Genomic DNA, 111,172 nt, shown 5'->3' on the forward strand with positions numbered 1-111,172 from the left:
CATATCGACCGAAGAGATGCGGTCATCCTGCAGGCCGGGTCGCGGCGCTCCCATCCGCCTCGCCCTGACGGTCCTCGCGGTCCTCGCGCTCGCCTCCTGCGCCGTAGGGCGCGGCATGCAGACCGTTTCGGTGCTGTCCGACATATCGGCAGGCCGGCTGCCGGACGGGGTCGTCCGGACAGCGCATCCCTTCACCCGGGACGGTCGGGCGCACCAGGCGGACCTCTACCATCCGGACGGCTGGCAGCCGGCGGCCGCCCTCGTGCTGGTGCCCGGTGCCTCGCCCCGGGGGCGGGACGATCCGCGCCTGGTGGCGTTCGCCGGCACCCTCGCCAATGCGGGCTTCAGCGTCCTGGTGCCGGAGATTCCCGCCCTGCGGCGAATGACCCTCTCGGCCGGGGATGCGCGGATCATCGCCGACGCGCTGCGGCAGATGGCCGGTCGCCGGCCGGCCTTCCTCGGCGTGGTGGCGATATCCTATGCCGTCGGCCCGGCGATGCTGGCCGCCCACGAACCGCTGCCGGCAGGGCGCGGCGCCGCCGCGGAGGTCGACGTGCTGGTGGGCATCGGCGGCTATCACGACGCCGATGCCGTGGCGACCTGGTTCACCACCGGCTGGTACCGCCTGGCCGAGTCGGTGCCGCCCGACCCGGATGCGTCCGGCCGGCCGGGGGAATGGGTGCGGGGCCAACCTGGCAGCTACGGCAAGTGGGTGTTCCTCCGGGCCAATGCCCATCGGGTCGATGATCCCGCCGATGCCGCGCTGCTGGCGGAGATGGCGCGGCGGCGGCTGGCAACGCCCGATGCGGGCATCGCCGACCTGGTGCCACGGCTCGGTGCGGATGGCCGGGCCGTTCATGCCTTCCTGTCGAACACCGACCGGGCGCGCGCGCCGGCACTGCTGGCCGCCCTGCCGGCCGGCATCCGCGCCGAGATGCAGGCTCTGGACCTGTCGCGCCGGGACTTTACCGGCCCAGGCCCCCGCCTGATCCTGGTACATGGCCGCAACGACCCCGTCATACCGGCGGGAGAGAGCCGGGCGTTGGCGGCCGCGGTGCGGGACGCGGACGGCCGGTCGCGGGCGGACCTCCATTTCGTGGACGGGATCGGCCATGTCGATGCCGGCGGCATCGGGCTCGGCGATGCCCTGGTCCTGGTGGAGGCGGTCTATTCCCTGCTTGCGCTGCGCGATCGCGCCGGCTGACGGCTTCGCATCAGCCCGGACGGGCCGGCATGTCGGTCGCCGGCGGCCCGTCGCTACCGCCTTTCTCCGCCTCCGCCTCCGGCGCCGGCGCGACCCGCGGGATCCGCAGCTCGAACGCGGTTCCCGCACCCGGCCGGCTGTGCAGGCCGATCGTCCCGCCAAGCACGTTGGTGACCGCGTTGTGGGTGATGAACAGGCCCAGGCCGGTACCACCCTGGCCGAGCGCGGTGGTAAAGAAGGGGTCGAAGGCCTTGCGGGCGACCTCCTCCGTCATCCCGCACCCGTCGTCGCGGACCTCCAGCACGATCTGGTCGCGCTCGTCCAGGTCGGCGGTGACCGCCACGGAGCCGTGCGCCCGGTCCTTGAAGCCGTGTGCGACCGCATTCTCGATCAGGTTGGTCAGCGCCTGTCCCAGCTCACCCGGATAGCTGTCGAGCCAGAGGAATTCCGGGACATGGGCAGTCAGCGAGACTTGCAGGTGCTTCATCGCCGGGCTGATGGTGAGGAACACCTCGTCAACGGCCTCGCGCAGCTGGAACTTGCGCCGCCGCGACGCGGTGCGGTCCGCGGCCACCTGCTTGAAGCTGCCGACCAGGTCCGCCGCCCGCCTGAGGTTGTGCTCGGCGATCCCCGAACTGGTCCGGACGCTGGCGATGAAGGCGTCCAGTTCCGACCGGCGCAGCCCTTCCGCCAGGCTGGCCTCGAAACGGGCCAGCCGGTCCGACAGCGCGGAGACCGCGACCCGGCCGTTGCCCAGCGGTGTGTTCAGTTCGTGGGCGATGCCGGCCACCATACGGCCGAGCGCGGCCAGCCGCTCCGACTGGATCAGCTCGTCCTTGGCCTGCTCCACCGTGACCAAGGCCTGCGACAGTTCACGATTGCTCTGCTGCAGTTCCGCGGTGCGCCGCGCCACCCGGCTTTCCAGTTCCTCGTTCAGGCGGCGCAGCTCCTCCTCGCGGCGGGCGATTGCCGACCACATCGTGGCCAGGTCCAAGGACAGCTGGTTCAGCTCCGTGATGCCGCTGCCCGGCCAGTCCGCCGGCGCCGCGCCGCGGGCGATGCGCGAGGCGCTGCCGGCGACCTGGCGGATCGGCCGGGCCACCCGCTGGGCCCAGAGCGGCGCCAGCAGAAGGCCCACCAGCACGGAGCCGACCACCATGACCAGCAGGATGCCGACGATCTCCCGCAGCCTGGGGTTCTCCAGGCCGGCGGGGATGCGGCTGACGAACAGCCAGCCCAGCTGGGGCGAATAGGCGGCGGAGACGTTGTAGGTGTCGCCGCCGAAACGCATCGTTTCGGGCAGCCGGCGTCCCTCCAGGCCGGCGGCCACGATCTCCTGGCCATAGAGATTGACCGGTTCGCTGCCGCGCGGGTCGGTATCGGCCACCAGCTCGCCCTTGCTGTCCAGGATCCAGTAGCCCAGGCTGCCGCTCTCGCTGGCGACCCGGCTGATCCTCAGCAGGGTTTCCATCGCCATCTCGGCGATGATCACGCCGCCCGTCTTGCCGGCCGGGGCCGAGAGGCCGACGGTGACGTCGCCGGTGACGGCGGAGATGTGCTTGTCGCTCCACAGCGGCGTGGCGCTGCGCGCCGCAGACCTGAAGAACGGGTAGGTCGACAGGTCGATGCCGCGCAGCTCCGTGAGCCGGGCGTCGGAATAGCCTTCGATGCTGGCGGCAAGCAGCCGGCCGTCGGCATCGATGATGTAGAGAGCGGATAGGTTGGGCCGCCTAGCCCGGTCCAGCAGGGCCGGGAGTTCGTCCGGGTGCAGGTCCTGGTACAGGTCGCCGGCGAGGGTCACGCGGGCCTCTACGTTCTCCAGGAAGACCTCCACCCGCTCCGCCATCTCCGCTGCCGCCCGGCCGACCAGGGCGCGGTTCTCCGCAGCGACCCGCGGCAGCAGGAAACCCAGCAGCCCGCTGCCGACGACCAGCAGGGTCACCAGGATCACACCGACCAGAAGCATGCTGACCGACGTGCGAAGGCGGATTCCGGCCTTGCGGCGGGGCTGCGGCGGATTCATAACGCCTCGAATCGGCCGTCCCGGATCACCACGAAGAAGGCCCGCCGCTGCGCATCGCCGTAGCGGTCGAACTTGACGGGTTGCTGCAATCCGGTGACGGGCGGCAGGTCGAGAAGCACCGTCTTGAGGTCGCGGCCGTTGCCCGGGGTTCGCAGGGCCGCCAGCAACACGGTGACCGCATCGTAGGCGGCGATGCTGGAATAGCCGGGTTCCTGCTGGAAGCGCTCGCGATATTCCTGGCGGAACGCGGTGTAGTGCGTCGAGCGATCGTTGCGGTCGTAGGACTGGACCAGTTCCAGCCCCTCGATCGCCTTCCCGCCCAGTTGCAGGAGCCGTTCCGACGCCGCCCATTCGGCGGCCACCAGGAGGATCTCGCCGTCCAGCTTGCGGATCTGCTGAACCAGCTGCGCGGTGTCCACGCTGTTGGCGATCAGCAGGATCGCCTGCGGTGCGCTCGCCAGCAGTCGCTGTGCCGTGTCGGAATAGCCGCGCGCATCCTTGGCGTCGAAGATGTCGGTGGCCACCACCTTGCCGCCCAGTTCCGCGAAGGCGGTGGCGAACTCGTCCAGCCAGCTTTGCGAGAAGACGCGGTTGTTGCCGTCGATGGCGGCGGCGACCTGCCCGATCCCGGCTTCGGCGTAGTGGCGGGCATAGATCCGGGCATTATCGCGGGTGGTGAGGTTGATCCGGAACAGGTCGTCATCCCGCCCGGCGAATTCCAGCGCCGAAATGGTGGGCGAGATGGTGATCACGCCCAGCTCGTCGATCACCGGCAGCATGCCTTCGGCCACGGCGCTGATGTTCGGTCCGATGATGGCCGCCACGCCGGCGGCCTCCAGGTCGCGCACCGCGGCGGCTGCGACGGCGGGATCGTTGCGGTCGTCGCGGACGATCAGCTCGATCTCCCTGCCGTCGATGCCGCCGGCCGCGTTGGCCTGTTGCAGGGCGAGCTGCACCGCGTTCCGCGACGCCTCGCCAATATCGGCGGAACGGCCGCTCAGCCCGCCGATGAAGCCGATCCGGATCGGCTCCGCGTCGTCGCAGCCGGCGAGGGACAGACCCGACGCCAGGGACAGGGATGCGGCCAGCACGACCTGCCGGGCACGCCGCCAGGCGGTCCGGATCCTATGCCAACCGCGCTGCGTCATTGGCGCCTGCCGGACCCGTCCTTCTGGCCGGGCGGGCCTTCGGCCGGGAACAGCAGGCGCACGGTGGTGCCCTTGCCGCGCTCGCTTTCCACCACCATGCGGCCGCCATGGCGCTCGATCAGGGCCTTGGTGGCGAGCAGGCCGAGCCCGAGCCCGCCGCGGCCCGAGACATAGGGGTTGCTCTGCAGGTTGAACGGCTCCCCCAGCCGCTTCATCACCGCCGGGTCGATGCCGACACCGTCGTCGACGACCGAGAGGACCAGGCGCCCGTCCTGCAGCTGGCGGGCGGTGACCCGGACCCGACAGCTCGACGGGTTGTGGTTGAGCGCGTTCGACACCAGGTGCTTCAGCATTGTCAGCACCGCGTGGCGGTCCGCACGCAGCATCAGCCCGCTCGACGCCACCGTCCCGTTCTGCTCCGCATCCTCCCGCTCCCGCATCAGCGGGATCTCACGGCTTTCCTGTGCGAAGAACTCGCTGACCAGTTCGTGAAGGTCGAAGGTCTGGATGTGCATCGACTGCCGGTCGCCGTCCTCGGCAAGGTCGAGCACGCTCTCGACCAGGATCTGAAGCCGACGGCCCGAGGTCACGATGTCCCAGGCATATTCCTTGTATTTCGTGGTGGCGACCGGCCCGAGCATCTCGGTGGCGATCACCTCCGACAGCCCGATGATGCTGTTCAGCGGGGTGCGGAACTCGTGGCTCATATGGGTGATGAAGTCCGTCTTGGCGCGGCTGGCATCCTCGGCCGTCTTCAGCGCCCGGGTCAGGCGATCGGCCTGCTGCTCCAGGCGGACGATGTCGCGGAACGAGCGCAGCGCCGAATAGACCGTCGTGACCAGCCTGGCGGCGGTCATCTCGCTTTTCTGCTTGTAGTCGTTGATGTCGTAGTCGCGGACCACCTGCAGTTCCGGCGCGAAGCCGGGCTGACCGGTCCGCAGCACGATCCGCACCCGGTTGTTGGACAGCTCGTCCCGGATCCAGCGGACCAGGTCCAGGCCGACATGTTCGCTTTCCATCACGACGTCGAGCAGGATGACCGCGGCGTCGGCATGATCGGAAATGACCTCGCGCGCCTCTTCCGCGGAATAGGCGCTGAGGATGTGAAGCCCGCGGTTCTCGAACCGGAAATCGTCAAGCGCGAAGCGCGTCGCCTGGTGGACGGAATCGTCGTCGTCGACGATCAGCACCAGCCAGGGCGGCAGGCTGTGTCCGCCGCCGGCACTGTGGCGATCCTCGATGATCGGGACCCGATCGTCCGACATTGCCTCCCTGCGCCCCATCCGCCCGTCTGCCGTGCCGGAGCAGCACGGGGCTGATCCCCGGGTCGCTGCCGCCGCCGGTGGTGTCGAGCCTGCATCTTCGACACTTCCGGTATACGCGGACATTAGCCAGATGGATGGCGCATCTGTCCGCGGCGCCTTCTGGCAGGATAGCCTTGGGACGGCGCAGCGGGAATGGCCGCGCCGCGGCCGGGTCAGGCGCTGAGGTTGTGGCCGCCGTTGATGTAGATCACCTGGCCCTGGACCATCTCCGCCGCGGGGCTGGCCAGGTAGCGGATCATGGCGGTGTAGTCCTCGTCCCGGATGCCGCGTCCGCTCGGGTTCTTCGCGGCATTGTCGGCGAGCAGGCCGCCGGTCTGGTCGCCGAACACCTCTCGCAGCGCTGCGGTGTCCACCATCCCGGGGGCGACGCAGTTCGCCCGGATTCCCTTCGGCGCCAGTTCCGCCGCGAGGTAGCGGACCAGGCATTCCGCCAGCGCCTTGCCGACGCCCACGGCGGCATAGTTCGGCACGACGACCTTGCCGCCGCGGCTGGACAGGAAGAACACCGTGCCGCCGCGGCGCATCAGCGGCAGGGCGGCCTGCACCAGGTAGAGCATGGCGGTGCCGTTCAGGTTGATTGCCCGGGTGAAGGCGCCCGGGTCGACCTCCAGCACCGGCGCCGGCAGGACCTTGACCGCGCAATGCACCAGCTGATCCAGTCCCGCGCCGCGATCGGCCACGGCGGCCACGACGGCGGCGGCGCCTTCCGGCGTGCCGACATCGCCCTTCACCACCAGGCAGTCGGCGCCCAGCGCCTCGACCTCGCGGCGCGCCGCATCCGCCGCCGCATCGTCACCGTGATAGTTCAGCGCCACCAGCTTGCCCGGTTCCGCGAATGCCTTGGCGATCGCCAGGCCGATGCCCTTGGTGCCGCCCGTAACCAGGATCGTCATGCCGTCATCCTCCCCTTCGGTCCGGTATTGCCGGACAAGATTGTTGGACAATGGTAGCCTGCCGGCACAGAAACGGAAACGGGAGGACAGCCATGACGGAACAGCCGCGCGCCCTGGAGAGCCGGTTCCTGATGGACCTGGAGGCCTGGCTGGATGCGCCGCACCTGTCGGCGCAGACGCCGGCCGGGGGGCGCAAGATCGTGACCGTCCATGGCGGCACTTTCGCCGGGCCGAAGCTGCGGGGGCGGATCGTGCCGCATTCCGGTGCCGACTGGGCGCTGACCCGCCCCGACGGCGTGCTGCTTCTGGACGTGCGCCTGACCTTGGAGACCGACGACGGCGCGCTGATCTACATGACCTATCGCGGGATGCGGCACGGGCCGGACGACGTGATGAAGCGCATGTCGGCCGGCGAGCGGGTCGAGCCCGCCGACTACTACTTCCGGATCCAGCCCTGGTTCGAGACGGCGGCGCCCGGCTATGCCTGGCTCAACCGCATGGTCTGCGTCGGCCAGGGCGACCGGCTGGAGAAGGGGCCGAAATACACCATCCACGAGATCCTGTAGCGCAGGGCAGGGCGGTTGCCGCTCAGCTGCCCTCCTCCGGCGCGAAGGCGAAGTCCGGCAGGCTCTGGATGCGGCGGCCGGTATTGCGGATATGCCGCTTCATCGCGCGCTCCGCGCGCTTCGGGTCGCCGGCCAGGATGCCTTCGACGATCTCCGCATATTCGGCGAAGTGGCTCTGCATGTCGCTGCCGGAATGGTAGGCGTGGAACTGGGTGCGGAACTGGTGGATCTGCAGCAGCGGCATGATCCGCGCCAGTTCCCGGTTGCCGCCGACCGCCAGCATCGCGTTGTAGAAGTCCACCCGCTGCCGGATGCTGCGATACAGGTCCTCGCCCACTGCCTCGAACCGGACGAGGCCGTCGGCGACCGCCTGGAACCGGCTGCGGTTGTCGCCCTTGTCGACATTTTCCGCCGCCAGCCGTGCCGAGAGGCCGGTCAGGACCTCCAGGCAGACCAGCAGTTCGTCCACCTCCGTCCGGGTGAGGGCGCGGATATAGGCGCCGCGATGCGGGGTGATGCGGACGATGCTCTCCGCCGCCAGGCGCTTCAGGGCCTCCCGGATGGTGCCGCGGCTGACATTCAGTTCACGCGTGAGGTCGGCCTCCACCAGCCGCTGTCCCGGCACATAGCGCCGCTGCATGATGCCGCGAATGATCGCGTCGACCACCTGGTCGGGGCTGCTCTGCCGGCGCGGTGCCGTCAGGCCGGCCGCGCCGTCTTCCATGCCCGCCGTGCTCGGCACGCGTGTCCTGGGTACCGATCGGCGCATCTTCTGCGCGCCACCTGCCGTCTCGCTGCTCACGTCTGGTAATGCTCCGTCCTGCACGGCAGCCGCCGGTTGCCCGCTCTGCCGGTCATACGCCGCCCTGCCTGCCCCGTCTGCATTTTCTTTGGCATTCTTCGATGCCTTCAGGAGGCCCACCGCATGGCCGTCGCGGTCTGCCCGGTGCTTGCCTCGTGAACAAGATTGTATGACAATCTCGTTCTACAGAACGATACGCAAAGTATCGCAGGCGGAACCCGCCCGCTGCAAGCGCCAAGCATGGCGGGCGCATCCGGTACCGCCTCACGGGTCAGGCAGACCTGCGGCACAGGCCGCGAAAATGTCCGGCCGGCCATGATGCCGGCGGGCGGGTCCGAAAGGCCGGCCGGCGGCATTGCAGCTGCTGGCGGACACGGGCGCAAACGGGAGGAAAGTCGAACATGATCAGTCGTACTCTGCTTGGAAGATCCGTGGCGGCCACCGCCCTGGCTGCCGGTCTGGCCGTCGCCGCGCCGGCCGGCATGGCCCTGGCGAAGTCCTGCGCGGACCCGCTGAAGGTCGCCGTCTTCTCCGTCAACGGCGCCTCGCCCACCATCACCGAGATGATGGAAAGCGCCACGGCCGCGGCCAAGGCGAAGGGCTGGGAGGTCGAAACCTACGACGGCAACGGCGATCAGGTGGCGACCAACAACCAGGCGAATACCTATATCCAGCGCGGCTTCGACGCCCTGATCAATGTCGCGTCCGACAACAACCAGATGGGCGGCGTGATCGAGAATGCGCAGGAGGCGGGCATCCCCTTCGTCTCCACCTTCTCCGGCCTGGTGCCGGGCATCACCGCCGATATCGGCTCCAACAACGTTGCCGACGGCGTGATCGCCGCCTCGGAGATGGTGGCCCGCATCGACGGTCGCGGCAAGGTTGTGAAGTTCAACTGGAACGTGCTGCCAGCCCTGCAGGACCGCGACCGCGGCTTCCATGCGGTGGTCGAGGGCTATCCCGACCTGGAGGTCGAGGAGGTCGAGGTGAAGGTGCCCGGCCAGGTCGATGACGTCTATGCCAAGATGACCAACCTGCTGCAGTCGGGCGAGAAGATCGACGCCGTGTGGACCGGCTGGGACGAGATCGCGGTCGCCGCGGTCCGGGCGATCGAGCAGGCCAACAAGCAGGATGAGATCTTCGTCGTCAGCATGGACGGTGCCGCGCCGGCCTATGACCTGATCCGCGACGGCAACACCCTGGCGCTCACCGTTGCCTATGACGTGGGCGGCATGGGCACCACCGCGGTCGACACGGTCTGCCGTGCCGTCGACGGGGAGAAGTTCCCGGCGCGGGTGCTCTACAAGAAGCCCTGCCTGATCCTGGATCAGACGGTGCCGTCCACGGGCCACAAGCCCGACTTCAAGACCTGCCCGCTGTTCTCGGCAGAGATCCAGTAAGGCGGCAGGTTGCGGGACCGGCGGGCCGCCGTCACGGCCCGGGCCTTGCTGGCCCGGGCCGGTTGCGGTGGCCCGTCGCCGCCGGTTTCGGGCCGCGCCCGCCTGCGCGCGCGACGTCCGCGCATCACCGCCGGCAATTTCCGCGTCCGCATATCCCGCACGCATCTCTACGGCACCAGAGTGACGATTTGACCGAAACCTCCGACAGCGCGGCCGCTGCCGCGGCAGGATCCGACCCTGGCCCGGACGGCGGCGGTCCGCCGCCGCTTCTGGCGGTCCGCGGCCTGACCAAGCGGTTCCCCGGCACCCTTGCCCTGGATCATGTGGATCTGGAGGTTCGGGTGGGCGAGATCCATGCCCTGCTGGGCGAGAACGGTGCGGGCAAGTCGACCCTGATCAAGTGCGTGACAGGGGCGCATCGGCCCACGGAAGGCAGTATCCGGGTGGCCGGGGAAGAGGTGCAGATCGCCTCGCCGCAGGACGCGACCCGCCACGGCATCGCCGTGGTGCATCAGCATTTCAACCTGGTTCCCACCATGACGGTGCAGGAGAACCTGATCCTCGGCGGACACCTGCCGCGGCGGCTCGGCATCTTCGTGAACTGGCAGGAGGTCGAGGCGGAGGCCCGCCGGCATCTGGAACGGGTCGGGCTGTTGGATGTCGACCCGCGGGCCAATGTCGCGGAGCTGCGGCCCGACGAGATGGCGATGGTGTCGATCGCCAAGGCGGTCGCCAGCGACGCGAAGGTGATCATCCTCGACGAGCCCACGGCCGCCCTTGTGCCGCAGGAGGTGGATGTCCTGTTCGGCCATATGCGGCGCCTGGCGAAAGAGGGGCACGGCTTCCTCTATGTCAGCCACCGGCTGGCCGAGGTGTTCGACATCTCCGACCGGATCACGGTGCTGCGCGACGGGCGCTTTGCGGGCAGCTGGGCGCATGACGCCATCGACCGGCGTGCGGTGGTGCAGGCCATCGTCGGTCGCTCCGACGCGATGGCGGAAGAGGTCGCCCAGGCCGGCAAGCTATTCGGCGATCCGATCCTGGAGGTGTCGGGGCTTTCCGCCGACCGGATCGAAAGCGCCGACTTCACCGCCCGGTCGGGCGAGATCCTGGGGATCGCCGGACTGCCCGGCAGCGGCGCGGAGGAGGTCTTCGACGTCCTGTTCGGACGGGCCCGGGCCCATACGGGCGAGGTGCGCATCGACGGCGCGCCGGTCGACCTGGGCGATCCGCGGCGGGCGCTGCGCGGCGGCTTCGCCCTGGTGCCGAAGGACCGCCACAAGGAGGCCCTGTTCCCGGGCTTCAGCGTGCGGGAGAATATCAGCCTGCCGAGCCTGGCGCGGATGGTGACGGACCCGGTCTTCCGCTTCGTCCATCGCGGCCGCGAGCGCGAGATGGCAACCGCGACCGCCCGCGACCTGAACGTGAAGATGGCCGGGCTGGAGGCGAAGATCGACAGCCTGTCCGGCGGCAACCAGCAGAAGGCCGTGCTGGGGCGCTGGTTTGCCCATGGCGCGCGGGTCTACCTGCTGAACTCGCCCACCGCCGCCGTCGATGTCGGCGCGAAGGCGGAAATCTACGACCTGACCAGACGGATCGCCGACGACGGCACCGCGGTGCTCTTCACCTCTACCGAGGTGGAGGAATTCCCGCGCGTCTGCCACCGCGTGCTGGTGTTCCACGACGGCCGCATCGTCGGCGAACTGACCGGAGCGAACATGACTGAAACGGCCATCATGCATCTGGCGGCAGGGGGGCAGGATGGCCCGGAATGACGGGACCGCAGGCGCCGCTGCGGATGGCGCCGGCGGCGCGGCGAAGCCGGGTTTCGACTGGCTGAACTGGCTGGCGCGCTACGGCACCCTGGCCTCGCTGATCCTGCTGCTGGTGATCTTCACCATCGGCCGGCCCAGCGTGTTCCCCACCGTCGGCAACTTCCTCAACATCCTGAACCAGGTCTCGATCCTGGGCATCATCGCGCTGGGGCTGACGGTCTGCCTGGTGATGGGCCTGTTCGACCTTTCGATCGCCGCGATGGCGACCCTCGGCGGCTGGCTGGCGACGGTGCTCGTGTTCCGGAACGGCCCGCAGATCGACCCCTATCTTGCAGTTCTGCTTGTGCTCGCGGCAGCCACGGCGATCGGCGTGCTGAACGGCACCCTGGTCAGCTATCTGGGGATATCCGCCTTCATCGAGACATTGGCGATGGGGTCGGTGATCACGGGCGTGGTGCTGGGCCTGTCGAAGTCGCGCACGATTCTGTCGGGCATCCCGAAGGAGTTCCTGGCGATCGGCCAGGAATACACCCTTGGCATTCCCAATCCGGTGATCGCGATGCTGCTGGTGCTGCTGCTGCTCTGGGCGTTCCTGGAGCATACGCAGATCGGCCGCAACCTCTATGCCATCGGCGGCAACCAGGAGGCGGCGCGCCTGTCCGGCATCGCGGTGAAGCGCTACGCGCTGATCGCCATGGGCATCTCGGCGGCCTGCGCAGCACTGGGCGGCCTGGTGGCGGCAGCCAATCTGGGGGCCGGCCGTCCCCAGGGCGTGGGGGAGACCTATCTGCTGAACGCCTTCGCTGCTGTGTTCATCGGTGCCTCCACCCTGCGTCCGGGCCGCTTCCATATCCTGGGCACCTTCGTCGGCGTGCTGCTGATCGGCGTGATCAACAACGGGCTGTCGATCATGGGCGTGCCGACCTACTGGCAGTACATCGTGCAGGGCCTCCTGCTGATCCTCGCCCTGTTCAGTGCAAGCGTCCTGATCCTGCGGCGCCGCTGAACCGGCCGGGCACCGACCCGGTCGCCTCCGGAACCAGCCGGGACTCCGCCCGTTATTCGTTGGGCGTAGGCCGGGCGCCGGGTGTCGTGCGGGGTTGTGCCGCATGGCCCGGCCATGCTGCACTGCAATGCGCGCTTCCCCGGGCCGCACCGCGCAACAGGGCGCAATCGAAAGGGACCATGATGCAGGATCGAGGACAGAACGCCGGCAACGTGGTCATCCTCAGCGAATGGCGTGCAGTCCGACTGGCCCGTCACGCCGGCCAGGATGTCCGGCCGGTCGGCGGGCCGGGCGTGCCCTCGCCCGCGGCGCCAGGCGCGATCGATCCGGCGATCGCCCGCCTGTACCGGGCACGTCGCGCATGGCGGCCGCAGACCGAGCGGCTGATCACGGCGCTCAGCGATCTCGACGCGGCGGTCCTCGACCTGGGCCAGACGATGTCCGACCTGGAAGGACGGGTCGTCCGCCTGCACGATTCGCTCGGCCATGCCCTGACCCGGCTGGAGGCGCAGCGCCGCCAGAATGCACGGGTCATGGCCTGTCTGGAATCGGGCGACCTCGCAGAGATGGAAGCCTGCCGCAGCCGCATCAGGGCGGAGCGCCGCGCGGCCCCTCCCCGCCACTGACGACCGACGGGCAGGATCGTTCAGGAGACTGACGACCGGGCTGTCCGCTGCGGCACAAACGGTTAGACTGCCCCTGCCGGCCGTCGGGCTGCCCTTGCCCGGCGCAGCGCGCGCTTGCGGCAGGGAGACGCATGTCAGGGGTGGCCACCGAAACCGGCAAGTCCGGGGGCAAGTCCGGGGGCGAGTCCGGGACCGCTGCCTTTGCCGATCGGCCGGTTGCCGTACCGGCCGGTGGTGCCGTCGGGCGCGACGATTTCGGGAGGGATCCCGGTTTCATCGCGCCGGAACGGATCCGGGCGGAGCTGCGCCGGACCCTTGCCGAGACCTCGTCCCGCGGCGCGGTCTTCAACGTGCCGGGGGCCATCATCGTCGGCCTCCTGGCCGGGCAGACGACCCCCTACTACGTCATCATCGGCTGGGCGGCGGTGCTGATCGTGGCCAGCCTCGCGCGGGCCGCGGCCGGCATCCATGCCCTGCGGCGGGGACATACCGACCGCGTCGGCTTCGAGGTCGCGACCGCGGTTCTGGCCGGCCTCACCGGCTTCTGCTGGGGCGCCCTGCCCTACCTGTTCGCCCTGCCCGCCGACACCACCGAACTGACCGTGCTCACCATCATCGGCGGCGGCGTCGTGGTGACCGGGGCGCTGTCGCTCGCGCCCTCGCGCTGGGCGCTGGCGGCCTACACACTGCCGGTGGTGGTCGCGCAGATCGCCTTCAGTCTGGAACAGGAGCTGCTGGCAAATTCCTGGCTCGGCCTCGCCGTCGCGACGGTGTTCCTCTACTGCTGGGCGATGTCCGACCGCTACCGCAAGGAAATCCTGCGCCGTCTTCGCAGCCAGGACGCGGAGCGGGCGATGCTGCAGCGCCTCGAGCGGCAGGCGGCCGACATGGCCGACCTTGCCGATCGCTACCGCCTCGAAGCGGAACGGGCGGAGACCGCGTCGCGGGCGAAAAGCCAGTTCCTGGCGAACATGAGCCACGAGATCCGCACACCGCTGAACGGCGTGCTCGGCATGGCGACGGGCCTGACCCAGACCGCCCTGTCGCTGCGGCAGCAGGAGATGGTCGGGGTGATCGACCAGTCCGGGCGTGAACTGCTGCGCCTGATCGACGATATCCTGGACCTGGCGAAGATCGAGGCCGGCAAGCTGACCCTGGAGCGGCGGCCCTTCGACCTGGGCATTCTGCTCGAGGGCGTGATGTCCAGCTATGCGGCTGCGGCGCGGCGCAAGGGCCTGTCGATGCGGCTCGACCTTCCGCCGGAACTGGCCGGCAGGGTCACGGGCGACCCCGTGCGGCTGCGGCAGGTGCTGCGCAACCTGCTGTCGAATGCGCTCAACTTCACCAGCCAGGGAGAGATCGTGGTCGCGGTGTCCCGCTCGTCCGGTACCGCCGGCGACCCGCTTCAGTTCGAGGTCCGTGACAGCGGCGTCGGCATCCCGCGGGACCAGCAGGACCGCATCTTCGAACTGTTCGAGCAGGTCGATGGCGGCGAGAACCTGCGCCGCGGCGGCACCGGACTTGGGCTTGCGATCTGCCGCCAGCTGGTCGGCATGATGGGCGGGCAGATCGAGGTCGAGAGTGCGCCCGGCAGCGGCTCGCTGTTCCGGTTCCGGATCGATGCGCCGCCCGCGCCGGCGGAGCCGCCGGCGGCGGCACGCGACGGCGGCGGCGGTGCTACCCTCGTCGTGCCTGTACGGCCGGCCGGACCCGGCGCCGGAAACGAGGCGGATCTCCGCCCCGCACGGATCCTGGCGGCGGAGGACAGCCTGACCAACCAGATGGTGCTGCGCGCGCTGCTGGCGTCGACCGGCGCGGAACTGACCTTGGTGGCCGACGGCGCCGAACTGCTCGACGCCTGGGAGCGCGGCTGGGCCCGAGACGCGCCGCACGATGCCGTGCTGATGGATGCGCGCATGCCCGTGCTCGACGGGCTGGAGGCGACCCGGGAGCTGCGGCGAAGGGAGGCGGCGACGGGGCGGCCGCGGGTGCCGGTGATCGCCCTTACGGCCAATGTGATGGCCCATCAGGTGGCTGACTATGTCGCCGCCGGGATGGACGCGACGATCGCCAAGCCGATCGACCGGGACAGCCTGGTGGCTGCGCTGCGCACAGCGCTCCCGTCGGGTGGCGCGGCATGCGACCGCCCGGCTGCCGGGGCGGAACGTCCTTGAGCGGCCGGACCGCAGCGGAGGGGCCGCCGTCGCCCGACGGGGCGCGACAGGATCCCGACGCGCAGCGCTGGCGGATCTATGTCGGCAACAGCCTGCGCGCGGCACCGTTCCAGGTCGTCGTCGGCGGCCTGCTGGTGCCGATCGTCTGGGCGCAGGCCAGTCCCGACGCCGCCCTGCTCTGGTTCGCTGCGGTCCTGCTGGCGGGCCTGGTGCGGATGGTCGTATGCCTGGCGGCGATCCGGCGCGGACGCACGGCGGCGCCCGCGGTCAGGCGCGTGGCGGCGGCACTGACCGGGGTCTCCGGCCTGCTCTGGGGCGTGATGCCCTTCGCCTTCGACCTGCAGAGCGGCACCGTGGCGCTGACCTCCGCGTCGATCATCGGCGCCACGATGGTCGTCGGCGCGGCGGCCTCCTCTTCGCTCTACCGGCCGGCGATGTTCGCCTTCACCCTGCCGACCCTTGCGGGCCAGCTGGCCTACTACCTGCACGATCCGCAGCCGGGCCATCTCTGGATGGCGGCCGTGATCGCGATCTTCTTCCTGTTCGTCTGGGTGATGACCCTGCAATTCGGGTCGGAGATTCTGCGCCGCCTGCAGAGCGAGGCGGCGCTGCAGGAGAGCCATCGCCATATCGCGGCGCAGGCGGAGGAACTGCGCGTGCTGGCGGACCGCCACCGGCAGGAGGCGCAGAACGCCCTGGCGGCGTCGGAGGCCAAGAGCCGTTTCCTCGCGAATATGAGCCACGAGATCCGGACGCCGCTGAACGGCGTGCTGGGCATGGCCGCCGCCCTCGCGCAGACCAGCCTGTCGGCGGCGCAGCGGCGCATGGTCCGGGTGATCGGCGAGGCGGGCAACGGACTGCTGCACATCATCGACGACGTGCTCGACCTGTCCCGGATCGAGGCCGGCAAGCTGGCCCTGGATGCGCGCCCCTTCGACCTGGCGCTGCTGCTGCGCGCGCTGGAGGCCGGCAATGCCGACGAGGCGCGGCGCAAGGGGCTGCGCCTCTCGGTCACCTGCGATGCCTCGGCCCGCGGCCGTTTCGTTGCCGACGCCAACCGACTGCGCCAAGTCCTGCAGAACCTGGTGGCCAACGCGCTGAAGTTCACCCGCAGCGGCGAGGTGACGGTGCGGGCCTGGTGCGACGCGACCGGCCCGGAAGCTTCCGATGCGGATGCCCGGGAGGACGGATCGACCATCCTTCGTTTCGAGGTGGCGGATACCGGAATCGGGATCGCGCCTGACAAGCTGGAGCATATCTTCCAGGCCTTCGAGCAGGCCGACCCGACCACCACCCGGCGTTTCGGCGGCTCCGGGCTCGGCCTGTCGATCTGCCGCCAGCTGGTCACGATGATGGGCGGCGAGATCGCGGTCGACAGCCGCGAGGGCGAAGGCAGCCGCTTCACGTTCTGGGTTCCCGCGCAGTGGGCGCCGGACGTGGCCCGCGAAACCGGCGCTGCGCCCGCGCAGCCGCTGCGCCTGGTGATGCCCGATCCCGCCGCCGACGGCGCGGTGCGGCCGGTGCGCATCCTGGCCGGCGAGGACAGCCACACCAATGCCCTGGTCCTGCAGGCCCTGCTGGCCCCCACCGGCGCCGAACTCGTGGTCGTGGAGGATGGCGAAAAGGTCCTGGCGGCCTGGGAGGCGGGCGGCTTCGACCTGGTCCTGATGGACGTCCACATGCCCGTGCTGGACGGCGTCGACGCCACCCGGGCGCTGCGCCGCAGGGAGGCCGAGCGGGGCGCCGCGCGAACGCCGGTGGTCGCGCTGACCGCCAATGTCATGGCCCATCAGGTGGAGGATTACTACGCCGCCGGCATGGATGCCTGCGTCGGCAAGCCGTTCGAACGCGACGTCCTGCAGGCCACGATCCGCTCCGCCCTGGCGGGTGAGAGCGCCGCCACAAACGGCCGGCCGGCTGGCCGGGGCCGTCCCGTTGGGTGGACCAGCGCCGGCTGACCCGCATCGGCGCAGTTTCTGCCTTGCTCGAAGCCAGCCGCGACCCTGGCTGCCGGACGGCGGCGTCAACCCCTGTTGGCAGTTCTCCGACATCCCCATGTGACTCCATAGGGCCGTCCGATCCACGGGCCCGCCTGCCCGTCCGGAACCACGGTCCGCTGTCCGTAGTCAGTCCATGGAGGTGCTGCGATGCAGGTTCCCCTCGAGATCGCCTTCCACAACCTGGAGAAGTCGGAGGCCCTTGAACAGAAGGTGCGCGACCGGGTGGCGAAGCTCCACCGGTTCCACGACCGGATCGTGAGCTGCCGCGTCGCGATTGAGGTGCCGCACCGAAGCCGGGCCCATGCCCTGGGCTATCACGTGCGGATCGAGGTCCGGGTGCCGGAGAAGGAACTGGTCGTCAGCCATGACCCGGGTCCGCAGGAGGACCATTTCAAGCCGGGGCTGGCGGTCCGCGACGCCTTCGACGCGATGGAACGGCAGCTGGAGGAATATGGCCGTCGCCGGCGCGGCGTGGTGAAGAGCCTGAACCGGCCGCTGCAGGGCCGCGTGGTACGGCTGTTTGCCGATCATGGCTTCATCGCCGCCACCGACGGGCGGGAAATCTATTTCCACCGCAACAGCGTGGTCGGCACCGACTTCGACAACCTCTCCGAAGAGGCGACTGTGGAACTGGAGGTGATGGAGGGCGAAAGCCCGGCCGGACCGCAGGCCAGCACCGTGAAGGCGATCCCGCCGATGCGTCTGGATCCCGGGCAGATGGACCCCGGCCGGATGGAACCCGGCTCCCCGGGTTGAGACCGGGGGCTGAGGTCGCGGCCTGATCTAAACCGCTGCCTGATCGAAGCCGCGGCCTGGGCGATGCCGGAAATGCATCGCCCAGGCCGCATTTTGCTTCTGGCGGGGCATCACCCTGCCGGCGATCATCCGGAACGGGTGCAGGGCGGCGTCCAGCCGCCGGGCCGGCAGGAGGGTGCGACATGCCAGACGAGCCGACGGAACAGGCGGCGATCCCGGTCATCGACGTGGCGCCGCTGCTCGCCGGCGATGCCGCGGGTACGGCGCGGATCGCCCGGCTGCTCGACCGGGTGGCCCGCGACACCGGCTTCTTCTACATCGTCAATCACGGCATTCCGGCCGACCTCTGCGCCGCGCAGCTCGACTGGGCACGGCGCTTCTTCGCCCAGCCGCAGGCGGCGAAGGAGCGGCTGCACCTGCGCCATTCCGGCTGCATGCGCGGCTATGAGGGCCTGGGCGCCCAGACCCTGGACGCGGCCTCGCCGCCGGATCTGAAGGAAAGCTTCCTTCTGGCCCGCGACCTGGGTCCGGACCATCCCTTCGTCGCACGCGGGGTGCCCAACTACGGCCCCAACCAGTGGCCGGACCTGCCGGGCTTCGAGCCGCAGATGCAGGCCTATTTCGACGCACTGCTGGCGCTGGAACTGAAGATGATGCGGCTGCTGGCGATGGCACTCGATCTGCCGGCGGACCATTTCGATCCGATGTACGACGAGCCGATGTCGATCCTGCGGCTGCTGCACTACCCGCCCTCGACCGCGGCGCAGGCGGCCGGCCAGCTGGGCGCCGGGGCCCATACCGACTGGGGGATGCTGACCTTCCTGCTGCAGGATGAGGTCGGCGGCCTGGAAGTGCTGGCGCCCGACAGCGGCGATGCGGCGGGGCGGTGGCTGCCGGCACCGCCGCTGCCCGGCAGCTTCGTCGTCAATATCGGCGACATGATCACCCGCATGACCAACGGCCTGTACCGGTCGACGATGCACCGGGTACGGGTCGATACCGGCGGCCGCGACCGCTATTCGATCATCTTCTTCGGCGAGCCGAGCCATTTCGCCAGGATCGACATCCTGGACGGCTGCATCGGCGACGGTCTGCGCTTCGACCCCTGCACCGCGGGCGAGCATCTGGTGCAGATGCAGCGCAAGACCTACGGGCTGGACCCTGTCACCGCGTGACCGGCCGCCGCGGTCAGCCGGTAGCCGCGTCACGCAGGCCGGCCGACAGGCGGTCGGCCAGCAGCGCGGCGGCCGGCGCCAGGGCACGCCGCGCATGGACGATCAGGGCCAGGTCCACCGGGGACAGGCGGCCATCCTCCACCGGCACGGCGCGCAGGCCGCCGTCCGGGGCCGGTGCGGGATCGGTGCCGTCGGGCAGGAACTGGAAGCAGATCGCGTCGGTATGACGGGTGGTCTCGATCATCAGGGCGAAGGCGTTGGATGTCAGGAAGGGGCGGCTGTCCAGCAGCAGCGCCTCGAACGCCCGGTCCAGGACCCGGCGGCCGCCGCTCGCCGCATCGCCCAGCGCCAGCGGAAAGCCGACGCAGTCGCTCAGCTTCAGGCGGCGCCGGTCGGCCAGCGGATGTCCGTCCGCCATGAAGGCATGCAGGCGGTGCCGGCGGCTCGCCAGCACGTTGACCAGGCGCGACGGCGGTGGTGCCAGCGCAAGGCCGATCTCCGCCGCCTCCCGCTCAACCGCTGCCACCACCTGGGCCGAGCCGGCGGTGGTGACCCGGTAGCAGATCAGCCGGTGCTCCATGTGGAAGGCACCCAGCCCGGCGGCCAGGAAGGGGCCTGCGGCCTCCACCGCGGCGATGGCGACCTCGCCGCGCTGCATGCCGCGCAGGCCGTCGATCTGGGCCCGCAGCGCCGCCTCGTCATGGGCGGTGCGCCGGATATGGGCCAGGACATATTCGCCCGCCGTGGTCAGCCGCACGCCGCGGGCATGGCGCTCGAACAGGCGCGCGCCCAGTTCGCGCTCATAGTCCAGGATCATGCGGTTCACCGCGGAAGAGGCAGTGTTCAGCTCTTCCGCCGCCCGGCGGATCGACCGTGCCCGGGCCACGGCCTCGATATAGTCGAAGACCCGCGGTCGGCTCATGCGTCGGGACTGCATGCCGGCATGATCCGGAATCGCCCCGGCCGCCGCAATGCCCATTGGCGCAACGGCCGCCGCCCTGCAGCAAGGACCCAGCCATGCCGAAACCCGCCTGCCTGACCTTCCGGGTGCCGATGCGCGACCCCGCCGACACCTCCGGCGTGGCGGCGCTGTTCGATTCCGGCCGCATCCGGCCGGAGGAGGTGGTGGCCGTGCTGGGGAAGACGGAGGGCAATGGCTGCGTCAACGACTTCACCCGCGGCTACGCGACGATGGCGCTGCGGGGCCTGCTGGCGGCGCGCCTGGGCGTGGCGCCGGCGGCGACCGGCCATGTGCCGATGGTGATGTCGGGCGGCACCGAAGGCGGCCTGTCGCCGCATTTCCTGGTCATTGCCGTGCGGCGGGACGGCACGCCGCCCGGCGCCGACGGGGCGGCGCTGGCGATCGGCGTGACCACGACGCACTCCTTCGCCCCCTGGGAGCTGGGGCGCATGGCGCAGCTGCGGGAGACGGCCGGTGCCGTGCGCCGGGCGATGGCGGATGCCGCCATTGCCGGGCCGCAGGATGTGCACCTGGTGCAGATCAAGTGCCCGCTGCTGACCCAGGCGAAGATCGAGGCCGCCCGGCAGGCCGGCCGCGACACCTGTACCGATGACACCTACGCCTCGATGGGCTTCTCCCGCGGCGCCTCGGCCCTCGGCGTTGCCGTGGCCCTGGGAGAGCTGGCGGAAGACGGGCTGTCCGATGCCGTGATCGACCATGATCACGGGCTCTGGTCGGCACGGGCCAGCACCTCCGCCGGCAGCGAGATCGACCATGCGGAACTGATCGTGCTCGGCAACAGCACCGGCTGGGGCGGCGACGCGGTGATCGCCCATGGCGTGATGCAGGACGGCATCGACGCAGGCGCGATGCACGAGGTGCTGGACCGCCTGGGCATCGCCCCGGTCCGGGGCCAGCTGACGGGGGAAGACCGGGCCCGCATCCGTGCCGTGATCGCCAAGGCGGAGCCGCCGCGCGCCGGCGGCATCCGCGGCGCCCGCCACATCATGTGGGACGACAGCGACATCAACCCGACCCGCCATGCCCGCGCCCTGGTCGGCGGCGTGCTGGCCGGGATGATCGGCACGACGGAGCTGTTCGTCTCCGGCGGTGCGGAGCATCAGGGGCCGGATGGCGGCGGCCCGATCGCGGTGATCGCCGCCCGGACCTGACCTCCGCCCGGGCCTGACGGCCTTCAGTCCAGCCAGGCGCGCAGGGCCAGCCAGGCCGGCAGTTTCGCCGCAAGCCCCACAGTATGCAGCGGGCTGGAGGAGGGCAGGGCGATGGCGGCCAGCCGGTCGGCCGCCGGGCCCAGCTGGCGCATGCCGTGGCGGTGCGCGGTGCCGCCGTTGAAGGCCAGCGTCCGCAGGGCGGGCAGCCGGTCGGGCAGGGCGGCGATGTCGTTGCCCTGCAGGTCGCGGATCGCCGCATCGCTGCTGCCCTCGCGGCGGGCACTCGCCGCCACGTCCCAGAGGCCGACCCCGCGCGCCAGCAGGGCGGCCAGCCGGTCCGGATAGTCCAGCGCCTGCAGCTCGGTCTCCAGCACCGCCCCCATCAGCCGCCAGAACTGGTTCTGCGGATGGGCGTAATAGCGCCCGGCCCGCAGGGAGGCATCGCCTGGAAGGCTGCCCAGCACCACCAGGCGGGTCCGGTCGTCCGCGACCGGCGGGAAGGAGGATTTACGGGTCATTGCTTGCAATTAAATTGTACGCAATTAAATAGGAGGCTGTTGATCATCCCTGACAGGAGAGACCGATGAACAGCCTCTACAATACCCGGGTCATGGCGGTCGGTGGTCGCGCCGGTTCGGTGAAGAGCGAGGACGGCCTGCTGGCTCTGTCCCTGGCGATGCCGGTATCGCTGGGCGGCAAGGGCGGTGCCACGAACCCGGAGCAGCTGTTCGCCGCGGGCTATGCCGCCTGTTTCGAGAACGCGGTGCTGCATGTCGCCCGCGGGCAGAAGCTGCCCCTGAAGGACGACGATGTAGCGGTCACCGCCGATGTCGGCCTGCTGCCCAACGGCAGCGGCGGCTTCACCCTGTCGGTGGCGCTGGACGTCGAAATCGGCGGCCTCGATCAGGACGCGGCCGACCGGCTGGTGCAGGTCGCGCATTCCGTCTGCCCCTATTCCAACGCGGTCAAAGGTAATATCGATGTCGCGCTGAACGTGGCGGCACGCTGACACGGCAATGAAAATGGAGGCGGCATGGCGGACGAGGAGGAGGATTTCCTGAAGCTGGACCTGCAGGTCTGCTTCCCGCTCTACGCCGCCTCCAACCTGCTGACCCGGCTGTACCGGCCGGTCCTGGCCGAAATCGGCCTGACCTATCCGCAATACCTGGTGATGCTGGTGCTGTGGGAGGGCGCACCGCAGAGCGTCGGCACCCTGGGCGCGCGCCTGCACCTCGACAGCGGCACCCTGACGCCTCTGCTGAAGCGCATGGAGGCGGCCGGCCTGGTCGGCCGCCGCCGCGATGCGGAGGACGAGCGCCGGGTGCTGGTCGACCTGACACAGAAGGGCCGCGACCTGCGCGCCCGCGCCCGACATGTGCCGCTGACCCTGGGGGCCGGGCTGGGTCTGACGCCAGAAGAGGTGGTGCAGCTGCGCGACAGCGTCACCCGGCTGGTCGACACCCTGTCGTCCCACGCCGCCGGCCGGCCCGGCGACAACCCGCCCTCAGACGAGTAGCGGGGTGAAGCCCGGATCGCCTTTTGCCATGGCGCGGGCATAGGCCGGACGCGCGCCGATGCGCTGCAGATAGGCGCGGATGTTCGGGAACGGCGTCAGGTCGCGCGGCACGAAGACCCGCATCGTGGTCAGGCCGAAGACCAGCATGATGTCGGCGGCGGTGAAGTCCGCACCGGCCAGATAGGGCACTTCCCCCAGCCGTGCCTCCAGCATCTGGTGGGCGGTGTCGCTGCGCCGGCCGACCAGGCCGAGCTGCTCCGCCGTGGCGCCCAGCATGCCGGCGACCAGCAGGGACATGCCGCTGGCCACCAGCGAACCGTTGGCGAAGTGATACCAGTACAGGTAGTCGGGAAAGTTCGGCGCCGCCGCGGGCACCGCCAGCCGGCCGCCGCCATGACGGGCGATAATGTAGTCCACGATGGCGCCGGATTCGCCCAGCACCAGCCCGTCATCCTCGATCACCGGCGCCATGCCGGAAGGGTGCAGCGCCTTGTAGGCGGCCGGTGCCAGCCGGGTCTCCGGATCGCGGTCGTACTTCACCAGCTCGTAGGGCAGCTCCAGTTCCTCGCAGAGCCAGACGATGCGCTCGGACTGCGAAATGCCCAGATGGTGGACCTTGATCATGTCGGCTGCCTTTCATGCGCGGTGTCGGGACGAAGTCGCCCCGGAGACGGTGCGACGGCGCAGATGGAAGTCAACGATCGGTGGGGAATGAACGCCCCGGAAACAGGGCAAAGACAGGAAACAGGGCAAAGACAGGAAACAGGGCAAAGACAGGAAACAGGGCAAAGACAGGAAACAGGGGGAAAATGGTGGAGCCGAGGGGAATCGAACCCCTGACCTCGTCATTGCGAACGACGCGCTCTCCCAACTGAGCTACGGCCCCGACCGGCCTGCGCTCCGCGCCGGCGGCGCGATGCAGGTATGGAAGGCTGGGATGGCTTCTGGTTCCCGTTCCGACCGCCGATACCGTCCGTTCAGGTGGCCTTTCGGCCCGACAGCCGGGGTCAGAAATGGGGACGCCGCAGCCCCCCTTCAAGGAAGGAAGACCGCGGCGCGAAGCGGCGAGGAATATGGGCGGGCAGCCCTGGCCCTGTCAAGCGCTATCATGTGCGGCGGTGGGGGCGACCGTCCTGCCGTCGGTGCGGTTCGGCAGCCGGGCTTGCTTGCGCAGGGCAACTGCCTTTATTTCTGCGACAGGTTGCCAATCGGTCCGCGGCCATTCCGGCCCGTGCCGGCAGCGGGAAGGGTCCGGCCGACGCATGTACGCGCTACTAAGTCTGATCAGCACGATCATCGAGATCTATATCTGGCTGCTCATCGCCTCGGCGATTCTCAGCTGGCTGGTGGCGTTCAACGTCATCAATACCAACAATCGCGTGATCTACATGATCGGCGACTTCCTCTATCGGATCACGGAACCGGTCCTGCGACCGATCCGGTCGGTGCTGCCCAACCTGGGCGGCATCGACATCTCGCCGATCGTGCTGATCCTGCTGCTCTATTTCGTGCAGAAGCTGCTGTGGGAGGTCTTCGCGCCTGCGCCGATCGGCTACTAGGCGCGCGACCGGGGACGGCTGGCGACGCAACGCCCGCGACAGGCCATGGCCGAAGATTCCGTGACCGGCCCGGTGACGGGCGGCGGCGACGGACTGCGCATTGCCGTGCGGGTGGTGCCGAAGGCCAGTGGCGATGCCGTGGCAGGTCTGCGGGTCGACGGACGGGGATGTGCCGCGCTGCTGGTGCGGGTCACCGCCGTGCCGGAGAAGGGGAAGGCCAATGCAGCCGTCCGACGGCTCCTGGCCCGTGCCTTGAAGGTGGCGCCGGGCAGCCTGGACCTGCTGTCGGGCGAAACGGATCGCAACAAGATCTGGCGCCTGGATCCGGCGGCCGGCCTGACCGCGCCGGAAGTCGCCCGGCGGCTGGGTCTGGCTGATGCCGAGGCGCCCTGAACCGGCCGGTACGGGAATGGCAGCAGGATGACGAGGTGCGGATGACGGCGGAACGAATCGACGGCAAGGCCTTCGCAGCGGGCCTGCGGGCAAGGGTGGCGGAGCAGGTCGCGGCGTTCACCGCCGCGGCGGGGCGCAAGCCTGCCCTCGCGGTGGTGCTGGTGGGGGAGGATCCGGCCAGCCAGGTCTATGTCCGCAACAAGCACCGCGCGGCCGAGGAGGCGGGCTTCGAGAGCATCGAGATCCGCCTGCCCGCAGATACCGGCCAGGCCGACCTGCTGGCGGAGGTGGCGCGGCTGAATGCCGATCCCGGGGTGGACGGCATCCTGGTGCAGCTGCCGCTGCCCGAGCAGATCGCGTCGCAGGCGGTGATCCTGGCGATCGACCCGGACAAGGATGTCGACGGCTTCCACCCGGTCAATGTCGGCCGGCTGGGCCTGGGCACACCGGGTTTCGTGCCCTGCACGCCGCGCGGCTGCATGATGCTGCTGCGCGACCGGCTGGGCGACCTGTCGGGGCTGCATGCGGTGGTGGTCGGGCGCTCGAACATCGTCGGCAAGCCGATGGCGCAGCTGCTGCTGGCCGCCAATGCAACGGTGACCATCGCCCATTCGCGCACCCGCAGCCTGCCTGTCCTGTGCCGCACCGCCGATATTCTCGTCGCCGCCGTCGGCCGGCCGGAAATGATCCAGGGCGACTGGATCAAGCCCGGCGCCACCGTGATCGATGTCGGCGTGAACCGGGTGCCGAATCCCGACGACCCGCAGAAGACGCGCCTGGTCGGCGATGTCCACTATGACAGCGCGGTCCAGCGCGCCGGCGCGATCACGCCGGTGCCCGGCGGGGTCGGGCCGATGACCATCGCGGTGCTGCTGGCCAATACCCTGGACGCCGCCTGTCGCCGCGCCGGCCTGCAGGTTCCGGACGCGGCATAGGGCAGGGGGGCCGCCGGAAGGTCGGTCAGGCCGCTGCCGCGTCCTTGCCCAGCACCCGGCCCTCGGCGTCGCGATAGACCAGGCCGGGCCCGTCCAGGTCGATGGCGGGAATCTCGTCCTTTTCCGTCCAGTAGTCCTGGTTGTGCTGCCAGTCCGGCTGGCGGCCGCGCCTGGGCAGCCGGTCCTGGCCGCGCATCATGTAGCCGGGGTTGAAGTTCTCCGCGTCGATCCAGGGCAGGCGCTCGGTGGCGGCCATCTCCGCGGGCGGCTCGGGGCGGATCTCGGCGGCGCCGATATCGTCCATGTGCCGCAGCAGCCGCGCTACGAAGTCGCCCAGCAGGTCGACCCGCAGGGTCCAGCTGGCCCGGAAATAGCCGAACACGAACAGCATGTTCGGCACATCCTCGACCATCATCCCGCGATAGGTCAGCCGTTCGTTCCAGGCCACGGGCTCGCCGTCGATGTCGAACGGAATGTCGCCCAGGAAGCGCAGGTTGAAGCCGGTGGCCGTCACGACCGTATCGGCCTCCAGCCGGTCGCCGGAGGCGAGGCGTATGCCCTGCGGCTCGAAACGTTCGATGGTGTCGGTGACGACACTGGCCTTGCCCGCCGCGACGCAGCGGAACAGGTCGCCGTCGGGGATGAAGGCGATGCGCTGCTGCCAGGGCCGGTAGCGCGGCGTGAAATGGGTGGCGATGTCGAAATCCCTGCCCAGATAGGCGCGAACGCCCATCAGCAACTCCTTCTTCACCGCTTCGGGCTCCGCTTCCGCCCGCCGGGTGAAGTCGGCCTGGTCGCGCAGCACCTTGCGGCGGATGATTTCGTGGATCCAGCTCTCGTCGATCTCCAGCCGGCGCAGCTCGTCGGCCAGGTCGTTGGCATTGCGGCCGGTGACGAAATAGGTGGGGGAGCGCTGCAGCATGGTGACATGGGCGCAGCGATCGGCGATCGCCGGCACCAGGGTTGCCGCCGTCGCGCCGGAGCCGATCACCACCACCCGCCTGCCGTCGATATCCGCATCCGCCGGCCAGTCCTGCGGGTGGATCACCATGCCCGCGAAATCGGCGAAGCCCGGCCAGTCCGGTGTATGGCCCTTCGACAGGTCGTAATAGCCCTGGCACATCCAGAGGAAACGGGCATGCACCGTCCGTTCGCCGTCCGGGCTGTCCACCCGCACGCGCCACAGCCGGTCGCGGGAGGACCAGGAGGCCTGCAGGATCCGGTGGCGGAAATGCAGGTAGGGCGCCAGGCCGTTCTCCGCGATCACCGCGTTCATGTAGGCCAGGATCTGGTCGGCGGTGGCGATCGGCGGCCCGGTCCATGGCTTGAAGCGGTAGCCGAAGGTGTAGAGGTCGCTGTCGGAGCGGATGCCGGGATAGGTATGGATCTTCCAGGTGCCGCCGATCCCGTCCAGCGCCTCGAACACGGCGAAGGTCTTGCCCGGGCACTGCGTCTTCAGGTGCCAGGCCGCGCCGATGCCGGAAATGCCGGCGCCGACCACAAGCACGTCCAGCGGATCCGCCGCGGGTGCCGCCTCGGCCTGTTCCGCCATGATCGTCTCCCCCTCGCCGCGCCACCCGCTGTGGTTGAATCTAGCGCGGGGAGAGTGGTGGCGGGAAGGGGGCTGTCTTCACCCGTCGTCATGGCCGGCCTTGAGCCGACCATCCATTCCGCAGACGTCGGCATCCGCGCAGAGGTGCATACGAGTACCGCGCGACGGCAGGGCTGGCGGAATGGGTGCCCGGCTCAAGGCCGGGCACGACGGATGTCCCGCCTCAGTTCCGCCCGCGGCGCTGGGCGAGGCGGAGGCGCAGGGCGTTCAGCTTGATGAAGCCTTCGGCGTCGCGCTGGTCGTAGACCACGTCTTCCTCGAAGGTGACATGCGCCATCGAGTAGAGCGATTTCGGCGAGCGGCGGCCGACCACGTCGGCGCGGCCCTTGTACAGCTTCAGCCGCACCTCGCCCTCGACATGTTCCTGGCTGCGGTCGATCAGCGCCTGCAGCATCTCCCGCTCCGGCGAAAACCAGAAGCCGTTGTAGATCAGCTCCGCATAGCGGGGCATCAGATCGTCCTTCAGGTGCGCCGCGCCACGATCCAGGGTCAGCTGCTCGATGCCGCGATGCGCCGCCAGCAGCACGGTGCCGCCCGGCGTCTCGTAGATGCCGCGGCTCTTCATGCCGACGAAGCGGTTCTCCACCAGGTCCAGCCGGCCGATGCCGTGCTTCCCGCCCAGCTCGTTCAGCTTTGTCAGCAGGGCGGCCGGCGAGAGCTTCTCGCCGTTCACCGCGACGGCATCGCCCTTCACGAACTCGACAGTGATGTATTCCGGCTCGTCCGGCGCCTCTTCCGGCGCGACGGAGCGGGAATAGACGTATTCCGGCGCCTCCTCCCAGGGGTCCTCCAGCACCTTCCCCTCGGCGGAGATGTGCAGCAGGTTCGCGTCGACGGAGAACGGCGCCTCGCCGCGCTTGTCCTTGGCGATCTGGATCTGGTGCGCCTCGGCGAAGGCGATCAGCTTGGTGCGGGAATTCAGCTCCCATTCGCGCCAGGGCGCGATCACCTTGATCTCCGGGTTCAGTGCGTAATAGCTGAGCTCGAAGCGGACCTGGTCGTTGCCCTTGCCGGTGGCGCCATGGGCGACCGCATCGGCGCCGGTCTCGGCCGCGATCTCGATCTGGCGCTTGGCGATCAGCGGCCGCGCGATCGAGGTGCCCAGCAGGTACAGCCCCTCGTACAGCGCATTGGCACGGAACATCGGGAAGACATAGTCGGCGACGAAGGTTTCGCGCAGGTCCTCGATGAAGATCTGCTTCACGCCGGCGCGCTCCGCCTTCTCGCGCGCCGGGCCCAGCTCCTCGCCCTGGCCCAGGTCGGCGGTGAAGGTCACGACCTCGCAGCCATATTCGGTCTGCAGCCATTTCAGGATCACGGAGGTGTCCAGGCCGCCGGAATAGGCCAGCACCACCTTCTTCACGTCGCGGCGCGGACGCGTCATCCCCTTCATCCCCCTCAGCTCGCAGTCGGAACGGTTCCGCGGCGGCTTCTAGCCTGCCGCGGGCCGCTCGCGCAACCGGATTGCGGTCAGGCGCTGGCGGCTGCCGCCTCCCGCTCCCGGCGCGACAGGCGCTGGCTGGCGGATTTCAGCTGGCCGCAGGCGGCCATGATGTCGCGGCCGCGCGGCGTGCGCACGGGCGAGGCATAGCCGGCGTCCAGCACCACGTTGGCGAAGCGGCGGATCGCCTCGTCCGTGGAGCATTCGTAGGGCGCGCCGGGCCAGGGATTGAACGGGATCAGGTTCACCTTGGCCGGGATCCCGCGGATCAGCCGCACAAGTTCCTTCGCGTCCGCGACGCTGTCGTTCACGTCGCGCAGCATCACGTATTCGAAGGTGATGCGCCGCGCATTGTTGGCACCGGGATAGTCGCGGCAGGCCTGCAGCAGTTCGGCGATCGGATATTTCCGGTTGATCGGCACCAGTTCGTCGCGGATATCGTCGCGGACGGCATGCAGCGAGACGGCCAGGTTCACACCCAGCTCCCGCCCGCAGCGCTCCATCATCGGCACCACGCCGGCGGTCGACAGGGTGATCCGCCGCCGCGACAGCGAGATCCCCTCGCCGTCCATCACGATTTCCAGCGCGCGGGCGACATTGTCGTAGTTATACAGCGGCTCGCCCATGCCCATCATGACGATGTTGGAGATCATCCGCCCCTCGCGCGGGCTGGGCCATTCGTCCAGGGTGTCGCGCGCCAGCAGCATCTGGCCGACGATCTCCCCCGCCGTCAGGTTGCGCACCAGCTTCTGCGTGCCGGTATGGCAGAACCGGCAGGTCAGGATGCAGCCGACCTGGGAGGAGATGCAGAGCGCGCCGCGACCCTCCTCCGGGATGTGGACGCATTCCGCCTCCTGCCCGTCGGCGAAGCGCAGCAGCCATTTCCGCGTGCCGTCGCTGGACAGCAATGTCTGGCTCGCGCCGGGCCGGCCGATGGTGAAATGCTCCATCAGGCGGGACCGCATCTCCTTGGAGATCGAGGTCATCTCGTCGAAGCTGGTGGCGCCGCGGAAATACAGCCAGTGCCACAGCTGGTTGGCGCGCATGCGCAGCCACTTGTCCGGCTGGCCGGCGCCCACAGTGGCGGCCAGTGCCTGCATCAGCTCGGGCCGGGTCAGGCCGACCAGATCGGTCAGGCCCTGCCCTGCGGGCGCCGGTGGCAGGTCCGCACGGACCTGGATGTCGGGAACGATTGTCATGGCGCAACCATCTGGGGCGGCCGCGTCCGGCCGCAAGCCCCCCGGTCCCTTTCTCGTCAGGATGCCGGGGGCAGGGCTGCGGCGTCCCGCAGCGGGGTTCGGTATCGGGCGACGCCTAGCGGCAGGCGTCCGTGATCGCCTTGCGGGCGGCGGTGACGCCCATCAGCGAATAGGTATCGTCGATCTGCGTGCCCTTCGAGGTCACCGCGCTGATCTGCATGTCGGCGCCGCGGACCATGGCATCGACCGCCACCTTGTCCTGGCCGGGATTGGTGGTCCAGGCGGTGTCGCGATCGGTGACCATCGGCACCTTGGTGCCACCGATCTGCATCTGTGCCTGGCTCTTCTCCTTCAGGGTGGCGCCGAAATTCACCGAGACCTCGTCGCGCACCTTGTCCGCCGTGCGGTAGGTCACCATCACATAGGCGTCGCCCCGGCTGCGTTCCGCGCCGTTCTTCCGGGTCGGCCGCGACAGGATGAAACAGACCTTCTCGCCCGCCTCCTGGTACTCGTAGGCGGTCCAGTCCTGGAAGCTGCCGAGCCGCTTCGGCGCCGGCTGCTGGGCCAGGACGGGTCCGGCCAGAATCATGCCGGCGAGCAGCAGGCCGGCCGCCAGGCCCGCGGCAGCGCGTGCGACAGGGGGAGCAGGCCGTTTCGTCTCGACACCAAGCGTCATCGTTCCACCCATGATGCCTCTCCGAGAGCATCGTCTTGAACCACTGGCGGGCCCGGCTGGCCGCCGATTGCCGCCATCCCTGCCGGCACGTTCCGACAACACCTGCATCGGACAGGGTACGGGCGTGCCGGGACAAGGGATTGCCGGAAGATATCGGGCGCGCGGCCGGATTACCACCCTGCAGGCGGTCGCCCGTTGCGACCGGCCGGGCGAACAGGCGCCCGCCAATGTCATGGCATCCGCGCCATGGCATCTGGCAAGGGCCGGCCGCATCGCCTAGAACATCCGCATGAGCGAGACACGGGCTGCGTCCGACGAACTGGACCGCCAGGCACAGGCCGAAATGTTGCGCGCCGTGGCCGAACGGCAGGACCGTGCGGCCTTTGGGCGCCTGTTCGCCCATTTCGCGCCGCGGCTGAAGGGCTATCTGATGCGCCTGGGCGCAAGCGACGCGGCGGCGGAGGAACTTGTGCAGGACGTGATGCTGACGGTCTGGCGCCGGGCCGGCAGCTTCGATCCGGCGAAGAGTTCGCCGTCGACCTGGCTGTTCACGATCGCGCGAAACCGCCGAATCGACCTGCACCGTCGGGAATACCGCCCGGAATTCGACCCGGAGGACCCGCTGCTGGTGCCTGACCCGCCGAAGCGCCAGGACGAGGCGCTGGGCGATGCGCAGGAAGGGGTCCGCCTGAAGGCGGCCATCGCCGGCCTGCCTCAGGAGCAGCAGGACCTTGTCATGCTGGCCTTCTACGAGGATCTCTCGCATCGCGAGATCGCCGATCGCCGCGACCTGCCGTTGGGCACGGTGAAGTCGCGGCTGCGGCTGGCCCTCGCACGCCTCAGGCGTGAGGCGGTGGATTTCGCAGGCCCGGCCGGGCCGGAACCGGATGGCGGCGGCGGCACCGGGGCAGAGCCGTGAGGCCGGGCGGCGGGATCTTTCGGGGCCGCTCAGGGCAGCCGGCGGCGGACCCGCGGGCCGCCATGCACGTGCGGCGCACGTTCGCCCGGCGCGGCGATGCTGGAAATCGGCCGCTCCGCGAAGCGGCCGTGGGTCAGCATCCGGTCGTACATCACGATCGCCCCGGCGGTGCCCAGGTTGACGCAGAACCGGGTCGGGATCCGCACCACATGGCGGCAGCGCGCCAGCATGGCGGGCGACAGGCTGCCGCGCTCCGGGCCCAGGACATAGGCCGCCTGCTGCGGGTGGTGGAAGGTCGGCAGCTCCGCCGCCTCCTCCAGGAACTCGATGCCGACAAGCTCGCAGCCCTCGGGCAGGGCCAGCGCCTCCGGGCTGTCATAGGAATGCCAGGGCACGTGCAGCGGCGTGCGGCTGGTGTCGCTCTTGCCGCTGGTGACCGAATAGCGGGCATTGACCGTGAAGACGAAGCTGGCGCCGAAGGCATGGGCGGTGCGGAACAGGTTGCCCGCGTTCATCGCCTTGCTCAGCCCTTCGACGCCGATACCGAAATAGCCGCGCACCTGTCCTCCTGGATCCCTTGTCCCTGTCCGCCGCGCGTCGGGGGCCCGGCGGGGGCGATGGCGGGATATCGCCTAAGCCGGGGAGAAGCGCAATCCGCAACGGATCGCTGCAAATGACGGAAGATCCGGGCGCGGCGCGGCGCGATGCCGCGGTGCGGGCGCAGTACGAGGCCTATCCCTATCCGCCGCGCGACCCGCAGGACGAGCGCCGGCGCCTGATCACCGGCTCGCCCAGCAACCTGCCGGAGGTCGACCACTATCTGTTCGGCGGCGCGCGGGACTGGCGACAGCCGTTCCGGGCGCTGTTCGCCGGCGGCGGCACCGGCGACGGCTGCATCATGCTGGCGCAGCAGCTCGCCGACCGGGGCGTGCCGGCGGAGGTGGTGCATCTGGACATCTCCGCCGCCAGCCAGGCGGTCGCGCGCGCCCGTTCCGAGGTTCGCGGCCTGGCCAATCTGCGATTCGTCCAGGGCCCGCTGCACGACGTGGCCGACCTGGCGCCCGGCCCTTACGATTATGTCGACTGCTGCGGCGTGCTGCATCACCTGGAGGATCCGCCGGCGGGGCTGGCGGCGCTGCGGGCGCAGCTCGCGCCCGATGGCGGCATGGGCCTGATGGTCTATGGCGTGCTGGGCCGGACCGGCGTCTATCCCGTGCAGGCGGCGCTGCGGTCACTGGCGGGCGACGACGACCTGCCGGCCCGGGTCGCCCTGGCCCGCCGCCTGCTGGGCGACCTGCCGGACAGCAACTGGCTGCGGCGCAACCCGTTCCTGAACGACCATCTGCCCGAGGCGCAGGGAGAGGAGGTGCCGGCCGGCAAGCTGTTCGACCTGCTGCTGCATCCGCGGGACCGCGCCTATGACGTGCCGCAGCTGCTGGAGCTGCTGTCCGGGGCCGGCCTGGCGCCGGTGGAGTTCATCGTGCCGATGCAGTACCGGCCGGAGGCCTATCTGCAGGACGGGGGGCTGATCGGGCGCGCCGCGGCGCTGTCGCAGGCGGAACGCTGGGCGCTGGCGGAGAACCTGGCCGGCAATATCCGCGTGCATGTGGTCTATGCCGCCCCGGCGGAGCGGGCGGCGGAAGCGGCCGCGCGGCCCGGGCGGCCCACGGTGCGGCCGCTGCCGAACGGCATCGACATGGCGGCCCTGGCGCGGGCGGTCGCGCGGGGCAAGGGGATGTTCAAGGCCGACCTGTCGGGGCTGCCGCTGTCGCTGCCGCTGCCGGCGGGGGCGGAGCGGCTGCTGCCGCTGATCGACGGCCGGCGCGACCTGAACCAGCTGGCAGCGGCGATGGGGATGGACTGGTTCACCTTCAAGGCGCTGTTCGACAAGGTCTACCGGGTGCTGAACGGCCTGAACCTGCTGCTGCTGCGCGGCTGAGCGACCGGCGCGACCGCGGGCCGCCGCAGCTTCGAGCATGCCGGTGCGGCCGCGGGCCGCCCCAGCTCAACTATGGTCGGTGCGGCCGCGGGCCGTCCCGTGGGACGGGGGAGGTGGTCGGGACGACCCGCGGACCGGCAGCCGATGCCGCTCAGTTGTCCTGCGGCTGCGGCGGCTGCGCCGGGGCGTCGCCGTCGGGCATCGGACGGCCGTCCTGCATGCCCGGGCCACGCTTCATCTCGCCCTTCATTCCGTGATGACCGTCGCCGTGGCGCTTGCCTCCCTTGAAGCCGCGATGCTTCGGCGGGATCTTGCTGAAGCCGGTGACTTCCAGGCTCGCCGGGTTCAGCCAGAGCTTCATCGGCCGCGCCTCGTCCTTGCGGGCGACCACCTGGTAGCAGCCGTCCTTGCGGACGATCCGCAGGAAGTCGGTATAGCCCTCGCTCTCCAGCTTCTGCGAGACGGCGGTGATCGGCTGCCAGCTGGTGTCGGCGGTGCTGCCGCACTTCTCGCCGAAATCGTCGCCGCCTTTCGCCATGGCAGGCGCCGCGGCGGCCAGCAGGACGGCAGTGCCGAAGCCGGCGGCGGTGAGGACGGCGCCGCGCGCCAGGCTGCTCTTGCGGGTGGGGGTCATGGAAACGCTCCGATGCGGTCGTTGTTGAAATGGCTCTGCCGGGCAGTCCGGCAGTCGGTGCCGCGAGTTCGAAAGCCTTGGGGGAAGGCCTGCAGCATCGGGGTGCAGGATGGCGTCGGGGCACTGAACCGAAGCTGAGAGCGATGTTCATCTGCCGTTCAGCGGCATGAACGACTATCCTGGGACCATGTCAGGCTGGAAACATCTCTGCGCGTCCCTGTGCCGCCGGGCGGTGCCGGGCACCGCGCTCGGGGTCTGGGCGCTGGCCGGCCTGCTCTGGACCGTCGGGCCCGCGGCCGCCGGTCCGGCCGACCATGACCAGGCGCGGGCGGCGCTGGAGGCGGGCGAGATCCTGCCCCTGCCGGCGATCCTCGATCGGGTGCAGTACGAATTCATCGGCCAGGTGCTGGAGGTGGAGCTGGAGCGCAAGGACGGGCGCTGGCTGTACGAGATCAACCTGCTCGCCCCCGACGGCCAGGTGCTGCGCTTGCACTATGACGCCCGCACCACGGCCCTCGTCGGCGCACATGGCCGCAACCTGGACGCGGCGATTCGCCATGGCCAGCCGCCCTATCGGCCGCCGCCGCCGGCGCGGTAGCAGCGGGGACTCGTCGGGACCGGCGGGCAGAAGGAACAGGAGCCACGGGGCGATGCGGGTACTGATCGCGGAGGACGACCGGGAACTGGGGCGCCAGCTGCTGAAGGCGCTCGACGGGGCCGGCTATGTCGCGGACTGCGTCGCCAATGGCGAGGACGCGCAGCATCTGGGAGAGACCGAACCCTATGACGCGGTGGTGCTGGACCTCGGTCTGCCGCTGCGCGACGGCCTGTCGGTGCTGCGGGCCTGGCGTGCCGCCGGCCGCGACATGCCGGTGCTGATCCTGACCGCCCGCGACCGCTGGCACGAGAAGGTCGAGGGCATCGACGCCGGGGCCGACGACTATCTGGCCAAGCCGTTCCAGATGGCGGAGCTGATGGCCCGGCTGCGGGCCCTGATCCGGCGGGCCAAGGGCCTGTCGCAACCGGAGCTGATCTGCGGCGACCTGCGGCTGGACACCCGCCAGGGCAGCGTCACCCTGCAGGGCATGCCGGTCAGCCTGACCGCGCAGGAATACCGGGTCCTGTCCTACCTGATGCACCATCCCGGCCAGGTGATCAGCCGCGCCGAGCTGACGGAGCATATCTATGCCCAGGACTTCGACCGCGACAGCAACACCATCGAGGTCTTCATCGGCCGGCTGCGCAAGAAGCTGGGCCAGGACCTGATCGAGACCCGGCGTGGCCTGGGCTACCGCCTGGCCGCACCTGAGGGCGGCCAGGCATGAAGCTGCTGGAGCGGCTGCGCCTGCGCTCGCTCAGCCTGCGGCTGACGGTTTCGGCGCTGGCCTGGGTCGCGATCGTCCTGGTCGTCGCCTGGTTCGGCCTGGTCGCGCTGTTCCGCAACCATCTGGAGGCGGACCTGGACGCCCGCGCCCGGTTCGACCTGAACCGCCTGATCGCGGCGCTGAGCGTCGACGATGGGGGGAACCTGGTGGTCGAGGGCCGGGTGACCGGGCGCATCTTCGCGAAGCCCTATTCCGGCCGCTACTGGCAGGTCGCCTTCGCCGAAGCGGGCCCCGATGCAGCAGAGGAGCTGCTGCCCGGACAGCCGGTGCGCTCGCGCTCGCTCTGGGACCAGAGCCTGCCGCTGGACCTGCCGCCAGCAGACGAAGACGGAATCGCCCGATGGCGGGTGGAAGGGCCGGCCGGGCAGAGCCTGCTGCTGCTCGGGCGGCGGGTTGCCCTGCCCGACGTGGAGGAAGAGGTGCTCGCCGTGATCGGCGTCGACCGCGCGGCGATCCCGGAGGCGGTGGACGCCTTCGCCTGGCAGCTGGGCACCGCCCTGATCGGCCTGGCCCTGGGACTGGCGGCCGCGATCGGCCTGCAGGTCTGGTTCGGCCTGGCGCCGCTGCGCCGCCTGCGCGCCGCGCTCGGCCGCCTGCGCCGCGGCGCCGCGCCGCGGGTGGAAGGACGCTGGCCCGGGGAGGTGGCGCCCCTGGTGGACGACCTGAATGCCGTGCTGGGCCACAACGAGGCCGTGGTCGGGCGCGCCCGCACCCAGGCCGGCGATCTGGCGCACGCCCTGAAGACGCCGATCGCCATCCTGGCCAATGCCGCAACGGGGCTGGAGGCCAGGCCGGGCGATGGCGGCGCGGCGGAACTGGGTGCCCTGGTAGAGCAGCAATGCCTCGCCATGCGCCGCCAGATCGACCGCCATCTGGCCCGCGCCCGTGCCGCCGGCAGCGCGGAACGTCCGGGCGCGCGGGCCGATCTCGGCCAGGTGGCGGCGGCACTGGTGCGGACCATGGGCCAGCTGCATGCGCGGCCCGGCCTGCAGGTCGACCTGCAGGCGCCGCCCGGCCTCTGGCTGTTCCATGGCGATGCCGAGGATGCGACGGAGACCCTCGGCTGCGTCCTGGACAATGCCTGTACCTGGGCGCGGGGACGGGTGACCGTTGTCCTGCAGGTCCAGGCACCGGGGGATGGTGCGGCGGCGGCGGAGCGGCCGCGGCTGATGGTGACGGTCGACGATGACGGGCCCGGCCTGTCGCTTGAGCAGCGGCACGCAGTGCTGGACCGGGGCGTCCGGCTGGACGAAAGCGTGCCGGGCAGCGGCCTCGGCCTGGCGATCGTCCGCGACCTTGTGGGCATCTACGATGGCGGCCTGCACCTGGAAGACTCGCCGCTCGGCGGCCTGCGGGTCCGCCTCTCCCTGCCCGGCCATGCCGAGCCGGAGGCGCCAGCCGCCCAGAAGGTGCGCGGGACGGCGGAGCGTGCCGCCTGACGGCGATGCCCGTTTCGCTTGCGGCAGCCGAAGCTGTGCTAGGATCGCGCCATGAGCACCCGCCCGCCGGCCCTGGTTCGCAGGCCCACCCGCACCACCCCGATCCGCTCCTATGCCAGCCGCGCGCGGCTGAAGGGGCCGCGGGTGATGCTCGTGCGCCCGACCCGGGAGGATGCCGGGCCGCTGCTGGCGCTGACCCTCAGCAACAAGGATTTCTACCGCCCATGGGTGGTGCCGCCCTACAACGCCCGCTCCTTCCAGCAATACCTGGAACGGGTCGAGGCGGGGCGCGACATGGGCTTCCTGGTGGTCGACCGGGAGCATCGCCAGCTGCAGGGCGTGGTGAACCTGAACGAGATCACCCGCCGCGGCATGGACACCGCCAGCCTCGGCTATTACGGCCGGGTCGAGGCCCGCGGCAGCGGCTATATCCGGGAGGCGGTGGCCTGCGTCCTGGCCTATGCCTTCGGCGACCTGGACCTGCACCGGGTGGAGGCGAACATCCAGCCCGACAACGAGCGCTCGCTGGCCCTGGTCGCGGCCTTGGGCTTCCGGCGGGAGGGCTTCTCGCCGCGCTTCATGCGCATCGATGGCGCCTGGCGCGACCATGAGCGCTGGGCCCTGCTGGCCGAGGACTGGCAGGGCCACGGGCTTTGATGGGCGCCATTGCCCAACCTCCCCGTCATCCTCGGGCTTGACCCGAGGATCCCAGCGCCGGCGTTGACGTAGCGCCGCCCTGCAGCGTCACGGGCCCGTCACGATCCCCGGGTCAAGCCCGGGGATGACGGCAAAGGTGGAGATCGCCGCCGTACGCCGCTCCCTACGCCGCCTTGTCCAGCGCGACCTGGAAGCTCGCCTCGGTGCGTTCGCGCACCTCGTCGGCGGTGACGCCGGGGGCCAGTTCGCGCAAGGCCGCCGGGGTGGCGCCGCGGTTGATGTCGAACACGCCCAGGTCGGTGATCAGCATGTCGACCACCCCGGTGCCGGTCAGCGGCAGGGTGCAGGACTTCAGGAACTTCTTGCTGCCGTCCTTGGCGTTGTGGTCCATCACCACCACCACCCGCTGCACGCCGGCGACCAGGTCCATGGCGCCGCCCATGCCCTTCACCAGCTTGCCGGGCACCATCCAGTTCGCCAGGTCGCCCTTCTCCGACACCTCCATCGCGCCCAGGATGGCCAGGTTGATATGGCCGCCGCGGATCATCGCGAAGGAGGTGGCGCTGTCGAAATAGGAACTCTTGTCCAGCGCGGTGACGGTCTGCTTGCCGGCGTTGATCAGGTCGGGATCCTCCTCCCCCTCATAGGGGTAGGGGCCGATGCCCAGCATGCCGTTCTCGCTGTGCAGGGTGACCTCCATCCCGGCGGGGATGTGGTTTGCCACCAGGGTCGGGATGCCGATCCCGAGATTCACGTAGAAGCCGTCTCCGAGCTCCTGCGCGGCGCGGGCGGCCATCTCGTCGCGGGTCCAGGGCATGGCGCTCTCCTGTGCCTGTCTGCCGGGCGGTGCCTGTCGGGGCGCCCGGCGCATTCGGGAAAATCCTAGCATGGCCGCCGGAGCGGCCCCAATCGCCCCGCCGGGCTATGCAGCCTTGGGGCGGGTCGTGCGCTGCTCGATCTGTTTCTTGTAGCCGTCGCAGGCGATGATCCGCTGCACGAAGATGCCGGGGGTGTGGATCTGGTCGGGGTCCAGGCTGCCGGTGGGCACCAGTTCCTCGACCTCCGCCACCGTCACCTTGCCGGCCATCGCCATCGGCGCGTTGAAGTTCCGCGCGGTCATCCGGTAGATCAGGTTGCCTTCCGCATCGCCCTTCCAGGCCTTCACGATCGACAGGTCAGCCTGCAGGGCGCGCTCCATGACGAACTTCTCGCCGTCGAACTCGCGCACCTCCTTGCCCTCCGCCACCATGGTGCCGACGCCGGTGCGGGTGAAGAAGGCGGGAATGCCCGCGCCGCCGGCGCGGATCCGCTCCGCCAGGGTGCCCTGCGGGCAGAATTCCAGCTCCAGGTCGCCGTCCAGGTACTGCCGCTCGAAGGTCTTGTTCTCCCCCACATAGGAGGCGACCATCTTGGCGATCTGCCGGGTCTGCAGCAGCAGGCCGAGGCCCGCGCCGTCGATGCCGGCATTGTTGGAGATGCAGGTCAGGCCGGTCACGCCGGACGCCTTCAGCGCGTCGATCAGGAATTCCGGGATGCCGCAGAGGCCGAAGCCGCCGGCCATCACCGTGATGTCGTTGCGCAGCAGGCCGTCCAGCGCCGCCGTCGCGTCGGGATAGACCTTGTTCACCACGGTTCAGCTCCTTCTCAACGGATGGGCCGGCGGAGCCGGCGATCGACCGGATTCAGTAGCCAAGCCGGGCGCCGATGGCAATCCGTTGCGCCGCACAAAAAGCGGCCGGCGCCTATGCGGTGACGTGAAACCCGCCATCAGCATAGACGACGGAGCCGGTCAGCGGCGTGCCGGCATCCGAGGCCAGGAAGGCGGCGATGCGGCCGATCTCGCCGATTTCCACCAGGCGGTGCGCCGGGGTGCGTTTCCGCACCCGGTCCAGCAGCGCGTCGAACCGGTCGATGCCGGAGGCGGCACGGGTCTTCACCGGACCGGCGGAGATCGCATGCACCCGGATGCGATCGTCGGCCAGGCTGGCAGCGAGGTAGCGGGTGCTGCATTCCAGCGCCGCCTTCACCGGCCCCATCAGGTTGTAGTTCTCCACCACCTTGTCGGCGCCGTAGAAGCTGACCGTCATCAGGCAGCCGCCATCGGCCATCAGCGGCCGCGCCAGCCGTGCCATGCGGATGAAGGAATGGCAGGAGACGTCCATCGCCATGGCGAAGCCCTCCGCGGAGCAGTCGACCAGTGGGGCATGCAGATCCTCCCGCGGCGCGAAGGCGACGGAATGGAGCAGGAAGTCGAGCCCGCCCCAATGCTCCGCGATCGCTGCGAATACCGCCTCCAGTTGGCCGGCCTCGCGCAGGTCGCAGGGCAGGCGCAGCTCGGCCTCGACCGCGTCGGCGACCGGCGCGACGAAGGGTGCCGCCTTCCCGTTCAGGTAGGTGACGGCCAGGCGCGCGCCTGCGTCATGGAAAGCTGTCGCGCAGCCGGCGGCGATGCTGCTCTCGTTGGCGATGCCGACCACCAGGCCGCGCTTGCCGTCCAGATCCACGATGCCGGTCATGCCGTCGTTCCATCCTTGTCCTGCTGTCGCGGGGCGCACTGAAACGGTGCGCCCCGCGACAGGCAAGGGACGCTTTCGTGACAGGGGGCCCGTGCGGCGTTCCGCCGCTCAGCAGGACATGGTACGGCGTTCGGCCGCTCAGGCGCCGGCCAGCCGGCGCAGCTTCTGCAGCATCACCGCCGGGTCCTCGCCATAGGCCAGGGTGCCGGTGAAGCGGCCCTCCGCATCCATCAGGAAGACGGAGGCGGTATGGTCGATGGTGTAACCGCCATTGTCGGTCGGAACCCGCTCGTAAAAGACCCGGTAGGCCTTCGCGACCTGCGCGATCTCGGTCTGCGTGCCGGTCAACCCCCGGATCCGCGGGTCGAAGGCGGACAGGTAGGACGCCATCGTTGCCGGCCGGTCGCGTTCCCAGTCGACGGAAACGAAGACGAAGTTCAGCCGGTCGGCGGTATCGCCGAGCGCCTCGATCAGCCCGCTCAGCTCCGCCAGGGTGGTCGGGCAGACATCGGGGCAGAAGGTGAAGCCGAAGAAGATGACCGTCGGCTTGCCACGCAGGTCCGCCTCGGTGACGGTGCGGCCGTCGGTTCCGGTCAGGGTGAAGGGGCCGCCGATAGCGGCGATGCCGGTCGCCGACGCCGCCGGACTGTTCCGGCCTGACCCGGTGGCGATCAGGACATAGGCGCCGAGGGCGGCGGCGATCGCCAGGATCGCCGCCGCCAGCAGGGCTGTCCGTCGGGACGGCATCACTGCTTCTTCATGCCGTCATGGTTCATGTCGCCATGATCCTTGCTCCCCATGCCCTTGGGGGCACGGGCGCCGATCGGGGCGACGAACATCTCCACCGACACCTCTCCCGCCTTCTCGAACTGCAGGGTGACCGGGACCGGCGGGCCCTCGATCACCGGCGCGGCGAGGTCGAGGAACATCAGGTGGTCGCTGCCGGGCTTCAGCTCGACCGTGCCGCCGGCGGGAATTGCCAGCCCGTCCGGCAGATGGCGCATCTTCATGATGCCGTCATTCATCTCCATGGTGTGGATTTCCACCGTGCCGATCGGCGAGCTGGCGCCGATCAGCCGGTCGTCCTCCGGGCCCGCGTTGCGAATGGTGGCGAAGCCGCCGGCGGCACGGGCGGCCGGCGGCGTGGCCCGGGTCCAGGCCTCTTCGACCTTGACCGTCGGATGACCGTCGTCTTTGGCGAGGGCGGGCAGGCTGCCGGCGATCATGCCGGCGGCGATCAGGCAGGCAAGAAGGCGCATATCTCGTCTCCGAATTGGGGCGTGCCGCATGCGAGGGTCCCGTCTTTTCGGTCCCGTCGCTTCGGTCTTCGGCACGCAGAGCCTGCGCGGCAGGGGCCGCGCCAGGCGTAATGTGGGAAAATCTGCGGGCGGATCAGGCCGCGGCGGGCGGTGCCCTGGCCTCCGGCAGCCGGAACGCCGGTCCGGCCGGCCGTTCCAGCCCGGAAGCGGTCGCGAAGGCGCCGGGTCCGGCCGGCGCGGGCAGGACATGCAGGGTCGCGGAGGCCGGCAGGGCGGGGGGCAGCCCGCCCAGCGCCTGGCAGAGCGCGAGGCAGCAGGAATGGGCCGGGGCCGCCGGGCCGCCGGGGATGTCCGTGCCGGCGCCGGCAGCCAAGAGGCCGGACGGCGAGCAGATCACGGCGAACCCGCCGCCGGCGCTGCCGGCATGGGCGATGCCCGCCCCGATCCCGCCGATCAGGGTCTGCAGCACCAGGAACCAGGCAATCAGCAGGGCAAGCGCGCCGCCGCTTAGCCGGTCCCGCAGGATGTCGCGCATGAACCGCATCGCCGCTTGATGCCAGAAAGCGCCCGCCCCGTCACGGGGACAGATGCGCGCAGCGGCGACCGCGTCGCGGCGGCTCAGTCCGCGCCGCGCAGCCAGAGGCGCAGCGCCTCGGCATTGTTGCGCTGCTCGTCCCTGGCGGCATAGAGCAGGGTGACCGGGCCGGCGGCGGCGAGACGGCGCAGTCCGGCGACCGCTTCGGCGGCTTCCGGCGCGGCGAGTTCGGCCGCATAGGCGGCACGGAAGTTCTCCCAGCCGTCGGGATTGTCGTGAAAGGCCCGCCGCAAGGCATCGCTGGGCGCCAGGGCCTTCAGCCAATGATCGATCCCGGCCTTCTCCTTCGAGATGCCGCGTGGCCAGAGCCGGTCGACCAGGACCCGGCTGCCGTCGCCGTCGCTGCCCGGTTCGTAGACCCGCCTGGTCCGGAACGCGGCGCTCATGGCGCGGCCATCACGAACAGGGTGGAGGTGCCGTGCGCCAGCAGCCTGCCGTCGGGACCGGTCACCCGCGCCTCGCAGGAGATGATCTGGCGGCCCTGCGACACCACTTTGGACTCGCAGCGGACCCGGCCGGTCTGCGGCCGGATCGGCCGCGACAGGTTGCCCTTCGTCTCCACCGTCGTGTAGCCGCTGCCGGCCGGCAGCAGCGACATCCCGGCGCAGCCTGCGGCGCTGTCGATCATGGTCAGGGCCCAGCCGCCATGCACCGTGCCGAGCGGGTTGTACAGATGCACGCCGGTATCGCCCTCGAAGGCGGCGAAGCCCTCGCCGACCGCCACCAGGCGGAAGGTCAGCACCTGGCAGATCGGCGGATGCGGCAGATGCCCGTCGATGATCCGCTGCAGGATCTCGCGGCCGGAGAGGCCGGCGATATCCTCATGCGCCGCCACGCCGTAGCGGAACGCGCTCCAATCCTCGGCCTGCGGCGGGGCGGCCGCCGGGATCTCCAGGGTTTCGGCTGTACGGCTGGTCATGGTACTTTCCATGTAGATACATTGAATGTAGATGCATATAACTATGACAAGCGGACTGCAAGCCCGCCGGGTGGCACCCACCCTGACCGACGACGCCCGCAAGGTGATTGCGGGGGATGCCGGCTGGCAGATGCGGGTCGCGGCCCGCCGGCTGGCGGTGCATCTGGACGATGCGATCTCGGCACACGGCTTGAGCAGTGCCCAGTTCACGCTGATGTGCCTGATCGCCTCCGCGCCCGACGACACGATCGGCGGGCTGGCTGCGCGGGCCGGCCTCGACCAGTCCACCCTGTCGCGGACCGTCGAAGGGCTGGTGCGCGCCGGCTTGGCGGAGGTGGTGACGGCGGAAAAGGACCGTCGCCGCCGTGCCGTCTGGCTGACGGAGGCGGGGGCACGGCGCCTTGCCGCGGCGATGCCGGACTGGCGCGCCGCCCATGCCGCGCTCGGACCTGCGGCGGAAGGCTGCACCCGCCTGCTGCAGGCGATGCCCGATCCGCCGGCGGGCGATTGAGGGCAGCGCGGCGATGACCGGACCGCAAAGAGCCGACGATGGCGTGCAATTCCGCCTGTCCTGCGCCGCCGATCGGGATGCCCTCCATGGCATCTGGGACCGCGCGGTGCGCGCCACCCACGGTTTCCTTTCGCCTGCGCATCATGCAGAGATCTCCCGCATGCTCCACCGGGACTATCTCGGCCGTGCCGAGCTACTGGTCGCCGTCCGGGCGATTGCGGCGCGTGAGGTCCTGCTGGGCTTCATGGGCATGACCGGACGGCATATCGATGCCCTGTTCATCGACCCTGCGGCGTCCGGCTGCGGGCTTGGCCGGCGCTTTGTTGCGCAGGCCCGGCGGCGCGGTGTGCCGCTGACGGTCGACGTGAACGAGCAGAACACGGGCGCCCTCGGCTTCTACCTGCATCTGGGCTTCGTCCGGGTGGGGCGCAGTCCCTGCGATGGCGACGGCCGCCCCTATCCGATCCTGCACCTGCGCGAGCCGCCGGGGTCGCGCTGACGCAGCCTGCCTGCCTCCGATGCATTGCAGCAGGGACGAATGCGCAGGCCTGCCTGTCTGGCCGGCCGCGGCCGCCCTCGGCTATTGTCGCGACGCGGGAATGCCCCGCGCGAATCCCATCCGGTCATGGCCGATATATCCCTCACCCGCCTCAGCCGTTCCGCCAGCGATGCCGCCCGTCCCTCGGTGCAGGCCTGGCTGCGTCTGTCGGCGAACACCCGCGGCATCGTCTGGATGCTGCTCTCCGGCGTGCTGTTCTCCTGCATGGCGGCGCTGATCAAGTTCGTCGGCTCGGAGATCAATTCCTTCCAGATGGCGTTCTTCCGGACCGGCTTCGGCCTGCTGGCGATCCTGCCCTTCGTCTTCCTGTCGGGCGGCCTGCGGGTGATCCGCACCCGGCGGCTCGGCGGCCATTTCATGCGCGGGCTGTGCGGCGCGGTCGCGATGTGCGCGATGTTCTACGCGATCAGCGAGCTGCCGCTCGCCGACGCCACCGCCTATACCTTCACCAAGCCGCTGTTCCTGGTGCTGCTGGCCGCCCTGTTCCTGGGCGAGCCGGTGCGGCTGCGCCGCGCCACCGCCACCGCGATCGGCTTCGGCGGCATCCTGCTGATGATGCAGGGCCAGGGCTTCCAGGGGGAACTGGAATGGGCCGCCCTGGTGGCGCTGGGCGGCGCCGCGATGGTCGCCATCGTGGTGGTGCAGGTGAAGCGCCTGATGCGCACCGAATCCCCGCTGACCGTGCTGTTCTGGTTCGGCGTGATCTCCACCCTGCTGACCCTGGCGCCGGCGCTTTATGTCTGGGTCCATCCGACCTGGGAGGAACTGGGCCTGCTGGTCGCCATCGGCATCACCGGCGCCAGCGCCCAGAGCTGCATCATCCGCGGCTACCGGGTGGCGGAAGCGACGGTGATCGCGCCGTTCGACTATGTCCGCCTGCTCTATGCCGCGGCCTTCGGCTTCTTCCTGTTCGGCGAGGTGCCGGGCTGGTGGACCATCGCCGGCGCGGCCGTGGTGGTGGCCGCGACCCTGTACATCGCCTTCCGCGAGGCGCAGCTCGGCAAGCAGCGCCAGGCGCCGTTGGTCGACCAGCTGCCGCTGAAGCCCGGCCACATGGTCAGCCACGACGGCGCCGCGCCGTCGCCGACCGCCGGTGCGCCGGCAGGAGAGATCACCATCGGCGCGCCCGCCGCAGGCGGGACGGGCCGTGCCGGCCGGGACAAGGATCCCGGCTGAACCGCCGCAAGAAAGGGGAGACCGGAATGGACAAGGAACTGCACGACAAGGGCCTGTCGGTGCGCCGCGCGGTGCTGGGCGACAGCTATGTCGATCGGGCGATGGGCAATGCGGACAGCTTCAGCCAGCCGCTGCAGGACATCCTGAACGAGTATTGCTGGGGCGCGGTCTGGGGCGATGCCGGGTTGAGCCGCAAGCAGCGCAGCCTGAACAATCTGTGCATGCTCTCCGCCCTGAACCGGACGGAGGAGTTCAAGACCCATTTCCGCGGCGCGTTGCGCAACGGCGTGACCCTGACGGAACTGCAGCAGACCCTGCTGCAGGTCGGCATCTATTGCGGCATCCCCGCCGCGGTGGAGGCGTTCCGCAACGCCCGCGAGGTGCTGAAAGCGGAGGGCATCGACCCCGACAAAGTCCCGCACGACAAGCCCGTGGACATGGGCTGAACCCATGGCGGGCTCGGGCGAGGGTCAGGTCACGGCCTACGGCTTCATCGGCCTGGGCGACATGGGCGGGCCGATGGCGGCCAACCTGACGAAGGCGATGTCGGAAGCCGGGGCGACGGTCTGGGTCTACGACAAGGCGGGGACCGCGGAGCGCGCGCCGGAAGGCGCACAGGCCGCCGACGGCATCGCCGCGATGGCGGCGCAGGCGGAGACGGTTTTCCTCAGCGTGCCCGACGGGCGGATCTCGGCGGCGCTGCTGGCGGAGATCGTCGCCGCCCCGGATCGGCGCACGACCACAATCATCGACCTTTCCACCGTCGGCGTCGACGATGCCATCGCGATGGCGGAGACGGCCGCGGCATCGGGCATCGCCTTTGCCGACTGCCCGGTCTCCGGCGGCCGGGCGAAGGCGATCGCCGGCACCATCACGATGATCTTCGGCGGCCCGGCGGCGGTTCTGGAACGGCACCGCGCGGCCCTGGACGCGATGGGTGGCAATGTCTTCCATGTCGGCGAGAAGGCGGGGCAGGGCAGCGCCATGAAGCTGCTGAACAACTACCTCTCCGCCTGCAACATGGCCGCGGCGAGCGAGGCGGTGACCTTCGGCCTGCGCCAGGGCCTGCAGATGCAGACGATCCTGGACGTGGTCAACGTCTCCACCGGCATGAATACCGCCACCGCGGACAAGTTTCCGCGCTGCATCGTCTCCGGCACCAACCATACCGGCTTCCGCGCCGCCCTGCTGGCGAAGGACGTAAACCTGTACCTGGCGCAGGCCCGGCGGAACGGCACGCCGGTCACCCTGTCGTCGAAGGTGGCGGAGATCTGCGATGCCGTGGTGGCGGAGAAGCCCGACGGCGACATGATCGACCACTGGTTCCACGTGCAGGCGCAGGCGTCCAACGACCGGTAGGAAGCGAACCCGTCGCCGGCCCTCAGGGGGCCACGGCTCCCGCCGGAAGCCGGTCAGGCCCGGCTGGCACCGTCCTGGGCAGCCTGGGCGCGGGACAGGCGGGTGATCAGCCAGTCGACATCGTCGGTCTCGGCCATGTCCTCGAAGCGGGTCAGGACCCGCTCGATCACCACCTCGACGAAGCGCGGGCGGTCGCCGGGCAGGCCGTCATATTCCAGTTCGTTGGCGACATCGACGGCGGCACGCACCATCGGCAGCATCTCTTTCGGCTGGCCGCCGCGAATGTAGAGCGCCTCCAGCCCGCGCCCGCCGGCGTCGGAGATCAGCTGATGGGCGTTCTGCACCGGAACCCCCGCCAGACGTGCCAGGGCGCATTCGAAGAAGTCGACATCGCCGGTGCAGAGCGCGCGCAGGATCAGGGTCGGCGTCAGCCGGCCATTGGCATGCAGTTCCGCGATCAGGCTGCGCACGTCCTGGCTGGACTGGCCTTCCGCCAGCATGCCGATCAGCGCCCGTTCGCGGGTCTGCAGCAGCAGGTCGGCCGCGGTGTCCGGCGGCAGTTCGTGATGGGTCACCAGATGCTCGCGCAGGGTCTCCGACACCAGGGCGACCAGCCGTTCGGAAATCGCGATCGGCAGCTTCGGCCGGTGCACCATCGCCGTGCTGACCGTCTCGCTGTCGCCGAACCGGTCGATGGCGCGCGCCATGGCGGGCTCCGGGATCGCCGCGCCGGCATTGCCCATCAGGGTGCCGACGACCGTCTCGTCGCCCTTCTCCACCAGGGCGGAGGACACAGCTTCGGAGACCTGCGCCCGCTGTGCCACCGCCGCCTGGTGTTCCTGGCCCGCGCTCTCCACGATCGCCAGCAGATCCTCGTCCGACAGGGCGGCGGAGAACTGCAGGATCGGGGTCGCCACCTGGGCCACGTCCTTCGCCAGGCGGACCGCAAGGTCGTGCGGGACGTCCGGATTTTCCTTCAGGTTCTGCGACAGGGCGCTGCGGACACGGACCTCGGCATCGCGCGCCATCAGGGAGATGACCTGTTCGGCCAGGGCCCGTTCGGCATCCGTCAGGGTGCGCTCGCCGAAGGTGCGGGCGACCTTCGCCGCGGTATCGGCGCGGGTGTCCGGCGAGGGGTCGGCGATCAACCGTTCGATATCGGCCTTGGACAGGGTCCCCATGCCGTCGAAAAAGCCGCTCATGGTCCGGAATCCTCGGAAAGGGGTTCAGCGCGCCAGTCTAGCGCGAAAAGCGTTGGCGCCCAATGAATGGAGGGTTAACGCCGCCCAGGGAGGAATGCCTGCCGCGGCTCACCCCTCCGCCGGCGCCGTGCTGTGTCGCTGGATCAGCGGCACCTGGGCCAGCGAGAAGATGATCGTCAGCGGCATGATCCCGAAGACCTTGAAATCGACCCAGGTATCGGTGTCGAAGTTGCGCCAGACGACCTCGTTGGCGACGGCCAGGAACAGGAAGAAGGCCGCCCAGCGCCAGGTCAGGATCCGCCATCCGGCAGTGTCCAGCTGCATCATGCTGTCCAGCAGCGACCGCAGCAGCGGCCGGCCGGCCAGCATGCCGCCGGCCAGGATCGCCGCGAACAGGGCGTTCACGATGGTCGGCTTCAGCTTGATGAAGGTATCGTCGTTGAGCCAGAGGGTCAGGCCGCCGAACACCAGCACGAAGACGCCGGTGGCCAGCGGCAGGGTCGGGACATGGCGTACCAGGGCGAAGGTCACGGCGATCGAGATGCTCATCGCCACCATGAAGGCGGCGGTGGCGACGAAGATGCCGCCCTGGGCATTGGCGAAGAAGAACACCGCCAGCGGGCCGATCTCCAGCGCCAGCTTCAGCAGTGGCGGCAGCTGCTTCTTCTGCGGCCGTTGCGGGCCGGTATCGGGGCCGGGTTCCGTCACGCTTCCTCCGTGCCGACCAGGGCGCGGGCGAAATCCTCCGCCGCGAAGGGCTGCAGGTCGTCCGCGCCCTCGCCCACGCCGATGAAATGCACCGGCAGGCCGAATTTCTCCGCCACCGCCACCAGCACGCCGCCGCGCGCGGTGCCGTCCAGCTTCGTCATCACCAGGCCGGAGACATCGGCCATCTCGCGGAACACCTCGACCTGGCGCAGGGCGTTCTGGCCGGTGGTGGCGTCCAGGGTCAGCAGCACCGTATGGGGGGCCTCCGGCACCAGCTTCTTCAGCACCCGGTTGATCTTCTGCAGCTCCGCCATCAGGTCGGCCTTGTTCTGCAGCCGCCCGGCCGTGTCGATCAGCAGCACGTCCGCACCCTCGGCCTTCGCCTTCTGCAGCGCGTCGAAGGCCAGGCCGGCGGCATCGGCGCCGACCTTGGAGGACACCACCGCCGCGCCGGTGCGTTCGCCCCAGATCTGCAGCTGCTCGATCGCGGCGGCGCGGAAGGTGTCGCCGGCCGCCAGCACAACCTTGTTGTCGGCATGGCGGAACTTCTCCGCCAGCTTGCCGATAGTGGTGGTCTTGCCGGTGCCGTTCACGCCGACCACCAGGACCACGTGCGGCCGCGCATCGCCGATCTCCAGCGGGCGCGCCAGCGGGCTCAGGATCTCCGTCACCTCCTCCGCCAGGGCGGCGCGGATCTCCGCGTCGGTGACATCCTTGTCGAACTTCTCCTTCGCCAGGCGCTGGGTGACCCGGCCGGCGACCGCGACCCCCAGATCCGCCTGGATCAGCAGCTCCTCCAGCTCCTCCAGCGCCTCGTCGTCCAGGCGCCGCTTCTTGAAGACGGCGGTGATATTGCCGCCGAGCTGCCCGGCCGAACGGGACAGGCCGGCCTTCAGGCGGCTGAACCAGCCCTTCTTCTCCGGCGCAGGCGCCTCGACGGGCGCAGGCGGCTCAGCTGCCCGGGTGTCGACTGGCGGGGCTTCGGCGTCCTGTGGCGCCGGCGCCTGCCGGATGTCCGGTGCCGGGGCTTCCGCTGCCGGCGCTTCCGGGCCGTCCTCCTCTGCAGGTTCCTCCGCCTTGGGGTCTTCTTCCTTCCGGCGCCTGAAGATGTTGCGGATCATGCGGCCACCCGGCCCTGCAGGCCCTGGCCGTCGGCGCCGGTGATCCGGGCCTGAAGGAAGGCGCCCGGCGCCGCTTCGCTGTCCAGCGCCACCGCGGCGAACCAGCGGTCGCGGCCGCGGTTCGGTTCCTCGACCAGCACCTCGGTGGCACTGCCGATGCGGCCGGCCAGCCAGCGCGCCTGGGCGGCGGCGCCGGCGGCGCGCAGCCGGGCGGCGCGGTCCCTGCGCACCGCTTTCGGCAGCTGCGGCATCCGCGCGGCCGGCGTGCCGGCGCGGGCGCTGTAGGGAAAGACGTGCAGGAAGGTCAGGCCGCAATCCTCGACCAGGCCCAGGGTATTGGCGAACATCGCCTCGCTCTCTGTCGGGAAGCCCGCGATCAGGTCGGCGCCGAACACGATGTCGGGCCGCAGGGCGCGGGCGCGGCGGCAGGCATCGACGGCCTGCGCGCGGCTGTGGCGGCGCTTCATCCGCTTCAGGATCATGTCGTCGCCGGCCTGCAGGCTCAGATGCAGGTGCGGCATCAGGCGCGGCTCTTCCGCGATCAGTTGCCACAGGTCGGGGTCGATCTCCGCCGGGTCGACGGAGGACAACCGCAGCCGGCGCAGCTCCGGCACCAGGTTCAGCAGCCGGCGCACCGCCTGGCCCAGCCGCGGCTTGCCGGGCAGGTCGGCGCCATAGCCGGTGATGTCCACCCCGGTCAGCACGATCTCGCCATAGCCCTGGCCGACCAGCTGCCGGGCGGCGGCGACCAGGTCGCCCAGCGGCACCGAGCGGTTGTTGCCGCGGCCGAAGGGGATCACGCAGAAGGTGCAGCGATGGTCGCAGCCCTGCTGGATCTGCAGGAAGGCCCGGCTGCGCGACTGCGCGCCGTCCACCAGGTGCGCCGCCGTCTCCCGCACCGCCATGATATCGCCGACGGCGATCCGGGGTGCGCCTTCCGCGCCGGCCAGGCGGGCCCAGGCGGCGGCTTCCAGCTTCTCGGTATTGCCCAGGACATGGTCGACCTCGGGCAGGCCGGCATAGGCCTCCGGCGCGATCTGCGCGGCACAGCCGGTCACGACGATGCGGGCGCCGGGACGCTCCCGCCGCAGCCTGCGGATTGCCTGCCGGGCCTGCCGTTCCGCTTCCGCCGTTACGGCGCAGGTGTTCACCACCACAAGGTCGGCCAGGCCGGCATCGCCGGCCCGCTCCCGGATCAGGTCGGATTCCAGCGCGTTGAGCCGGCAGCCGAAGGTCACCACCTCCGGCCCGCCTGCATCGCGCGCCTGCCTGTCGGCGGTCCGGTCGCTCTCGCTCATGCCGCGCGGCTGCCCCCGGCCCGGTCTTGCGGCGATATCCCGTCGCCGGCCAGCAGGTCATCGGCAAAAGTACCCCGGAAGCTCTCGGTGGCGGGCCCGGTCATCAGGACATGGCCCTGCTGCGGACCCGCCTCCGGCCAGGCGATCTGCAGCGCGCCGCCGTCCAGCCGCACCTCGACCGCGCGCCCGGTCAGGCCGCGGCGCATCGCCGCGACGGCGGTGGCGCAGGCGCCGGTGCCGCAGGCGCGGGTGATGCCGACGCCGCGCTCCCAGACCCGCAGGCGGATGCGGTCGCGGTCCAGCACCTGGGCGATGTTGACGTTCACCCGGGCGGGAAACAGCGGGTCATGCTCGATCGCCGGGCCGCAGCGCTCCAGGTCGACCGCGGCGGCATCGTCGACGAAGAAAATCACGTGCGGATTGCCGACATTCACCGCCACCGGATCGGCCAGGCCGGGTGCCGGGGCGAAGTCCAGATGCAGGCTGTCCATCGCGCAGTGAAGCGGGATCTGCTGCCAGTCCAGGCGGGGCACGCCCATATCGATACGCACGCCGCCGCCGGCCACCGCCTCGGCCTGCAGCAGGCCGCCGAGGGAATCCACCTTGGCGCTGCCGGTGCCCTTCTCCGCCATCACCAGGGCGGCGATGCAGCGGGCGGCATTGCCGCAGGCCTCCACCTCGCCGCCATCGGCGTTGCGGATCCGCATGAAGACATCGGCACGGTCCGACGGCTCTATGACGATCAGCTGGTCGCAGCCGATGCCGGTCTTGCGGTCGGTGATGCGGCGGGCCGTCGCCTCGTCAAGCGGCAGCGCGCCTTCGCGCGCGTCCAGCACGACGAAGTCGTTGCCCAGGCCATGCATCTTGACGAACGCCGGCATCCTGCCGCCCACCAGTCCGATCCGCTGTGACAATGCCGCGGGCTCTTGCCTCGGCATGCGCGGGTTATATGGTCACGCCTTCCTGGCTGTCCAACGCTTTCCCCGCCAGCCGCCGATCGGGAGAGGCCGCCGGGACCGAAGACGATGGCGGGCAGGAATCGGCAGGGGAGGACCGCAATGACCGATCTTCAGACGAACCGGCAATGGCGCCTGATGCGCCGGCCGAAGGGGGAACTCAGCCCGGACGATTTCGCCTGGGCGGAGGCGGCGGTGCCGCAGGCGGGCCCCGGCGAGGTGCTGGTGCGCCACGAGCTGCTGTCGATCGACGCCGCCAACCGGGCCTGGATGAGCCCGGTCCCGACCTACCTGCCGCCGGTCGAGCTGGAAGGCGTGATGCGCGGCTTCGGCATCGGCACGGTCGTCGCCAGCAACGACCAGTCCCTGCAGCCGGGCGACCGGGTGGAGGGCCTGCTGGGATGGCAGGACCTGGCTGCCGTCCCGGGCCGGGAGCTGCGCAAACTGCCCGCCGAGCAGGCGGCCGGCGACCAGCTGAACCTGCTGGGCATCACCGGCAAGACGGCATGGTTCGGCCTGTTCGAGATCGGCCGCCCGCGGCCGGGAGAGACCGTCGTTGTCTCCGCCGGCGCCGGTGCCGTCGGTTCCATCGTCGGGCAGCTGGCGAAGGTCGCCGGCGCCCGGGTGGTGGGCATCGTCGGGTCGCAGGAAAAATGCGACTGGCTGACCGGCAGCCTCGGCTTCGACGCCGCGGTGAACCACCGCGACCCTGACATGGCGAAGGCGCTGAAGGCGGCCTGTCCGCGCGGCATCGACATCTATTTCGACAATGTCGGCGGCGAGATCCTGGAGAAGGTGCTGTTCCTGATGCGCAGCGGCGGCCGGGTCGTCTGCTGCGGCTCCGTCTCCACCTACGACACCGGCACGCCGCCGCCCGGCCCGCGCGGCATCCCCGGCCTGCTGGTGGTCAAGCGCCTGCGGCTGGAGGGCTTCATCGTCACCGACTACGAGGCCCGCTATGCGGAGGCGGAGAAGGCGCTCGCCGGGCTCGCCGCTGCCGGCAGGCTGACGGCGGAAGCGGACCTGCGGGACGGGCTGGAACATGCGCCGCAGGCACTGATCGACCTGCTGGCCGGTCAGAACCGCGGCAAGGTGATGGTGCGCATCGCCGGCTGAGGGCCGGGCGGCCGGGGACGGGTCAGTTCCGGTCCCCGCCGCCGCCCATGCCTCCCGAGGCACCGCCATTGCCGGGCGGGAAGGGTTCGCCGTTCACGGTGACCTGGCCGTCTGGCCGGGTCTGCACCACGAAGCGCAGCGCCGGCCGGCCCTCCGGATCGGTCGCAGGCAGGCCCAGCTCGGCCAGGTAGGCGGTCATGCCGGCGGCCATCGCGCGCTCGCCCTTCTCCGGAATGCTCTTCACGATCAGGTCGCTCAGCCGCTCGAAGCGGGTCACGAGCAGGGAGACCTGCCCGGCCAGCATGGTCGCGGACTGGGGGTCGACGGCGAAGCCGCCATCGCCGTGCAGCGAGCCGCCCGCCGACCGCAGCAGCAGGCGCGGGATCTGCAGGTTCGGCTGCGCCTGCGCCAGCAGCATCGGCAGCATCTCGCCCTGATCGGCCAGCAGGGCAGTCGCCATGTCCTGCACCGGCAGCGGTCCGAGCTTCAGGGTCACCGCCAAGGTCTGCGGCACCAGTTCCGCCTCCACCGGCATGCCGGGCTGCGCACCGGGATGCAGCTCGTCCCCATCCAGGCGCAGTTCGAGCTCGGCACCGTTGGCGGCAACGCCGACGGCGGACAGCGCCAGCTCGATCCGACCGACCCGGCTCTCACCCGCGCCTCCGCCTGCATCGAACATGATCTCCCGGCCCGACAGCTCCAGGCCCAGCCCGTCCAGCGCCGTCAGGACGCCGCGGGCCGCGGCCGGCGCCTCATCGGCATCGGCCGCGTCATAGGCATCCACCGCCGCCTGCAGGCCGGCCAGGTTCCAGCCGCTGCCCGACAGCCGCAGGCGCCCCTCGCCCAGGGCGGCGGCCGGGGTCCCGTCGCGGTCGACCCGCAGGCCGGCAAGGGCATAGTCGATGCCCAGGTCCACCGGTGCGGCCGGCGCCGGCCGCTCCATCATCACGTCGATGCCGAAGCGGTCCAGGGCGATGCGCAGGAGGCCGGCTTCTTCCCCCTCCTCATCCGGTCCCTCGGCACTGATGCCGTCGACCCCGAAACTGCCGCCGATCCGCAGGGCGGTGTCGAGAACCTGGGCGCGGGCCTTCGGATCCTCAGACCGCAGGGCCTCGCCATAGGCGGCCAGGTCCACCCCGCGCAGCTCGGTCTGCAAGGTCGCGCCGTCCACGGCCAGGCGGAAGGGCGGTTCCGACGGTACGGAATCTGCCTGTTTGCCGGACAGCTTCCCCAGCCGGTAGCTGCTGATGCTGTCGAAACGGCCGTCGGGCATGATTCCCGCCCGGGACTCCCCGGCCAGCGTGTCGAGGACGAGCCGCAGGCCGTCCGGCGTTGCGACCTCGATGCCGCCAAGCGACATGCTGTGCCGGTCCACCAGCAGCAGTCCCGGCCGATAGCTCCAGTCGATCCGTTGCGTCCCGGCCGTGGCGGTCGCTATGCCCTCCTCGTCCGCAACCTGCAGGATGGGGTTCGCCCAGGTGGAAACAGCCTGCACCGCATCGCTGCCGGCCTCCGGCAGCAGCCGGCTACGACTGGTGTTCAGCAGGATCGGTCCGGCCAGGAACGGCGCGGTCGCCATCACCAGATGGTCGCCGTCGCGGCGGAAGGCCGGCGGGCCGAGCGGCCCGACATAGGGGGTGGAGGTATCGGCCAGGTCCGGCGTGCCCGGGACACCCTGCCCCACCGCGATCCGAAGCTCTTCCGCCAGCGCCGCCATCGCCGGATCGTCGATCGGCCCGGCCATCGGCACCAGCGCGCCATCCACGGAGAGGGCGACGATCCAGGCATCCCAGTTGTCCACCTCCTCCTCCCAGCCGGAGGCGGTGCCGGCGCTGGCCGCCCGGGGCGGCGGCACGAAGAACTCGCCGGCGGCGACAAGGCCGCCGTCCGGTCGCTGCCCCACCGCATAGAAGTGGGTGTCCCGTGGGCCGCGGAACCGCCGTGCCCAGAGCCAGTCGCCGTCCAGGCCCAGCAGGCCGGCAAAGGCATCCAGGTCGCCGTCCGGCCCGGTCACGCTGCCGACTGTCGCGATGGCCGTGCTGCCGTCGGCCAGCCGGACCGGCCGCGCATCCTCCAGCGTCCCCGGCCCGGTCGCGATCGAGCGGATCCAGCGGATCCCACCGTCCGGCGTCGCCAACATGACGGCAGCGGGGGCATCGTCGGCATTGCTCAGCGACAGGGCCATGACGGTGCCGCCACCGGGCATGGCGGCGGCACGGATCAGGCTCATCCGGCCGTCGGTGGGCAGGGCGGTCTCCGGCTCGCTGCTGCCGTCCTGTGCCAGCGCCACCAGGCGGATCTCGTTGCCGCTGTCCGTCGCCCTGTTGCCGGCGACCAGCAGGCTGCCATCCGCGCGCAGTATCATGCCTGCCACATCGTCCAGCTCCGGGATCGGGCGGCGCCACAGTTCGTCGCCGCCCGCGCTGGCGCGTACGGCGATGGCGAACGGCGCATCGTCCGGATCGCTGCCGCTCAGGCCCACGACGAGATCGCCGCCGGGCAATTCGGCCGCGGCAACCGCGGAGGACTGGCCGGGCACCTCGACCGCGTCGGCGGACCAGAGGATCCCGCCATCGGGCGAAAGTCGCCAGACGGCGGCATGGTAGCCGCCGTCGATCTCCGCATCGCCCAGCGCCAGGGTGTCGCCGTTCGCCAGGGGCGAAAGCCAGTAGATCGCGCCTGCATTGCCGGAGGGCAGCAGGCTGGACCGTTCCGGCAGGCCGCCGCCGTCGAAGCGCATCCACCAGGCCGGCGAGGTGTCCGGGCCGGTCGACAGGAAGCCCCCGATGGCGATGCCGCCATCCGTCCCGACCCGCAGGCCGAAGGCGACATCCTCGCCCTCCGCGCCATAGCGCAGGCCGCCATCGGGCGGCAGGTCGACCGCCTCGGGCGGCGGGGCGAGGAACGCATCCGGTGGTCCGCTGTCCTGTCCCAGGGCCGGCGCTGCCAGCAACAGTGCGGCGCCGGCGGCGCCAGCCAGCGACAGCCGGCGCCTGGCCGGCTGTCGTGGGTTGCGGCGGTTGGGCATGGCTTCCTCCTGTCCGTTCCTCGCGAGCGTCAAAGGAATAGCACGAGCGCGTGCCGCTTTGGGGCCGGCCGCAGGATTACCTTGCGTCCATCCCCGCCGCGGCACCCGCATCCGATGTGCCGTGCGGCATGAACGGACACCTGCCGGTCAGGATGTCGCCGGGATTCCGGGCCAAGGACGGCCGGCCGCAGCACGGCGCGTCCGCTGATCCCCAGGTTCAGGGCTTTGGCTGTGTTGGCGGATGACGTAGGATTCGCTTCCGGCACAGCCCTTTGTCGCTGCCTCCGCAGCTGAGAATCGGCAGCACGGTTGGCAAATGACTTGGAGGTTGCGATGCATCCACGCGTTCTCGGTACCAAGGGTGCCTCCTGCCGCCGGGTCGCAAGGGTGCTGGTGTTCAGCGGCCTGGCCCTGACAGGGCTCGCCGCCGTGACGCCGGCGCAGGCGGACACGGTCACCTGCACTGGCGAACTGCCGAAGCAGGACCTGACAATCGCCATCGGCGGCGGCACGTCGCCCCAGCCGGACGTGCTGGTCAGCGGCGCCTGTACGATCTCCGAGATCGGCGACTACTTCTACGGCAATATCAACATCGTCTCCGGCGGCAGCCTGACCTTCGTGGAGCCGGCGGAGCAGGACCCCGGCAAGCCGAACCGGACCAGCCTCTGGGCCGCCTCCATCGTCGTCGAGAATGGCGGCTCGTTGGCGGCGGGCGTCGGCAGCGGCGTCTCGCCCTACGGCAGCAACGGCAATATCCTGGACATTATCCTCTACGGCGCGAAGACGGACGCGGCCGCGACCTGCGCCACCCCGCAGGACGCCAATACCGGCCCTTGCGGCGTGCCGACGGCGATCTGGAATTCGTCGACGCCACAGAGCCTGCCGGGCGGCGTGACGGACTATTTCTACGCCTATCACGACATGTCGATGCATACCGGCGGCGCGGCATCGCCCAGCGACAAGGGCTATTTCGGCAACAAGGTGCTGGCCGTTTCCTATGGCGGCAGCCTGGCCCTGCATGGCTACAAGGGCACCACCGGCGCCGCAGCCGCCGATGCCGATCCGACCGCGACCGGCACCAGCTGGACCCGGCTCGCCGCCGACCTGGCGCCCGGCGCCACAAGCCTGACGGTGGCCGAGGCGGTGACCGGCGACTGGGCGCCGGGCGACCAGATCGCCGTGTCGACTACCGACTACCTGGCCAATCATACCGAGGCCTTCCTGGTGAACTCGGTCAGCGGCACCACGATCGGGTTCGACAATCTCGATCCTGCCGCCTCCGGCGGCGGCGCACTCTACCAGCACAGCGGCACCGCCTTCGACACCGCCACCGCCCTGGCCGATGCGCCTTCGGGCTTCACCACTGCCAATGCCGGCTCGCCGCTGCTGACCGCAGGCGAGACCCGTGCCGCAGTCGGCCTGCTCAGCCGCTCGATCCGCATCGTCTCCGGCGGCGACACCGCGGGCGAGCTGTTCGATTGGGAGCCCGGCCAGCAGGCCACCTATCCGGCGGGCACGAAGACCGCCACCGACAAGAACTCCAGCTACGCCTATGGCGGCCATGTGATGTTCCGGCAGGGTATCCAGTCCGTGCAGCTGCAGGGGGTGGAGTTCCGCTGGCTCGGCCAGGGCGGCCGCATCGGCCACTATCCGGTGCATTTCCACATGGCGCGCAAGGTCCCGGCCGGGACCCATGTCAAGGATTCCGCGGTCAACGAATCGATGACCCGCTGGATGGTGATCCACCGCACACAGGGCGTCACCCTGCAGCGCAATGTCGGCTTCAAGTCGATCGGCCATGGCTTCTACCTGGAAGACGCCACCGAGACCGACAACAAGCTGTATGCCAATCTGGGCCTGTTCGCCCGCGCCGCTGTCGACAACAAGGACAATCCGCGCAAGGTCCCGGGGATCCTGGCACCGGCTGCCGGCAACTGGTCGGCGAGCTACAACAGTGGCGGCAACCAGGGCCTGCAGTTCGCCTCGGACGCCGTCTACCCGACGGCGTTCTGGATCACCAACGGCTGGAACGACTTCGTCGGCAACATGGCCGCAGGCGCCGGCATGTGCGGCGCCTGCTACTGGCTGCTGCCGGCCTCCCCCAACCAGCTGCCGCCGACCAACATGTCCTGGTCCGGCTATGCGCAGATGGATGTCACCATCGCCGGCGGCTCGCCGCTGAAGCAGTTCTACAAGAACTACTGCTCGACGGCGATGCACTCGTTCATGGCGATCGGCGACGGCTCGCCGTGCTTCGGCGTACAAGGCTCGTCGGGCGGCAATGCCAACTATGTCAACGCGATCGCCAACCCCGACGCGCCCGCCGCGCCGGACACCAGCTACTATCCGAACCTGGCGGAGCTGCGCACCACCACCGTCTGCCCGTACGACAGCGCGACCGGCACCGCCGACTGTTCCAACACCCAGCCCTGCAACCACCTGACGCCCGATACCTGTGCGGTGACCTACCTGGATACCTACACCTCGTCGTTCAACTGGGCGGAAACGAATCTCGGCGCGATCTGGCTGCGTGGCGGCTGGAACATGGTTGACCGGCTGTTCATGAGCGACGTGCAGAACGGCGGGGTCGGCCTGATTTCCTCCGGCGACTATTCGCGCTCCTCGGCGCCGCTGGGCTACTGGTCGCTGATCGCCCATTCGGTGATGGTCGGCCAGACCCAGCCGGACAACAGCTATGCCAAGGAGTCCGGCCCGAAGGATGCCAGCGGCAAGAACATCTGCACCTTCACCGGGCCGGCCTGTACGGCTAAGGACGACGCGCTGTCGTTCCAGCTGTCGAACTGGTCCACCAACCGCATGCTCAATGTCTATGACGGTCCGTTCTACCAGGACGCCAACGCGTTCCTGGACATCACGACGTCGGACTGCACCAGCCTGGACAATTGCATGAACTACACGGTGCCGGGCCCGCGGCGGACGCCGGGCACCACGATCGGTGAGCAGAAAGGCTATCTGCCCAACGCCGCGATCGGCTGGAAGCAGCCGAACGGCTTCTACTATCCGCCGGCCTTCCACTCGCGGAACCTGTTCTTCGACAATGTCGACATCCGGCACTTCCTGACCCTGCCGCTGTTCGACACGGGGACCTACAACGGCAATGCCGCGGATGTGACCGCGCAGCTGATCAACCAGACCAGCGGCGCCATCTTCGCGGGCTTCACCGATGTGGACCGGCAGACGGTGCTGAACGACATCGACGGCACCCTGACCGGCTTCGAGGGCACGATCTCGGTCAACGAGGACCCCTATTTCACCGCGCCGGTGCAGGTCGCGGAATGTCTCTCGGAGAAGGAGATCCTGCCGGCCAATGCCTGCACCCCAAAGAAGTACGAATACGTTCCCGCGGCCCGGACCAGCCCGTACGACCACCTGACCCTGGCAATCGCGCCGCAGGCGACGGATGCCAACTGGGCGACGGATTGCACCAACCAGAACTGCTCCGGCGTGCGGCTCTACCGTCAGCTGCTGACCGGCGATTCCACGTCGCGGGAATACCAGAAGTGGAAGCAGGGCAATTGCGACGCCACGACCCCCGCGACCGATTGCGACTGGCCGTTCATCCGCATGGCCGGCGCGGCCATCGGCCAGCGCAGCGTGCTGACCGCCAACAACGGCACCTACTACATCGATACCTCCCGCAGCTCGTCGAGCCAGTCCGGCGAAGGCTTCAGCAATCTCAGCGTGTTCGAGGCGGGCAAGACCTATTACGCCTATTTCCTCTTCGCCAAGGAAGACACCAAGCAGACCTACCAGCTCTATGTCGGGGAAGGGTTCGACCTGACGAACGACCTGAAGTTCGTGATGATCTCCATCGACCAGGTGCCGTTCCAGCCGAACGCCTCGGCGACCCAGGCGATCCCGGCCGGCTGGAACGCCCAGCTGATCAAGGGCCCGGGCAGCGCCAACCCCGACGTGCTGGAAATCACGGTCGACTTCTCGCAACTGCCGCAGGTCGGCGGCCAGGACATCGTGCTCGATCCCGGTCAGGCGCCGACCGGCAGCCAGTCCGCCAGCACCTGGGGCTCCTGCCAGCCCAGCAGCTTCTGTGCCTGGAATGGCAGTACCTGCGGCTGTGCGCTGGATGCCAAGAGCCCCTTCGTCGGCCAGTCGCCCAGCATGCTCGCGACCTGCGAGACCGTCTGCAACGACTGGGCGGTGAAGGTGCTCGACTGCCCGACCGGCGGCTGTGTCGGCTTCAGCTTCACCCTGCCGTCCGGCTTCACCGCCAGCGACCAGCAGCGCCGGCCGCAGCCGCAGCCCTATCCGTCGACCGGCCCCTGGGCGACGACGGCGTTCCAGGCCGCGTCGCAGAGCGATGCCGGCGCCTGCTACTACAGTGCCGCCAACACGCCGACCCTGGGCAGCAGCAGCTGCGCGCCGACGGATTGACGGCCTCGTCCGCCGTGCCGCCGACAGTATAGCGGGCGAGGGAGGCCGCCGGTCGGCCGTCCTGGCGGCGGTACTGCCGCTTATCGCCGGCGGCCAGTCACGGAATTGCCCAATTCGCTTCGGTATTCCGCTGCAATTCCATGAAAGGTTGTTCCTTACATTGGATCAACTGGCGCCGCTTCGCTTGCTCAGCTAGGGTTCGTGGCGGGCGGCGGCAAATACAGAGCGGGGATTATCATGGGCAGCATTCCTGGATCATTTCGCGCGGCCGGCCTTCTGGCGGGCGCGCTTGCCGTTCTGGCCGCCGGGCCGGCATTCGCGAAAAAGGTCCCGCCGGACATCGTGACCTGCAACGGCGAACTGCCGCAGCAGTCCCAGGCCATCAGCATCGGCGAGAGCGAGAGCAGCCAGCCCGACCTTCTGGTCAGCGGCAGCTGCACCGTCTCCAAGATCGGCGACTACCATTTCGGCGACGTCAACGTGGTCGCCGGCGGCAGCCTGATCTTCGTGGAGCCGCCGCAGCAGGATCCGGGCAAGCCGAACCGGACCAACTTCTGGGCGGAATCGATCATCGTCGAGAATGGCGGCGCGGTGCTTGCCGGCGTGGCCGCGCCGATCGGCGGCCAGACCGTCGACCAGAAGCCCTATGGCAGCAATGGCAACACGCTGAACCTGATCCTGTACGGCGCCGACGGCAGCCAGGGCGATCCCTGGCAGAAGCCGACGGCCGGCGTGCCCTGCAAGCAGGAACGCTGCGGCATCCCGCAGGACGTGATCACCAATAGCGGGCAGAAGCTGGAACCGTTGCCGCCGCAGGCGGAAAGCTACGAAGACTATTTCTACACCTACCATCCGCTGAAATTCGAGGATGCCGACCACGACCGCTATTTCGGCAACAAGACCCTGGGCCTGTCCTATGGCGGCACCTTGCAGCTGCGCGGGCTGAAAGGTGCCACAGGCGCCGCGGCGGCCGACGGCGACCCGACCGCCACAGGCAGCGCCTGGATGCGTCTGGGCGACCATCTGGAGGCCGGCCAGACCTCCCTGAAGCTGGAAAGCGCCGTGCCCCCCGGCTGGCAGCCCGGCGACCGGATCGTGGTGACCGCGACCGACTTCGTGCCCAACCACCACGAGGAATTCGTCATCGACCGGGTGGAGGGCGATACCATCCACTTCCGCCAGATCGACACCGCGGCAGCCAAGGGCACCGCCGACGAAACCGCAAAGTCGGCCGCCGGCTGGCGCCACAACGGCAGGGTCTTTCCGCTGAAGGACCGGCTGGCAAAGGCCGGCGGCGCCTACAAGGAGGCGCACAAGGATATCGGCCTGATGGAGCATGGCGAGACCCGTGCGGCCGTCGGCCTGCTGAGCCGCAGCATCCGCATCGTCTCCGGCGGCGACAAGGTGGGCGAGCCGTTCTTCTGGGAAACTGCGGCCGAGCGCGCGGCCGCCGGCGCGAATGCGAAAAGCGCCACCGACCGCGACCCCAGCTACCAGTTCGGCGCCCAGACTGTGTTCCGCCAGGGCTTCGAGAAGTTGCAGCTGGAGGGCGTCGAATTCCGCTGGATGGGCCAGGGCGGCCGGATCGGCCACTACCCGGTGCATTTCCACATGGCGCGCCGGGTGCCGGCCGACACCTGGATCAAGGATTCCGTGGTCAACGAGTCGATGACCCGCTGGATGGTGCTGCACGCCACGCAAGGTGTCACCCTGCAGCGCAACATCGGCTTCAAGTCGATCGGCCACGGCTTCTACCTGGAAGACGCGACGGAGACCGACAACAAGCTTTTTGCGAATCTCGGTGTGTTCGCCCGCGGCGGGGTCCAGGGCCCCGACAATCCGCGCAACGTGCCGGGCATCTTCTCGATGCGGAACGCGCCGAACGACAAGGACCATCCCGACCGCCAGGCCAATACCAACCCGCAATTCTATACCCGCGGCGGTGACGACACGAGCCGGGTGCGGTCGGACGTGCTGTACCCGACCGCGTTCTGGATCACCAACGGCTGGAACGACTTCGTCGGCAACATGGCCGCCGGCGCGAATATGTGCGGGGTCTGCTACTGGATGGTCCCGGCCGGCAACAACGCCAACATGTCGGACTGGAAATGGTCGGGCTATGCCGCCCTGCAGCAGGCGATGCCGGGCACCGCGGCGCTGAAGCAGTTCTACGGCAATCACTGCGCCTCGGCGATGCACGCCATCAACGTCGTGGCCTCGCTCTCGCAATGCGAAGGCATCGACACCTTCGGCGGCGGCGCGGTCCCCCGCATCGAGCAGGTGGAAGCCAGCTATGCGCCGGAGCCGAAGCCGTTCGGCCAGGGCCTGGAGGACGACTACTATCCCCACATGACGGGGTACCGCATTCCCACGGCCTGCACGCCATCGGCGAACATGAACGATCCCGGCGACACCTGCGTCCAGATGGCGCAGGCGAAGCAGCAGTGCGAGAACGAGGATCCCGATCATTGCGCGCCGACGGTGATCGACAGCTTCACCACCCAGTTCAACTGGGCGGAGACGAATTTCGGCGCGATCTGGCTGCGCAGCGGCTGGAACCTGGCCGACCGGCTGTTCATGAGCGACGTGATGAACGGTGGCATCGGCCTGATTTCCGGCGGCGACTATACCCGGTCTTCGGTCCCGCTCGGCTACTGGGCGGTGCTGTCGCATTCCGTGTTCGTCGGCCAGACGCAGAAGGGCAACGGCTTCGCCGCCCCGGGCGGCCCCGTGGGAACCGACGGGATCTCGATCTGCGACGGCCGCAAGGAGGGCTTCAGCCACGGCAATGCCTGCCTGTCCAAGGCGGCATCGGTGTCCTACCCGCTGTCGAACTGGTCGACCAACCGGATGATCAACATCTATGACGGCCCGTTCTACCAGTTCGCCAACGCCTATCTGGACATCGAGCGGTCGGACTGCTCCGACATGAAGAGCTGCATGTTCATGGGACCGCCCGGCGTGCGGCGCGACCGCGACGCGTCCGGCAAGCCGGCCCAGAAGGGCTATCTGCCCAATGCGGCGATCGGCTGGAAGCAGCCCAACGGCTTCTACTATCCGCCGGCCTTCCATTCCGCGGCGCTCTATTTCGACGATGTCGACATCCGGCACTACCTGACGGTGCCGCTGTTCCACTACGGCACCTACAAGACCGACATCGACAAGATGAACCAGGAGTTCGCGCAGAACGGCTTCGCCCCCTATGTCGGCGAGTGGTTCAACAATTTCACCGACGTGGACCGGCAGACCGTGCTGAACGACATCGACGGCACCCTGACCGGCTTCCGCAAGACGATCTCGCTGAACCAGGACCCGTTCTTTTCCGCCCCCGTGCAGGTGCCGGAATGCCTGTCCCTGAACGACGTCCTGCCGGGCAATTCGGCCTGCGCGCAGCCGAAGAGCCAGATGACGCCCTACACCCCGACGGCGCGGACCAGCCCCTATGAGCATGTCACCCTGGCGATCCAGCCCAGCTGTGCGCTGAAGGGCAGCCTCTGCGACCAGCAGGTCTGGTCCGCACCCTGCGCGACCCCGAACTGCTTCGGCGTGCGGCTGTTCCGGCAATACCTGACCGACGGCACGAACGGCGGGGTCGAGCGGGAATGGCAGGCCTGGGAGAAGGAGTGCAAGGCCAGTCCGTCGGACCAGAAATGCCTGCGGCCGTTCGTCCGGATGGCCGGCGCGAACCTGCACCAGCGCAGTGCCCTGACGGCCAATCACGGCAAGTACTACATCGACACCACGCTTTCGGCGAAGCAGCAGCGAGATTCCGACGCCCTGCTGGTCGACGGTCCGGCGCGGACGGTCAACGAGTTCAAGGGCGGCCAGACGTATAACGTGTTCGTGCTGTTCGCCAAGGACCAGCCGGAGAACTTCACCCGGCAGACCTACCAGATCTATGTGGGCAAGAACTGGACCCAGGCGGAAGTCGACGCCAACGTGAAGGGTATCAGGGTCCGCGTGCCGACCACCGAGTTCGTCACCGACCCGATGGACTGGCCGCAGGGCTGGGAGCGGAAGATGGTGAACGGCCCCGACGGCCAGCCCAACGTGCTGGAGGTGACGGTCGACTTCTCCAAGCTGCCGAACATCAACCTGAACCCGAAGACCTCCGCCGACACCTGCAAGCCGGTGACCTTCTGCCAGCGTCAGGGCGGCAACCCGGACACCGCAGGCATGACGCCGGCGCAGGTCGAGAAGATGGTGGTCGACAAGCCCTGCGGCTGCGGCCTGCAGAGCGACAGCCCGCTGCTGAGCCAGAGCAAGTCGCTGAAGTACAGCTGCGAGGCCGTGTGCAAGAGCTGGGCGGTGATCGACGTCGACTATCCGGCCGCCGGTGCTGTCGGCTTCAGCTTCACCCTGCCGTCGGAGTTCAAGGCCGACGGCAGCTACCACCGGCCCAGCCCGGAGCCGTTCCCGACCGACAGGGCCGGCTCGGCCTGGAAGAGCGTGGGCTTCGACCCCGTCACCGACGCGGCGGAGGCCGGCGCCTGCCTCTACAAGCAGGCGCAGATCCCGACCCTTACCGGCGGTACATGCCGGGCCTATGACTGAACAGGGGCCCGCACCGGTCCCGACCCGGTCACGGGCCGGGACCGGTGCTGCTTTGTCTTTGACCGCGCAAGCCCCCCTGGGTCATCCTCTAGGTGCTGCGCCACGCAGCGGGGCGCCGCGCGGGGAGCCGGATGGACGGTCCGAAACGTAGCCTGAACGGTGGCGCCGACATCGAATCGGTGCTCGCGAACCGCGGCCTGCTGAACGAGGCGGCGCTCGACCGGCTGCGCCGTCTCGAGGCGGAGAGCGGCGAACGGTTGGACCGGATCGCCGCCAAGCTCGGCATGGTGTCCGACTCCGACCTGGCCGGGGCTTATGCGGACGCCCTGGGCAGGCCGCTGGTCCGGGTCGAGGATTTCCCGACCGAAGCGGTGCTGCCGGAACGGCTGCGCGCCGCCTTCGTGAAGCGGTCCAAGGCGATCCCGCTGGCGGAGACCGAGGACAGCCTGGTCGTGGCGATGGCCGACCCGCTGGACGAGACCGCGGTGCGGGCGATGCAGTTCGCCACCGGCAAGCGGATCGACTGCCGCGCCGCCCTGCCCGCCGATATCGACACCGTCTACGAACGGCTGTACGGCGAGGGACGCGGCGCCAATGACGACCTCTATGCCGCGGCGGGCGAGGGCGACGACGCCTTTCACGATTCCGACCTGGAGCGGCTGAAGGACCTGGCGAGCGAGGCGCCGGTAATCCGCCTGGTCAATTCCCTGGTCGGCCGCGCGGTGGAGATGCACGCCTCCGACATCCATATCGAATCGATGGAGGCGGGACTGCGGGTGCGCTACCGCATCGACGGCGTGCTGCGCGAGATGGACCCGCCGCCGGCGCGCCTGCGCAGCGCGATCATCTCGCGCATCAAGATCATGTCGAAGCTGGACATTGCCGAGCGCCGCCTGGCTCAGGACGGCCGGATCCGGCTGGCGGTGCGCGGCAAGGAGATCGACTTCCGCGTCTCCACCACCCCGGCGATCCACGGCGAAAGCGTCGTGCTGCGCATCCTGGACCGCGACAACCTGAAGCTGGAGTTCGCCGCGCTGGGCTTCGACGACACCCAGCTGCCCGCCTTCCTGGAGGCGCTGCACCGGCCCTATGGCATCGTCCTGGTCACCGGCCCGACCGGCAGCGGCAAGACCACCACGCTCTATGCCGCGCTGACGGAGCTGAACCGGACCGACACCAAGATCCTCACCGCCGAGGACCCGGTGGAATACATGCTGGAGGGCATCAACCAGGTCCAGGTCAAGGCCGATATCGGGCTGACCTTCGCCAGCGCCCTGCGCAGCTTCCTGCGGCAGGATCCCGACATCCTGATGATCGGCGAGATCCGCGACCTGGAGACGGCGCAGATCGCGGTGCAGGCCGCCCTGACCGGGCATCTGGTGCTCTCCACGGTGCATACCAACGATGCCGCCAGCGCGGTGACCCGCCTGCTGGACATGGGGATCGAGAACTATCTGCTGACCTCCACCGTCAACGCCGTGCTCGGCCAGCGGCTGGTGCGCCGGCTCTGCCCGTCCTGCCGGGAGGCCTATGTGCCGGCGCCGGAACTGGTGGCGCAGATCGACCTGAAGCCCGGCATCATCGGGCCGCATGCCCACCTGTACCGGCCGAAGGGCTGCGGCGAATGCACCAACGGCTTCGCCGGCCGCACCACCGTCCTGGAGCTGATGGTGCTGGACGACGCGATCCGCGCGCTGGTGATGCGCCGGGCGGAGGCGCGGGAGATCCAGCTGGAGGCAGTGCGCAACGGCATGCAGACGATGTATGCGGACGGCCTGCGCAAGGCGCTCGCCGGCATCACCACCATCGAGGAGGTGCTGCGCGTGTCGCGCAGCACCTGACCTCGATGGCGCGGTTCGAATACCGGGCGCTGGCGGCCAATGGCGAGATCGTCACCGGCGAGATCGAGGGCCCGGACCGCAAGACCGTACTGGACCGCCTGCACGATCAGGCCCTGCTGCCGATCCAGGCGATGGAACGGGACGCCGGCTCCGGCAAGGGGTTGGGACTGCAGCTCTCGCTCGGCGACGACAAGGCGTTTCCCCCGGGCGAGCTGGCGCTGTTCGCGCAGCAGCTGACCCGGCTGCTGAACGCCAGGCTGCCGCTCGACCGCGCGCTGGAGATCCTCGTCGACCTGATGGAGAAGAAGAAGTCCAAGAAGATCGTTGCCAAGCTGCTGGATCGGGTGCGCGACGGCGCCGGCCTGGCCGACGCCATGGCGGCCGAGCCGGGCGTGTTCCCCGGCCTGTGCATCAGCATGGTGCGGGCGGGCGAGGAAAGCGGCGCGCTGCCGGTGGTGCTGGCGCGGGTGGCGGATTTCTTGGGCAAGAGCGAGGCGATCCGCCAGCGCATCACCTCGGCGATGATCTATCCGACGATCCTGACCGTCGCGGCCACCGCGGCGGTCGTGCTGATCCTGACCCTGGTGATGCCGCAGTTCGAAAGCCTGTTCGCCAATGCCGGCGCCGACCTGCCGACGGCCACGGTGATCGTGATGGCGGCCAGCGACGGGCTGCGCGGTTATTGGTGGGCGATCCTGGCGGGCATCGGCGGCCTGGCGGCGGTCCTGCAGCTGCTGTCGCGGCAGGACTGGTTCGTCGTGTTCCGCGACCGCAGCGTGCTGCGGCTGCCGCTGCTGGGCCCGCTGATCACCCGGATCGAGGTCGCCCGCTTCAGCCGCAGCCTGGGCACCCTGCTGGGCAACGGCGTGCCGGCCGCCCGGGCCCTGGCCCTGGCCGGGGCGACGGTCACCAATCGCACCCTGGTCGATGCGATCGAGGCACTGGCGATCCGCTTCAAGAGCGGCGAGGGGCTGGCGCGATCGCTTGAGCAGACCGGGCATTTCCCGGACCTGGCGATCCGGCTGATCCAGATCGGCGAGGAAACCGCGCGCCTGCAGGAGATGCTGCAGGAACTGGCCGGCATGTACGAGCACGATGTCGAGCGGATCCTGGAACGGCTGCTGGCCCTGCTGGTGCCGGCGATCACCCTGGCGATGGGCGCGCTCGTCGCCATGATCATGGGCGCGGTGATGACCGCTCTGGTCAGCATCAACCAGCTGGGGACATGACGGTGGCGGGGCCGGCTGAACGGCTGCGGACCCGCAGGTCCGACAGCGCGGCTGCGGGCCGCCGCGGCGATGGCGGCTTCACGATCCTGGAGGTGCTGGTCGTCCTCACCATCATCGCGATCGCGATGGCGGTGATGCCCTCGCTGCTGACCGGGATCAACAGTGCCCGCCTGCGCGCCGCGGCCCTGGACTTCGTTGCCGCCCTGCGCGAGGTGCGCGGCCATGCCAGCACTTCGCAGGCGCAGGTCGACGTGCTGCTGGACCTGCAGCGGCTGCGCTACAGCCTGTCCACGGCACCGGAGACGTTCCGCCCGCTGCCCGCCGTCGTCGACAGCATCGCCGTGGCGCCGGAGCGGCTGGTGACCGGCGGCAGCCGTGTCGCGCGGCTGCGCTTCCTGCCCGACGGCTCCGCGACAGGCGCGCGGATCTCGCTGCACAACGGCAACCTGTCCTACACCGTGGAGATCAACGGCCTGACCGGGGCGGTGTGGCGCGATGGCTAGGGGCGTGCCACAGCGCAGCGGGACGTGTCCAGCCACGGGCGCCGGGACCTGCCCCGGGACGTCTACCGGGCCGCGGCGGCCGGGGAACGAGGGCTTTCTGATGCTGGAGGTCATCGTCGCCCTGGCGATCGCGGCGCTGGCGTTCGGCTACGCCTATCCCGCGATCTCCGAAAGCCTCAACCGGCTGCGCTTCGACCGCGACGGGGCGGCGGCGGTGGCGGTGGCGGAGACGCTCCTGGACCGGGTCGGCTACGACCTGCCGCTGCAGCCCGGCAGCCAGGCCGGCACGGCGGACAACGGCATGGCGTGGCAGCTCGCCATCGCCCCCTACGAGGCCCAGCGCCCGCTGCCGCAGTCCGGCGTCACCGGGCTTCAGGTCGCGGTCACGGTGCGCTGGCGCGACGGCACCCTGTCCCGCGAGGTGCAGCTGCAGACGGTCCGGGTCGCCCGCGACACGGGGGGACGGTGACCCCGCCCCGGCAGGTCCTGCGCCGCCTGCGGGCCCGCGCCCGCGCCCGCGCCGTGCGCGGCCCGGCGGGCGGCCGGAGCGGCGAGTCCGGCATGCTGCTTCTGGAAGCACTGATCTGGGTGGCGCTGCTGTCGATGCTCGCCGTGATGATCGGCGAAGGCGCCAGCCTGACGACGCGGGCATGGAGCAGCGCGGAACGCCAGACCAACCAGGTGGACGACCTGGAGACCGTGCGCACCTTCCTGCGCCGGATGATCGTGCATGCGCAGCCGGCGCTGGCTTCGCCGGACCCCGCCGACCTTCGCATCGCGTTCGACGGCGGTCCGGACCGCCTGACCCTGGTGGCGCCGCGATCCGGCCAGGTCGAGGCCGGGCAGTGGCTGCTGCAATCGCTATCGGTGGCGCCCAAGGACGGCGGCAGCGCCCTGTTCCTGACCTGGCAGGGATCCGCCGGCGGCATCGGCCCGGGCGCCCCGAAGGCACCGGTGCTGGACGGCGTGACCCAGGTGCGGTTCCGCTATTTCGGCCCGCCGGAGGGCGGCGGCGCCGCCGCCTGGCAGGACGACTGGCGCAATCGTACGCAACTGCCGTACATGGTGCGGATGACGATGGAACGCAGCGGACAATCGGCCGCCGCCTGGCCGGACTTCGTGGTCGCGACCAAGGTGCGGGCCAATGCCGCCTGCCGCTTTCGGCCCGGTGCCGGCGGCTGCCAGCGGGGACAGTGATGGCAGGTGCGGTTGACAGCCTGCGGCAGGACCTGGACGACCGGGCGCGGGCGGCGCTCGCCTGGTGGCTGGGTGAACTGCGGGACCTGCTGCCGCGCCGCGGCGGACAGGCGGCCCGGCAGGCGCCGGTGGCGCTGGAGTTCGCCGGCGACGCGGTGCGGCTGCGGGTACACCCCTCGGGCGGCGGCCGGCCGGTGGTGGCGGCGATCGACCCTTCCGCGCCGGATGCCGCCGCGGCGCAGGTTCAGGCGGCGCTGCGGCAGTGCCGGCGGGCCAGCGGGGTGACGATCGAGCTGCAGCCCGACACGGTGCTGGAAACCGAGCTCAACCTGCCCCGCGCCGCCGAACGGGCGCTGCGCCAGATCCTCGCGAACCAGATGGAGCGCATCGTCCCGCTGCCGCCGGACGAGGTCGAGTTCGCCCATGCCGTCCTGCCGCGCAGGGGTGGGGGGGAGCATCTGCGGGTCCGCCTGACAGTCGCCACCAAGGCGACGATCGCGCAGGCCCTGGACCTGGCCCGCCGCCTGCGGTTGCGGCCGGAGCGGGTGGTGGCGGGCGCCGGCGGCGGCCAGCCGCCCGCGGTGCTGTGGCGCAGCGACCGGGACGAGGCCGGACGGCCGCTGCAGCGCCGCCTGCGGGACATGCTGGAACTCGGTGCCGTCGGCCTGCTGGTGGCGGCCTTCGCGTTCTACGTCATCCGGCTGGACCAGCAGGCGGAAAGCCTGCAGCAGCTGGCGGCGGACAAGGGCCGGCTGGCCCAGGCGGCGATGAAGCTGGCGCGCCAGCGCGAGACCACGGAGGCGGCGCTGGCCATGCTGCAGAAGCGCCGCGCCGAGCCGGCGCCGCTGCAGATCCTGAACGAACTGACGATCCTGGTGCCGGAGAACAGCTGGGTCAGCCGGGTGCAGGTGCAGGGGCAGAAGGTGGAGATCGTCGGCGTGTCGCCGAACGTCTCGAAGCTGGTGGACAGCCTGAACCGGGACCAGCTGTTCGCGAACCCGAAGTTCCTGTCGCCGATCACCGGCACCGAGGACGGCAAGGCGCAGCGCTTCGACATCTCGATGGACATCGTTACCGGCGTGGCGGCGGACGAGCACATCCACGACCAGCGTGCGAACCCGTGATGGACGGCCTGTCGAAACCGGTGCGGCGCGCCCTGGCCCTGGCGATCCTGGTTGCCATCCCGCTGCTGGCCTGGCTGCTGGTGATCTCTCCCCTGGCGGGTATGGTCGCTTCGCGCCAGGCGGCGATCGCTGCGGAGATCGACCGGCTCAACCGCCTCGACGAGGTGGCCAGCCGGATTCCGGGGCTGCAGCGGCTCGACAAGGCGCTCGCCGACCGGCTGAAATCCGGCGGCGAGGTCTGGGAAGAGCGCAGCGACACGGTGGTGTCGGCGAACATGGAGACCCTGGTGCGCGGCATCGTCGAGAAGAACGGCGGCAGCCTCGCCAGTTCCTCGCCGCTGCCGACGCGCAGCGAGCAGGAGTTCAAGCTGGTGCGGGTCCGCTTCAAGATGAGTGGGCCGCTGGACATGGTCGAAAAGACCCTGGAGGCCGTCGCGCAGGCCAGGCCCGCGCTGTTCGTGGAAGGCTTCCAGATCGAGGTGCCGGCCAACGCCTCGCCGCCGGACAAGCCGCCGGTCCTGAACCTCGACCTCGATGTCATGGGCTACCTGCAGGAGGTGGCGGGCTGATGCCGGCCTTTGCCAGCAGCCCGGGCGTCGCACTGGCCTGGCGGGCCGGCCTGTTCGGCGCGGCCGCGGCCGCGTTCTGGTGGGCGATCAGCCTGCCGCCGGTCTATCCCTATCAATCGACCGCGGCGGCGCCGCCGGCCGAGGCGGCGCCCGCCGCGGCCGATCCGGCCGGGTCGCAGGGCGCCGGATCGGACAGCTATCCCGACATCGCTGCGCACCCGCTGTTCTATCCGTCGCGCAAGCCCTGGACCCCGCCGCCCCCGCCGCCGCCGCCCAAGGCGGACGAGACGCCTGCGGCGCCCCCCCTGAACGGCTATACCCTGGTCGGGGTCGTCATCAGCGGCGACCGGCGCAGCGCACTGATCAAGGAGCCCAGCGGCAGCAAGACCCTGGTGCTGGAAACGGGACACACGCTGGACGGCTGGAGGCTGCAGGACGTGATGACAGACAAGGTCAAGTTCGAATCCGGGAAGCAGACCTTTGAGCTCGCCTTCCCGCGCCCGGCGGAGCGCAAGGGGTGAGGCCGCAGCGCCCCTTCCCGGTGCGGGGCTGGCCGCTGCGGGGCTGGCCCGCCCTCGCGTCCGGCGCCCTGGCCCTGGCGCTGCTGTCGCTCGCCGGCTGTTCCGATTTCGAGGAGCGCTTTCCCAAGATGGGGCCGATCGGTTCCGCGCCCGGGCCGAAGACCCTGGTGCGGGACGCCTCCCCCACCGCCCGGACCACAGACACGGCGTCGGAGGGGCTGTCGATCGACGGCGGGCCGCGGCCGCCGGCGCAGGTGGTGATGGGCACCGGTGCCTTCGCCAACCTGCCGGCGCTGAAAAGCAGCGCGGGGATAGAGATCCCGCCCGGCGACCCGGTCACCCTGGATTTCGACGGGGTGGACGTGCGCGACGTGCTGCGCAGCGTGCTGGGCAACCTGCTTGGCCTGTCCTATTCCGTCGATTCCGCGGTGCAGGGCACCGTGACCCTGAAGACCGGGAGCCCGATTCCACGCGACCAGGTGCTGTCGGTGCTGACCGATGCGCTGCAGCTGGCCAATGTCGTGCTGGTGGAGCGCGACGGCGTGTTCCTGGCGCTGCCGGCGGACAAGGCGGCGCAACAGGCGGCGCTGGGCGGCGGCGCAGGGCTGGTCACCCGGATCGTGCCGGTGCGCTATGTCAGCGTCGCCGACCTGCAGAAGGCGCTGCAACCGCTGACCCCGGCCGGCACCACCGTGCAGGCGGATCAGGCGCGCGGCCTGCTCACCATCACCGGCCCGGCGCAGGACGTGGCGCAGGTGGAGGAGAATGTCGAGGTCTTCGACGCGGACTTCATGCGGGGCATGTCGTTCGCGGTGATCCCGCTGCGCTATGGCCGCGCCAAGGAGATTGCGGACGAGGCCAACGCGATGCTGGCCACCGCCAGCCCGTCGGCGAAGGACGTGGTGCGGGTGTTCGCGGTCGGCCGCCTGAACGCGGTGCTGGTGACCTCGCGGCAGCCCGGCTATATCGCGCGGATGCGCGACTGGCTGGACCGGCTGGACCGCGGCGACGAAAGCTCGCAGCCGCGGATCTACGTCTACCGGGTGCGCAACGGCAGGGCGACCGACCTGGGCCGTGTGCTGAGCGAGGCGCTGGGCATCCAGCAGGCCGGCGGCGGGGGCGGCCCGGGCGGCGGCCCGGGCGACGGCAACGGCCTCGGCAGCGACGGGCTGGACGGCTCCGGCTCGGGCAGCGGATTTGGCAGCGGGCAAGGCGGCGGCCTGAGTGGCGACGGGCTCGATCCCGCCACCCCGGCGACCTCGCCGGTGGCATCCAACGACCCGGCGCCGCCGCCGAGGGCAGGTGCCGGCCCGCTGGGCAGCGTCGGCGACGTGGCCCAGCTGGCCGCGGGTGCGACCGACCGCGCCGGCGTCCCGCCGGTGCGGGTCAGTGTCGACCGAGCCAACAATGCCCTTGTGATCGTGGCGCCGCCGCGGCTCTATCGCGATATCGAGGCGGCGCTGGAGAAGCTGGACGTGCCGCCGCTTCAGGTTCTGATCGAGGCCACGGTCGCCGAGGTCACCCTGGGCGACAATCTGTCGCTCGGGCTGCAATACGCCTTCCAGAGCGGCAATTTCGCCGGTGTATTCGCGCCGAACGTGGCGGCGACCACCGCGGCCACAACCACGACGGCCGGCGCTGGCGCCGGCACGCTGGCCAACTTCCCGGGCTTTTCCTTCGTGCCCGGCGCCAACCTGCTGTACACCACCGCCTCCGCCTCGGTGATGCTGCAGGCACTGTCGCAGCTGACGACGGTGCGCGTGCTCGCCGCGCCGAACCTGATGGTGCTGAACAACGGCACCGCGCGGCTGCAGGTCGGCGACCAGGTGCCGACCCAGACGCAGACCTCGACCAGCACGATCACGCCGAACGCGCCGACGGTCAGCAGCATCCAGTACCGCGACACCGGCATCATCCTGCATATCCGGCCACGGGTGAACGACAGCGGCCTGGTGGTGCTCGACATCTTCGAGGAGATCAGCCAGCCGGTGGCGACCCAGTCGTCGGAGATCAAGTCGCCGACCATCCAGCAGCGCCAGGTCACCAGTTCGGTGGCGGTGCATGACGGCGAGACGATCGCCCTTGCCGGCCTGATCGACGATCGCGAGACCCGCGGCAATTCCGGCGTCCCCTGGCTGCAGGAGATCCCGGTGCTGGGCTATCTGTTCGGTACCCGCAACGACACCAGGCGGCGCACCGAACTGCTGGTGATGATCACCCCCCGCGTGGTCCGCGGGCGTTTCGATGGGGAGGCGGTCACCGACGAGCTGCGTGAGCGGATGCTCCAGGTCGCGCCGCTGGCACGGCGGAGCTGACGATGTCCGTATGGTGCGCAGGACGGGGCCGGCGCGCGGGAGACGAAGGTGTCGCGATCATCGCCGCCCTGTGGGCGGCCTCGCTGGCGGCGGTGATCGTGATCAGCGTCTCGCAGCTGACCCGCGCAGATGCCGGCACCGTGCGCGACCGCGGCGCGCTGGCGCAGCTGCATGCCGCCACCGATGCGGCGATCAACGTCGCGATCCTCGCCATGCTCGGGCCACAGCAGACCCAGCCCCCGGTGACCGGCCGGCCATTCAAGATCGATGTCGCGGGGCACAGCTCCACCGTCACCGTGCTGGACGAGGCCGGTCGGATCGACCTCAATCGCGCGAACGCCGCCACCCTGAAACTGGTGCTGGCCAGTGCCGGCAGCGACGGCGCGGAGGCCGACGACCTCGTGCGGAGGATCATGCAGCACCGCACGCCGCCGCAGGACTCGCTCGGCGGCGGCGGCGACTCCGGCGGTGCGACGATCGGCTACAGCCCGGCATCGATCCCGTTCCAGACGGTCGGCGACCTGCGCTGGGTGCCGGGGATGAATGCCGCGCTCTACGACCGGGTGGCGCCGCTGCTGACGGTCTATTCCCAGGCGGCGGATGTCGACCCGACCTTTGCGACAGACCGGGTGCTGGCGCTGTTCGCCGGCGTCAGCCCGGTGGCGAAGCAGGCGCTCGATGAACGCCGCGCCGCCGCGCGCGACGGCCGCCCACCGCCGGAAAGTCCCGGCGTGGCGCTGGGCCATGCCTATACCATCGCCGCGGAGGCGAAGGATCCGTCCAGCGGCGCGGTGGCGCGCCGCACCGCGGTGGTGCGCCTGACCGGGCAGCAGGATGCGCCGCTGCTGGTCTATCGATGGGATTGATCGTGTTCGAACGGCGGCGGCGGCGGCGGCGCGGACCTCTCGGCGGCACCGAACAGCCGTTCCGCCGCGGCCAGAACGCGGCCGCGATAGGCCTCGTGCAGGGCGGGGGTGCGGGAATGGTAGTTGCCGACCGCCCGCAGCAGGTCGCCGTCGCTGGCGTCCAGCTCGATCCGCAGGATCGCGCCGGCGGCGGCAATGTTGAAGCAGGGCTCGTCGATCAGGCGCGCGCGGACCTCGGCTTCCGGCCGCCCGGTGTCGCGCGCCAGCGGCGCGATCCACAAGGTGTTGACCTGCATCACGCCCAGATCTTCCGAGCCGTTGCTGTTGGCGGAGACCAGTCCCGGCCGGCCGCCCTCGACCGCCTGAATCGAGGGCAGGACCCGCGGCGGAAGCTGGTAGAATGCGGAAACGACGGCCATGCAGGCCAGGAAGGCAGCGGGCATGCAGGTTCGCTGAGCCGATGGAAACCCAGATCATGAAACCGCAGAACGGAGTCGATGCCAATGGCGTTCTGGCCTGAAACGATCGCGACCGCCGCAGCCGCGCGGCGCCGGCGGGCCCCGGCGGATGGGGAGGCCGGCTATACGATCCTGGAGGTGCTGGTGGTGATCACCATCATCGGCCTGCTGATCGGGCTGGTTGCCCCGCTCGTCCTGCAGCAGCTGGGCGGGGCGCGCGACTCGATCGCCAAGGAATCGATCCAGCGGATGGGCACGGTCCTGGACCTGTACAACCTCGACGTCGGCTCCTATCCCTCCACCGAGCAGGGCCTGCAGGCGCTGCTGACCAAGCCGCAGGGCGTGCAAAACTGGAACGGGCCCTACCTGAAGGGCGACGGCGTGCCCAAGGATCCCTGGGGGCACGAGTTCGTCTATACCAGCCCCACCCAGCGGCCGGGCAAGCCCTACGACCTCTGCTCGTACGGCTCCGACGGGCCGGGCGCGCCGGCCAGCGACCAGATCTGCAACTGAGCCCGCGGCCCGTGGCGCCGTCCGCCGGCATGCGGCCGTTTCGGCTGCCGCAGGCGGCGACCCTGGCGGCCGCGGCGGCGGCGATCGCCCTGCCGCCCGCCTGGGCCGCGTTGGCCGCCGAACCGCCGGAGCGGCTGGCGGCATCCTGCGTCCTGGGCTGGGGCCTGCTGGCGCTGGCCTGGATCGACTGGCGGACCATGCGCCTGCCGAACTGGCTCACCCTGCCGCTGCTCGGGGCCGGGCTGGCGGCGACCTGGCTCCTGGCGCCGGCGGCCCTGGCCGCCCACCTGGCCGGCGCGCTGGCCGGCTATGCGGCCCTGGCGCTGGTGTCGCACCTTTATCGCGCCTTTCGCGGGCGCGAGGGGTTGGGGCTGGGCGACGCCAAGCTGCTGGCCGCCGGCGGCGCCTGGCTTGGCTGGCAGGCGCTGCCGTCCACGGTGCTGGCTGCGGTGGCGATGACCCTTGTCCTGGTGCTGGCGATGCGGGTCGCGGGCCGGCGGCTCGCCGCCGACATCGCTCTGCCGTTCGGGCCGGCGCTGGCGCTGGCGATCTGGCTGGCCTGGCTCTACGGCCTTCCGTTCCCGGGCGCCTGACCGTCCGGGCGGCCCCCGCAGCTTGACAGTGCCGGGCGGCTGGCTCATAAGACCGCCCTTTCCGACAGGAATCCCGGCCCTGGCCGGACCTGCCGGTCGCCAAGCCGAAGCGGCGATCGCCGCCAGTCCGCGAGTATCGCGCACTGGCGCCCATTCGCTATGGCTTCGGCGGGCATGTGGAGCCGGCCCCTGCGGGCCGGCAGGTGCAAGGGATCGAGGCGGGACGGCCCGATGTTCGACAGTCTCTCGGAACGGCTGGGATCGGTCTTCGACCGGTTGAAGCGGCGCGGCGCCCTGACGGAAGCCGATGTCGGCGAGGCCCTGCGCGAAGTGCGGGTCGCGCTGCTGGAGGCCGATGTCGCGCTGCCGGTGGTGAAGTCCTTCATCGCCGAGGTCCGGCAGAAGGCGGTCGGCACCGGCGTGCTGCGCTCCGTCACCCCCGGCCAGATGGTCATCAAGATCGTCCACGACCATCTTGTCTCGACCCTGGGGGCGGAGGAAGCGCCGCTCGACCTGAACGCGCCGTCGCCGATCCCCTTCCTGATGATCGGCCTGCAGGGCTCCGGCAAGACCACGACGACGGCGAAGATCGCCCTGCGGCTGAAGCAGAAGGACCGCAAGAAGGTCCTGATGGCCTCGCTGGACGTCGCACGCCCCGCCGCGCAGGAGCAGCTGAAGATCCTGGGCGAGCAGGCGGAGGTCGCCACCCTGCCGATCGTGCCCGGCCAGATGCCGGTGGACATCGCGAAGCGGGCGATGCAGGCCGGCCGCCTGGGCGGCTACGACGTGGTGATGCTGGACACCGCCGGCCGCCTCTCGATCGACGAGGCGCTGATGGCGGAGGTCGCCGCCGTCCGCGACGCGACCCGCCCGCACGAGACCCTGCTGGTGGCGGATGCGCTGACCGGCCAGGACGCCGTCGCCACGGCGGAGGCCTTCCACAAGCGGGTCGGCCTGACCGGCATCGTGCTGACCCGGGTGGACGGCGACGGCCGCGGCGGCGCCGCGCTGTCGATGCGGGCGGTCACCGGCCGTCCGATCAAGCTGATCGGCACCGGCGAGAAGCTGGAGGCGCTGGAGGCCTTCCATCCGGAGCGCATCGCCAGCCGCATCCTGGGCATGGGCGATGTCGTCTCCCTGGTGGAGAAGGCGGCAGAGACCATCCAGCAGGAAGAGGCCGAGGCGCTCGCCCGCAAGATGGAGAAGGGGCAGTTCGACCTGGAGGACCTGCGCCAGCAGCTGCGGCAGCTGAAGAAGATGGGCGGGATGTCCGGGATCATGGGCCTGCTGCCCGGTGTGGGGAAGGTCAAGAAGCAGCTCTCGGACGCCAATCTCGACGAGGGGATGCTGGGCCGGCAGGAGGCGATCATCTCCTCCATGACCCCGCGCGAGCGGCGCAATCCGAAGATCATCCAGGCCAGCCGCAAGCGGCGCATCGCGACCGGGTCCGGCACCAGCGTGCAGGACGTGAACCGGCTGCTGAAGCAGCACCAGCAGATGGCCGGGATGATGAAGAAGGTCAGCAAGATGGGGAAGAAGGGCAAGCTGCCGCCCGGCCTCGCCGACATGGCGGGCGGGATGGGTGGCATGCCCGGGATGCCCGGACAGATGCCGGGCGGCTTCCCCGGGCAGATGCCGGGCGGCGGGCGGCTGCAGCTGCCGCCGGGCTTCCCGAAGAAGTAGGCAAGGGTTTTCGCGGGGCTGCCGCCATGGCGGGCCCCGCCGGAGAGTGACGAAGAGATCGGGCGCGCCCGGCGCGCCCATCAGGACGATCAAAGAGGAGAGAGTTCCGAATGTCCCTGCGTATCCGACTGTCGCGCGGCGGCGCCAAGAAGCGTCCGTTCTACCGCATCGTGGTGGCCGATTCCCGCAGCCCGCGGGATGGCCGCTTCATCGAGAAGATCGGCACCTACGACCCGATGCTGCCGAAGGACCGCACCCGCGTGCAGCTCGACACCGAGCGCGCCAAGTTCTGGCTGGATCGCGGCGCCCTGCCGACCGAGCGCTGCGCCCGCTTCCTCGCCCAGCATGAGATGGCGACCTGGACCAACCCGGACCGCCCGAACAAGGGCAAGCCGAAGGCGAAGGCCCAGGAGCGCCTGGAGGCCCAGCGCCAGGCCGAGGAAGAGAAGCAGAAGGCCGCGGCCGCGCCGGCTGAAGAGCCCGCGGCGGAACCGGCAGCCGAGGGCGGCGATGCCGGGGAAGCCCAGGCCGAGGCCTGATCGCGGCGGTGGCCGCCGGGACGGCGCCGGCCGCGCCGGCAGGGACGCAAGCGCGGCCCTGCCCGACGTGACGGAGCCGATGGTCCGGCTGGGCACCATCGTCGGCCCGCATGGCATCAGGGGTGCGGTCAGGGTGAAGACCTATACCGAGGATCCGATGAACATCGCCGCCTACGGCCCGGTCTATGACCGCGCCGGCCGGCGCCGGCTGGACCTGCGCGTCCTGGGGCCGGCGAAGGCGGGGGCGCTCGTCGCGATCGCCGGTGTCGCCGACCGCGACGCGGCGGAGGCCCTGCGGGGCCTGGACCTGCACGTGCCCCGCACGGCCCTGCCGGCGCTCGCCGATGCCGACGAGTTCTACAATGCGGACCTGATCGGCCTGCTGGCGGAGGATCCGGACGGCCAACCGCTCGGCCGGGTGACCGACGTGCAGGACTTCGGTGCCGGCCCGCTGCTGGAGATCCGCGGCGCGGCGGACCTGCTGCTGCCCTTCACGCGGGACACCGTGCCGGTGGTGGACCTGGCCGGGGGCCGCCTGCAGGTGGTGCCGCCGACGGAAGTGTCGCCGGAGCCGCACGAGGCCGATGGTGCCGGCGACAGGCCGGAGGCCGGGGAATGACGGGCGAAGGCGTGGACAGGGTGGCGCAGGACGCCCGCGGGGCGGGCCTCTCCGGCCGTGCCGCGCGCTGGACGGCGCGGGTGCTGACCATCTATCCGGAGATGTTCCCCGGGCCGCTGGGCCAGGGGGTGGTCGGCCGCGGCCTGCAAGCCGGGCTCTGGGACCTCCAGGTGATGGACATCCGCGGGTACGCGCGCGATAAACACGCCTCCGTCGACGATGTGCCCTATGGTGGCGGCCCGGGCATGGTGATGCGTGCGGACGTGGTCGCCGCCGCCGTGGATGCGGCGGGCGAAGCGGCGGCGCAGGCGGCCGGCGCGCCGGTGCCGCTTCTGGCACTGACCCCGCGCGGACGGCCGCTGTCGCAGGCACGGCTGCGGCGCCTGGCCGCCGGTCCCGGCGCGGTGCTGCTCTGCGGCCGTTTCGAGGGGATCGACGAGCGCCTGTTCCAGGCACGGGCCTGCGAGGAAGTGAGCCTGGGCGATTTCGTCCTCTCCGGCGGCGAGATCGCGGCGATGGCGGTGCTCGACGGCGTGGCGCGCCTGCTGCCGGGCGTGGTCGGCAGCGCGGCCTCGCTCGACGAGGAGAGCTTTTCCGGCGGGCTGCTGGAATATCCGCACTTCACGCGGCCGCGCGACTGGGAAGGGCGGGCGGTGCCGGAGGTGCTGCTGTCGGGCCATCACGGCCAGATCGCGGCCTGGCGCCGGGCGGAGGCGGAACGGGCGACCCGCCTGCGGCGCCCCGACCTCTGGTCCGCGCATCGCGGCGGCGCGCGCGGCCGGGCGGTCCGCAACTGAATTGGGTTTCGCCGCATCCGGCAAGGCCGGGGCGGCAGGTGGAATGACATGCAAACGGGAGCGTCACCGCTCCCCCGATAGAGGTGAGTGACATGAACATCGTGCAGCAGATCGAGGCCGAGGAGACCTCCCGGCTGACGGAGCAGCGGTCGGTGCCGGACTTCGCCCCGGGCGACACCCTGCGGGTCAATGTCCGCGTGGTCGAGGGCAATCGCGAGCGCGTGCAGGCCTTCGAGGGCGTGTGCATCGCCCGCGCCAACAAGGGCGTGAACTCCAACTTCACCGTGCGGAAGATCTCCTACGGCGAAGGCGTGGAGCGCATCTTCCCGCTGTACAGCCCGCGCATCGAGTCGATCGAGGTCGTGCGCCGCGGCGATGTCCGCCGCGCGAAGCTGTATTATCTGCGCGGCCGGACCGGCAAGGCGGCCCGCATCAAGGAGAAACGGGTCACCGCCGCCAGCCGCAGCAAGGCCGGGCAGAAGAACGCCGCCGCCGAGAAGGCCGGCGAGTAAGGCCGGGCCAGCCGGCACGCAGTCCGGGATCGCGCCGCCCCGGCCGCGTTGAGATGCGCGGCCGGCACGACAGGACAGGCGCGACAGGATAAGCGCGCCAGCATAAGCGCGACTGGGCCGGGCGCAGGCGCCCGGACCAGCGGCTCACCGGCAGGGGCGTCGCCCCCCGCCTGCCGAGCCCTGGACGATCGCGGGAGAGAGAAGAGGATCACATGGCCGCACCACGCACCCTGTACGACAAGATCTGGGACAGTCATCTCGTCCATGTCGACGACAACGGGGTGGCGATCCTCTATATCGACCGGCACCTGACCCACGAGGTCACCAGCCCGGTGGCCTTTGCCGGCCTCCGCGCGTCCGGCCGCAAGGTGCGCCGCCCGGAGGCGACGATCGCCGTGCCGGACCACAACGTGCCGACCGATCCCGGCCGCAGCCCGGAGACGGTGACCGACCCCGAGGCGCGGACCCAGCTGGAACTGCTGGAGCGCAATGCGACGGAGTTCGGCATCCCCTACATCCCGATGAACGATCCCCGGCAGGGCATCGTGCACATCATCGGGCCGGAGCAGGGGCTGACCCAGCCGGGCACGACGATCGTCTGCGGCGACAGCCATACCTCGACCCATGGCGCCTTCGGCGCGCTGGCCTTCGGCATCGGTACGTCGGAGGTGGAGCATGTGCTGGCCACCCAGACCCTGCAGACCCGCCGTTCGAAAAACATGCGGATCCGGGTCGACGGCAGCCTGGGCACCGGGGTCAGCGGCAAGGACATCGTGCTGGCGATCATCGGCCGGATCGGCACCGCGGGCGGCACCGGCTATGTCATCGAATATGCCGGCGACGCGATCCGCGACCTGTCGATGGAAGGCCGCATGACGGTCTGCAACATGACCATCGAGGCCGGCGCCCGCGCCGGGCTGATCGCCCCCGACGAGAAGACCTTCGACTACCTGAAGGGCCGGCCGCAGGCGCCGAAGGCCGGCAACTGGGAGCGCGCGGTCGAGTACTGGAAGTCGCTGCCGACCGACGAGGGTGCCAGCTTCGACAAGGAGATCGCGCTGGCCGCTGCCGATATCGCGCCGCACCTGACCTGGGGCACCAGCCCGCAGGACGTGGCGCCGATCACCGGCCGGGTGCCGGATCCGGCAAAGGAATCCGATCCCGACCGGCGCGCCTCGCTGGAGCGCGCGATTGCCTATATGGGCCTGGTGGCGAATGCACCGCTGACCGACTTCCAGGTCGACAGGGTCTTCATCGGCTCCTGCACCAACGGCCGGATCGAGGACCTGCGCGCCGCCGCCGAGGTGGCGAAGGGCCGCAAGGTCGCTGCCCATGTCGGCGCCATGGTGGTCCCGGGCTCCGGCCTGGTGAAGCACCAGGCCGAGGAGGAGGGTCTGGACCGGATCTTCACCGAGGCCGGCTTCGAATGGCGCGAGCCCGGCTGCTCGATGTGCCTGGCGATGAACCCGGACCGGCTGGAGCCGGGGCAGCGCTGCGCTTCGACCTCGAACCGCAATTTCGAGGGCCGGCAGGGCCGTGGCGGGCGCACTCACCTGATGAGCCCGGCCATGGCCGCGGCGGCCGCGGTCACCGGCCGCCTGGCCGACGTCCGCGACCTCTAGGGCCGAAGGAGGCACGAGATGGAGAAGTTCACCAAGGTCGACGGCATTGCCGCGCCGCTGCCGATGATGAATGTCGACACCGACCAGATCATCCCGAAGCAGTTCCTGAAGACGGTGGAGCGGACCGGCCTGGCGAAGGGCCTGTTCTACGACTTCCGCTGGGCGCAGGACGGTACCAAGACCGACTTCATCCTGGACCAGGAGCCCTACAACAAGGCGAAGATCCTGGTCGCCGGCGACAATTTCGGCTGCGGTTCCAGCCGCGAGCATGCCCCCTGGGCGCTGATGGATTTCGGCATCAAGGTCGTGATCTCCACCTCCTTCGCCGACATCTTCTTCAACAACTGCTTCAAGAACGGCATCCTGCCGATCGTCCTGCCCAAGGCGCAGCGCGACGCCCTCATGGAAGATGCGCAGATGGGCGGCAATGCCGTGATCTCCGTCGACCTGGAGAAGCAGGTCATCACCCGCCCGAACGGCGAGACGATCCCCTTCGACGTGGAGCCGTTCCGCCGCCACTGCCTGCTGAACGGCCTGGACGATATCGGCCTGACCCTGGAGAAGGCCTCGGAGATCGACGCCTACGAGGCGCGCCGCCGCAGCCAGACCCCCTGGCTCTACCAGGATCCCGCGGCCTGAGCCTTCCCGGCCCTGTCCTTCCGGCCCACGAACGATCGACAATGACAACCGTCAGGAAACCTGCATGTCCGCGAACCGCTCCCTTCTGATCCTCCCCGGCGACGGCATCGGCCCGGAAGTCATGGCCCAGGTCGGCCGCGTGATCGACTGGATGGAACGGCGCCGCGGCGTGCGGTTCGAGGTGACGGAGGATCTGGTCGGCGGCGCGGCGATCGACAAGCACGGCACGCCGCTGCATGACGACACGATGGCGGCCGCGCAGGAGGTCGATGCCGTGCTGCTGGGTGCGGTCGGCGGCCCGAAGTGGGACGAACTGCCGTTCGAGCAGAAGCCGGAGCGCGGCCTGCTGCGCCTGCGTAAGGAAATGGACCTGTTCGCCAACCTGCGCCCGGCGCTCTGCTTCGACGCGCTGGTGGAGGCGTCGACCCTGAAGCCGGAGATCGTCTCCGGCCTGGACATCATGATCGTGCGCGAGCTGACCGGCGGCGTCTATTTCGGCGAGCCGCGCGGCGTGGAGACCCTGCCCGACGGGCAGGAGCGCGGCATCAACACCCAGGTCTACACCACCTCCGAGATCGAGCGGGTGGCCGCCGTCGCCTTCGAGCTGGCGCGCAAGCGGCAGAACCGGGTGACCTCCTGCGAGAAGGCGAACGTGATGGAATCCGGCGTGCTGTGGCGCCGGGTGGTGCAGAAGCTGCACGATGCCGACTTCGCCGATGTCGAGCTGAGCCACATGTACGCCGACAACGCGGCGATGCAGCTGGTACGCAACCCGAAGCAGTTCGACGTGATCGTCACCGACAACCTGTTCGGCGACATCCTGTCGGACGAGGCGGCGATGCTGACCGGCTCGCTGGGCATGCTGCCCTCGGCCTCCCTCGGCGCCGCCGATGCCACCGGCCGCCGCAAGGCGCTGTTCGAGCCGGTGCACGGCTCCGCCCCCGACATCGCCGGCAAGCGGGTCGCCAATCCGCTGGCCACCATCCTCTCCTTCGCGATGGCGCTGCGCTATTCCTTCGACCTGGGGGAAGAGGCGGACCTGATGGAGGCCGCAGTGCAGAAGGTGCTGGCCACCGGCATGCGCACCGCCGACATCATGCAGGCCGGGAAGGCGAAGGTCTCCACCGACGTGATGGGCGACAGCCTGCTGATGGAGATGGACAAGCTCGACGGCTGAGGCGGCCGCCACGCGGCGCTTTCCCGGCTTAAACCGGGGCGCGGCGCGGCAAGCGGAATGGATGGTCGGCTCAAGGCCGACCATGACCTCTTTTGCTTGCCACATGGCGTCGTGCCCGGCCTCGAGCCGGGCACCCATTCCGCAATCGATGCCGAACCTGGTGCCGGTTGCCCGCCCCTCACTCCAGCCCCGGCACCTTCTCCAGCAGCAGTTCCGCGATGCCCATGCCGTCGGTCTTGGTCACGGCATGCGGCATGTCCCTGTGGTAGATCAGCCAGAGCAGGGCGCGGTCGCTGTCCGACAGCGACGCCGGGCTGCCGGCGGCGAAGGCGGCGGTCGGCTGGCGCAGCAGGCTGTCGTCGGGCAGGCGCGACGTGCGGATGATCCCCAAGGCGCCCAGGATCTCGTGCGCCAGGCACTGGTTCGCCAGCGCCTCGTCGTCGCCGGTGCGGACGACGATCAGCGCGGCGCGGATCGCCCGTTCCTCGATCACCAGCTTGGCCAGGCAGGGCGGCGCGTCGGCCGCTTCGAGCGATGCCGCCGCCTGACGGAAGCGTGCCTCGTCCTCGAAGAAGGGGGCGGCATAGTCCGCCCACCTGCCGGTGAGGTCCGCCTCGGGGCGGTTGCTGAAGGCGATCAGGAAATTGACCTCCTGGCCGGTATAGCCCATGGCCAGGCCGGTCACCCGCTTGATCGCGCGGCTCAGTTCCTCGACCGTCAGGGTCATCGTCCGCGACGGGGTACCGAGCCCGGCGATGCGGACCTCGCCTTCCCATTTCAGCAGGCGTGCCTCCTGCGCATCCGGCAGGTAGGAAAAGGCCGCATCGGAAAAGGCGCGCAGCAGCGCCGCGCGGTCCACCGCCGCCTGCTCCGCCGCGATGGCCGGGGCGGGCGCCATGGCGAGGCACCCTGCCAACAGCAGCGCAGCCAGGATAGGCACCCGGGCGCCGCCTGCCGGGTGCCGGGAGTAGTGCGCCATGCCCGGCTCAGCCGTCCTCCGGCTCCTCCTGCATCCGCGCCATGATCGCCTGCTGCACCTCCTCCGGCTGGCTGGCGATCGCGGCGCAGAGCCGGCGCATGTCCTCGCGCATGCGGTACATGCGGTCCATCAGGCGCAGCACGGTGGGCAGCGCCTCCTCGTCCAGTCCCATGTCCAGGTGCAGGTCGCGCAGCAGCTGCGCGCGCGCCCGGTCGATCTCCGCGAACAGAAGGTGCGGCTCCGTCTGGCTGGGGATCAGCCAGCGCCGGCTGACGAACAGCTCGACATGACGGACGGTCAGCCGCTCGATGTCGCGGGTCAGGTCTTCCGCCGTCAGCATCTCAGGACCCTCCCTTGCCGGAGCGGGGGTCGTAGGGGTGCTTTTCCGCCCATTCGGTCATGAACGCCTCGAGTTCCGGGTCGACCTCCTTCGGCAGCACCACCTGCAGGCGCACCAGCTGATCGCCGGCGGGACGGCCGGACCCTGCCGGCACGCCCTTGCCCTTCAGGCGCAGAACGGTGCCGGAGCTGGCGCCCCTCGGCACCGTCAGCTGCACCTCGCCGGTCACGGTCGGCACCGGGACCTTGGCGCCCAGCACCGCCTCCGGCAGGCTCACCGCCAGGTCGGTCTCGATATCGGCACCCTTGCGCCGGAACCGCGAATGCGGCCGCACGCTGACCTCCACCAGCGCGTCGCCGGCGGGGGCGCCGCCATGGCCGGGCTGGCCCTTGCCCTTCAGCCGCAATGTCTGGCCGTCCCGCAGCCCGGCCGGGATCTTCACGTTCAGGGCGCTGCCGTCAGGCAGCTGGATCTGCTTCGTGGCGCCGTTGACCGCATCCAGGAAATCGACGGCCAGGGCATAGCGGGCGTCGGCGCCCGGGAAGGCGAAGCCCCCGGCGCCGGCGGCGCCGCGGGGTCCACCGCCGGCCCCGCCGCCATGCTGGCCGGCGCGCCCGCTGCCGAAGAACTGGTTGAGGATGTCGTCGAAGCCGCCGGCGGCGAAGCCCTCCGGACCGCCCTCGGTCCAGGTATAGGTATACTTGCGGCCGTCCGGCCCCTCGGCGAAGTCGCGCCAATAGGGCCCGCCGCCCGGCCCGGCCCCCATGCCCGCCCCGGGACCGGCGCCGGCATAGCGGGGCTCGCCGCGCTCGTCGATCTCGCCGCGGTCGTAGGCGGCGCGCTTGTCCGCGTCACCCAGGATCGAGAATGCGCCGGAGATCTCCTTGAAACGCTCCTCGGCGGCCTTGTCGTCCGGGTTGAGGTCGGGATGGTACTGCTTCGCCAGCCGCCGGTAGGCCTTGCGGATGTCGGCGTCCGAGGCGTCCTTCTTCAGGTCCAGCAGGCCGTACAGGTCCTTCGCCATGATCGCCTATCCGGTCTTCTTGGGGCTCTTTCCTGCGCCTTTCGCCCGCGGCTTCGTGGCCATCGCCGCAGCTGTCTTCGTCCCCGTCGTCTTCGTCCCTCTCGCCTTTGGCGGAGCCGCCTTCTTGGACATGGCGGCCTTGGCGGCAGCCGCCTTCGGGGCGGCGGTTCTGCCGCCTGCGGTCTTGCCGGCCTTCGACGCCCTGGCACCGGCGGCCTTCGTCTTCGTCCTGGCGGCCAGCTTCGACGCGGCAGCCGTCTCGCCGGCGGCGCGCCGGATCGAGGACTCGATCAGGGCGACCGCGCCGTCGGCGCCGACCCAGCCGCTGGAGCGCACATACTTCCCCGACTCCAGGTCCTTGTAGTGGCTGAAGAAATGCTCGATCTGCCGACGCGCCATCTCCGGCACGTCCCCCACGCTGTGGATGGCGCTGTAGAACGGGTCCAGCGCCTCGACCGGCACGGCGAGGATCTTCTCGTCGCCGCCGGCCTCGTCCTCCATGATCAGGGCGCCGATCGGCCGGCAGCGCACGACCGCGCCGGGCACCACCGGCACCGGGCCGTAGATCAGTACGTCCATCGGGTCGCCGTCGGCGGCCATGGTGTGCGGGATGAAGCCGTAATTGCCGGGATAGTGCATCGAGGTGTGCAGGAAGCGGTCGACCACCATGAAGCCGCTGGACTTGTCGAACTCGTACTTCACCGGCACGCCGCCGACCGGCACCTCGATCAGGGCATTGAAGTCCCAGGGCGGGTTTCTGCCCATCGACAGTTTCGTCAGGTCCATGAAGCCGCGGCTCCTTCGCTGGTCAGGTTCGGGCGGCTGGATGGCGGACCGCTCGGTCCGCCTGCCGCCGGGTTGCAGGTCTGGTCAGGCCGCGGTGACGGTGAAGCCGGTCCGCGGGAAATGCTGGTGGATTGTACCGATCTGGGGATCCTCCCGGCGGATCGCCACACCTTCGGCGTCCAGGCGCAGCAGGGTGCCGGAAACCGGATCGCGGCCGGAATCGTCGGCCGCCACCACCACCGCCATGCCCGTCGTGCGGCCTTGCGGGTCGCCGGCCTCCACCAGGCCGTTCATCGGCGCCGGCTGGGCGTCCCGCGCGATCGCCAGGGCATCCTTGCCCTCGATGTCGGTGCGGCTGCCATGGCCGAAGGCGGCCATCCGCTCCGCCCAGGCGGCGATTTTCGGAAAGCCGGCAAAGGCATGGCTGTCGGCGCCCAGCCCGTTGCGCACGAACCAGACGGAATTGTAGGCGGCGCAGTCGGCGGCGGATGGGGCGGCGCCCAGCAGATATGGCCCGGCCTCCAGCATGCTTTCCAGGAAGGCCATGTGGCCGCGGAACTGGTCCAGCATCACCGGCTGCGCCGCCTTCAGCTTGGCCGGGTCGAGATCGCGGCCGGAGAACTTCTTGCGGTCCTCGACGAACGCCGCAGGCAGCTTGTCGCCCATCTCCGCGAAGACCAGCGGCACCGCGGTCCAGAACAGCGGCCGGTCGCACCAGAAGGACAGGCCCTTGGCGATGCCGCGGCTGCCGTGGGGGTAGAGCGAGGGGCCTTCGACCAGGGCGTCCAGCGCGTCGATGATGCAGGCAGTGTCGCAATAGACATCGGCGCCGACCTGCATGACCGGCGTCTTCCGATAGCCGCCGGTCAGCGGCATCAGGTCCGGCTTCGGCATCATCGAGGGGATCTCCACCGCCTTCCAGGCGGCGCCCTTGATGCCCAGCGCGATGCGCACCTTCTCCGAGAAGGGCGAGCGCGCGTACTGGTGCAGGATGATGTCGGCCATATCGTCTCCCCCCCCCAATGACAGATCCGGACTGGCAAAAAATCCGGACTGGCAGTTCCCGGCAGGCGCTGTCCGGCTGGCGATGCCCTGGCCGCACTGTAACCCGCAAGCCGCTGCCGTTGGAAACCCGGCCGGCGCCGCCGGTCCGCGGCCCAGTGTCGCTTTGGGCGGCTCCCGCCGCAGGCGGCCGGGCGGGTCGCTTGATTGTCCTCTTCCGGGCGCCTAAATAGCGCGGTTCACGCAGGGCCGAAGAGAGCCATGCCCCGCGTCCCCAGACGGAGAGAGAGCGAGAGATGTCCTACAAGGTCGCCGTGGTCGGCGCGACGGGTGTCGTCGGCCACGAGATGCTGAACATCCTCGCCGAACGGGAATTCCCGGTCAGCGAGGTGGTCCCCCTTGCGTCCCGCCGCTCGGTGGGCAGGGAGGTGTCGTTCGGCGACAGGACCTTGAAGGTGAAGGCGCTGGAGGATTTCGACTTCACCGGCACCGACATCGCGCTGTTTTCCGCCGGCAGCGGCGTGGCGAAGGACTGGGCCCCCCGCGCGGCGGCCAAGGGCGCGGTGGTGATCGACAATTCCTCCTGCTGGCGGATGGACCAGGACGTCCCCCTGGTGGTGCCGGAGGTGAATGCCGATGCCCTGGCCGGCTATACCAAGCGCAACATCATCGCGAACCCGAACTGCTCCACCGCCCAGCTGGTGGTGGCACTGAAGCCGCTGCACGACCGTTTCCGGATCAAGCGCTGCGTGGTGGCGACCTACCAGTCGACTTCCGGGGCCGGCAACGAGGCGATGGACGAGCTGTTCAACCAGACCAAGGCGGTTTTCGTCCACGACGAGATCGAGCCGAAGAAGTTCACCAAGCAGATCGCCTTCAACGTGATCCCCCACATCGACACCTTCATGGAGGACGGCTTCACGAAGGAAGAGTGGAAGATGGTGGTGGAGACCAAGAAGATCCTCGATCCGAAGATCCGGCTGGTCGCCACCTGCGTCCGCGTCCCGGTCTTCGTCGGCCATTCCGAGGCGGTGCATCTGGAGTTCGAGGAGCCGGTCACGGCGGAAGAGGCACGGGACATCCTGCGCGAGGCGCCGGGCTGCATGGTCGTCGACCGGCGGCAGGACGGCGGCTATATCACGCCGCTGGAATGCGTCGGCGACTACGCCACCTTCATCTCCCGCATCCGCGAGGACTTCACGGTGGATAACGGCCTTGCCATGTGGGTCGTCTCCGACAACCTGCGCAAGGGCGCGGCGCTGAACACGGTGCAGATCGCCGAAAGCCTGATCGCCCGCCACCTGAAGAAGGCGGCCTGACGGGCGTCCCTGACGGGCGGGTTCAACGTTCCAGCATCAGCTCGACGGCCTGCGGCGACCAGCCGTGCACCTTGTCATGGGCATGCACGATGACCCGGTCGATATCGGCCGGGATCTCCACCCCGGCCAGCGAACGGGTGAAGGGCTGTTCGTCGACATGGGGATGCAGAAGGACCCGCCGGCCCAGCACGGTGCCGTCCGGAAGCCGTACCTCCCATTTGTCGGCGTAATGCTCCCAGCCCGTGTCGTCGTGGCGCAGGGTCACGTCGAAGCGCCATGCCGATCCGCTCTCGGGCGATGCCGTGACGCCGACGATCTCGACTTCGCCCGCCATGGCGGGCCCGGCCAGGCCGAAGGCCAGCAGCAGGCCGGCCAGGGGACGCTGGGCAGCTGGGCGCTGGGCGGTGCGCCGGGACGGTCGGATCATGGCATATCCTCGCTTGCCGCTGCGGGGGGCCTCAGCGCGGACAAGGCCTGGCCGTAGTTCAGGTTCGCCAGCCGGTCCAGCCGCAGCCGGGCCAGCACCGCCGTGGCCCGCCGCGCATCCGGATCGTCCACCGCGACACTCCAGCAGCGGCGGCCGGGAACCGCGATCCGGGAAATCTCGACCCGGGATCCGGCACGGCTGAACATCTGCCGCTGCTTCGTCACCGTTACCAGCCGCGCCGGACCTCCTTCAAGCGCGGCGCAAAGCGCCGCTGCGCTCTCGCCTGTCGGGGACGAGCGGCCGCGCGCACTGCGCGTGGTAAGTCCCAGGGCAGTTCCCAGGGCGCGGTCCAGGGCATCGCGCGCCCGTGCCGGCAGGGGGAACTCCGCCCGCATGCCGGGCTGCCAGTATTGCAGGCGGCCGACACTGCCCCGCCACAGCTTGATTTCCAGCACCTCGCCGTCGCGCAGCTTGGCCAGGCTGACGATGGGCCCGCTCCCCGGCGGGGGCAGCAGGTAGATATCGCTGCGTGGCGCCTCCGTTCGCCGCTTCCAGCCGCGGGCCAGGCGCAGGCGCAGGCCGGCTGCCCGCCCCGCCGACGGCCAGCAGCGATATTCGTAGGCACCGGCGCGGCCGCCGCGGCCGGTCCTGGCCGTGCCATGCTCAGCCGACCCGCTGGATCCAGGGGTCGTGGCTGGGCCGGACGATTTCGGATTGGGCGGCGACAAGCTTCAGCTCCTTCGGCAGCGGCCCGGTCCCGCTGGCGCTGGCGCGCAACACCCCGTAAGTCACCGCCACCGCATAGGCCAGGGCCTTCTTCACCGAGCGCATGCGCAGGTAGCGCGCCAGGAAGACAGAGGCGAACAGGTCGCCGGCACCGTTCGGCACATCGTTCAGGCTGGGTGTCTGTGCCAGCCAGGCACCGTCGGATGACACGGCCAGGGATTCGATGACCCCGGGGCGTCCGTCCCGTCTGAGCAGCGAGGTGCAGACCACGCAGCCGGTCCCGCGGGAGATCACGACGCGGGCCGCCTTCAGGGCATCGTTCAGGGTCTGAATGGAGCTGTCGGCCAGAAGTTCCAGCTCGAAGCAGTTCGGCGTGGCGAAGTCGGCCTGCGGCAGCAGCCGGTCGCGGAAGGCGGCGACCAGCGCCTGGTCCACATAGACCCCCTTCGGCCGGTCGCCGATCACCGGATCGCAGAGCCAGACGGCGGCAGGATTGTCCGCCCGCAGCCTTGCCCGCAGCGCCAGCACCTGTTCGGCGGTCTCCGTCGTGCCCAGCCAGCCGGTGAGCAGCGCGCTGCAGGCGCGCAGCAGGCCGCGATCGGCGAGCGACGCCGCCAGGGCGGCGATCTCCGCCGGCGGCAGCGGCCGGCCCGCCGGCGGCCCATGCCCGGGATGATGGGACAGGATCGCCGTGGGCAGGGCCCAGACCTCGCAGCCCAGGCGCTGCAGCGCCGGCCCGGCGGCGGCATTGCCGACATGGCCGTAGACGACCTGGCTCTGGATCGAAAGGATGTTGACGCCGTCGCGCATCGGGACCTGTCCGCTCCGCTCCGAATGCGAGCGTGGAAGGTTGCCACGGCCGCCGCTTCATTTGTACTCTCCGCCGCCGCCGCGCCCCAGCGGTGATACTGGGGTTTCATCGGTCAGTGCTGGAGATTTCGGGCCATGACAAACGTTCGCCCCCGCCGATCCGTCCTCTACATGCCGGGCTCCAATGCCCGTGCGATCGAGAAGGCGAAGAGCCTGGCCGCCGACGGCGTGATTTTCGACCTGGAGGATGCGGTCGCGCCCGATGCGAAGGAGAGCGCCCGCGAACAGGTCTGCGCGGCGGTTTCCGCCGGCGGCTATGGCGACCGCGAGCTGGTGATCCGGATCAACGGCATGGACACCGAATGGTGGCGTCGCGACCTGGAGCATGCCGCGGATGCGCGGCCGAACGCGATCCTGCTGCCGAAGGTGGAGAGCGTGAAGCAGCTGCGCGACGCGGACCGCATCGTGCGCCATCACGATTCCAGCGGCGAGATCGCGCTCTGGGCGATGATGGAGACGCCGCTTGGGATCCTGCACGCCGATGACATCGCAGGCTATTCCGGCCGCCTGCAATGCCTGGTCCTGGGCACCTCCGACCTGACCAAGGACCTGCACGCCCAGCACACCGCGGACCGCATGCCGCTGCTCTACGGCCTGTCGAAATGCCTGATGGCGGCCCGCGCCTTCGGCCTTTCCGTGCTGGACGGGGTGCATCTGGACCTGGAGGACATGAACGGCTTCGTGGCCGCCTGCCAGCAGGGCCGCGCGATGGGCTTCGACGGCAAGACCCTGATCCACCCGAAGCAGATCGATCCCTGCAACGATGTCTTCGCGCCGACGGAGACGCAGGTCGCCCATGCCCACAAGGTGATCGCCGCCTACCAGCAGGCGGTGCGCGAGGGCAAGGGCGTGGTCGTCGTCGATGGCGAGCTGATCGAGAACCTGCATGTCGAGAATGCAGAGCGGATGGCCGCCCTGCATGCCGCCATCGAGCGTCTCGGCCGTGGCTGATCCGGTGTCCGGGAACGGCGCCGTCGGAAAGACCGGGCGCGGTCGCTTCCTGGAGGACTTCGCCGTCGGCGAGCGCATCGCCCATGCGACGCCGCGGACGGTCACCACCGGCGATACCGCCATCTACATGGCGCTGTACGGCCCGCGCTTCGCCCTGCAGTCGGCCGACAGCTTCGCGGGCGCCTGCGGCCTGAAGCGCAGCCCGGTGGACGACTGGCTGGCCTTCCACGTGGTGTTCGGCAAGTCGGTGCCCGACATTTCCCTGAACGCCGTGGCGAACCTGGGCTATGCCGACGGGCGCTGGCTTGCGCCCGTCTATCCCGGCGACAGCCTGACGGCCGACAGCGAAGTGATCGGCCTGCGGCAGAACTCCAACGGCACGACCGGCACGGTCTATGTCCGCACCACCGGGCGCAACCAGCACGGCGCGGCGGTGATCGACTATGTCCGCTGGGTGATGGTGCGGAAGCGCGACCCGGACTCGCCCGCGCCGGAGACGGTGATCCCGGACCTGCCGGAGGCGGTGACGCCTGACCGACTGGCGGTGCCGGAGGGGCTGGACTTCTCCGGCTACGATCCGGTGCGGGCGGGCAGCGGCCATTTCTGGGACGATTACGCCCCGGGCGAGAAGATCGACCATGTCGACGGCATGACGATCGAGGAGGCGGAGCACCAGCTCGCCACCCGGCTCTACCAGAACACCGCCCGGGTGCATTTCGACCAGCACCGCCAGGGACAGGAGCGGCTGGGGCGGCGGCTGATCTATGGCGGCCATGTGATCAGCCTGGCCCGGGCGCTGAGCTTCAACGGCCTGGGCAATGCCTGCGTGGTGGCGGCGCTGAACGGCGGCCGGCATGTGAACCCGACTCTCGCCGGGCACACCGTCTATGCCTGGTCGCAGGTGCTCGACCGGGCGGAACTGCCCGGCCGGCGCGATGCCGGTGCCCTGCGGGTGCGCACCGTGGCGACCCGCGACCTGCCCTGCGACGGCTTTCCCGACAAGGATGACGGAGGCCGCTATCCGGACGGCGTGGTCCTGGACCTCGACACCTGGCTGCTGCTGCCGCGGCGAGGCTGAGATCAGGACCCGCGCTGGACCGATCTCCGCTGCCGGCAAGGTCCGTTCGCCCGAAAAAACTTAATGTGAAGACGGCATCCGTCGCAGGGATCGGGGCGTATCCCCCTCAGCTTCGCAAGGACGAAGCGAGACACGAGGGAGAGTCCCATGTTCAAGACCTGTCTGCGTACCGCTGCCGCCGCAGCCATCGCCGTGACCGCCTTCGCGACCGCCCCGGCCATCGCCGCCGAGAATCCGATGGTCGGCGGGGCGGCGATGTACCCGTCGAAGAACATCGTCGAGAACGCCGTCAACTCGAAGGATCACGAGACCCTGGTCGCTGCGGTGAAGGCCGCCGGCCTGGTCGACACCCTGTCCGGCGAGGGGCCGTTCACGGTCTTCGCGCCGACCGACGAGGCTTTCGCCATGCTGCCCGACGGCACGGTGGAGACCCTGCTGAAGCCCGAGAACAAGGACATGCTGGTGAAGGTTCTGACCTACCACGTCGTGTCCACCAAGGCGCTGTCGGATGCCATCGCCACGATGATCGCCAATGACGGCGGCAATCATCCGATCACCACGGTCAGCGGCGACATGCTGATGGCGAAGCAGGAGGGCGGCAAGATCACCCTGACCGACGAGAAGGGCGGCACCGCCACCGTCACCATCGCCGACGTGCAGCAGTCCAATGGCGTGATCCATGTGATCGACCGGGTGCTGTTGCCGAACTGATCGCCGCCGTTCGATCCGCCCGGGCTGCTGTCCGCGGCCGCCCGGACCTTGTCGCGATACCCCGCAGCACAGCCGCGCTGCGGGGTATCGTCGGTTGCGGACCCACGCTCCGGTTGTGGGTTTGTTAACGCGCCGCGGGCAGTATGAGGATACCATTGAGCATCGCCAGCACCGCCAGACCCATTGCACCCGATGACCCAGATTGGATCCTTTGCCGCGACAGGCGCGGATACCGGCAGAGCCCTCGATGACCTCGAGGCGCAGGTCGCCGCCGCCGGCCTGTCGCCAGGCTTCGTGGCCCTGTTCTACGGCTGCTGCCACGACGACCGGCGGATCGCCGACCGCATCGCCCGCTCCTGGCCGCAGGCCGCCCTGATCGGCGGCACCTCCTGCACCGGGGTGATGACCCAGGACGGGGTCTTCGGCGCCGATGCGATCGGCATGCTGGTGGTCGACGATCCGGCTGGCGACTATGGAACCGCGGCCGGCGATCTGGGCGCGGAGCCGCAGGAGGCCGCGGCCGCGATCCTCAAGCAGGCCCTGGACGATGCCGGTTGCCCCGACGAACTGCCGGAACTGGTCTGGATCTACCAGGCGCCCGGACAGGAGGAGGCGGTGATCGCCGGCCTGCGCAGCGTCGTCGGCGACCGCTGCCCGATCCTGGGCGGCAGCTCTGCCGACGATGCGGTGGCCGGGCAGTGGCGCCAGATGTCGCATGGACAGGTGCTCCGCAACGGCCTGGCGGTTGCGGTCCTGTTCCCCTCCGCCGGTACCAGCCATGCCTTCCAGGGCGGCTACCAGCCCACCGGCGCGCACGGCACCGTGACCGCGGTGGGCGATCCGGAACCGGGTTGCCGTCAACCGGGCAGCCGGCGCATCCTCACCATCGACGACCAGCCGGCGGCGGAGATCTACAATGTCTGGACCGGCAACCGCATCGCCGGCCGGCTCCGCACCGGCGGCAATATCCTGGCGGAGACCACGAACTGTCCGCTGGGGATCGAGGCGGGGCGGATCGATGGCATGTCGCAATACCTGCTGGTGCATCCCGACAGCGTCGCTCCGGATGGCTCCATCACCACCTTCGCGCGGATCGAGGCGGGGGCGCGGATCCATGCCATGACCGGAGACAGGCGACGTCTGGTCGAGCGCGCCGGCCGGGTCGCGGTGGCCGCGGCGGCCGGGCTGAGCGGCAACGGCAAGGGACTGGCGGGCAGCCTGCTGGTCTATTGCGCGGGCTGCAAGATCGCGGTCGGCGACCGCATGGACGATGTCGTGGCGGAAATCCGCGCCGGGGTCGGCGACAGGCCCTTCATCGGCTGCTTCACGTTCGGCGAGCAGGGCAGCCTGTTCGACAGGAACGTGCATGCCAACCTGATGATCTCCGCCGTGGCGTTCGGCCGCTGACCGCCATGGAGACCGCGGAGGAACTGCGCGAGGCCCTTGTGGAGTGCCGCCGGGAGCTCGATGCCCTGCGCCTCGAGGGGCGGCATTCCCGGATGCTGCTGGACGCCATCGGCTCGCTGCTGACATCCACCCTGGACGACGACCCGTTCGAGGTGCTGTTCCGCGCGCTGGAGATCGTCTTCACCTTCTCCCGGCTGCTGGTGCTGGCGGAGCAGGAGGGGGAGGCAGGCGAGCTGCACTGCATCGCCGCCCATCCGGGGGGCCTGCGCGGCTCCACCTGGCCGGTGGGGCGGCTGTTCGGCAAGGTGCTGAACGGCCGCGTCAGCACCACCCTGGACAATGCCGCCCTGCCGGAATGGCAGGGCGACCTGCCCGCCGGGCTGTCGCCGGCGCAGCCGGCGCTCTACCTGCCGATGCGGGTGCGGGAACGTCGCGGCATGCTGGTACTGCTGCGCGAGGAGGGGGGGCCGGGTTTCGACCGCGGCGATGTGGCGCTGGCGCGCAACTTCTCGCTCCTGGCCTCGGCGGCCTTCGCCGCCCTCTATACCCGCCAGCGGGAACTGGAGAGCCGCCGCCTGCGGCAACTGACCGAACGGCTGCAGCGCAGCGAGAAGGCACTGGCCCACCGGGCCTATTTCGACCAGCTCACCGGCCTGCCGAACCGGCAGACGATCGAGGAGCGGGTGCAGGAGGCAATCGCCGGCCTGCCCGAGGGCGAGAGCCTGGCGCTGGCCTTCATCGACATCGACGATTTCAAGAAGGTCAACGACTTCCACAACCACTCTGTCGGCGATGCGCTGCTGATCGCGGTGGCGGAGCGCATCCGCCGCGCCGTCCGCGGGCGTGACGTGCTGGGCCGGATCAGCGGCGACGAATTCGTCCTGATGCTGGTGGCGCCGGGAGACCGGCAGCAGACGGCGGTGATCGTCGACCGGATCGTCGAACAGCTGCGCCAGCCGTTCCGGGTGGAGGGGCGGGAATTGTTCACCTCCGCCTCGATCGGCGTCAGCACCTATCCGGAGCATGGCAGCGACTACGAGGCCCTGCGGCGCAATGCCGACCTGGCGATGTATCGGGCAAAGAAATTCGCCAAGGGCAGCGCCTGCTTCTTCGACACCTGGCTAGGCGACGCCACCAGTGCCCGTATGCAGCTGGAGCAGGACCTGAGGGTCGCAGTGCGCGAACGCCGCTTCCGCTGCGCCTTCCAGCCGAAGCTGGCGCTGGCCACCGGCGCGGTGGCGGGGTTCGAGGCGCTGGTCCGCTGGCAGGACAACGCTGGAAGCATGCGTGCGCCGGGCGCCTTTCTGCCGGTTGCGACCGAGATGGGCCTGCTCAACGAGATCTCGGAGATCGTCCTGGAAGAGATCCAGGACAGCCTGGAGGCGCTGGACCGGCGCTTCGGCGGAGGGACCCGGATCAGCGTGAACGTCGCGGCAAGCCAGGTGTCCGACGCCATTTTCATGGACCGGCTGATCGGACGGATCATCGACAGCGGGCGCCGCGAACGGTTCGTCTTGGAGATCACCGAAGAGGCGGTGGTCCAGCCGGAGCCGTTCGTGACCAGCATCCTGCCGATCCTGCGACGCGAGGGCATCGGCCTGTCGATCGACGATTTCGGCACCGGCTATTCCTCCTTCTCCGTGCTGGCCGACATCACCGCCGACGAACTGAAGGTCGACCGCTCCTACATCACCGCGATCCAGGACCGGCCGCGCAGCCAGGGCATCCTGCGGGCGGTCGATTCCCTGGGTGCGGCGCTCGGCATGGCCGTCGTCGCGGAAGGGGTGGAGACGGCGGAGGAACTCGACTACCTGCAGCGCCATACCGGCATCGGCTTCGTCCAGGGCTACCATTTCTGCCGGCCGATGCTGCTGCCGGACCTCGTCGCCGCCGAACTGCCGGAGGTGGCGGTCCCGGCCGCCGCCCGGCGCATGGCAACCTGAGCGCCGCGGGCCTGCCGAAGAAAGCCCTTCACGCGCCTCCCCGCTGCGGACATGATCCCGGCCCACCAGATGCCAGGAAGCCAATCACCAGGAGAATGGGGAGGACCATGAGCGACGAGCTGCTGACCGAGGTGCGCGACGGGATCGCGCGGATGACCTTCAACCGCCCGCATGAGCGCAACGCCCTGGGGCCCACCACGATCGAGGACATGAACGCCTTCGTCCGGGAGGTGGAGCATCGCGACGACGTGCGGGTGATCCTGCTGTCGGGCACCGGCGAGCATTTCATGGCGGGCGGCAACGTGAAGAGCTTCGCCCAGATGGTGAAGGAGATGGACGCGGCCGAGCGCAGGCGCATGTTCGAGGAACGCATCCACAAGATGCACATCATGTTCTACACCATGGCGCGCATGCGGCAGCCGATCGTGGCGGCGGTGCGCGGCGGCTGCGCCGGAGTCGGGCTCAGCTTCGTCCTGGCCTGCGACATGGCGGTCGCTTCCGACACCGCCTTCTTCACCATGGGCTATATCCATATCGGCACCAGCCCGGACGGCTCTTCCACCTACTACCTGCCCCGGACGGTGGGGCGGAAGAAGGCGATGGAGCTGGCGCTGCTGGGCGACCGTTTCCCGGCCGCGGATGCGGAGCGCTACGGCATCATCAACAAGGTGGTGCCGGATGCCGAACTCGACGCGCAGGCGGAAGAGATCGCGCAGCGCCTGGCCCGTGGCCCCGCCGTCGCCATCGGCAATACCAAGCGGCTGCTGAATGCCAGCCTGCAGAACGGCATCGAGGCGCAGCTGCAGATGGAGGGCGAGATGTTCGGCATCTGCGCCGGCAGCGAGGACTGGGCGGAAGGCGTGAGCGCCTTTGCCGAGAAGCGGAAGACCCGGTTCAAGGGCAGGTAGCGGGTCGCTACATGGCGCCATAGGCCTGCGGGAAGTCGGCGATCGACAGGGTCGCCGCTTTCCCCGGCCGCAGATAGGCGCAGTCATGGCTGCCGTCGGCGCCGAAGCGGTGCTCGACCCAGCCGACATCCCGCATGCCATACAGCGGCTGCACCCGCTCCGGCATCACGTAGCCGGTCGACGGCGCCCAGACATGCCGGCTGGCACCCACGACCAGGTCGCGGAACTGGTGCACATGGCCGGTGGCGATCACCGCCGGCCGCCGTGGGCCCAGTACCTCCAGCAGCCGGTGGCGGGCGGCGGGATGCAGGAAGCGGCCGCCCGCGACCGTCTCGTTCGTGTCGCGGTCGCAGAGCGGCTTGTGGCCGAACAGCGCCACCGCGCGGTCGCCGGCCGTCGCCATCGCCTCGGCCAGGAACGCTTCCTGTTCCGCCTCCTCCGGCATGTCGCTGCCCAGGATCTGGCTGTTGAAGCCGACCAGCCGCCAGCCCGGCAGGTCGTGGCGCCAGTGGCCCGGGCCGAAATGCCGGCGGAAACGCGCCAGCCTTGCCGTATCGACAGGCTGTGCATGATAGGGCGCGGTGGCGGCCACCGCGGCGGTATCGCCGATATCGTGGTTGCCCGGGACCGCCCGGAACGGCAGGCCGGCCGCGTCGTGCAGCCGCCGCGCCTCCGTCAGGTCGGACTCCTCGTCGGCGCCGTTCAGGGTGACGTCGCCGGTATTGATCATCAGCTCGGTGCCGCGTGCGGCGATGGCGGCGCAGGCGGCGCGGAAATTGTCGGCAAAGAACGGCTTGCCGGCACTCAGATGCGTGTCGGAGATCTGCGCGACCAGCGTCATCCCTGCGGTCCTCCAGCGACCCTTCCGCCGCCGTTCTTGCATGGCAGAATGACGAAGGTGTGACAGCATGCCGGCGACGCCGATGACCGGCGACGCGGCGCCGCCGATGCGGCATCATCCGCGGGCTGAAGCGGCAGCGGCGCGGAGCCGCGGAGGGAGGCGGCGATGATCCTGATCGGCATGTATGACAGCCCGTTCGTGCGGCGGGTGGCGATCGCCATGCGGCTCTACGGCATGGACTACGAACATCGGCCCTGGTCGACCTTCGGCGATGCCGACCGGATCGCGGACTATTCCCCGCTGCTGCGGGTGCCGGTGCTGGTGCTTGACGATGGCGAGGTGCTGATCGAGAGCGCGGCGATCCTGGACTGGCTGGATGAGCAGGCGGGGGACGAACGCGCGCTGATTGCCGCGAACGGGGCGGCGCGGCGGCGGGCCCTGAAGGTCTGCGCGCTGGCGACGGGGCTGGCCGACAAGGCCGTCAGCCTGATCTACGAGCGGGCGATCCACGGCCGGGATACGGAGGTCTGGCAGACGCGCTGCCGCAGGCAGATCCGCGGCGCGCTCGACAGCCTGGAGGCGGTGCGGGCGGCCACCCCCGGAACCTGGCTCTTCGGCGGCGATATCGGCCATGCCGACATTGCCATCGCCTGTGCGCTGCGGCTGCTGGGTGAGGCGCATCCCGGCGCCTTCGACATGGCGGCATGGCCGGCCCTTGCCCGGCACGCCGCCGCCTGCGAGGCGCTGCCGGTGTTCCAGGCCGTGGTACAGCCCTTCTTCAGCCCCGGTGACAGGTGATCGGGCGAAGGGTGATCCTGCGCAGGGTCGTTCAGCGAAGCGGCACCTGTCCCGCGGCGACGGTGGCGGCATCGCTGCGGTGGCGCCGGGGCCGCCGCCGCAGGTAGAGCCAGATCCCGGTGCCGATGAAGGCGGCCGGCAGCAGCGACATGAAGATCCAGATCACGCGCAGCCAGGTGCCCGCGAAGTCGCCATAGTGGATGTGGTAGCGGAAGTGCCAGAGCCATTCGGCCGTCGTCACATCGCGCCGGTCGTCGACGAACAGGACCCGCGGCGGCTCGTCGCCGACCCAGACCCGGCTCGGCACCTCCAGATCGTCGTGCCGCAGGCCCATGGCGATCGCGTCGCCGGGCCTCTGCGGCAGCCGGACGTGCAGCAGGTCCGCCTCCGGCATGACGGCGCGACCTGTCCGGACCGCCGCATCCAGGTCCGCGATCGTCGCCAGGCCGTCGAAGGCCGGCGGCTGGACTTCACGGATCGGCCCGCCGAAGAACTCGACCACCTCCTTCATTTCCGCGTTCCAGTGGATCGCCATGCCGGTGAAGGCGATCACCATCAGCACCAGTCCGGTCAGCAGTCCGGTCAGCTGGTGGATCCGCAGCACCGCCATGCGGCCGCGCTTGATCGCCAGCCGCTTCAGCCGCTTCGGCGGCCAGAGATAGAGCCACAGGCCGACCAGCACCTGGACCAGCAGCAGCAGCGCGGCTGCAGAGATCAGGTGGCGGACCCAGGCCCGCGCCGGGCCCTTCACCAGCCACCAGCGATGGATCGCGGTGACCGTGCCGTAAAACGATTCCTTGGCGCCCTGATGATCCAGGACTATGGCCCGGTAGGGGTCGATCAGCAGATAGCCCGCGCCCTTGGCGAGCCAGACCGACCAGGCCTCCTCCGGGTCCTGCCGCAGGCCCAGCGACCAGGGCTGCAGGTCCGGCTTCTGCGCGGCGATCGCCGCGACCAGCTCGGAATAGGGTCGGGGTTCCGCCGCCCTGCCGGCGGCCGATGGCGGTGTCACCGTCCGCACATCGGCCTCCAGCAGCAGGTCGGTTTCCGGCCCGAAGACCAGCAGCGCGCCCGTCAGGCTGAGCACCAGGAGCGGCAGGCCGGCCGCGAAGGTCAGCCAGAGATGCAGGGTCCTGAGATGTCGATAGCGCATGGCGGGCCGCCGCTTCGTCCGGAGGGTCGGGAGGCTAGAACGTGAAGTCGGTGCCGATCCAGAACACCCGGCCCAGATTGCCGGCGGTGTTCGCGGCGGTGCCGCTGACCGTCGTCCCGAAATCCTTCTCGTTCGTCAGGTTCTCCACCCGGGCCCGCAGCACCACCTTGTCGGTGATCGCCCAGTCGCCGCCGAGGTCGATCCGCTCGAAGCCGTCGCGCTTGGTGACGTTGCCGTTCAGGTCCACCGCCTCGTAGCCGGTGGAATAGTAGCCGGCGGTCCACAGCCCGATGTCGGAGGTCACCGCGTAGGTGATGCGCGCATTGGCCTGGTTGCGGGGCACGGAGACGCCGTTGGCACCGAAGAAGATGTTGCCGTTGGCATCGGTGCCGTCGTCCAGGGTCGACTTGATCTTGAACAGGTGCGCATAGCCGGCGGAGATGAAGAGCTTCGGGGTGATCTGCGCGCCCGCCTCCAGTTCGACGCCGGTCTGGTCGACCTTCACGTTCTGGATCGCGCCGCCGTTCCGGCGCGGCACGTTGTTCTGCACGATGTTGTAGACCGCGGCGTCGAAATAGCCGCCGGCCCAGCCCTGCCGGGCGCCGACCTCCAGGGTGCGGGAATCGACGATGCTGTCCTCGGCGCCGGCCGGGTTCAGCGCGTCGGCACCGAAATTGCCGTACTTCTCGTAGAAGCGGTTGTAGCCGGTCGCCGCCGAGGCGCGCAGCCGGGTGTCCGGCAGCACCGAGTAGGACGCGCCGACATCGTAGGACAGCAGGCTGTCGGTCTGCAGGTTGTCCGGCTGGTCCGCGCCCAGATACTTGATGTCGTTGTGGAACCAGGTGTTCCGCAGGCCCAGGTTCAGGACCAGGTTGTCGTCGAAGGTCAACGCGTGGCGGGTCAGGACCGCCGGGTCGTTGAACTTGTTGTCCCACTGGTTGTCGCGCTTGTAGTTGGTGTGCCGGAATTCGCCGCCGACGGAGCCGTTATAGGTGATGCTGTCGGTCAGGGCGTATTCCATGTAGTAGCCGCCGAAGACCATGCGGGTGTTGATCGCGCGGTCGCGGCTGCGGGCCGCCCAGACGGTGTGGCTGTTGTTCGCCAGGGCGCCGACCCGCAGGCTGGTCGCCTCGTTGATCCGGTGATCCAGGGTCAGGCCGCCGAAATACTGGTCGTGGGTGATCGTCTCCTTGTTGCCGTTGCGGTAGATCACCGGCTTGCTCTTGTCGCCGATCACCAGCAGTTCGGCGCGGGTGTCGTCGTTCAGGTTCCAGCCGAAATTGCCGATCCCGCCGAACACAGACTGGTTGTCCAGGTCCGCCGGCTCGTCCTTGTAATCACCGTAGAAGCCGCTGCCGGCGACGTAATAGTCCCAGTTGTCGGTATGGTCGCCGGCTTCCCCCTGCACCAGGCCCTCGCGGGCACTGCTGCCGTCCAGGGTGATCGCCTGGTGGTTGTCGTAGTCGCGCCCCGACTTGATGAGGGTTTCCAGCACGCCGCCGTCGGAACCGTTGCCGAATTCCACCGCACGGCCGCCCTTCAGCACGTTGATCCGGTCCACCGCGATGGAGGGGATGAAGGTATTGCCGTAGCCGCCGCCTTCCTCGCCCGCGGACTTGAAGGCGGGCAGGCCGTTGATCGACTCCGACGCCCCCCAGTCGCCGAAGGTGCGGATCTTCATGCTGCCGCCGAACCGGTTGCCGGTGCCCGGCTGGTTGACGATGCCGACCGTGTTGTAGCGGACCGCGTCCAGCTTGTTCACCGGGCTGACATTCTGGATCACGGAGCCGCTGACGGTGGAATCGGTGCGGCTCTTCTCCATCGCCTCGTCCAGGTCATCACGGACCTGTTGGGAGCGATGGACCTCCGGTGCCGCGACCACCAGGTCGTCGATGCGAAACACGTCTGCGGCGGCCGGCACCGCCACGAGGCTGGCGGCGGCACAGGTGGCCGCGAGCCGGAGGCGCGTTTGATCGGACCGGGCCCGCCGCGCGCGGCGGCGGCTGGACTGAAGCTTCGGCATTGGATCCCCCATCCGTATGACTGCGTATGCGCGCACCGTAGAGAGGGGTCATGCAAATGAAAATGACTCGCAATCAAGAAACGTATTGAGGCGCATTCTTATTAACAGATTGTTGCATGAACGACACAATTGGGGGCAGGCCGCGACAGGCCCGATCCCGGCCAGATCCGACTGCCGTCAGACTCGGCTATCGCCGGCCTCTGTCAGCCTCCGGCCGTTGGCTTGTCCGACAGATCCAGTTCCCAGTACTGACCCACCAGGTCCTGGCCGAAGGAATGATGCGGCTCTTCCCGCACCAGACGGAAGCCGGCGGCCAGGTAGATCTTCCGGGCCGATACCAGGATGTCGTTGGTCCAGAGGGTCAGCCGGTCATAGCCGGCCTCGCGCGCGCGGGCGATGCAGGCATCGACCAGCCGGCCGCCGATCCCCAGGCCGCGGGCGGCGCGCTCGACATAGAGCATCCGCAGCTGGCCGGTATCGGCCGCGGCGCGGACCAGGAACACGGCGCCGAGCGGTTCGCCCTCGCGCTCCGCCACCCAGCAGCCCTCGGCGGCGGGATCGAAATTGCGCAGGAAGGCGGCACCGATCTCCGCGACCAGGGCCTCGAAGCTGCCATCCCAGCCGAACTCGGTGCTGTAGAGCAGGGCCTGGCGCTGCACGATCCAGCCGATATCGCCGACCCGGTGAGGGCGCAGGATCACCCCCGCGTCGGGCGGCACGGTGTCGGGGGTGGCCGGCGCCAGCAGCGCTTCGATGCGGGCCATGGCGCGACACAGATCGGCGCGGTCCGCCGCCGAGAGGCCGCGCAGCAGCAGGGCGGCCTGGTCCTGGGAGGCCCGGTCCAGCGGCGCGAACGCGTCCCACCCGGACGCGGTCAGCGACAGCAGGGCCTGCCGCCGGTCGGCCTCTGCGGTGCGGCGGGCCAGCAGGCCCCGCTTCTGGAAGCGGGTCAGGATGCGGCTCAGATAGCCCTGGTCCAGGCCCAGGTCGCGGCAGAGCTGGCTGGCGGTCAGCCCGTCGTGATGGGCCAGTTCGAACAGCACCCGCGCTTCCGCAAGGGTGAAGCCGCTCTGCAGCAGTCCTTCGTCCAGCACGCCGATGCGCTGTGTATGGAAGCGGTTGAAACGGCGCAAAGCGGCAATCGCCGGCGCCGCGTCTGCGGCGTCTTGAGCGGCGCGGTCTTGACCGGCTCCGTTGGGGGTCTGTCGATGCGATGCGGCCATGCTGGCGCCCTCCCTGACCGGTATCGGTCAGGGAGGGTCGGCCAGAAACATGACTGAGTCAAGCAAAGTCCTGCCGGACGGACTCAGAAGTAGACCTTCCAGCCCTTGTCGGTGTCGCAGAACGGCAGCTTGTAGGGAATGCGGTCTTCGTCGTTGAAGGCGTGCGACAGCAGGACACAGGACAGGCCGTTCTTCTGGAACAGCTTTTCGACGGTCACGGTGCCGCCCGATCCGTCGGCGGACCAGGTCTCGGTCACGCCGGGCTTGTCGGCCGCCAGCGCCGCCTCGATCGCCTTGCCCATGGCCTTGCTCTGCGCCTCCGTCATGCCGCCGGGGCTGGTGCCGAAGGGGTTCACCTGGGCCTGCAGGGCCGGGGCCAGCAAGCCCAGGGCCAGGAGGCCGGCCGCTGCCGACAGCAAGAGGCTGCGCGGGCCGGAGCGCCGCCGCGTCCCTGTTCCTGTACCGGTGCCGGGTCTCGCTGCGATCATCTGCCTGTCTCCATGGGTTCGTGATGCGGCGCACTCTAGGACATCGCGGCGGAAGCCTACAATCCATCAGGCGCGGCGGCCCGGGCGGCCGGCGATAGGGGGCGTCCTGTCGCATGCCGCTGGGCTTTCCGGACCGGCGCTTTGCGCTAACTCGTTGACGGAGCAGGTCTGAGGACTACACTCGCAGGCGCGATCTTAGGACCAATAGCCAGGGCCATGCCGCTGCGGTTGCGGAGGGGCAGACGGCCGGCATGTCCGGATCCGCGCGCTTTCGAGGTGGCAGGGTCCGGGACGGCCCGCCACGGACTCCGACACCCTGGGGGAGGGCTGGCATGGCACAGGTCGAACGGCCGATTTCGCCGCACCTGCAGATCTACAAGCCGCAGATCACCTCGGTGATGTCGGCGCTGCATCGCCTAACCGGCATCGCGCTGGGGGTCGGCACACTGCTGCTGACCTGGTGGCTGATCGCGCTGGCCGCCGGGCCCGATTCGTTCGAGGTGGTGCAGGATTTCATCGGCTCGGTGCTGGGAATCATCATCCTGATCGGCTTTTCCTGGGCCCTGTTCTACCACCTGTGCAACGGCATCCGGCATCTGTTCTGGGACATGGGCCGGGGCTTCGAACTGTCGCAGGTCACCACCAGCGGCTGGACGGTGGTGATCGGCTCCGTCGTCCTGACCGTCCTGGCCTGGATCCTGGCCCTGTCCTGGTAAGCCGGCCGGGCCTGCCGGTTCCGACCGGGCGGCCCGCCGACGGGAGTGAATTCCGATGTCCGATACCGCCAACAACCAGTTCATCAACGCCATCAAGCCGGTTCGCGGGCTGGGCTCCGCGAAGGATGGCACCGGCCATTTCTGGGTGCAGCGGGTGACCGCCGTGGCGCTGGTGCCGTTGGTCGTCGTGTTCGCCCTCTGCGTCATCAGCATCACCGGCGCCGACTACGAGGAGGCGCGCGACTTCCTGGGCAGCCCGGTGGTCGCGGCGATCGGCGCCCTGCTGATGATCGCCGGCTTCTGGCACCTGAAGCTCGGCATGCAGGTGGTGATCGAAGACTACATCCATGGCTGGCTGAAGCTGCCGGCCCTGCTGCTCAACACCTTCGGCTGCATTGCGCTGGGGCTGGCCTGCCTGATCGCCCTGGCGGCCATCGCCTTCGGGGGCTGAGCCGCCGGACACGGACAATGCCCCGCAGGCAGGCCGTCCCCGTCAGGGGATGGCGCGCAAGCCGGGGCCGCAAGGATCTTTGGAGAGACGCGACATGACCGCTTATCCGATCATCGACCATGACTACGATGTCGTCGTCATCGGCGCCGGCGGGGCCGGCCTGCGCGCCACCATGGGCATGTCGCAGAAGGGCTTCCGCACCGCCAACCTGACCAAGGTCTTCCCCACCCGCAGCCATACGGTGGCGGCGCAGGGCGGCATCTCCGCCTCGCTCGGCAATATGGGCGAGGACCACTGGTCCTGGCACATGTACGACACGGTGAAGGGGTCCGACTGGCTCGGCGACCAGGATGCCATCGAATACATGGTGCGCGAGGCGGTGCCGGCGGTGATTGAGCTGGAGCATTTCGGCGTGCCCTTCAGCCGCACCGAGGAAGGCAAGATCTACCAGCGCGCCTTCGGCGGCATGACCCGCAATTTCGGCGAGGGGCCGGTGCAGCGCACCTGCGCCGCCGCCGACCGCACCGGCCATGCGATGCTGCACGCGCTGTACCAGCAGAGCCTGAAGTACCAGACCGAGTTCTTCATCGAATACTACGCCATCGACCTGATCATGGAGGATGGCGCCTGTCGCGGCTGCATCGCCATCGACCTGGCGACCGGCGAGATCCACCGCTTCCGCTCCCACATGGTGGTGCTGGCCACCGGCGGCTATGGCCGCGCCTATTTCTCCTGCACCTCCGCCCATACCTGCACCGGCGATGGCGGCGGCATGGTGCTGCGCGCCGGCCTGCCGCTGCAGGACATGGAGTTCGTGCAGTTCCACCCCACGGGGGTCTATGGCGCCGGCGTGCTGATCACGGAGGGCGCCCGCGGCGAGGGCGGCTATCTGGTGAATTCCGAGGGCGAGCGCTTCATGGAGCGCTATGCCCCGTCGGCGAAGGACCTGGCCAGCCGCGACGTGGTCAGCCGGGCGATGACGATGGAGATCCGCGACGGCCGCGGGGTGGGCGACCAGAAGGACCATATCTTCCTGCACCTGGACCATCTGGATGCGGCGGTGCTGGCGGAGCGGCTGCCCGGCATTTCCGAATCCGCGCGCATCTTCTCCGGCGTCGACGTCACCCGGCAGCCGATCCCGGTGCTGCCGACCGTCCACTACAATATGGGCGGCATCCCGACGAACTATCATGGTGAGGTCACGATCCTGAAGGATGGCGAGCCCGACCATGTGGTGCCGGGCCTGATGGCGGTGGGCGAGGCGGCCTGCGTCTCCGTCCATGGCGCCAACCGGCTGGGCTCCAACTCGCTGATCGACCTGGTCGTGTTCGGCCGCGCCGCGGCGATCCGCGCGGCGGAGGTGATGAAGCCCGGCGCGCCGCACAAGCCGCTGCCGCGCGGCAGCGAGGACCAGGCCCTGGGCCGGCTGGACAAGTTCCGCAACGCCAAGGGCGATACGCCCACGGCGGCCATCCGCGACAAGATGCAGCGCACCATGCAGAACAACGCCGCGGTGTTCCGCACCGGCGAGGTCCTGGACGAGGGCAAGAAGCTGATCGGCGAGGTCCATGGGATGCTGCCTGACATCTCCGTCTCCGACCGGTCGCTGGTCTGGAATTCCGACCTGATCGAGACCCTGGAGCTCGACAACCTGCTGCCGCAGGCGATGGTGACCATGCATTCCGCGGCGAACCGGACGGAAAGCCGCGGCGCCCATGCGCGTGAGGATTATCCGGACCGCGACGACGACAACTGGATGAAGCACACGCTGTCCTGGTGCGACGCGCAGGGCAAGGTGACGATCGACTACCGCCCGGTGCACAGCTACACGCTGACCGAGGAAATCCAGTACATCCCGCCGAAGGCCCGGGTGTACTGAGCCGCCGCCGAAGAGTGCCAGCTTCGATGAATTGCCTGCCCGGTCGCGCCGCCATGTCCGCTGCGGCGCCGGGCGCAGGATCCGCAAGGGAGTGACCCGATGGCCGAGTTCAGCCTGCCCCGTAATTCGAAGGTGAAGAAGGGAAAGCACTGGCCGGCGCCGCAGGGCGCGACCCGGGTGCGCCGCTTCCAGGTCTATCGCTGGAATCCGGACGACGGCCAGAACCCGCAGGTGGATACCTACGAGGTCGACCTCGACAAGTGCGGCCCGATGGTCCTGGACGCGCTGATCAAGATCAAGAACGAGATCGACCCGACCCTGACCTTCCGCCGCTCCTGCCGGGAAGGCGTCTGCGGCTCCTGCGCGATGAACATCGACGGCACCAACACCCTGGCCTGCACCCGCGGCATGGACGAACTGCCGGGCGGCGACATCAAGGTCTATCCGCTGCCGCACATGCCGGTGGTGAAGGACCTCGTCCCCGACCTGACGCATTTCTACGCGCAGTACGCCTCGATCCAGCCCTGGATGCAGACCCAGTCCCCGGCCCCCGACCGGGAGCGGCTGCAGAGCCACGAAGACCGGGTGAAGCTGGACGGCCTCTACGAGTGCATCCTCTGCGCCTGCTGCTCCACCGCCTGCCCCAGCTACTGGTGGAACGGCGACCGCTATCTGGGCCCGGCTGTCCTGCTGCAGGCCTATCGCTGGATCGCTGACAGCCGCGACGAGATGACGGGGGAGCGGCTCGACAACCTGGAAGATCCGTTCCGGCTGTACCGCTGCCACACGATCATGAACTGCGCCAAGACCTGCCCGAAGGGGCTGAATCCCGGCAAGGCGATCGGCGAGATCAAGAAGCTGATGGTGGAACGCCGGACCTGATCCGGCGCGGGCGCCCACCTTTCCGTCGTTCCAGGGCTTGACCCTGGAACCCATTCCGCAAGCCCTGCGGCGCACAGAGGCTGGCGGAATGGGTCCTCGGGTCGAGCCCTACGCGATTCACATATCTCTTCTCTTCGACGCGCCTCCCTGCTGCCGTCGCCCTCGGGCTTGACCCGAGGGGCATGACGGGACAGGGACGCTGCGCAACTTCGCCGTCTTGCCACGATCCTCGGCTCGGGGGCCGAGGATGACGGCAAAAAGGTAGGCCCGCAGGGCTGATCTGGCCCCGCCGGCGAAATGTGTGAATCCCGTAGGGTCGAGCCCGAGGACGACTTGCCTGTGGTTTCAGGACCTCATCCCGTGCCGCGCCGCCGCTCCAGCGCGATCAGCAGCGGCGCCGCCACGGCGCAGGCCAGGCCGACCAGGAACAGGCCGCCCAACGGTTCGTCCAGCAGGAGCCAGCCGAAGAAGGCAGAGGCGATCGGCGCGATCGGCACGTAGATCGCTGCCCGGTTGGGGGAAGTGCGCCGCAGCCCCCAGTTGAACATCAGGAAGCCGAGCAGGCCGCCGGGCAGGACCAGGTAGGCGAAGATCCACCAGTCGGCCGTGTCGTAGCCGGGGCCGCTCTCGAACAGCCCCTCGCCGATCGCCACCGGGAACAGGATCGTCACGCCGGCAATCATCGTCAGCGCCGTCACCGGCATCACCGCCTGGACCCGCAGGAGCCGCGCGGAAATCGCGTTGTAGATGGCGCCGCAGCACACGGCCAGGAAGAACAGCGCCTCCCCCAGCCAGCCGGCTTCCGCCGCCGCGGTGCCGGGCGCGACCGGCGCCAGCGCCTTCTGCCCCATCGCCAGGGCGACGCCGAGGAAGGCGAGCAGCGCGGCCCCCAGCTGCACCGCCGACAGCCGGTCGCGGCCGAACAGGGCGGCGGCAAACATGGTCATCACCGGGATCAGCGCGAAGATCACCGCGCCGCGGCTGGCCGGGATGAACTGCAGGGCGGAGTTCACGAACAGGTGGAAGAGGCCGAACTGCAGGATCCCCAGGACCAGGATCAGCCCCCATTCCCGGCGGCTGAAGCGCGGCAGGCGCCGCCCGCGCGGGCCGACCGCCATCGCGAAGGCCAGCAGCAGCAGCCCGGCGGCGCCATAGCGCAGGAAGCCCAGCAGGGCCGGCGCGTCCTGGTCGGCCATGATGGCGCGCACCGCCACGAAGCTGGAGCCCAGGATGGCGGCAGCCATGAACAGTCCGAGATGGGGCAGCAGGCGTGCGACCGGGCCGGTGCTTGGCATGATGCCCCTGCGTAGGAGCCGCGACGGCACCGGTCAAGCGACCGCAGGGCGGGACATGGCCGCCATGCGCAGGGTGGCGGTCTGCCAGGGTGGCTGTCTGGATGGGCGCCGGGCTGTCGGCGCGCCGCCGCCGCCGTTATGCTCGGCCCAGGGGGCACAAGCCCGCCCCGATCGCGAGAAGGAGCGCAACGTGCCAGGACCATTGCACGGCTTCACCATCCTCGATCTCTCGGCCATGCTCTCCGGCCCCTGGTGCACGTCGATCCTGGGCGACCAGGGCGCCGACGTGATCAAGATCGAGGTGCCCGGCAAGGGCGACCATACCCGGGCCCTGCGCAACCAGCGCGGCGGGCTGCCGGCCAATTTCCTGCAGATCAACCGCAACAAGCGGTCGCTCACCCTGGACATGAAGAACCCGGCCGGACGGCAGGTCTTCCTGGACCTGGCGGCCCGCGCGGACGTGGTGGTGCAGAATTTCCGCCCCGGGGTCGTCGACCGGCTGGGCATCGGCTATGACGCTGTGCGCGGGATCAACCCGCGCATCGTCTACCTGTCGCTGTCCGGCTTCGGGGAGGCCGGGCCCTACAGCCACAAGCCGGTCTACGATCCGGTGATCCAGGCGCTGTCCGGCCTGACGACGATCCAGGCCGGCGCCGACGAGGCGCGGCCGAAGCTGGTCCGTACGGTGCTGCCCGACAAGCTGTCCGCGGTCACCGCCTCGCAGGCCATCACCGCCGCCCTGCTGTCGCGGGAGCGTACGGGCGAAGGCCAGCATATCCGGCTGTCGATGCTGGACGCCGTCATGGCCTTCCTCTGGGCGTCCGACTACAACGCGCAGACCTTCCCCGACCGGCCGACGACGAACCAGCGGGCCGCCAGCTTCATCGACCTGATCTACGAGACGGCGGACGGCTACATGACCGTCGCGGTGATGAGCAACAAGGAGTGGGAGGCACTGACCCGCGCCTTCGACAAGCCTGAATGGCTCACCGATCCGCGCTTCGCGACCCCGTCGGCGCGCGACAACCATATCAACGA

General features: G+C 69.9%; 106 protein-coding genes and 1 tRNA gene (1 of these 107 cut by a window edge). 63 read left to right on the forward strand and 44 right to left on the reverse strand.

The genetic code is table 11. The features are described from left to right. Positions 1-115: 115 nt before the first annotated feature. Complete coding sequence (locus ACFOGJ_RS13025; protein WP_379901016.1) at positions 116-1,204, forward strand: hypothetical protein; 1,089 nt, start codon at positions 116-118, stop codon at positions 1,202-1,204. Positions 1,205-1,214: 10 nt separating this feature from the next. Here the strand turns inward: ACFOGJ_RS13025 and ACFOGJ_RS13030 are convergent, their stop codons facing one another. From ACFOGJ_RS13030 to ACFOGJ_RS13045, 4 genes are all read right to left on the reverse strand, one after another. After that, a complete protein-coding gene (locus tag ACFOGJ_RS13030) occupies positions 1,215-3,170 on the reverse strand; it encodes a sensor histidine kinase (protein ID WP_379901018.1) in 1,956 nt (651 codons plus the stop codon). 53 nt (positions 3,171-3,223) lie between these two features. After that, entirely contained in the window at positions 3,224-4,375 is a 1,152-nt protein-coding gene (locus ACFOGJ_RS13035; protein ID WP_379901020.1) for an ABC transporter substrate-binding protein, read from the reverse strand. Continuing rightward, positions 4,372-5,640: an ATP-binding response regulator gene (locus ACFOGJ_RS13040; RefSeq protein ID WP_379901022.1), complete on the reverse strand. Its 1,269-nt coding sequence runs from the start codon at positions 5,638-5,640 to the stop codon at positions 4,372-4,374. The genes ACFOGJ_RS13035 and ACFOGJ_RS13040 overlap by 4 nt, the downstream gene beginning before the upstream one ends. 212 nt (positions 5,641-5,852) lie before the next feature. Next, on the reverse strand, positions 5,853-6,593 hold the full coding sequence (locus ACFOGJ_RS13045; RefSeq protein ID WP_379901024.1) for an SDR family oxidoreductase: 741 nt from the start codon (positions 6,591-6,593) through the stop codon (positions 5,853-5,855). Positions 6,594-6,685: 92 nt separating this feature from the next. On the opposite strand from ACFOGJ_RS13045, the gene ACFOGJ_RS13050 reads away from it, so the two are divergent. Then, on the forward strand, positions 6,686-7,159 hold the full coding sequence (locus ACFOGJ_RS13050; protein ID WP_379901026.1) for a DUF3237 domain-containing protein: 474 nt from the start codon (positions 6,686-6,688) through the stop codon (positions 7,157-7,159). 22 nt (positions 7,160-7,181) lie between these two features. Here the strand turns inward: ACFOGJ_RS13050 and ACFOGJ_RS13055 are convergent, their stop codons facing one another. Beyond that, positions 7,182-7,883, reverse strand: a complete 702-nt coding sequence (locus ACFOGJ_RS13055; protein ID WP_379901028.1) for a GntR family transcriptional regulator — start codon at positions 7,881-7,883, stop codon at positions 7,182-7,184. A 479-nt stretch (positions 7,884-8,362) separates the two neighbouring features. Here ACFOGJ_RS13055 and ACFOGJ_RS13060 point away from each other — a divergent pair, with 479 nt between their 5' ends. The 8 genes from ACFOGJ_RS13060 (at position 8,363) to ACFOGJ_RS13095 (ending at position 18,873) form a co-directional block, all read left to right on the forward strand. After that, positions 8,363-9,361: a sugar ABC transporter substrate-binding protein gene (locus ACFOGJ_RS13060; protein ID WP_379901030.1), complete on the forward strand. Its 999-nt coding sequence runs from the start codon at positions 8,363-8,365 to the stop codon at positions 9,359-9,361. A gap of 188 nt (positions 9,362-9,549) precedes the next feature. Continuing rightward, the gene (locus tag ACFOGJ_RS13065) at positions 9,550-11,136 is read left to right on the forward strand and encodes a sugar ABC transporter ATP-binding protein (RefSeq protein ID WP_379901032.1); all 1,587 of its coding nucleotides are present in this window, start codon (positions 9,550-9,552) and stop codon (positions 11,134-11,136) included. Further along, a complete protein-coding gene (locus tag ACFOGJ_RS13070; protein ID WP_379901034.1) occupies positions 11,123-12,142 on the forward strand; it encodes an ABC transporter permease in 1,020 nt (339 codons plus the stop codon). The genes ACFOGJ_RS13065 and ACFOGJ_RS13070 overlap by 14 nt, the downstream gene beginning before the upstream one ends. 179 nt (positions 12,143-12,321) lie before the next feature. After that, positions 12,322-12,768, forward strand: a complete 447-nt coding sequence (locus tag ACFOGJ_RS13075; RefSeq protein ID WP_379901036.1) for a hypothetical protein — start codon at positions 12,322-12,324, stop codon at positions 12,766-12,768. Between the two features lie 131 nt (positions 12,769-12,899). Beyond that, the gene (locus tag ACFOGJ_RS13080; protein ID WP_379901038.1) at positions 12,900-14,942 is read left to right on the forward strand and encodes an ATP-binding protein; all 2,043 of its coding nucleotides are present in this window, start codon (positions 12,900-12,902) and stop codon (positions 14,940-14,942) included. Continuing rightward, positions 14,939-16,900, forward strand: coding sequence for an ATP-binding protein (locus ACFOGJ_RS13085; RefSeq protein WP_379901040.1), 1,962 nt, complete (start codon positions 14,939-14,941; stop codon positions 16,898-16,900). Before ACFOGJ_RS13080 ends, ACFOGJ_RS13085 begins: the two co-directional genes overlap by 4 nt. A 189-nt stretch (positions 16,901-17,089) precedes the next feature. Then, complete coding sequence (locus ACFOGJ_RS13090; protein WP_379901042.1) at positions 17,090-17,698, forward strand: HPF/RaiA family ribosome-associated protein; 609 nt, start codon at positions 17,090-17,092, stop codon at positions 17,696-17,698. A gap of 182 nt (positions 17,699-17,880) precedes the next feature. Beyond that, positions 17,881-18,873, forward strand: a complete 993-nt coding sequence (locus ACFOGJ_RS13095; RefSeq protein WP_379901044.1) for an isopenicillin N synthase family dioxygenase — start codon at positions 17,881-17,883, stop codon at positions 18,871-18,873. 13 nt (positions 18,874-18,886) lie between these two features. Here the strand turns inward: ACFOGJ_RS13095 and ACFOGJ_RS13100 are convergent, their stop codons facing one another. After that, positions 18,887-19,795 (reverse strand): LysR family transcriptional regulator, encoded by a 909-nt coding sequence (locus ACFOGJ_RS13100; RefSeq protein ID WP_379901046.1) that lies wholly within the window; start codon positions 19,793-19,795, stop codon positions 18,887-18,889. Positions 19,796-19,890: 95 nt separating this feature from the next. Between ACFOGJ_RS13100 and atzD the strand changes: the two genes are divergently transcribed. Then, entirely contained in the window at positions 19,891-21,006 is a 1,116-nt protein-coding gene (gene atzD / locus ACFOGJ_RS13105) for a cyanuric acid amidohydrolase (protein WP_379901048.1), read from the forward strand. Between the two features lie 23 nt (positions 21,007-21,029). Here atzD and ACFOGJ_RS13110 read toward each other — a convergent pair whose 3' ends face one another. Next, positions 21,030-21,524, reverse strand: coding sequence for a DNA-deoxyinosine glycosylase (locus ACFOGJ_RS13110; protein WP_379901050.1), 495 nt, complete (start codon positions 21,522-21,524; stop codon positions 21,030-21,032). 65 nt (positions 21,525-21,589) lie between these two features. On the opposite strand from ACFOGJ_RS13110, the gene ACFOGJ_RS13115 reads away from it, so the two are divergent. Together ACFOGJ_RS13115 and ACFOGJ_RS13120 are read left to right on the forward strand one after the other, a co-directional pair. Beyond that, positions 21,590-22,015 carry an organic hydroperoxide resistance protein gene (locus tag ACFOGJ_RS13115; RefSeq protein WP_379901052.1) on the forward strand — a complete coding sequence of 142 codons (426 nt, stop codon included), beginning with the start codon at positions 21,590-21,592 and terminating at the stop codon, positions 22,013-22,015. A gap of 24 nt (positions 22,016-22,039) precedes the next feature. Continuing rightward, positions 22,040-22,522: a MarR family winged helix-turn-helix transcriptional regulator gene (locus ACFOGJ_RS13120; RefSeq protein WP_379901054.1), complete on the forward strand. Its 483-nt coding sequence runs from the start codon at positions 22,040-22,042 to the stop codon at positions 22,520-22,522. Here the strand turns inward: ACFOGJ_RS13120 and ACFOGJ_RS13125 are convergent. Then, positions 22,511-23,146 (reverse strand): glutathione S-transferase family protein, encoded by a 636-nt coding sequence (locus ACFOGJ_RS13125; protein WP_379901056.1) that lies wholly within the window; start codon positions 23,144-23,146, stop codon positions 22,511-22,513. The genes ACFOGJ_RS13120 and ACFOGJ_RS13125 overlap by 12 nt on opposite strands. Before the next feature lie 186 nt (positions 23,147-23,332). After that, positions 23,333-23,408: transfer RNA gene (locus ACFOGJ_RS13130), tRNA-Ala, on the reverse strand. Positions 23,409-23,784: 376 nt separating this feature from the next. Between ACFOGJ_RS13130 and ACFOGJ_RS13135 the strand changes: the two genes are divergently transcribed. Genes ACFOGJ_RS13135 through folD form a run of 3 tightly spaced genes read left to right on the forward strand, consistent with a single transcriptional unit; the run spans position 23,785 to position 25,409 of the window. After that, the gene (locus tag ACFOGJ_RS13135) at positions 23,785-24,081 is read left to right on the forward strand and encodes a YggT family protein (RefSeq protein WP_379901058.1); all 297 of its coding nucleotides are present in this window, start codon (positions 23,785-23,787) and stop codon (positions 24,079-24,081) included. 45 nt (positions 24,082-24,126) lie between these two features. Next, positions 24,127-24,474, forward strand: a complete 348-nt coding sequence (locus ACFOGJ_RS13140; protein WP_379901060.1) for a DUF167 domain-containing protein — start codon at positions 24,127-24,129, stop codon at positions 24,472-24,474. A 41-nt stretch (positions 24,475-24,515) separates the two neighbouring features. Further along, entirely contained in the window at positions 24,516-25,409 is an 894-nt protein-coding gene (folD, locus tag ACFOGJ_RS13145) for a bifunctional methylenetetrahydrofolate dehydrogenase/methenyltetrahydrofolate cyclohydrolase FolD (protein WP_379901062.1), read from the forward strand. Between the two features lie 25 nt (positions 25,410-25,434). Here folD and ACFOGJ_RS13150 read toward each other — a convergent pair whose 3' ends face one another. The 4 genes from ACFOGJ_RS13150 to ACFOGJ_RS13165 all read right to left on the reverse strand — a co-directional run bounded on the left by ACFOGJ_RS13150 (position 25,435) and on the right by ACFOGJ_RS13165 (position 30,349). After that, a complete protein-coding gene (locus ACFOGJ_RS13150) occupies positions 25,435-26,961 on the reverse strand; it encodes a flavin-containing monooxygenase (protein WP_379901064.1) in 1,527 nt (508 codons plus the stop codon). Between the two features lie 223 nt (positions 26,962-27,184). Further along, positions 27,185-28,405, reverse strand: a complete 1,221-nt coding sequence (locus ACFOGJ_RS13155; protein ID WP_379901066.1) for an argininosuccinate synthase — start codon at positions 28,403-28,405, stop codon at positions 27,185-27,187. Between the two features lie 86 nt (positions 28,406-28,491). Continuing rightward, on the reverse strand, positions 28,492-29,661 hold the full coding sequence (gene rlmN, locus ACFOGJ_RS13160; RefSeq protein ID WP_379901068.1) for a 23S rRNA (adenine(2503)-C(2))-methyltransferase RlmN: 1,170 nt from the start codon (positions 29,659-29,661) through the stop codon (positions 28,492-28,494). Between the two features lie 115 nt (positions 29,662-29,776). Then, complete coding sequence (locus ACFOGJ_RS13165; RefSeq protein WP_379901070.1) at positions 29,777-30,349, reverse strand: invasion associated locus B family protein; 573 nt, start codon at positions 30,347-30,349, stop codon at positions 29,777-29,779. A 277-nt stretch (positions 30,350-30,626) separates the two neighbouring features. Here ACFOGJ_RS13165 and ACFOGJ_RS13170 point away from each other — a divergent pair, with 277 nt between their 5' ends. Continuing rightward, positions 30,627-31,256: a sigma-70 family RNA polymerase sigma factor gene (locus ACFOGJ_RS13170; protein ID WP_379901072.1), complete on the forward strand. Its 630-nt coding sequence runs from the start codon at positions 30,627-30,629 to the stop codon at positions 31,254-31,256. Between the two features lie 29 nt (positions 31,257-31,285). Here ACFOGJ_RS13170 and ACFOGJ_RS13175 read toward each other — a convergent pair whose 3' ends face one another. Beyond that, positions 31,286-31,816, reverse strand: a complete 531-nt coding sequence (locus ACFOGJ_RS13175; protein ID WP_379901073.1) for an RNA methyltransferase — start codon at positions 31,814-31,816, stop codon at positions 31,286-31,288. 113 nt (positions 31,817-31,929) lie between these two features. Between ACFOGJ_RS13175 and ACFOGJ_RS13180 the strand changes: the two genes are divergently transcribed. Then, positions 31,930-33,195: a class I SAM-dependent methyltransferase gene (locus ACFOGJ_RS13180; RefSeq protein ID WP_379901075.1), complete on the forward strand. Its 1,266-nt coding sequence runs from the start codon at positions 31,930-31,932 to the stop codon at positions 33,193-33,195. A gap of 151 nt (positions 33,196-33,346) precedes the next feature. On the opposite strand, the gene ACFOGJ_RS13185 is transcribed toward ACFOGJ_RS13180, so the two are convergent. Next, entirely contained in the window at positions 33,347-33,829 is a 483-nt protein-coding gene (locus tag ACFOGJ_RS13185) for a PepSY domain-containing protein (protein ID WP_379901077.1), read from the reverse strand. Positions 33,830-34,016: 187 nt separating this feature from the next. Between ACFOGJ_RS13185 and ACFOGJ_RS13190 the strand changes: the two genes are divergently transcribed. Genes ACFOGJ_RS13190 through ACFOGJ_RS13205 form a run of 4 tightly spaced genes read left to right on the forward strand, consistent with a single transcriptional unit; the run spans position 34,017 to position 37,310 of the window. Further along, positions 34,017-34,427 carry a PepSY domain-containing protein gene (locus tag ACFOGJ_RS13190; RefSeq protein WP_379901079.1) on the forward strand — a complete coding sequence of 137 codons (411 nt, stop codon included), beginning with the start codon at positions 34,017-34,019 and terminating at the stop codon, positions 34,425-34,427. Positions 34,428-34,479: 52 nt separating this feature from the next. Further along, entirely contained in the window at positions 34,480-35,154 is a 675-nt protein-coding gene (locus ACFOGJ_RS13195) for a winged helix-turn-helix domain-containing protein (protein WP_379901081.1), read from the forward strand. Continuing rightward, positions 35,151-36,653, forward strand: coding sequence for a sensor histidine kinase (locus ACFOGJ_RS13200; protein ID WP_379901083.1), 1,503 nt, complete (start codon positions 35,151-35,153; stop codon positions 36,651-36,653). Before ACFOGJ_RS13195 ends, ACFOGJ_RS13200 begins: the two co-directional genes overlap by 4 nt. 51 nt (positions 36,654-36,704) lie before the next feature. After that, on the forward strand, positions 36,705-37,310 hold the full coding sequence (locus tag ACFOGJ_RS13205; RefSeq protein ID WP_379901085.1) for a GNAT family N-acetyltransferase: 606 nt from the start codon (positions 36,705-36,707) through the stop codon (positions 37,308-37,310). A 163-nt stretch (positions 37,311-37,473) separates the two neighbouring features. Here the strand turns inward: ACFOGJ_RS13205 and ACFOGJ_RS13210 are convergent, their stop codons facing one another. From ACFOGJ_RS13210 to ACFOGJ_RS13245, 8 genes are all read right to left on the reverse strand, one after another. Continuing rightward, a complete protein-coding gene (locus ACFOGJ_RS13210) occupies positions 37,474-38,127 on the reverse strand; it encodes a 3-oxoacid CoA-transferase subunit B (RefSeq protein ID WP_379901087.1) in 654 nt (217 codons plus the stop codon). 105 nt (positions 38,128-38,232) lie between these two features. Continuing rightward, complete coding sequence (locus ACFOGJ_RS13215) at positions 38,233-38,940, reverse strand: CoA transferase subunit A (RefSeq protein ID WP_449288586.1); 708 nt, start codon at positions 38,938-38,940, stop codon at positions 38,233-38,235. 112 nt (positions 38,941-39,052) lie between these two features. Then, positions 39,053-39,826: an enoyl-ACP reductase FabI gene (gene fabI / locus ACFOGJ_RS13220; RefSeq protein ID WP_379901089.1), complete on the reverse strand. Its 774-nt coding sequence runs from the start codon at positions 39,824-39,826 to the stop codon at positions 39,053-39,055. Positions 39,827-39,964: 138 nt separating this feature from the next. Then, positions 39,965-40,573, reverse strand: coding sequence for an SCO family protein (locus tag ACFOGJ_RS13225; protein ID WP_379901091.1), 609 nt, complete (start codon positions 40,571-40,573; stop codon positions 39,965-39,967). After that, positions 40,573-41,085, reverse strand: coding sequence for a copper chaperone PCu(A)C (locus ACFOGJ_RS13230; protein WP_379901093.1), 513 nt, complete (start codon positions 41,083-41,085; stop codon positions 40,573-40,575). The genes ACFOGJ_RS13225 and ACFOGJ_RS13230 overlap by 1 nt, the downstream gene beginning before the upstream one ends. A 133-nt stretch (positions 41,086-41,218) precedes the next feature. After that, entirely contained in the window at positions 41,219-41,620 is a 402-nt protein-coding gene (locus tag ACFOGJ_RS13235) for a DUF2946 family protein (protein WP_379901095.1), read from the reverse strand. An 83-nt stretch (positions 41,621-41,703) separates the two neighbouring features. Next, positions 41,704-42,066: a DUF488 domain-containing protein gene (locus ACFOGJ_RS13240; protein WP_379901097.1), complete on the reverse strand. Its 363-nt coding sequence runs from the start codon at positions 42,064-42,066 to the stop codon at positions 41,704-41,706. Next, on the reverse strand, positions 42,063-42,599 hold the full coding sequence (locus tag ACFOGJ_RS13245) for a PaaI family thioesterase (RefSeq protein WP_379901099.1): 537 nt from the start codon (positions 42,597-42,599) through the stop codon (positions 42,063-42,065). Before ACFOGJ_RS13245 ends, ACFOGJ_RS13240 begins: the two co-directional genes overlap by 4 nt. 43 nt (positions 42,600-42,642) lie before the next feature. Between ACFOGJ_RS13245 and ACFOGJ_RS13250 the strand changes: the two genes are divergently transcribed. From ACFOGJ_RS13250 to ACFOGJ_RS13270, 5 genes are all read left to right on the forward strand, one after another. Beyond that, positions 42,643-43,110, forward strand: a complete 468-nt coding sequence (locus tag ACFOGJ_RS13250) for a MarR family winged helix-turn-helix transcriptional regulator (RefSeq protein ID WP_379901101.1) — start codon at positions 42,643-42,645, stop codon at positions 43,108-43,110. Between the two features lie 13 nt (positions 43,111-43,123). Next, complete coding sequence (locus ACFOGJ_RS13255) at positions 43,124-43,609, forward strand: acetyltransferase (RefSeq protein ID WP_379901103.1); 486 nt, start codon at positions 43,124-43,126, stop codon at positions 43,607-43,609. Positions 43,610-43,735: 126 nt separating this feature from the next. Continuing rightward, complete coding sequence (locus ACFOGJ_RS13260; RefSeq protein ID WP_379901105.1) at positions 43,736-44,845, forward strand: DMT family transporter; 1,110 nt, start codon at positions 43,736-43,738, stop codon at positions 44,843-44,845. 26 nt (positions 44,846-44,871) lie between these two features. Further along, the gene (locus ACFOGJ_RS13265) at positions 44,872-45,291 is read left to right on the forward strand and encodes a carboxymuconolactone decarboxylase family protein (RefSeq protein ID WP_379901107.1); all 420 of its coding nucleotides are present in this window, start codon (positions 44,872-44,874) and stop codon (positions 45,289-45,291) included. A 4-nt stretch (positions 45,292-45,295) separates the two neighbouring features. Further along, a complete protein-coding gene (locus tag ACFOGJ_RS13270) occupies positions 45,296-46,204 on the forward strand; it encodes an NAD(P)-dependent oxidoreductase (protein ID WP_379901109.1) in 909 nt (302 codons plus the stop codon). Between the two features lie 53 nt (positions 46,205-46,257). Here the strand turns inward: ACFOGJ_RS13270 and ACFOGJ_RS13275 are convergent, their stop codons facing one another. From ACFOGJ_RS13275 to dapF, 5 genes are all read right to left on the reverse strand, one after another. Next, entirely contained in the window at positions 46,258-47,406 is a 1,149-nt protein-coding gene (locus tag ACFOGJ_RS13275; protein ID WP_379901111.1) for a DUF2336 domain-containing protein, read from the reverse strand. 108 nt (positions 47,407-47,514) lie between these two features. Next, positions 47,515-48,114 (reverse strand): septation protein A, encoded by a 600-nt coding sequence (locus tag ACFOGJ_RS13280; protein WP_379901113.1) that lies wholly within the window; start codon positions 48,112-48,114, stop codon positions 47,515-47,517. Then, positions 48,111-49,235 (reverse strand): signal recognition particle-docking protein FtsY, encoded by a 1,125-nt coding sequence (ftsY, locus tag ACFOGJ_RS13285; protein ID WP_379901115.1) that lies wholly within the window; start codon positions 49,233-49,235, stop codon positions 48,111-48,113. The genes ACFOGJ_RS13280 and ftsY overlap by 4 nt, the downstream gene beginning before the upstream one ends. After that, positions 49,232-50,533, reverse strand: a complete 1,302-nt coding sequence (gene mtaB, locus ACFOGJ_RS13290; RefSeq protein WP_379901117.1) for a tRNA (N(6)-L-threonylcarbamoyladenosine(37)-C(2))-methylthiotransferase MtaB — start codon at positions 50,531-50,533, stop codon at positions 49,232-49,234. The genes ftsY and mtaB overlap by 4 nt, the downstream gene beginning before the upstream one ends. Then, a complete protein-coding gene (dapF, locus tag ACFOGJ_RS13295) occupies positions 50,530-51,414 on the reverse strand; it encodes a diaminopimelate epimerase (RefSeq protein WP_379901119.1) in 885 nt (294 codons plus the stop codon). The genes mtaB and dapF overlap by 4 nt, the downstream gene beginning before the upstream one ends. 177 nt (positions 51,415-51,591) lie before the next feature. On the opposite strand from dapF, the gene ACFOGJ_RS13300 reads away from it, so the two are divergent. Beyond that, complete coding sequence (locus ACFOGJ_RS13300; RefSeq protein WP_379901121.1) at positions 51,592-52,605, forward strand: NADP-dependent oxidoreductase; 1,014 nt, start codon at positions 51,592-51,594, stop codon at positions 52,603-52,605. Positions 52,606-52,627: 22 nt separating this feature from the next. Here the strand turns inward: ACFOGJ_RS13300 and ACFOGJ_RS13305 are convergent, their stop codons facing one another. Further along, on the reverse strand, positions 52,628-55,633 hold the full coding sequence (locus tag ACFOGJ_RS13305) for a hypothetical protein (RefSeq protein ID WP_379901123.1): 3,006 nt from the start codon (positions 55,631-55,633) through the stop codon (positions 52,628-52,630). A 333-nt stretch (positions 55,634-55,966) separates the two neighbouring features. Between ACFOGJ_RS13305 and ACFOGJ_RS13310 the strand changes: the two genes are divergently transcribed. The 12 genes from ACFOGJ_RS13310 (at position 55,967) to ACFOGJ_RS13365 (ending at position 74,762) form a co-directional block, all read left to right on the forward strand. Further along, positions 55,967-60,043, forward strand: a complete 4,077-nt coding sequence (locus ACFOGJ_RS13310; RefSeq protein ID WP_379901125.1) for a hypothetical protein — start codon at positions 55,967-55,969, stop codon at positions 60,041-60,043. A 342-nt stretch (positions 60,044-60,385) separates the two neighbouring features. Further along, positions 60,386-64,597, forward strand: a complete 4,212-nt coding sequence (locus ACFOGJ_RS13315; RefSeq protein ID WP_379901127.1) for a hypothetical protein — start codon at positions 60,386-60,388, stop codon at positions 64,595-64,597. Between the two features lie 131 nt (positions 64,598-64,728). Further along, positions 64,729-66,438: a type II secretion system ATPase GspE gene (gene gspE, locus ACFOGJ_RS13320; RefSeq protein ID WP_379901129.1), complete on the forward strand. Its 1,710-nt coding sequence runs from the start codon at positions 64,729-64,731 to the stop codon at positions 66,436-66,438. Between the two features lie 5 nt (positions 66,439-66,443). Then, the gene (locus ACFOGJ_RS13325; RefSeq protein WP_379901131.1) at positions 66,444-67,667 is read left to right on the forward strand and encodes a type II secretion system F family protein; all 1,224 of its coding nucleotides are present in this window, start codon (positions 66,444-66,446) and stop codon (positions 67,665-67,667) included. A 2-nt stretch (positions 67,668-67,669) separates the two neighbouring features. Then, on the forward strand, positions 67,670-68,170 hold the full coding sequence (locus ACFOGJ_RS13330; RefSeq protein WP_379901133.1) for a Tfp pilus assembly protein FimT/FimU: 501 nt from the start codon (positions 67,670-67,672) through the stop codon (positions 68,168-68,170). Positions 68,171-68,270: 100 nt separating this feature from the next. After that, on the forward strand, positions 68,271-68,639 hold the full coding sequence (locus tag ACFOGJ_RS13335; protein ID WP_379901135.1) for a hypothetical protein: 369 nt from the start codon (positions 68,271-68,273) through the stop codon (positions 68,637-68,639). After that, on the forward strand, positions 68,636-69,367 hold the full coding sequence (locus ACFOGJ_RS13340; protein WP_379901137.1) for a hypothetical protein: 732 nt from the start codon (positions 68,636-68,638) through the stop codon (positions 69,365-69,367). Before ACFOGJ_RS13335 ends, ACFOGJ_RS13340 begins: the two co-directional genes overlap by 4 nt. Then, positions 69,367-70,491, forward strand: a complete 1,125-nt coding sequence (locus ACFOGJ_RS13345; RefSeq protein ID WP_379901139.1) for a PilN domain-containing protein — start codon at positions 69,367-69,369, stop codon at positions 70,489-70,491. The genes ACFOGJ_RS13340 and ACFOGJ_RS13345 overlap by 1 nt, the downstream gene beginning before the upstream one ends. Then, positions 70,491-71,060, forward strand: a complete 570-nt coding sequence (gspM, locus tag ACFOGJ_RS13350; RefSeq protein ID WP_379901141.1) for a type II secretion system protein GspM — start codon at positions 70,491-70,493, stop codon at positions 71,058-71,060. The genes ACFOGJ_RS13345 and gspM overlap by 1 nt, the downstream gene beginning before the upstream one ends. Next, positions 71,060-71,581 carry a hypothetical protein gene (locus tag ACFOGJ_RS13355; protein WP_379901143.1) on the forward strand — a complete coding sequence of 174 codons (522 nt, stop codon included), beginning with the start codon at positions 71,060-71,062 and terminating at the stop codon, positions 71,579-71,581. Before gspM ends, ACFOGJ_RS13355 begins: the two co-directional genes overlap by 1 nt. Continuing rightward, positions 71,578-73,896 (forward strand): type II secretion system secretin GspD, encoded by a 2,319-nt coding sequence (gene gspD, locus ACFOGJ_RS13360; RefSeq protein WP_379901145.1) that lies wholly within the window; start codon positions 71,578-71,580, stop codon positions 73,894-73,896. Before ACFOGJ_RS13355 ends, gspD begins: the two co-directional genes overlap by 4 nt. Positions 73,897-73,898: 2 nt before the next feature. Then, positions 73,899-74,762 (forward strand): hypothetical protein, encoded by an 864-nt coding sequence (locus ACFOGJ_RS13365; RefSeq protein WP_379901147.1) that lies wholly within the window; start codon positions 73,899-73,901, stop codon positions 74,760-74,762. Here the strand turns inward: ACFOGJ_RS13365 and ACFOGJ_RS13370 are convergent. Beyond that, complete coding sequence (locus ACFOGJ_RS13370) at positions 74,747-75,205, reverse strand: lytic transglycosylase domain-containing protein (protein ID WP_379901149.1); 459 nt, start codon at positions 75,203-75,205, stop codon at positions 74,747-74,749. The genes ACFOGJ_RS13365 and ACFOGJ_RS13370 overlap by 16 nt on opposite strands. Before the next feature lie 60 nt (positions 75,206-75,265). Between ACFOGJ_RS13370 and gspG the strand changes: the two genes are divergently transcribed. The 10 genes from gspG (at position 75,266) to leuB (ending at position 83,914) form a co-directional block, all read left to right on the forward strand. Beyond that, complete coding sequence (gene gspG, locus ACFOGJ_RS13375; protein ID WP_379901151.1) at positions 75,266-75,733, forward strand: type II secretion system major pseudopilin GspG; 468 nt, start codon at positions 75,266-75,268, stop codon at positions 75,731-75,733. 29 nt (positions 75,734-75,762) lie between these two features. After that, entirely contained in the window at positions 75,763-76,326 is a 564-nt protein-coding gene (locus ACFOGJ_RS13380) for a prepilin peptidase (protein ID WP_379901153.1), read from the forward strand. 231 nt (positions 76,327-76,557) lie between these two features. Then, positions 76,558-78,009, forward strand: coding sequence for a signal recognition particle protein (gene ffh, locus ACFOGJ_RS13385; RefSeq protein WP_379901155.1), 1,452 nt, complete (start codon positions 76,558-76,560; stop codon positions 78,007-78,009). 110 nt (positions 78,010-78,119) lie between these two features. Next, positions 78,120-78,548 carry a 30S ribosomal protein S16 gene (gene rpsP, locus ACFOGJ_RS13390; RefSeq protein WP_379901157.1) on the forward strand — a complete coding sequence of 143 codons (429 nt, stop codon included), beginning with the start codon at positions 78,120-78,122 and terminating at the stop codon, positions 78,546-78,548. Positions 78,549-78,615: 67 nt separating this feature from the next. Further along, positions 78,616-79,167 carry a ribosome maturation factor RimM gene (gene rimM / locus ACFOGJ_RS13395; protein ID WP_379901159.1) on the forward strand — a complete coding sequence of 184 codons (552 nt, stop codon included), beginning with the start codon at positions 78,616-78,618 and terminating at the stop codon, positions 79,165-79,167. Further along, positions 79,164-79,964 carry a tRNA (guanosine(37)-N1)-methyltransferase TrmD gene (gene trmD, locus ACFOGJ_RS13400; protein ID WP_379901161.1) on the forward strand — a complete coding sequence of 267 codons (801 nt, stop codon included), beginning with the start codon at positions 79,164-79,166 and terminating at the stop codon, positions 79,962-79,964. The genes rimM and trmD overlap by 4 nt, the downstream gene beginning before the upstream one ends. A gap of 92 nt (positions 79,965-80,056) precedes the next feature. Beyond that, the gene (gene rplS, locus ACFOGJ_RS13405) at positions 80,057-80,476 is read left to right on the forward strand and encodes a 50S ribosomal protein L19 (RefSeq protein WP_379901163.1); all 420 of its coding nucleotides are present in this window, start codon (positions 80,057-80,059) and stop codon (positions 80,474-80,476) included. A gap of 212 nt (positions 80,477-80,688) precedes the next feature. Continuing rightward, on the forward strand, positions 80,689-82,098 hold the full coding sequence (gene leuC, locus ACFOGJ_RS13410) for a 3-isopropylmalate dehydratase large subunit (RefSeq protein ID WP_379901165.1): 1,410 nt from the start codon (positions 80,689-80,691) through the stop codon (positions 82,096-82,098). Between the two features lie 18 nt (positions 82,099-82,116). Beyond that, complete coding sequence (gene leuD / locus ACFOGJ_RS13415) at positions 82,117-82,737, forward strand: 3-isopropylmalate dehydratase small subunit (protein WP_379901167.1); 621 nt, start codon at positions 82,117-82,119, stop codon at positions 82,735-82,737. Positions 82,738-82,801: 64 nt separating this feature from the next. After that, entirely contained in the window at positions 82,802-83,914 is a 1,113-nt protein-coding gene (gene leuB / locus ACFOGJ_RS13420) for a 3-isopropylmalate dehydrogenase (protein WP_379901169.1), read from the forward strand. 178 nt (positions 83,915-84,092) lie between these two features. Here leuB and ACFOGJ_RS13425 read toward each other — a convergent pair whose 3' ends face one another. The 5 genes from ACFOGJ_RS13425 to ACFOGJ_RS13445 form a co-directional block, all read right to left on the reverse strand. Then, positions 84,093-84,812 carry a DUF2927 domain-containing protein gene (locus ACFOGJ_RS13425; protein ID WP_379901171.1) on the reverse strand — a complete coding sequence of 240 codons (720 nt, stop codon included), beginning with the start codon at positions 84,810-84,812 and terminating at the stop codon, positions 84,093-84,095. An 88-nt stretch (positions 84,813-84,900) separates the two neighbouring features. Next, the gene (locus ACFOGJ_RS13430; RefSeq protein WP_379901173.1) at positions 84,901-85,233 is read right to left on the reverse strand and encodes a hypothetical protein; all 333 of its coding nucleotides are present in this window, start codon (positions 85,231-85,233) and stop codon (positions 84,901-84,903) included. Position 85,234: 1 nt separating this feature from the next. Continuing rightward, the gene (locus ACFOGJ_RS13435; RefSeq protein WP_379901175.1) at positions 85,235-86,257 is read right to left on the reverse strand and encodes a DnaJ C-terminal domain-containing protein; all 1,023 of its coding nucleotides are present in this window, start codon (positions 86,255-86,257) and stop codon (positions 85,235-85,237) included. Positions 86,258-86,263: 6 nt separating this feature from the next. Further along, a complete protein-coding gene (ppa, locus tag ACFOGJ_RS13440) occupies positions 86,264-87,043 on the reverse strand; it encodes an inorganic diphosphatase (RefSeq protein WP_379901177.1) in 780 nt (259 codons plus the stop codon). 84 nt (positions 87,044-87,127) lie between these two features. After that, positions 87,128-88,048, reverse strand: coding sequence for a glutathione S-transferase family protein (locus ACFOGJ_RS13445; RefSeq protein WP_379901179.1), 921 nt, complete (start codon positions 88,046-88,048; stop codon positions 87,128-87,130). A 293-nt stretch (positions 88,049-88,341) separates the two neighbouring features. Here ACFOGJ_RS13445 and ACFOGJ_RS13450 point away from each other — a divergent pair, with 293 nt between their 5' ends. Then, complete coding sequence (locus tag ACFOGJ_RS13450) at positions 88,342-89,364, forward strand: aspartate-semialdehyde dehydrogenase (RefSeq protein ID WP_379901181.1); 1,023 nt, start codon at positions 88,342-88,344, stop codon at positions 89,362-89,364. A 22-nt stretch (positions 89,365-89,386) separates the two neighbouring features. Here the strand turns inward: ACFOGJ_RS13450 and ACFOGJ_RS13455 are convergent, their stop codons facing one another. From ACFOGJ_RS13455 to pdxY, 3 genes are read right to left on the reverse strand one after another with little or no spacing between them, the layout of a single operon-like run. Further along, entirely contained in the window at positions 89,387-89,791 is a 405-nt protein-coding gene (locus ACFOGJ_RS13455; protein WP_379901183.1) for a hypothetical protein, read from the reverse strand. Next, the gene (locus ACFOGJ_RS13460; RefSeq protein WP_379901185.1) at positions 89,788-90,519 is read right to left on the reverse strand and encodes a hypothetical protein; all 732 of its coding nucleotides are present in this window, start codon (positions 90,517-90,519) and stop codon (positions 89,788-89,790) included. Before ACFOGJ_RS13460 ends, ACFOGJ_RS13455 begins: the two co-directional genes overlap by 4 nt. Continuing rightward, complete coding sequence (gene pdxY / locus ACFOGJ_RS13465) at positions 90,455-91,327, reverse strand: pyridoxal kinase (protein ID WP_379901187.1); 873 nt, start codon at positions 91,325-91,327, stop codon at positions 90,455-90,457. Before pdxY ends, ACFOGJ_RS13460 begins: the two co-directional genes overlap by 65 nt. A gap of 135 nt (positions 91,328-91,462) precedes the next feature. Between pdxY and ACFOGJ_RS13470 the strand changes: the two genes are divergently transcribed. The 6 genes from ACFOGJ_RS13470 (at position 91,463) to ACFOGJ_RS13495 (ending at position 98,385) form a co-directional block, all read left to right on the forward strand. Next, positions 91,463-92,338 (forward strand): HpcH/HpaI aldolase/citrate lyase family protein, encoded by an 876-nt coding sequence (locus ACFOGJ_RS13470; RefSeq protein ID WP_379901189.1) that lies wholly within the window; start codon positions 91,463-91,465, stop codon positions 92,336-92,338. 4 nt (positions 92,339-92,342) lie between these two features. Beyond that, positions 92,343-93,416, forward strand: coding sequence for a MaoC family dehydratase (locus ACFOGJ_RS13475; protein ID WP_379901191.1), 1,074 nt, complete (start codon positions 92,343-92,345; stop codon positions 93,414-93,416). Positions 93,417-93,563: 147 nt separating this feature from the next. After that, entirely contained in the window at positions 93,564-94,127 is a 564-nt protein-coding gene (locus ACFOGJ_RS13480; protein WP_379901193.1) for a fasciclin domain-containing protein, read from the forward strand. 192 nt (positions 94,128-94,319) lie between these two features. After that, a complete protein-coding gene (locus tag ACFOGJ_RS13485) occupies positions 94,320-95,534 on the forward strand; it encodes an FIST signal transduction protein (protein WP_379901195.1) in 1,215 nt (404 codons plus the stop codon). A gap of 5 nt (positions 95,535-95,539) precedes the next feature. Next, positions 95,540-97,477, forward strand: a complete 1,938-nt coding sequence (locus ACFOGJ_RS13490) for a putative bifunctional diguanylate cyclase/phosphodiesterase (protein ID WP_379901197.1) — start codon at positions 95,540-95,542, stop codon at positions 97,475-97,477. A gap of 107 nt (positions 97,478-97,584) precedes the next feature. Further along, entirely contained in the window at positions 97,585-98,385 is an 801-nt protein-coding gene (locus ACFOGJ_RS13495) for an enoyl-CoA hydratase/isomerase family protein (protein ID WP_379901199.1), read from the forward strand. 7 nt (positions 98,386-98,392) lie between these two features. Here ACFOGJ_RS13495 and ACFOGJ_RS13500 read toward each other — a convergent pair whose 3' ends face one another. Continuing rightward, on the reverse strand, positions 98,393-99,226 hold the full coding sequence (locus ACFOGJ_RS13500) for a metallophosphoesterase family protein (RefSeq protein ID WP_379901201.1): 834 nt from the start codon (positions 99,224-99,226) through the stop codon (positions 98,393-98,395). A gap of 165 nt (positions 99,227-99,391) precedes the next feature. Between ACFOGJ_RS13500 and ACFOGJ_RS13505 the strand changes: the two genes are divergently transcribed. Next, positions 99,392-100,024: a glutathione S-transferase family protein gene (locus tag ACFOGJ_RS13505; protein WP_379901203.1), complete on the forward strand. Its 633-nt coding sequence runs from the start codon at positions 99,392-99,394 to the stop codon at positions 100,022-100,024. Between the two features lie 31 nt (positions 100,025-100,055). On the opposite strand, the gene ACFOGJ_RS13510 is transcribed toward ACFOGJ_RS13505, so the two are convergent. The 4 genes from ACFOGJ_RS13510 to ACFOGJ_RS13525 all read right to left on the reverse strand — a co-directional run bounded on the left by ACFOGJ_RS13510 (position 100,056) and on the right by ACFOGJ_RS13525 (position 104,911). Beyond that, a complete protein-coding gene (locus ACFOGJ_RS13510; protein WP_379901205.1) occupies positions 100,056-101,177 on the reverse strand; it encodes a PepSY-associated TM helix domain-containing protein in 1,122 nt (373 codons plus the stop codon). A 34-nt stretch (positions 101,178-101,211) separates the two neighbouring features. After that, the gene (locus tag ACFOGJ_RS13515; RefSeq protein WP_379901207.1) at positions 101,212-103,080 is read right to left on the reverse strand and encodes a TonB-dependent receptor domain-containing protein; all 1,869 of its coding nucleotides are present in this window, start codon (positions 103,078-103,080) and stop codon (positions 101,212-101,214) included. A gap of 323 nt (positions 103,081-103,403) precedes the next feature. Then, positions 103,404-104,333: a bifunctional helix-turn-helix transcriptional regulator/GNAT family N-acetyltransferase gene (locus ACFOGJ_RS13520; protein ID WP_379901209.1), complete on the reverse strand. Its 930-nt coding sequence runs from the start codon at positions 104,331-104,333 to the stop codon at positions 103,404-103,406. Positions 104,334-104,506: 173 nt separating this feature from the next. Beyond that, complete coding sequence (locus ACFOGJ_RS13525; protein ID WP_379901211.1) at positions 104,507-104,911, reverse strand: hypothetical protein; 405 nt, start codon at positions 104,909-104,911, stop codon at positions 104,507-104,509. A gap of 332 nt (positions 104,912-105,243) precedes the next feature. Between ACFOGJ_RS13525 and sdhC the strand changes: the two genes are divergently transcribed. The 4 genes from sdhC to ACFOGJ_RS13545 all read left to right on the forward strand — a co-directional run bounded on the left by sdhC (position 105,244) and on the right by ACFOGJ_RS13545 (position 108,839). Beyond that, entirely contained in the window at positions 105,244-105,627 is a 384-nt protein-coding gene (gene sdhC / locus ACFOGJ_RS13530) for a succinate dehydrogenase, cytochrome b556 subunit (RefSeq protein ID WP_379901213.1), read from the forward strand. 55 nt (positions 105,628-105,682) lie between these two features. Next, a complete protein-coding gene (sdhD, locus tag ACFOGJ_RS13535) occupies positions 105,683-106,078 on the forward strand; it encodes a succinate dehydrogenase, hydrophobic membrane anchor protein (RefSeq protein ID WP_379901214.1) in 396 nt (131 codons plus the stop codon). A gap of 94 nt (positions 106,079-106,172) precedes the next feature. Further along, positions 106,173-107,957 carry a succinate dehydrogenase flavoprotein subunit gene (gene sdhA / locus ACFOGJ_RS13540; RefSeq protein ID WP_379901216.1) on the forward strand — a complete coding sequence of 595 codons (1,785 nt, stop codon included), beginning with the start codon at positions 106,173-106,175 and terminating at the stop codon, positions 107,955-107,957. 99 nt (positions 107,958-108,056) lie between these two features. Beyond that, positions 108,057-108,839, forward strand: coding sequence for a succinate dehydrogenase iron-sulfur subunit (locus ACFOGJ_RS13545; RefSeq protein ID WP_379901218.1), 783 nt, complete (start codon positions 108,057-108,059; stop codon positions 108,837-108,839). A 353-nt stretch (positions 108,840-109,192) separates the two neighbouring features. Here ACFOGJ_RS13545 and ACFOGJ_RS13550 read toward each other — a convergent pair whose 3' ends face one another. After that, positions 109,193-110,134: a DMT family transporter gene (locus ACFOGJ_RS13550; protein ID WP_379901220.1), complete on the reverse strand. Its 942-nt coding sequence runs from the start codon at positions 110,132-110,134 to the stop codon at positions 109,193-109,195. Positions 110,135-110,324: 190 nt separating this feature from the next. On the opposite strand from ACFOGJ_RS13550, the gene ACFOGJ_RS13555 reads away from it, so the two are divergent. Continuing rightward, positions 110,325-111,172: the 5' portion of a CaiB/BaiF CoA transferase family protein gene (locus ACFOGJ_RS13555; protein WP_379901222.1), read on the forward strand. 367 nt of this gene lie beyond the right edge of the window; only the first 848 of its 1,215 coding nucleotides appear in the window; the start codon lies at positions 110,325-110,327; its stop codon lies off the right edge, out of view.

It is taken from the genome of Marinibaculum pumilum, from assembly GCF_042646425.1.
GTDB classification, from domain to species: domain Bacteria; phylum Pseudomonadota; class Alphaproteobacteria; order Ferrovibrionales; family Ferrovibrionaceae; genus Marinibaculum; species Marinibaculum pumilum.

Bases quoted from the DNA above. Each gene is read 5' to 3' on its own strand.
- ACFOGJ_RS13025 (WP_379901016.1), top strand. From the start codon at position 116: ATGCAGACCGTTTCGGTGCTGTCCGACATATCGGCAGGCCGGCTGCCG.
- ACFOGJ_RS13030 (WP_379901018.1), bottom strand. From the start codon at position 3,170: ATGCTTCTGGTCGGTGTGATCCTGGTGACCCTGCTGGTCGTCGGCAGC.
- ACFOGJ_RS13035 (WP_379901020.1), bottom strand. From the start codon at position 4,375: ATGACGCAGCGCGGTTGGCATAGGATCCGGACCGCCTGGCGGCGTGCC.
- ACFOGJ_RS13040 (WP_379901022.1), bottom strand. From the start codon at position 5,640: ATGTCGGACGATCGGGTCCCGATCATCGAGGATCGCCACAGTGCCGGC.
- ACFOGJ_RS13045 (WP_379901024.1), bottom strand. From the start codon at position 6,593: ATGACGATCCTGGTTACGGGCGGCACCAAGGGCATCGGCCTGGCGATC.
- ACFOGJ_RS13050 (WP_379901026.1), top strand. From the start codon at position 6,686: ATGACGGAACAGCCGCGCGCCCTGGAGAGCCGGTTCCTGATGGACCTG.
- ACFOGJ_RS13055 (WP_379901028.1), bottom strand. From the start codon at position 7,883: ATGGAAGACGGCGCGGCCGGCCTGACGGCACCGCGCCGGCAGAGCAGC.
- ACFOGJ_RS13060 (WP_379901030.1), top strand. From the start codon at position 8,363: ATGATCAGTCGTACTCTGCTTGGAAGATCCGTGGCGGCCACCGCCCTG.
- ACFOGJ_RS13070 (WP_379901034.1), top strand. From the start codon at position 11,123: ATGGCCCGGAATGACGGGACCGCAGGCGCCGCTGCGGATGGCGCCGGC.
- ACFOGJ_RS13075 (WP_379901036.1), top strand. From the start codon at position 12,322: ATGATGCAGGATCGAGGACAGAACGCCGGCAACGTGGTCATCCTCAGC.
- ACFOGJ_RS13080 (WP_379901038.1), top strand. From the start codon at position 12,900: ATGTCAGGGGTGGCCACCGAAACCGGCAAGTCCGGGGGCAAGTCCGGG.
- ACFOGJ_RS13090 (WP_379901042.1), top strand. From the start codon at position 17,090: ATGCAGGTTCCCCTCGAGATCGCCTTCCACAACCTGGAGAAGTCGGAG.
- ACFOGJ_RS13095 (WP_379901044.1), top strand. From the start codon at position 17,881: ATGCCAGACGAGCCGACGGAACAGGCGGCGATCCCGGTCATCGACGTG.
- ACFOGJ_RS13100 (WP_379901046.1), bottom strand. From the start codon at position 19,795: ATGAGCCGACCGCGGGTCTTCGACTATATCGAGGCCGTGGCCCGGGCA.
- atzD (WP_379901048.1), top strand. From the start codon at position 19,891: ATGCCGAAACCCGCCTGCCTGACCTTCCGGGTGCCGATGCGCGACCCC.
- ACFOGJ_RS13110 (WP_379901050.1), bottom strand. From the start codon at position 21,524: ATGACCCGTAAATCCTCCTTCCCGCCGGTCGCGGACGACCGGACCCGC.
- ACFOGJ_RS13115 (WP_379901052.1), top strand. From the start codon at position 21,590: ATGAACAGCCTCTACAATACCCGGGTCATGGCGGTCGGTGGTCGCGCC.
- ACFOGJ_RS13120 (WP_379901054.1), top strand. From the start codon at position 22,040: ATGGCGGACGAGGAGGAGGATTTCCTGAAGCTGGACCTGCAGGTCTGC.
- ACFOGJ_RS13125 (WP_379901056.1), bottom strand. From the start codon at position 23,146: ATGATCAAGGTCCACCATCTGGGCATTTCGCAGTCCGAGCGCATCGTC.
- ACFOGJ_RS13135 (WP_379901058.1), top strand. From the start codon at position 23,785: ATGTACGCGCTACTAAGTCTGATCAGCACGATCATCGAGATCTATATC.
- ACFOGJ_RS13140 (WP_379901060.1), top strand. From the start codon at position 24,127: ATGGCCGAAGATTCCGTGACCGGCCCGGTGACGGGCGGCGGCGACGGA.
- folD (WP_379901062.1), top strand. From the start codon at position 24,516: ATGACGGCGGAACGAATCGACGGCAAGGCCTTCGCAGCGGGCCTGCGG.
- ACFOGJ_RS13150 (WP_379901064.1), bottom strand. From the start codon at position 26,961: ATGGCGGAACAGGCCGAGGCGGCACCCGCGGCGGATCCGCTGGACGTG.
- ACFOGJ_RS13155 (WP_379901066.1), bottom strand. From the start codon at position 28,405: ATGACGCGTCCGCGCCGCGACGTGAAGAAGGTGGTGCTGGCCTATTCC.
- rlmN (WP_379901068.1), bottom strand. From the start codon at position 29,661: ATGACAATCGTTCCCGACATCCAGGTCCGTGCGGACCTGCCACCGGCG.
- ACFOGJ_RS13165 (WP_379901070.1), bottom strand. From the start codon at position 30,349: ATGGGTGGAACGATGACGCTTGGTGTCGAGACGAAACGGCCTGCTCCC.
- ACFOGJ_RS13170 (WP_379901072.1), top strand. From the start codon at position 30,627: ATGAGCGAGACACGGGCTGCGTCCGACGAACTGGACCGCCAGGCACAG.
- ACFOGJ_RS13180 (WP_379901075.1), top strand. From the start codon at position 31,930: ATGACGGAAGATCCGGGCGCGGCGCGGCGCGATGCCGCGGTGCGGGCG.
- ACFOGJ_RS13185 (WP_379901077.1), bottom strand. From the start codon at position 33,829: ATGACCCCCACCCGCAAGAGCAGCCTGGCGCGCGGCGCCGTCCTCACC.
- ACFOGJ_RS13190 (WP_379901079.1), top strand. From the start codon at position 34,017: ATGTCAGGCTGGAAACATCTCTGCGCGTCCCTGTGCCGCCGGGCGGTG.
- ACFOGJ_RS13195 (WP_379901081.1), top strand. From the start codon at position 34,480: ATGCGGGTACTGATCGCGGAGGACGACCGGGAACTGGGGCGCCAGCTG.
- ACFOGJ_RS13200 (WP_379901083.1), top strand. From the start codon at position 35,151: ATGAAGCTGCTGGAGCGGCTGCGCCTGCGCTCGCTCAGCCTGCGGCTG.
- ACFOGJ_RS13205 (WP_379901085.1), top strand. From the start codon at position 36,705: ATGAGCACCCGCCCGCCGGCCCTGGTTCGCAGGCCCACCCGCACCACC.
- ACFOGJ_RS13210 (WP_379901087.1), bottom strand. From the start codon at position 38,127: ATGCCCTGGACCCGCGACGAGATGGCCGCCCGCGCCGCGCAGGAGCTC.
- fabI (WP_379901089.1), bottom strand. From the start codon at position 39,826: ATGACCGGCATCGTGGATCTGGACGGCAAGCGCGGCCTGGTGGTCGGC.
- ACFOGJ_RS13225 (WP_379901091.1), bottom strand. From the start codon at position 40,573: ATGCCGTCCCGACGGACAGCCCTGCTGGCGGCGGCGATCCTGGCGATC.
- ACFOGJ_RS13230 (WP_379901093.1), bottom strand. From the start codon at position 41,085: ATGCGCCTTCTTGCCTGCCTGATCGCCGCCGGCATGATCGCCGGCAGC.
- ACFOGJ_RS13235 (WP_379901095.1), bottom strand. From the start codon at position 41,620: ATGCGCGACATCCTGCGGGACCGGCTAAGCGGCGGCGCGCTTGCCCTG.
- ACFOGJ_RS13240 (WP_379901097.1), bottom strand. From the start codon at position 42,066: ATGAGCGCCGCGTTCCGGACCAGGCGGGTCTACGAACCGGGCAGCGAC.
- ACFOGJ_RS13245 (WP_379901099.1), bottom strand. From the start codon at position 42,599: ATGACCAGCCGTACAGCCGAAACCCTGGAGATCCCGGCGGCCGCCCCG.
- ACFOGJ_RS13250 (WP_379901101.1), top strand. From the start codon at position 42,643: ATGACAAGCGGACTGCAAGCCCGCCGGGTGGCACCCACCCTGACCGAC.
- ACFOGJ_RS13255 (WP_379901103.1), top strand. From the start codon at position 43,124: ATGACCGGACCGCAAAGAGCCGACGATGGCGTGCAATTCCGCCTGTCC.
- ACFOGJ_RS13260 (WP_379901105.1), top strand. From the start codon at position 43,736: ATGGCCGATATATCCCTCACCCGCCTCAGCCGTTCCGCCAGCGATGCC.
- ACFOGJ_RS13265 (WP_379901107.1), top strand. From the start codon at position 44,872: ATGGACAAGGAACTGCACGACAAGGGCCTGTCGGTGCGCCGCGCGGTG.
- ACFOGJ_RS13270 (WP_379901109.1), top strand. From the start codon at position 45,296: ATGGCGGGCTCGGGCGAGGGTCAGGTCACGGCCTACGGCTTCATCGGC.
- ACFOGJ_RS13275 (WP_379901111.1), bottom strand. From the start codon at position 47,406: ATGAGCGGCTTTTTCGACGGCATGGGGACCCTGTCCAAGGCCGATATC.
- ftsY (WP_379901115.1), bottom strand. From the start codon at position 49,235: ATGATCCGCAACATCTTCAGGCGCCGGAAGGAAGAAGACCCCAAGGCG.
- mtaB (WP_379901117.1), bottom strand. From the start codon at position 50,533: ATGAGCGAGAGCGACCGGACCGCCGACAGGCAGGCGCGCGATGCAGGC.
- dapF (WP_379901119.1), bottom strand. From the start codon at position 51,414: ATGCCGGCGTTCGTCAAGATGCATGGCCTGGGCAACGACTTCGTCGTG.
- ACFOGJ_RS13300 (WP_379901121.1), top strand. From the start codon at position 51,592: ATGACCGATCTTCAGACGAACCGGCAATGGCGCCTGATGCGCCGGCCG.
- ACFOGJ_RS13305 (WP_379901123.1), bottom strand. From the start codon at position 55,633: ATGCCCAACCGCCGCAACCCACGACAGCCGGCCAGGCGCCGGCTGTCG.
- ACFOGJ_RS13310 (WP_379901125.1), top strand. From the start codon at position 55,967: ATGCATCCACGCGTTCTCGGTACCAAGGGTGCCTCCTGCCGCCGGGTC.
- gspE (WP_379901129.1), top strand. From the start codon at position 64,729: ATGGACGGTCCGAAACGTAGCCTGAACGGTGGCGCCGACATCGAATCG.
- ACFOGJ_RS13325 (WP_379901131.1), top strand. From the start codon at position 66,444: ATGGCGCGGTTCGAATACCGGGCGCTGGCGGCCAATGGCGAGATCGTC.
- ACFOGJ_RS13335 (WP_379901135.1), top strand. From the start codon at position 68,271: ATGCTGGAGGTCATCGTCGCCCTGGCGATCGCGGCGCTGGCGTTCGGC.
- ACFOGJ_RS13345 (WP_379901139.1), top strand. From the start codon at position 69,367: ATGGCAGGTGCGGTTGACAGCCTGCGGCAGGACCTGGACGACCGGGCG.
- gspM (WP_379901141.1), top strand. From the start codon at position 70,491: ATGGACGGCCTGTCGAAACCGGTGCGGCGCGCCCTGGCCCTGGCGATC.
- ACFOGJ_RS13355 (WP_379901143.1), top strand. From the start codon at position 71,060: ATGCCGGCCTTTGCCAGCAGCCCGGGCGTCGCACTGGCCTGGCGGGCC.
- ACFOGJ_RS13365 (WP_379901147.1), top strand. From the start codon at position 73,899: ATGTCCGTATGGTGCGCAGGACGGGGCCGGCGCGCGGGAGACGAAGGT.
- ACFOGJ_RS13370 (WP_379901149.1), bottom strand. From the start codon at position 75,205: ATGCCCGCTGCCTTCCTGGCCTGCATGGCCGTCGTTTCCGCATTCTAC.
- gspG (WP_379901151.1), top strand. From the start codon at position 75,266: ATGGCGTTCTGGCCTGAAACGATCGCGACCGCCGCAGCCGCGCGGCGC.
- ACFOGJ_RS13380 (WP_379901153.1), top strand. From the start codon at position 75,763: ATGCGGCCGTTTCGGCTGCCGCAGGCGGCGACCCTGGCGGCCGCGGCG.
- ffh (WP_379901155.1), top strand. From the start codon at position 76,558: ATGTTCGACAGTCTCTCGGAACGGCTGGGATCGGTCTTCGACCGGTTG.
- rpsP (WP_379901157.1), top strand. From the start codon at position 78,120: ATGTCCCTGCGTATCCGACTGTCGCGCGGCGGCGCCAAGAAGCGTCCG.
- trmD (WP_379901161.1), top strand. From the start codon at position 79,164: ATGACGGGCGAAGGCGTGGACAGGGTGGCGCAGGACGCCCGCGGGGCG.
- rplS (WP_379901163.1), top strand. From the start codon at position 80,057: ATGAACATCGTGCAGCAGATCGAGGCCGAGGAGACCTCCCGGCTGACG.
- leuC (WP_379901165.1), top strand. From the start codon at position 80,689: ATGGCCGCACCACGCACCCTGTACGACAAGATCTGGGACAGTCATCTC.
- leuD (WP_379901167.1), top strand. From the start codon at position 82,117: ATGGAGAAGTTCACCAAGGTCGACGGCATTGCCGCGCCGCTGCCGATG.
- leuB (WP_379901169.1), top strand. From the start codon at position 82,802: ATGTCCGCGAACCGCTCCCTTCTGATCCTCCCCGGCGACGGCATCGGC.
- ACFOGJ_RS13425 (WP_379901171.1), bottom strand. From the start codon at position 84,812: ATGGCGCCCGCCCCGGCCATCGCGGCGGAGCAGGCGGCGGTGGACCGC.
- ACFOGJ_RS13430 (WP_379901173.1), bottom strand. From the start codon at position 85,233: ATGCTGACGGCGGAAGACCTGACCCGCGACATCGAGCGGCTGACCGTC.
- ACFOGJ_RS13435 (WP_379901175.1), bottom strand. From the start codon at position 86,257: ATGGCGAAGGACCTGTACGGCCTGCTGGACCTGAAGAAGGACGCCTCG.
- ppa (WP_379901177.1), bottom strand. From the start codon at position 87,043: ATGGACCTGACGAAACTGTCGATGGGCAGAAACCCGCCCTGGGACTTC.
- ACFOGJ_RS13445 (WP_379901179.1), bottom strand. From the start codon at position 88,048: ATGGCCGACATCATCCTGCACCAGTACGCGCGCTCGCCCTTCTCGGAG.
- ACFOGJ_RS13450 (WP_379901181.1), top strand. From the start codon at position 88,342: ATGTCCTACAAGGTCGCCGTGGTCGGCGCGACGGGTGTCGTCGGCCAC.
- ACFOGJ_RS13455 (WP_379901183.1), bottom strand. From the start codon at position 89,791: ATGATCCGACCGTCCCGGCGCACCGCCCAGCGCCCAGCTGCCCAGCGT.
- pdxY (WP_379901187.1), bottom strand. From the start codon at position 91,327: ATGCGCGACGGCGTCAACATCCTTTCGATCCAGAGCCAGGTCGTCTAC.
- ACFOGJ_RS13470 (WP_379901189.1), top strand. From the start codon at position 91,463: ATGACAAACGTTCGCCCCCGCCGATCCGTCCTCTACATGCCGGGCTCC.
- ACFOGJ_RS13480 (WP_379901193.1), top strand. From the start codon at position 93,564: ATGTTCAAGACCTGTCTGCGTACCGCTGCCGCCGCAGCCATCGCCGTG.
- ACFOGJ_RS13485 (WP_379901195.1), top strand. From the start codon at position 94,320: ATGACCCAGATTGGATCCTTTGCCGCGACAGGCGCGGATACCGGCAGA.
- ACFOGJ_RS13490 (WP_379901197.1), top strand. From the start codon at position 95,540: ATGGAGACCGCGGAGGAACTGCGCGAGGCCCTTGTGGAGTGCCGCCGG.
- ACFOGJ_RS13495 (WP_379901199.1), top strand. From the start codon at position 97,585: ATGAGCGACGAGCTGCTGACCGAGGTGCGCGACGGGATCGCGCGGATG.
- ACFOGJ_RS13500 (WP_379901201.1), bottom strand. From the start codon at position 99,226: ATGACGCTGGTCGCGCAGATCTCCGACACGCATCTGAGTGCCGGCAAG.
- ACFOGJ_RS13505 (WP_379901203.1), top strand. From the start codon at position 99,392: ATGATCCTGATCGGCATGTATGACAGCCCGTTCGTGCGGCGGGTGGCG.
- ACFOGJ_RS13510 (WP_379901205.1), bottom strand. From the start codon at position 101,177: ATGCGCTATCGACATCTCAGGACCCTGCATCTCTGGCTGACCTTCGCG.
- ACFOGJ_RS13525 (WP_379901211.1), bottom strand. From the start codon at position 104,911: ATGATCGCAGCGAGACCCGGCACCGGTACAGGAACAGGGACGCGGCGG.
- sdhC (WP_379901213.1), top strand. From the start codon at position 105,244: ATGGCACAGGTCGAACGGCCGATTTCGCCGCACCTGCAGATCTACAAG.
- sdhD (WP_379901214.1), top strand. From the start codon at position 105,683: ATGTCCGATACCGCCAACAACCAGTTCATCAACGCCATCAAGCCGGTT.
- sdhA (WP_379901216.1), top strand. From the start codon at position 106,173: ATGACCGCTTATCCGATCATCGACCATGACTACGATGTCGTCGTCATC.
- ACFOGJ_RS13545 (WP_379901218.1), top strand. From the start codon at position 108,057: ATGGCCGAGTTCAGCCTGCCCCGTAATTCGAAGGTGAAGAAGGGAAAG.
- ACFOGJ_RS13550 (WP_379901220.1), bottom strand. From the start codon at position 110,134: ATGCCAAGCACCGGCCCGGTCGCACGCCTGCTGCCCCATCTCGGACTG.